Genomic DNA, 115,343 nt, shown 5'->3' with positions numbered 1-115,343 from the left:
AATGTTTGCTTCTCGGTTAGCCTATCTTGTAATAGTTCAATAGCTTGGTACCCTTGGGGAATATGATATAACTGAGTGAGTTTTTTTAATTGTTCAGACGAAATATTTTCAAACTCATAAGTAACAACATCAGAATTTTCACCTAACTGATTTAAAGCTTGCTCATCATCATAATTTGCATGAATAAACTGATGTGCGACATAACGACAAGGACAGTCTTCATTAGGATCTAGGACAATCACCTTATAACCCATTTTTTGTGCAGACTGAGCCATCATTTTTCCTAACTGCCCTCCGCCAATGATTCCTATTGTCGCGCCAAATTTAAGTTTACTGAAGTTCATTTTGCATTTCCTCCACTTTTGCGACTAAAGATTTTTCATAATTTTCCAAATTATTTTGAACTGATTCATTTGTTATTCCTAACATTCTTGCCGCTAATATCCCAGCATTTTTAGCACCTGATTTTCCAATTGCTGTGGTTGCAACTGGGATACCACCAGGCATTTGGACGATAGATAGTAATGAATCTAATCCTTTTAGACTTTTAGATTCAATTGGCACACCAATCACAGGTAATGTTGTCATGGAAGCTACCATTCCAGGTAAGTGTGCTGCTCCCCCTGCACCGGCAATGATAATATCAAAACCATTTTGGCGTGCTTGACTAGCGAAATTGAACATCATTTGAGGCGTACGATGAGCTGAAACGACTTTCTTTTCGTACGGTATTTCAAATTCTTCAAGCATCGAACAACTTTCTTTCATAATTTTCCAATCTGAGGAACTGCCCATAATGACTGCTACTTTCACTTTGTACACCCTTTCGAAACTTTTGGATTGTTATTAGGAATAGTTGTATATTACACATATAGCATAACAATCCATTTGGTATTTTTCAATCAAAAATCGAACTTTAACATCAATTTAAATATTAATTTACGTCTTTTGACTATCATTTGCTTTTTGATTAATGTTAAAGTTAAGATATTAATTAATAATTAGGAGTGGTTTAAGGTGGTTGCTAAAATTTTAGATGGTAAACAAATAGCAAAAGAATATAGACAAAGACTTAAAAATCAAGTCAATGACTTAAAAGAATATGGTTTTACTCCAAAATTATCAGTCATATTAGTTGGTAATGATGGTGCAAGCCAAAGTTATGTAAAATCAAAGAAAAAAGCAGCAGAAAAAATTGGAATGATATCAGAAATTATTCACTTAGACGAATCCACATCAGAAGAAGTAGTTTTAAGCGAACTTAATCGATTAAACAATGACGATACTGTTAGTGGTATTTTAGTTCAAGTACCATTACCTAAACAGGTAAGCGAACAAAAAGTACTTGAAGCTATCAATCCGGAAAAAGATGTAGATGGTTTCCATCCAATTAATATTGGAAAATTGTATATTGATGAGCAAACCTTTGTACCATGTACACCCCTGGGTATTATGGAAATTTTAAAACACGCAGATATTAATTTAGAAGGAAAAAATGCAGTTGTTATTGGTCGTAGTCATATTGTTGGCCAACCTGTTTCAAAGTTATTGTTGCAAGCTAACGCAACTGTTACGATTTTACATTCACGTACAAAAAATATGAATGCACACTTAAAACAAGCAGATGTGATTGTTAGCGCAGTAGGACAACCTGGTTTAGTTACTAAAGAAAATGTCAAAAAAGGCGCAGTAATTATAGATGTTGGTAATACACCTGATGAAAATGGAAAATTAAAAGGAGATGTAGCATATGATGAAGTAAAAGAAATAGCTAGTGCAATTACTCCAGTACCAGGTGGTGTTGGTCCTTTAACTATTACAATGGTACTTAATAATACACTTCTTGCAGAGAAATTAAGACGTGGCTTAACAAAATAATATCAGTGAAAAAGCCCGTGACATGAATATGTAGTCATGGACTTTTTCTGTCTTACTTTCAACACATGAATGAGTTGAACATAAGTTTATGAGTTGATTTTATTATATTTTTTTATTAATCATTTAAATATAACAACGAATTTTCGTCTAATTCACAATACTTATTAATTGAACACTTAACTTTGAATTCAGTTTCAGTAAATGTTTTCAAACAATTCACAATTTACATAATCTTTATCAAAGTTTCATAAAAAAGGATTTAATTTTTATGTTGATTGAGTTATATTAAGACCATAGTATGATGTCGACAAAATAAAAATAGGGTATATTAAACTTAAATTATAGATGATTCAATAGACGGAGGTTAAGTTATGAACAAATTACTACAGTCATTATCAGCACTTGGAGTTTCAGCTACATTAGTGACACCCAATTTAAATGCAGAAGCCACTACTAATACTGAACCTCAATTAAAAGGTGTTAACGATATCGTTATTGAAAAAGGACAAGAATATAATTTACTTAAAGGCATAAGTGCTTACGATAAAGAAGACGGCGATCTTACTCATAAAATCAAAATTGATGGTCAAGTTGATACATCCAAAGCAGGTAAGTATAAAGTAAAATATCAAGTTACCGATTCTGATGGTGCTGAAAAAACTTCTATAAGAAATATTGAAGTAAAATGAACCTCTCCTCTTAATCACACATAATCTTTGTTTAATTTCTACCTATTATATATTTTAATGAGCTATAAATTACGAGAACGCTTATACAAAAATTAATTGTATAAGCGTTTATTTTTTTGTGATTAAAAATTATTTTATATGACTATGCATCACTTAAAAGAACATTCAATCAATAAACTAAAACAATATATCCTACTATTAACCTACCTAAAATCAGACACATCTTATAGACATATTATTCAACTTAATTCTTTCTATATAAGATCATATTTTTCTATAAGTAATATTCTTTTTTTGTATCTAATTGATAAGATTTATCAATAATGTGTTGTATTACATGTAATTTTGCTAAATTTGTCTATTTTCACAAAATGTACACATAATTTTAACAAATCTTACAAACCCCGTCATATCTAGGACTAACAGACCTCAATTATATAAATAAGTAATTTTTTTTGAACATACTCTTGTAAATATTGTGTAATAAACTAAAATTATTGGTAAGCCCTACATTTGTAGTATTAGGAGGTCAAAAAAAGTGTCAAAATTTAAGTCTTTGCTTCTATTATTTGGCACACTAATTTTACTTAGTGGTTGTTCAAATATAGAAGTTTTTAATGCAAAAGGGCCAGTAGCAAGCAGTCAGAAGTTCTTGATTATCTATTCAATAATTTTCATGCTTGTTATTGTTGCTGTAGTGCTTTCCATGTTCGCTATTTTTATTTTTAAATATAGCTACAAAAAGAATAGCGAATCTGGTAAGATGCACCACAATTCTCTAATTGAAACAATTTGGTTTGTGGTACCTATTTTAATCGTAATTGCTTTAGCTATTCCTACAGTTAAAACTTTATACGATTATGAAAAACCACCAGAAAAAGACAAAGATCCACTTGTCGTTTACGCAGTAAGTGCTGGCTATAAATGGTTCTTTGCCTACCCTGATCAACATATTGAAACTGTTAACACATTAACAATTCCTAAAGATCGACCAGTTGTATTCAAGCTTCAATCTATGGATACAATGACAAGTTTCTGGATTCCACAATTAGGTGGTCAGAAATATGCCATGACTGGTATGACTATGAATTGGACTTTAACAGCTGATCAATTAGGTACTTTCAGAGGTCGTAACTCAAACTTCAATGGTGAGGGATTCTCTCGTCAAACATTTAAAGTTCACTCTGTAAGTCAAAATGATTTTGATAAGTGGGTAAAAGAGGCTAAAGGTAAGAAAACTTTAAGTCAAGATACTTTTGACAAGCAACTCTTACCAAGCACATCTAACAAAGAATTAACATTTAGTGGAACTCATATGGCGTTTGTTGACCCTGCGGCTGATCCAGAGTATATCTTCTACGCTTACAAACGTTACAACTTTGAACAAAAAGATCCTAACTTCACAGCTGAAGAGGATTTATACAAAGATGTAAAAGATAAACCAATCAAACCTGCTCGTAAGGTTCATATAACAAACCCTAACTATGAACGTCACGGTATGAAACCTATGATTCTCGGCAACAATGAAAAATACGATAATGAGTTCAAAAAAGAAGAGGATCATAACTCTAAAGAAATGGAAAAAATTTCTAAGGGAGCAAAAGACGAAAATGCGTCTAAACTTCACAAAAAAGAACACGATGATCATGGAGGTGGACATTAATGAATTTTCCATGGGATCAACTACTAGTTAAAGGAAATTGGATGATTATCTCAGCACAAATTGCTGCGCCATTCTTAGTCATCGGCCTTATAGCAGTTATATCTTATTTCAAATTATGGAAATATCTATATAAAGAATGGTTCACATCCGTAGACCATAAAAAAATCGGTATCATGTATTTAATTTCTGCCGTATTAATGTTCGTTCGTGGTGGTATCGATGCGTTAATGTTACGTACTCAATTAACAATTCCAGATAACAAATTCTTGGAAGCAAACCACTATAATGAAGTATTTACTACGCACGGCGTAATTATGATTATATTTATGGCTATGCCATTTATCTTTGGTTTATGGAATGTTGTTATTCCATTACAACTTGGTGCACGCGATGTTGCCTTCCCTGTAATGAATAACGTTAGTTTCTGGCTATTCTTCGCTGGTATGATTTTATTCAACCTATCATTTATTGTAGGTGGATCACCAGCTGCTGGTTGGACTAACTACGCACCACTTGCTGGTGAATTCAGTCCAGGTCCAGGTGTTAACTATTATTTAATTGCAATTCAAATATCTGGTATCGGATCGTTAATGACTGGTATCAACTTCTTTGTTACGATTCTAAGATGTAAAACTCCAACAATGAAGTTTATGCAAATGCCAATGTTCAGTGTAACAACATTCATTACAACATTAATCGTTATATTAGCATTCCCAGTGTTCACTGTAGCACTTGCTTTAATGACTGCTGATAGAATTTTTGGAACTCAGTTCTTCACTGTAGCAAATGGCGGTATGCCAATGCTTTGGGCAAACTTCTTCTGGGTATGGGGGCACCCTGAAGTTTATATCGTTATTTTGCCAGCATTCGGTATGTACTCAGAAATCATCCCTACTTTTGCCCGTAAACGTTTATTCGGTCATCAAAGTATGATTTGGGCAACTGCAGGTATCGCATTCTTAAGTTTCTTAGTTTGGGTTCACCATTTCTTCACTATGGGTAATGGTGCGTTAATTAACTCATTCTTCTCTATCTCAACAATGTTAATCGGTGTTCCAACCGGAGTTAAACTATTTAACTGGTTGCTCACATTATACAAAGGTAGAATTACATTTGAGTCACCTATGCTATTCTCATTAGCATTCATCCCTAACTTCTTATTAGGAGGGGTTACTGGTGTAATGCTTGCAATGGCATCAGCTGACTATCAATATCACAACACTTATTTCTTAGTAGCTCACTTCCACTATACATTGGTTACTGGTGTAGTATTTGCCTGCTTAGCTGGTTTAATCTTCTGGTATCCAAAAATGATGGGCTACAAGTTAAATGAAACATTAAACAAATGGTGCTTCTGGTTCTTCATGATCGGATTTAACGTTTGTTTCTTACCACAATTCATTCTAGGTTTAGATGGTATGCCACGTCGTCTATACACTTACATGCCTTCTGATGGTTGGTGGTTACTAAACTTCATCTCAACTATCGGTGCAGTATTGATGGCAATTGGATTCTTATTCCTAGTTGCAAGTATCGTTTATAGTCATATCAAAGCTCCACGTGAAGCTACTGGAGATAACTGGGATGGACTTGGTCGTACTTTAGAATGGTCTACAGCATCAGCTATTCCACCTAAATACAACTTTGCTATCACTCCTGATTGGAATGACTACGATACATTCGTTGATATGAAAGAACATGGTCGTCATTATTTAGACAACCATAACTACAAAGATATTCATATGCCAAACAATACTCCAGTAGGATTCTGGATGGGTATATTTATGACTATTGGTGGTTTCTTCTTAATCTTCGAATCTATTGTTCCAGCACTTATCTGTTTAGCAGGTATCTTCATTACTATGATTTGGAGAAGTTTCCAAATTGATCATGGTTACCACATCCCTGCTTCAGAAGTTGCAGTAACTGAAGCTCGTTTAAGAGAAGCTCGAATTAAAGAAAGGGAGGCTGTAAGTCATGAGTCATGATGCAAATACTATTGATTCTCGTACACACGAAGGCGAATTAAATAAACTTGGCTTTTGGATTTTCCTTACAGCTGAATTTGCGTTATTCGGTACCCTATTTGCAACGTTATTAACGTTACAACATGGTGGCGGATATGGCGGTAAATTAACTACCGACTTATTCGAATTACATTTGATTTTAATAATGACTTTTGCATTATTAATTAGTTCTTATACTTGTGGTATTGCAATTTATTACATGCGACAAGAAAAACAAAACTTAATGATGTTTTGGATGATTATCACAGTTATCCTAGGTCTTGTATTCGTAGGTTTCGAAATTTACGAATTCGCACACTATGCTTCTGAAGGTGTTAACCCAACTATTGGCTCCTTCTGGTCTAGTTTCTTTATACTACTAGGTACGCACGGTGCACACGTATCATTAGGTATTGTTTGGGTTATTTGTTTGTTAATTCAAATCGGCACTCGTGGTTTGGATTCATACAATGCTCCTAAATTATTTATAGTAAGTTTATACTGGCACTTCTTAGATGTTGTTTGGGTCTTCATCTTTACTGCCGTATATATGATAGGGATGGTGTATAGCGGATGAATACAATCGTAAAACATACAGTAGGTTTTATTGCTTCTATCGTACTAACGCTTTTAGCAGTTTTTGTAACTCTATACACTAATATGACATTCCATGCTAAGGTAACTATCATCTTTGGTTTTGCTTTCATTCAAGCTGCCCTTCAATTATTAATGTTCATGCATTTAACTGAAGGTAAAGATGGACGTTTACAATCGTTCAAAGTTATCTTTGCAATTATCATTACTTTAGTAACTGTTATCGGAACATACTGGGTAATGCAAGGTGGACACTCTTCTCACTTATAAAGATGAGTTTTCCAGGGTTGATTTCAATAAAGAATGAATTTGAATATATTTGTTCTTTATTGATTCATTTCCACCTTATATGTAAAGAGCCTGAGACTTAAAAGTCTCAGGCTCTTTTTATTTCGTTATCGTAACAATCCCATACCATGTTATGCTTTAATTATTATGAAATACGGAGATGATGATATGTCTATTCCCATTATAATTGATACTGATCCTGGTATAGATGATGCTACAGCAATTAGTATCGCACTTTCACACCCTCAATTTGACGTTAAAATGATATCAACTGTGAATGGTAATGTAGGTATTGAGAAAACGACAGCAAATGCATTAAAGCTAAAAAGGTTTTTTAATAGTTCTGTTCCTGTACATAGAGGGGCATCCCAACCATTGATTAATGACATCTTTGAAGCTACATCAATTCATGGTGAGTCTGGTATGGATGGTTACGAGTTTCCACAAATAAATCAAGATGATTTAACATCAATTCATGCAGTTGAAGCAATGAGAAATCTATTAGTAAATACTCAAGAACCTTTAACCTTGATTGCCATAGGTCCACTAACAAATATCGCTATTCTTTTAACTAGTTATCCCGAAGTTCAACCATTTATTAAGGAAATTGTTTTAATGGGTGGTAGTACCGGTAGAGGTAATGTAACGCCTTTAGCTGAATTTAATATATATTGTGATCCAGAAGCTGCTCAAATTGTATTTAACTCTGGATTACCTTTGACTATGATTGGTCTTGATTTGGCTCGTGAAGCATTGTTTACTCACCATTTTGTAAAAGACTTCAAAGATACAAATGCAACTTCAAACATGTTATATAATTTATTTCAGCACTATAAGAGTGAAGATTTTGAAATAGGATTTAAATTATACGATGTATTCACTATATTATATTTGTTGGATCCAGAAGCCTTTAATGTCAAGGAGGCGTATACTCAAATAGAATTAAATGGCAACTTTACAAGGGGAGCCACAGTGGTAGACTTTAATATGGAGCATCCCAATTGTACAGTTGTTTTAAGTCCTGTTGAAAGACAGTATGAGGATTTATTCTTAAACGCCCTTTCTTATTGTAAATAATTAAATTGCAATTTGAATGTTATTTTATTAATCATATAACAAATGCCCGGTTACACTTCAGATTGAAGTTCCGGGCATTCGTTATATATAATTTATTGAAGACTAACCTTGTAAATATGGAATAACGAGTCTAATCCATTATTAACAAAATTACAATTACTCAACTTTAACACCTGCTGTATTATAAGGCTTTTTCTGGTCAAGAATATTATAGAAAATGTGTCTCATTTTGTCTTCATTACTCACTAATCCAGGTGTATTACTTACATTCGTCCCTAAAATGACAATATACCGATCATTAAAGTAAACAGTAAAAATTTGACCAAAGAATACCCCGTTGACTCTATTTAAATACGGAGTTATGTAAAAACCATATCTATATTCTTCTGGATATTCTTGAGTTCCAAATTCATGTAAAATAGGTCGAGTTTGACGTGCATTAAAGATTTTATTTTGTTGTAACGTATAAATTAATTTGCCCATATCATGTGGCGTCATATATAAATTACCAGCTCCATAATATTGATCTAATATATTAGGTTTAAGGAATGAAAAAGTATTATTTTTAAACTTATAGCCTTTTGCCATCTCACTTTGAAGAGGTTTCTCGTCATAAAAAGCAGTATGTTTGAGATTATATTTATTACCTAATCGTTCATAATAATTTTTAACATATGGTTTTCCAGTAACATTTTCAATAACTTTAGCTAAAACTAAATAATTAGCATCATTATATTGATGCTTATGATAAACTGTATCATCAATACCTCGAGCTTGAATTGCTCTAACAGCCTGTTCTAAATTTTTGATATTAGTTGAAGCTTCATATTTATATAGTCCACTTTTATGTAACATTAAATCTTTAATTGTAATTTCTTTATTTGTTTTAAACCAAGGAATATATTTAGTGACTGAATCTTGCAAATTCACTTTATTTTCGACTTCAAGTTGCTTCAGCATTAAACCTGTTGTAAATTTTTGCGCTGATCCTATTAAATACATTGTATTTGCAGTGTTCTTTTTGCCTTTCTCTATATCTTGATAACCATATCCTTTATTCATTTTAACTTTTCCATTATCAAATACAGCTACAGTTCCATTAAATTGAGTTTTTTCTAAATATTTGTTTATCGATTTGGAAGTAGGATCTTTTTTATCATATTTAGTCTTTATTTTTTTAGGTTTCTCAACAGTCTTATCTCTCTTTTCTATATAATTCGTATTTCCACTTTCTTGACTTAACGTTTGTTTTTTTAATTCTAGGTGTCTTGTCCATTCAACACCTAATATACCTATTGACACGACTAAAGTTAATAATACGATAATAAAAAATACGATTTTAAATTTATTTAATTTCATCTTTATTGTTTGCCTCACACTTTAATGTCTTAAAATTTTGTTGACTATTCACATCATATATCAATATATTATATTATTCGTTATCATTTTTAAGAATTAATACCCACAATACTTGAATAAATAATTATCTGATGAGATATCTGAAATAAATGCTTATATATTTTCCTAGCTAAAATGATAATGACTTTTTTATTTAATCACACGACTACACTTAAACGATTAAAAGATTTTAAATACTTTAACTGTAATTTAATAATACTTTGGTTATCTGTGACACATCCAGTTACTTTTAAGAATTACAATGCAACTAATATTATGATATTCATAATGTCAACGAATACAAATACTTGTTCAAGAACGTTATAATATATCTAACTACTAAATTAATTAGTAAATACTTTTTTGATTATCAAATTTAAGATTCTTAATCAGAAATATTACTTACAGATATTATTTTTGAACAACTAATCCGTCTGCACCTTGTTATAACAATATTTGTAGCTATTAAGCTAAAGTTTATTATAACTTAAAGCTATAAAGAAATCACTTTAATTAGATAATACACTTATTTAAAAATAAATCTATAGTACTTTGGTACTATATGAAAATTAAGTTAAGCAATAAGTTGTTTAACTCAATGTTATAATCATTCATCAATAATATTTTGTAATAATAAAATGTTGATGAGAGTTGTAATTTGATTAATAAAGTAATACAATTTAAGGCTATAGTGTACTTAATAAATCATAACTTTTTATGTATCAATCATTTGTGAAATATTTAAAATTTAACTAGGAGTACTAACAATGAACAAATTTTTAAAATATTTTTTAATATTATTATCTTTTGGTCTCCTCGTTGTTCCAATTATTTTTGCTACTCAATTATATCAAAGTTCAGAATCTGCATTTGAGTCATCTCAAAACACTAAAGATTCTCAACGAAAGTCTACTTTAAGAGATACAAAAGTTGATCCTGAAAAACAACCTATATCAATTTTATTCTTAGGTATAGACGATAATGAAGGTAGAGAAAAAAACGGGCAAAGTGTAGAACATTCTAGGTCAGATGCTATGATATTATCTACTTTTAATCAGAAAAAGCATCAAATAAGAATGCTAAGCATACCTAGAGATACAATCAGTTATATACCTAAAGTTGGCTATTACGATAAAATAACACATGCGCATGCATATGGTGGACCTCTTGCTGCTATGGATTCAGTTGAAGCAACAATGAATGTACCGGTAGATTATTATGTGCGTATTAATATGAAAGCCTTTGTTGAAGCAGTTGATGAATTAGGTGGTATATATTATGACGTACCGTATAATCTAAATGAACCTAACAGTGATGATACTGGTAGAATTAAAATCAAAAAAGGATACCAAAAGCTAAACGGCGACCAAGCATTAGCTGTAGCTCGAACTCGACATCATGATTCAGACCTTAAACGTGGTCAAAGACAAATGGAACTTATTAAAATATTGTTCCAAAAAGCTCAAAATTTAAATTCTATAGATAAACTTGACAATGTTATTAGTATTGTAGGGAAAAATGCTAAACATAATTTAACTCAGAAAGAAATTAAGTCTCTAGCAAAAATGTATCTTGGTGGTAACACTGAAATTAAAACATCACAACTTAAAGGTAAGGATGACTACTTAAATGATATATACTATTACCACCCAAGCGTAAAAAGTATTATGGAATATTCAAATCTTTTACGTAATGATTTAGGTTTATCTAAAATAACAAACAAAAACGATTTCTTAGATCAAAGAGTCATTAAACGATATGGTTCACTCGTACCCCTAACAGAATTAGATGAAGACTTATTGCGTAAGAACCAAAAGGAATCGACTGATAGTCAGAAAGAGTCTTCTTCTTCATCACAAAATAATGATGAAGAAGATCAAACTAACGAACAAACAGACCAAAATACTTTAAACGGGAACGAGCAGTATCCAAATCAACAATACAACAATCAGGACAATGGTGAAAATGGTATGATAAATAATGACAATTATCCTTACGCACAATAAAAGCTATATAAACTTATGTGGTAAATATACTTAAAAGGAGCGCAAATATGAGTCGTAAAACATATGAAAAAATTGCTAGTATAAATGGTATGTTCAACGTACTTGAACAACAAATCATTCATAGTAAAGATATGGCATTATTCAGGAATGAATTTTTCTATGTAAACCATGAACACAGAGAAAATTATGAAGCGCTTTTGATCTACTACAAGGATAGTTTAGATAATCCCGTTGTAGATGGCGCATGCTACATTCTTGCTTTACCTGAAATATTTAATAAGGTTGATGTGTTTGAGTCTGATTTACCTTTTACCTGGGTTTATGATGAAAATGGGCTCACTGATACCATGAAGAGTATCAGTGTACCCCTTCAATATCTTATTGCAGCCGCTTTGGAAGTGACTGATGTAAATATATTTAAGCCTTCAGGTTTTACTATGGGCATGAACAATTGGAATATTGCCCAATTACGTATTTTTTGGCAATACTGCGCTATCGTTAGAAAAGAGGCTTTATAATACTATCAATTAGTAATAAACGTATCGTTTTTTAATTATTTGGTTTATAAATTATATATTTTTCTATTTATCAGAGTGAGGTTAGGACATAATTCCTAACAAAATAGCCAGTAAATGAGTTTTTTGTAAATTCATTTACTGGCTTCTTTATTTATAATACTTTTCGTATTGTTGGCTCTCTTTCTTAGGGGACAGCTTCAGTCTGTAGTCTTCAACTTGTCTTGTTCCCTCAAGAGTCTCGCCAAAATATTTTGCCTTTACCATGTAATTTAACATTGAAATACTTAAAAAATAAGGCCCTTTCGTATAATTTAATAAATACCATTAAACAAAATTAATAAGATACCTAATGTATAAAGACTATAATATGACTCAACTTAATTTACCAAGGAAACTTCAGTACTTATCCCCGCAAATGATATTTCACGATATGTACCGGACTCATTCTTTTTTTGGTGATGAACTAATTATGAATTTATAATGAACCTGCTTTATTTCATTTTCAATATGGTTAAAATAATTTTTAAAGGGAAAACCAGTGAAAATGGAGGTGATACTGTGTTTCAAATAGCAAAAAACAAAAGGATGCTAGAGGATTGCTTTGAAATAAGAAAGTGTGTTTTCGTCGAGGAACAAGGCGTACCACTCGAAAATGAATTTGATCAATATGAAGATTACTCATTCCATATAGTGGGATATATAAATGGAGTTCCTATGGCAACTGCTAGAATTAGATCTTTGAATACTCATGTTTGCAAAATTGAACGCGTAGCAATCATCAAGTGGTATCGCGGTCTTGGCTACGGTAAAAAATTAATACATGCTATTGAAACAATTGCAAAAAAACACCAATATAATAAACTCACTATGAATGCTCAATTACAAGCTCGAGACTTTTACTTAAAACTAGGTTACTCACCTTTTGGCAAAGTATTCTTAGAAGAAAATATAAAACATATTAGTATGAATAAGTTTTTATAAATCGATTTACATTCTATATACAAACTTAGCAATTTTAAAAATTGTAATAATCTTTATGTAGCTTACAAGCTTATAATAAACGTAAATAGTGATTTGGCAATGTTCACAGCATAAAAAACAATATTTCTGTTTGAGGCACAGGTTAAAATTACATTACAAATATGTTAAAAGCCATACAGTGTTAAGCCTTAAAGATTATAATTGAAACAAATCATATTAATGCGAGGAGTAAGAAATAAATGGCGAAGAAATTCAATTACAAATTACCGTCTATGGTTGCTTTAACGTTATTTGGCACAGCTTTTACTGCACATCAAGCAAATGCTGCTGAACAACCACAGGATCAGTCTAATCATAAAAATGTATTAGATGATCAAACTGCCCTAAAACAAGCAGAAAAAGCTAAAAGCGAAGTTACACAATCAACTACAAATGTATCTGGTACACAAACATATCAAGACCCTACCCAAGTTCAACCTGAACAAGATACACAAAGTACTACATATGATGCATCATTAGATGAAATGAGTACTTATAATGAAATTTCATCAAATCAAAATCAACAATCTTCATCAATAAATGATGCGAATCAAAATCAAACGAATTCTTCTACAAAAAATCAACAAGAAGAAACAAATGATTTGACACAAGAAGATAAAACATCCACTGATACGAATCAATTACAGGAGACACAATCTGTAGCAGATGAAAATGAGAAAGATTTAGAAGCTAACGCGGGTACTGAACAACAAGACAAGAAGATGACAGCAAGTCAACCTTCCGAAAATCAAGCAATTGAAACTCAAACTGCTTCTAATGATAATGAAAGCCAACAAAAAAGTCAGCAAGTAACTTCTGAACAAAATGAAACTGTTACACCTAAAGTATCAAATACAAACGCATCTGGTTATAATTTTGATTACGATGATGAAGACGATGATAGCTCAACAGACCATTTAGAGCCTGTATCATTAAACAATGTGAATGCTACATCTAAACAAACTACTTCATATAAATATAAAGAGCCAGCTCAACGTGTAACAACTAATACTGCAAAAAAAGAAACAGCATCTAATCAAGCGACTATAGATACAAAGCAATTTACCCCATTTAGTGCAACTGCTCAACCGAGAACAGTTTATTCTGTATCTAGTCAAAAAACATCATCATTACCGAAATACACACCAAAGGTTAATTCTTCAATAAATAACTATATTCGTAAAAAGAATATGAAAGCACCAAGAATTGAAGAAGATTATACGTCATATTTCCCTAAATATGGCTATAGAAACGGCGTAGGACGTCCTGAAGGTATCGTTGTTCATGATACTGCAAATGATAACTCAACAATCGATGGCGAGATTGCCTTCATGAAACGTAATTACAACAGTGCATTCGTACACGCATTTGTTGATGGCAATAGAATTATAGAAACAGCTCCGACAGACTATTTATCTTGGGGTGCAGGTCCTTACGGAAATCAACGTTTTATCAATGTTGAAATCGTCCATACACATGATTATGATTCATTTGCACGTTCAATGAACAACTACGCTGATTATGCTGCAACACAATTGCAATATTATAATTTAAAACCTGATAGCGCTGAAAACGATGGAAGAGGAACAGTTTGGACACATGCTGCTATCTCTAACTTCTTAGGAGGTACTGACCACGCTGACCCTCACCAATATTTAAGAAGCCACAATTATAGCTATGCAGAATTATATGACTTAATTTATGAAAAATATTTAATTAAAACGGGTCAAGTAGCACCTTGGGGCACAACATCTACAAAACCGTCACAACCTTCTAAACCATCAGGAGGAACTAATAATAAGTTAACTGTATCTGCTAATCGTGGTGTTGCTCAAATTAAACCAACAAATAATGGCTTATATACAACTGTTTATGACAGTAAAGGTCATAAGACTGATCAAGTACAAAAAACACTATCCGTTACTAAAACTGCAACATTAGGAAATAACAAATTCTATTTAGTTGAAGACTACAATAGCGGAAAAAAATACGGTTGGGTTAAACAAGGTGATGTTGTTTATAACACTGCTAAGGCACCAGTAAAAGTGAATCAAACATATAATGTTAAAGCAGGGTCAACACTTTACACAGTTCCTTGGGGTACACCAAAACAAGTTGCTAGCAAAGTATCTGGTACTGGAAATCAAACTTTTAAAGCAACTAAACTGCAACAAATTGATAAAGCGACGTATCTTTATGGTACAGTGAATGGTAAATCTGGTTGGATTAGTAAATACTACTTAACTTCAGCATCTAAACCTAGCAATCCAACTAAACCTTCAACAAATAACCAATTAACAGTGACTAACAATAATGGTGTTGCTCAAATCAATGCAAAAAATAGTGGCTTATACACTACAGTTTATGACACTAAAGGAAAGACAACAGATCAAATCCAACGTACATTGTCAGTAACAAAAGCTGCCACACTTGGTGATAAAAAATTCTATCTTGTTGGTGATTATAATACTGGTACAAATTATGGTTGGGTAAAACAAGATGAGGTCATTTACAATACAGCTAAATCACCTGTGAAAATCAATCAAACATACAACGTTAAACCTGGTGTTAAATTCCACACAGTACCTTGGGGCACATATAATCAAGTGGCTGGAACAGTTTCTGGTAAAGGCAATCAAACTTTTAAAGCAACTAAACAACAACAAATTGATAAAGCAACATATCTTTATGGTACAGTGAACGGTAAATCTGGTTGGATTAGTAAATACTATTTAACTACACCATCAAAAGTTCAAACTTTGTCTACTCAATCAACACCAGCACCTAAACAAGTACAATCATCTACACAAACTGTAAATCAAATTGCTCAAGTGAAAGCTAATAATTCTGGAATAAGAGCATCCGTATATGATAAAACAGCCAAAAGTGGTACGAAATACGCAAACCGTACATTCCTTATCAATAAACAACGTACTGAAGGTAATAACACGTATGTACTACTTCAAGATGGAACAAGTAATACGCCATTAGGATGGGTAAACATTAATGATGTGACAACTCAAAATATTGGAAAACAAACTCAGTCTATAGGTAAATATTCAGTAAAACCTACAAATAATGGTCTATATTCTATTGCTTGGGGTACTAAAAACCAACAATTACTAGCACCTAATACGCTAGCCAATCAAGCATTTAATGCTTCCAAAGCTGTTTACGTTGGCAAAGATTTATATCTTTACGGAACAGTCAATAACAGAACAGGATGGATTGCTGCTAAGGATTTAATCCAAAACAGTACTGACGCTCAGGCAACACCATATAACTATACTTTTGTTATCAATAATAGTAAAAGTTATTTCTATATGGATCCAACAAAAGCAAACCGATATTCTTTAAAACCATATTATGAACAAACTTTCACAGTCATTAAGCAAAAAAATATTAATGGCGTAAAATGGTACTATGGACAACTTTTAGACGGTAAATATGTTTGGATAAAATCAACTGACTTAGTTAAAGAAAAAATTAAATATGCATATACTGGAATGACTTTAAATAACGCGATAAATATCCAATCTCGTCTTAAATATAAACCACAAGTACAAAATGAGGCTTGGAAATGGTCAAATGCCAATTATAGTCAAATTAAAAATGCTATGGATACAAAGCGTTTAGCTAATGATTCATCCTTAAAATATCAATTCTTACGTTTAGATCAACCACAATACTTGTCAGCACAAGCTCTCAATAAATTATTAAAAGGCAAAGGTGTACTTGAAAACCAAGGTGCTGCATTTAGCCAAGCAGCACGTAAGTATGGTCTAAATGAAATTTATCTTATCTCACATGCTTTAGTAGAAACAGGTAATGGAACTTCACAACTTGCTAAAGGCGGAGATGTTTCAAAAGGTAAATTCACAACTAAAACAGGTCACAAATACCATAATGTCTTTGGAATTGGTGCATTCGACAATAATGCACTTGTAGATGGTATTAAATACGCTAAAAATGCTGGATGGACTTCTGTCTCTAAAGCAATCATTGGTGGCGCTAAATTCATTGGAAATTCATACGTGAAAGCAGGACAAAATACGCTATATAAAATGCGTTGGAATCCTGCAAACCCCGGTACGCATCAATATGCAACTGATATTAATTGGGCAAATGTCAACGCACAAGTATTAAAACAATTTTATGATAAAATTGGTGAAGTCGGTAAGTACTTCGAAATTCCAACATACAAATAAATATGAAGTAAGGCAGCTCTCATAGTTAATGAAAGTAGAGCTGCCTACTTTTTTGATGATTATTTATCATGTCACTGCTTCGAATATGACAGATGCTAAATATTAAACTTTTTCAAATAAAAAAAGCTAAGCACACTTATATGTAATTTAATATTACAATTCAGTTGCTTAGCTTTATATGTTTATATATAATTGAATGTATTTTACACTTAACATCATAATTAAAAACCGATATATATCAGATGAAAATGTGTCTACTATTAAGTTTGTTTAATAATTGATTTAAACTTGCAATTTCGTCTGAAGATAAACATTGACATCTCGCTTCAATTAACTCGCATCTCGCCGTGTTGATTTGCTGAATTAAAGCCCTTGCTTCTTCAGTTAATATCAGTTCTTTACATCGTAAATCTTCATGAGATTGTTGACTCATGATATAACCTTTTTGTACTAACTTTTTAATCCATCTTGATACAATTGATTGTTCCCTACTAATCTTCATAGTTAAATCGTATTGAGATAAACGATCATAATTATATAAAATACGTAGTAACTCTAATTGTTCAGAAGTAATGTCAGTTCGTTGACCAAAGCGTCTATTAACTAAATTCAAATCATTATTTGTTAGTGTGATAAGTTTTTCAAGTTGTTTATACATGTTGTTCTACTCCACTATATTAAGTTAATAATATTATATGCCTTATTTATAAATTATACAATACAAATATACACATTACACAAATTCGTTGCATCATTACCTATTTTTATACTACATTAGAGTATGTCTAAATTGTAAAAAAGGAGAGCGTTTATGACAGCCATCAAAGATAGGGATTATTTTTTCGATAATGCTCGAGCAATATTGATATTTCTAGTCGTATTAGGACATTTATTACAACCTTATACATCTGAAGATAAATTTTTACAAGCTTTATATTTATTAATATATAGCTTTCATATGCCTACCTTTCTATTTATCTCAGGCTACTTTGCTAAGAATTTAGATAAACCTAACTATTTAGAAAAAATTGCAAAAAAATTACTTCTTCCTTATGTAATATTTTTTGCGTTTTTCTCACTTTATTACTATTTCACTGGTAAAGAAGATGCAATTCAATTAGATCCATTTAATCCAGTTTTTGCATTATGGTTTTTACTCACCCTTTTTTTCTTTCACGTTGTTTTAGTTATAGTGAGAAGGTATAATCCGTATATTGTACTATTCATATCCATACTTGTTTCTGTTTTAGCTGGTTTCTCTGGCAATATCGACAGTTATATGAGTATATCAAGAACCATTGTGTTCTTCCCTATCTTCTTTATAGGACATTTGGTTACACAATCACATACCGAAAAACTTAGAAATAAAAAATGGATTCCCATTTCTATTATCATTTTGATTACCTTCTTTATAGGATATACAATCCATCCTATTAATGGAGATTGGTTATTAGGAAGTACACCTTATACTTCTTTAGAAAGTAACGGAGAGGATGTTTATAGTCCTCTTAAACGCTTATTACTCTATGTCATTATACTTTTAACTATGTGTGCATTTCTAAATCTAATGCCACAAACTAAGCGTATTTATACCTATATAGGACAGCGCACAATGTTTGTTTATTTATTACACGGTATCGTTATAGGAGTCATTCGCGGGTTCGGTCTATATCCATTTAAGGATCAGATTTCTATCTTTACCTATCTTTATTTATTTATCACTGCGAGTGTGATTGTATTAATATTATCTTCAAAATGGGTTTGTAAATGGACGAATCCGTTCATTAATTTAAAAAGATCTTCTCAATTTAAAAGTTAAAATTTCATAAAACAATTCAGTAAATAACCAAAATGTAGAGATTAAAAATATGTTATGATAGTAATAATTTGAAAGAATTATGAGACTATTTAAACAATTTAAATACTACATTTTGGTATTTTTATATAGAGAGGTTTTAGCAAATGAAATTATCATTAAATTCAAGTTCAAAATTTTTAAGAGCCCCTAGTATTCGTCAATTTTCTAATAGAATTAAAGCGATTGACGATTGTGTTAATTTAACAATTGGACAACCCGATTTTCCTATGCCAGATGTGGTCAAAAATGCTTATATCAAAGCAATCAAAAACGATAAAACAAGTTATTCTCATAACAAAGGTTTATTTGAAACACGACAAGCTATTAGCCAATATTTTAAACGAAAATATGATTTCTTTTATAGTGAGGAAGAAATCATCGTTACTAATGGTGCGAGTGAAGCATTAGATACATCGTTAAGAAGCATTATTGAACCTGGCGATGATATCCTTATTCCAGGACCGATATACGCTGGTTATATCCCATTAGTTGAAACTCTAGGTGGAAATCCAGTATATATAGATACTACACAATCAGATTTTAAAGTAACACCTGAACTGATTGAGTCGCATCTAACGCATAAAACTAAAGCGATACTTCTAAATTACCCTACCAACCCAACAGGCGTAATACTCGAACGCTCTGAGGTCAAAAATATAGTAGACACACTTGTAAACAAACAAATTTTTATAATCAGTGATGAGATTTATGCTGAAAATACGTTTAAAGGACAACATACATCTTTTGCTGAATTTCCAGAAATTCGTGATCAATTATTACTGATAGGTGGTTTGAGTAAGTCCCATTCTGCAACAGGTATTCGAATCGGCTTTTTACTTGGTCCTGAATATTTAATTGAAAAATTAACCTTTATGCACGCTTACAATTGTATTTGTGCAAATGTACCAGCTCAAATTGCTTGTACTACCGCTTTAAATGAAGGGATAAATGCCCCCCTATACATGAATCGTGATTATATCGAACGTCGTAATTACCTGAAAGAAAAATTAGAATCATTAGGCTTCGAATTAACTGCTCAACCTGAAGGTGCATTTTACATCTTCCCTAGCATTAAAAGATTCACGGAAAATGATTTTGAATTTTGTGTTGATGTGTTGGAGAAAGCACACTTAGCTATGGTTCCTGGTTCCTCCTTCACCGATATTGGCAAAGGGTATATTCGAATTTCATATGCTTATGATATGGAAACATTAAAAAAAGGAATGCATCGATTAGAAAATTATTTACGGCAACATTATCCAGATCAAATGACCACTCCAACTAAATAAATAGTCTGGAAAACGTTTATTTCTGAAGTGAAATTTATGAGTGTAACAAGCCCACATAACAATAGGTTTAAATGTGTCAAGTGTGTGCGCTAATCTGAGATTTACACTTGCAAATCGAGAGCATTCACTTTAAATAGTACATTTTCATTTTTAACATTGGTGATTACTTATATCTACCAATGTTGCTAACAGTTACTTATACTTATTAATTCCAATGAAATAATAAAATCGCCTAAGACACAATTCGTATCTTAGGCGATTTTAAATAATTGCTATTCATTAACTAGATTGGAATTGTAATTATAATATGCATTTTCAAAACCAGTCTATTATTCAACTATTGCTTATGGGAATTTAGGGAATTGGTCAAAATCAGGATTACGTTTTTCTTTAAACGCATCACGTCCTTCTTTCGCTTCATCAGTAGTATAGTAAAGTAAAGTCGCATCTCCAGCCATTTGTTGTAAACCAGCTAAACCATCAGTATCAGCATTCATTGCTGCTTTTAAGAAACGTAAAGCAGTTGGTGAATGTTGCATGATGTCTTTACACCATTTAACTGTTTCGTCTTCAACTTGTTCTAATGGAACTACAGTATTCACTAATCCCATATCCAAAGCTTCCTGTGCATTGTATTGACGGCATAAGTACCAGATTTCTCTTGCTTTTTTATGGCCAACTATACGAGCTAGGTAGCCAGAACCGTACCCAGCATCAAATGAGCCTACTTTTGGTCCAGTTTGCCCAAAAATAGCATTGTCTGCAGCGATTGTTAAATCACAAACAACATTAAGTACATTTCCTCCACCAATTGCATAGCCTCTAACCATTGCTATTACTGGTTTAGGAATCACACGAATTAAACGTTGTAAATCTAATACATTTAAACGAGGAATATCATCTTCACCTACGTAACCACCGTGTCCACGTTTTTTTTGATCTCCACCTGAACAAAATGCTTTGTCCCCTTCACCAGTTAATACAATTACTGATACATTTTGGTCATCACGCGCACGTGAAAATGCATCAATCATTTCAGCAACTGTTTTAGGAGTAAATGCATTTCTTACTTCTGGACGATTAATCGTTACTTTGGCAATCCCTTCGAAAAATTCATATTTAATTTCATCATATTCTCTAAGTGTTTCCCACTGTCTAGTCATTTTGCTCCTCCTTTAAAAAACCTAATATTATTGTATCAAATTCCGTGCTATCTTCCACATGAATTGTATGTCCGACATTAGAAATTTGAACTTTATGACTATCTTGTAAGTGATTCTCTAATTGTTGTCCTATCTGAACAAACTTTTTATCTTTTTCTCCTACTAAAATTAAAGTAGGAATGCGTATCGAAGATAGGTGTGGCCATAAATTAGGCATATGACCTGTACCATAATCACGAAGTGCTTTGGCCAATCTATGAGCATCTTGATTCATGCGATTATTGCGAATACTTTGACGTATCTCAGGAGCTAGATTATACTGCGAACGAAAAAGTGGCAACTTTTCCCAATCATTCACAAAAATATCTAAACCAGCAATTTCAAGTACTTTCGCACGTGCAGCATCCACTTGGGCACGTTCCACTTTATCCGTCTCATCTTGAATACCTGCTGAAGTACTCTCTAAGAGCAACCCTGATAGCGTTTCATTACCATGTATGGCATAATAAAGCGCTACACGGCCACCCATAGAGTAACCTAGAAGAAACACATCATATGTTTGATATTGTATTAAAACCTCATCAAGTTGACGTGTAATAAACGGGAAATCCCACACATCATCCATACTTGAGGTATCTAAGCCATGGCCAGGTAAGTCAATTGTTAGCACATTCATATGTTCTATAAGGCGTTCTAAATGTGAATGATAAGTAGTAGCATCACTTATGAAACCATGCAACATCACCAATAGTTGCTTACTTTGGTTCTTAGATTCATAAAAATTATAATGTAACATTAACAATCTCACTCAATTTCTGATATAAATATTGATGTTGATGCAAATTTTCGTCTCTATTGGTCATAACTTCATACATGTGAGAACCCATTTTGGATAATTCAGCATATTTAAAGTCAGTCAAATTATCAAAACGCTTAAATGTAAAATCATATAACAGTGCAGTATATTCAAAGTTTAAGCCTGTTGGTGTTCCAAATAATCGCTCAAAATATTTTGTAGCCGAACGTTTTTGAGGTAAATATGAAAAGATACCTCCCCCATCGTTGTTAACTAATACAATGTTAATATGAAGTTCATTTAATTTGGCCATTAATAAACCGTTCATGTCATGATAAAAAGATAAATCACCAATAAGCAAGGTCACATTCTTATGTGCCGCCATACCTAGCGCAGTTGAAACTACTCCGTCAATTCCATTGGCACCCCGATTAGCGTATACAGATGCCTCACTATCAAACAGTAAATTATCGACATCTCTAATTGGCATACTATTTCCGACAAATAATGTGTCTTCTTTTGTAAGTTTTTGAATTAAACTCCCCACATATGCCGCTTCATCTGTCGCATGCTTTAAGTAATCACTTATCTCAATGCGTGCTTGTTGTTCAAGTGATTGCCATTGTTGTAACCATTTTTTTCGTTCAACAAGCGGTTCTTCCATTAATGAACGGAAAAAATCATTTGCTGAAATCTCATAAGATATATGAGGAGGTGTTGGAAATACATCAATTTGATCATTATTCTGCACAATAATTTGATACGCATCGGTTTTCTTCAACCATTGATTTAATTTTTTAGAAATAACTGGCTTACCTACACGTATGACATAATCTACTTCTAAATTTAAACCAGCTCGATACAATAAATCATAAGTGGTTATAACATTAGGATGTTTCTCCTTACGAAGCTGACTAAGGGGATCTGCTAAGATTGGCAGATCATATATAGTTGAATACGTTAATATTTGATCAATGGCTTGGTGTTGCATATCTCCGACAATGATAAGACCATTTTTTTCTTGTAATATGTCTTTTATATCATCTACCGAAATCGATTTCTGATAATGAGGTAACGTTTTAGTTACAGATGTTAATAAATCGACACGATCTAAATCTGGTGTTAGTGGTTCTCTAAATGGTAAATTAAAATGAATCGGTCCTCGGTGTGGTCCATATAAATATTGACTTGCAATTTGCATTTGATAATTAATTGTATCAATTGTATGTTCACTTCCATCAGCAATCGGCAAATCAAATTGAAAGTTCACATAATTACTAAACATATTTACCTGATTAATTGCTTGAGGTGCACCCACACTGCGCAGTTCATGCGGTCTGTCGCTCGTTAAAACAACGAGTGGCAAACGACTAATTTGACTTTCAGCTATAGCGGGCGTGTAGTTCGCAGCAGCTGTTCCAGATGTACAAAGAATTGCTACAGGTTTTTCGCTACCTTTAATAAGACCTAAAGCAAAAAATGCAGCACTTCGCTCATCAGGGTGAATCCACGTTTTAATACTTGGATGTGCTTCGAAAGCAAGTGCTAATGGTGTTGAACGTGAACCTGGACTAATTACTACTTCTCTTACACCATAAGCATAAAGCTCTGAAGCAAATGAAAATACTTGTTCAGTTAAAGCTTCACTATGATTCATCATTATTATCTACTCCTAAGGCGTTCATCATTGGTGAGAATTTAACTGCAGTTTCAGCAACTTCACTATCAGGATTCGAATTTTTAACAATGCCACATCCAGCGTATAAAGTTGCTTGTTGCTCTTTAATTAGCATAGAACGTATAGCAACAATGAATTCACAATCATCATAAACATCAATATAGCCCACCGGTGCGCCATATAAACCTCGAGTACCAAACTCTTTATTCTCAATAAAATCAAGTGCTTCTTCTTTAGGATAGCCACCTAGCGCAGGTGTAGGATGTAAACGATCGATTAAACCAATGTATGATTCGTCATTTAAATTAGCTTTGATTTCCGTATATAAATGATACATATGATCATTTTTTAAAATATTAGGTGTTTCATTGTACTCTACATCCTGTACAAAAGGCTCAATATCATTTAAGATACTCTCTACAACAAAACGATGTTCTCCTAAATTTTTCTTATCTTTAAGAAATGCTTCTATATTCTTATTATCTATTTGCTCATTATGTGTACGTTTAATGGTACCTGCTACAGCTTTTGTAGATAAAACACCATCTTCAACTTTGATTAATTGCTCAGGCGTTTGAGAAAAGAATATTGACTGATTAGCTTCTAATAAAAATATATAACTATTTTTTTCATTTTCAAGAGCTCGGTTTAAAACATATGGAATATTGATTTTTTTATCAAATTTAACTAAACGACGACGCGCGAGAACGATTTTTTTATTGTCGTCAATCGTATCAATCGCTTCTTTCACAAGCTCACGCCAATCATCCTTATAAATATCTTCCATACGCGTCACATCTCCAAGTGTTTCCTCTGGATTATCCATGGTTGTTTGTTCAAAATGTGCCACTAAAGTTTTAAAAGCTTGTAAATCGAAATCTTGTCGCTCTGTTGTATAAGTTAGATAAGTACGCGTACCTTCATTAGAAATTAATACTTTAGGTAAAACAAAATGGTTTAAACCATATTCTCTCCATTCATCATCTGATTTGTGACTCGAAAATTGAAAACCGCCACACAATCTAAGATGATGATATCTATTATGTGGATGAATGAGTTCAATATTATTTTTTAATTTTTCCCAGTCCTTAAAAATGGATTGCTTATTCTCAAAGTCGTTTTTAAACCTATGAATAGCATGATATCCAAAATACGAAGAATAATTATCATTTAAGCGCATGTAAAAACGGTCCCCAGCATCTTTTTCAGTTAAATGAAACAACACACTAGGTTTCATAGTTTTATTTAATTCAACTTCAACTGAAACCCAATCTTTTGTACTTTCATATAACATATCGAGGATTGCCTGTTCGTCTATATTCACATCCATTTTTTTCACTTCTTTCTCCTCCGAATTTTACTCATTATTACATTGTATCATTTTTAATCTTTTATGTAGTTATTAATGCTTAAACAAAACATGCAATTTTTCACGTTGATTGACCTTTACTGGTGTTTCATTTAAAATGTTGATGATAAAACTATATAAATAAGAGGTTGTGCATATCATGTCAGATCAATATCAACAATATTCCACTGTTAAGAAGTACTGGCAATTGATGAGACCTCATACTTTAACAGCCGCTGTTGTCCCTGTACTCGTTGGTACTGCAGCAGCTAAAATATATTTACTCGGTAGCGAAGACCATCTAAAATTTAGTCTTTTCTTAGCTATGTTAGTTGCATGTTTGTTAATTCAAGCTGCAACAAACATGTTTAATGAATACTATGACTTTAAAAAAGGTCTTGATGATCATACCTCTGTGGGTATTGGTGGTGCTATTGTACGTAATGGTATGAGTCCAAAACAAGTAATGAATTTAGCAATTGCTTTTTACATCATTGCAGCACTTTTAGGTATCTTTTTAGCAATACAAAGCTCATTCTGGATTATTCCAGTAGGCATTGTTTGTATGGCAATTGGCTATCTATATACCGGTGGCCCTATTCCAATTTCATGGACACCTTTTGGTGAACTATTTTCAGGATTATTTATGGGTATGATTATCATACTACTTTCATTTTTCATACAAACCGGTAATGTTCAAGGATATGCCGTTTGGTTAAGTATTCCAATAGTCATCACAATTGGCTTAATCAATATGGGTAACAATATTCGTGACCGTATTAAAGACAAGGCTAGCGGTAGAAAAACTTTACCTATACTTTTAGGTAAACGTGCTTCAGTTATTTTTATGGCAATGATGTATGCCGTCGCATATATCATTGTCATCATTACAGCCTTTTTTAAACCTACGGGATCCTTATTTTACTTGTTAGTCTTATTATCATTCCCAATGCCTATTAAAGCGGTAAGACGTTTTAATAAAAATGATACGCCTGAAACAATGATGCCTGCGATGGCTGCGACAGGTAAAACGAATACATTCTTTGGTTTATTGTATGCATTAGGAATCTATATTAGTGCACTTTTAGGTGCAATCTAAACTTTCACACGAATGAGTCTGGGACATTAATCAATGCCCCAGGCTTTTTTATTGCAAACACAGACAACAATTTAATTTAAAAACCCGCTTAATATCGAGTTATTTCAACATTTGTCTAAACCCAGAATTTCAAACAGAAATTCTACAGACAAGGCAAGTTGGGGTTCGGGGCCCCAACATAGAGAATTTCAAACAGAAATTCTACAGACAAGGCAAGTTGGGGTTCGGAGTAGGTTTAGACAACGCGCTAATAACTTATAACCCACTGAAACCATTTATAAAAATTCAATCTGTAAACAAAATTGATGGGTACTCATTTATATACACCACACACCTTTCATTATGATGTGATGTTACTTATTATTCAATGTCATATGAAAATATTGATGGCCATATAAATGAATTGTCGCATCCTCTTTGAACCCTAATTTGTGATATAGATGGCGTGCTTTATTATTATCATAATCACAATTCAATCCCCATTTTTCATGTGCATGAGTGGAAATTACATACTTTAAAAGTTGTGTTGCAATACCTTGTCCTCGATATTTTGGAGACGTTACTACTGTTTCTATATATATTTCATCATCATATGATTCTTTTTCAGGTAATGGTGTACCTAACTGAATAATATCTTCTTCAAGTGGTAACTTAAGCCATTGTTGTTCATAATCCATTTCCTCTTTCCCAGGATATGCAATTACACATCCAGCAACAACCCCGTCTTTCTCATATACCCAAATATGCTCATAAAACGACCGATATCTTACATTCACAATACTTAATTCTATCGCTTCAATAATACGATCTTTAGTTATTTCCTTGGTAATATCTAATTCCATATCTCTCCAAATAAGATAACATAACTCTGCAATCTGTCGATTATCACTCGTTTTCGCTTTTCTAATCACTTTTGACTCCCCTTTTAGATATTGATAACTAAGTTTATACTCAATTTCTAAATAAAAAAATAAATACGACATGATGTTGACATCTTAAAATTAAACAATCACTATAAATTGAAACCTTCACTTTATATCATAACATCTTCTTTAATACTTTTACTTTGATAAACTAAATAATTATCTGTAAAAATAAAGATAAGACTAAAAACTAAATTAACCATACGGAGGCAGACATAATGAAAGTTAACAAAACAATTTATATTATAGTAGCATTGATTTTAGGTGGTCTGGGCGTGCATAAATTTTATGCCGACCAAGTTGGACAAGGTATTCTACATCTCGTCTTTTTCTGGACTGGCATTCCAAGTGTTGTCGCAATCATTCACGCTATCATTGTTATTTTTACTAAAAAAGCAGATGAATACGGCTACATAACTTTTGATAAAAAATAAGATCTAAAAATATTTCTTCATATTTTCCAAAAAACAAATTTTACTTTTAGCTCCTACAAAAACTGGGTATAAGATATCAAACAAAATATAAGGGGAGTTAACATGCAGAATATTGTTAAAAGAGTGATTAGAATTTTAGTTTCCGGTTATATTGTCAAAATGATACGAAACCTTATTTCCAAAAATTCTAACGATAGAAATAAAAACAGTCACAAATAGAAATATTAGAAACGGAATTGATTAGCAATTCCGTTTTTTTATATTGTCCGTTGCCAAAAATATTCTTTTTGTATTGTTATGCACATGCCAATTGCTCAACTTATCGAACTACATCTTTGGTACGTTTCTCTTATTTTCTTCATTCTTAATTTACTAAAATATTAAATATTGATTTAAACTTTTATTATTAACTTTAGTATTCAATATTAGTTTAGGATTATCAAAATTACTTTTTTGGGTCTAAACGACCGTCTATTTCCAAAAGAGATTTATAGTTATATAGTTTTGTGATTTTCTCAGTGTTTTCGACAGTACTAGATAGTTTTTAAAAAACTTACTCTCCCCATTTTTTCTAGTTTATTTATTAAAACAGATTTTCTTTTACTCATAATACTTTCATCAAGATTTAAATCTTGATGAAAATATTGCAGTGTGGAGAAACTTTCAGTATTATCGTTAATACTTTTACGTGGTGATGATAATAAACATAGACATTTGCTTGTAGAATTTGAGGAGTTCGACAGAGCAAATGAAGAAAAACACGCAAAAGTTGAATATCATAGTTTTAAAAATAAAACAGATACATTATAACACGTAAAGCACTGCCCTATTTTGAACAGTGCTTTACGTGTTATGTACATCCATCAGTTTGCCTTAGCTCTAACTTAAAATTCCAACAATATTTTTTAATATAATTAATCCTACAATAATAACAATAACGCTTGAAACTTTATTTAAAATAACGATATACTTACCACTTTTATCAATTTTTCCTGTAATTCTTCCTAAAATAGCTAAAAAGACAAACCAAATCCAAGATACAGAAATTGTAGCCAATGAAAAAACGACTTTGTCATAACCATCATAAACTGAAGCACTCGTTCCAATGACACCAACAGTATCCATTATTGCATGAGGATTTAATAAAGAAACAGATAAAGCAAATAAAATCTGCTTTTTAGCTGGCATAGGTTCTATTTCTTCGATATTTGAAGGCTTTTCTGTCCATAAAGACCATGCCATATACATCAAAAACAAAAACCCGATGATGTAAATAAAAAGTTGTAAAGTTGGCATAGATATAAGTATTAAAGATACTCCTAAAATAGCTATTACAATTAAAAAAGTATCACACAGTCCGGCTGTTATAATTACAGGTAATGCTTTACTAATTTTTTTTTGGTTAGCTCCTTGATTAAATACAAATACATTTTGAGCCCCTAAAGGTAAAATTAAACCTAAAGCTAATAATAGTCCATGTATCAAAGGTTGCAACATATTCTAACTCTCTTTCCTTTCATAGTTCGGTGTACAAATATCTTTAACTACACTATAAAAGCCAGGCAATGTAGTTTTAAAAAAGCCAGTACAATGATGAGCATTTCGATATGCTGTATCTTTCATCAAAATTTCATGTGCCTTTTTTAAATTATAGTGAGGTATAGCTGGGAATAAATGATGAACTAAATGATAATTATCATGATGTGGGTGAAAAATAAAAATAGTCCATGGCATACCAAAAGTATTCCTACTAGCAGTTAACTCACTTTTATTATTTAAACCTGAATGTTCTGCCATTTCTGCCCAATATCTTATAATCTGAAACGTTGTTAAAATTGGAATTAGCCAATACAATATAAGATACAGCCAAAAATTAAAAATAACTGATGAAGTAATAATAGCAATCCAGAAAATATTTTTAACCCAAATTTCAGATTTTGGAACCTCTTTAGTATATAGGTTAGCTGATACAGTACCGACTATGTATTTAGGTACATGAAATAACAAGAGAACTTTTACTATGTGATTCTTTACAAACATTTTTGTACTCTTCTGTGGCTTATCTAAACCAACCAATCTATATCTTTTAGTGTCAGGATCATTCTCTTCATCCCATAAATTTCTATGATGTTGAAAATGTGAATTACAATATGCTGTATAACTAGTAAATACTGAAAATGCAACGAATAAACAAGCTATCCATTTATTCCAAAACTTATTTGTAAATAAAGATCGATGACAAGCTTCATGCATTAAATTATCAAATGCTCTCATTCTACTACCAATTAATATAATAGCTACAAGATAGATCAAAATGTTATTAAAAGTTACAGAAATTAAAATACTACTAAAAATAACAAACCAATCAAATAATAACGCAATCACGTTATTATAATTGTTCTTTTTTATTAAAGGTTTTAACTCTTTCCTTATCTCTTTTGAAAACACTGCTTTTTATTTATCGTAATATTAACAAAATTCAGAATTTTAAACAACTATATGTGCATGTTATAAATGCATACCTCTATCCGTTTTTGATTCTTTTGTTCTTGTATTTGTTCTAGCTCTGAATAGAATTCTGGGTTCATTTGTTTATCTAAGTGTCCTGCTAACCCATTTAGTTTTGGTTCATCTTCTGTTAACTTATTAACTCTTTCCTCAAATGTGTTTCTTCATAAAACTCTTTCTAGCTCTTTTAGTAAGATTTTTAAAAGCTTTAACACTATTTCTACATTCTCTTTAAATGGCTTTGCCATTTCGTAAAGTCGGTTGAAATTATCGTCTATATTTTCAATACACTCAACTGCTTTATTTAATAAATCATCTTTCTCTCGTATTTCCTTCTCTTTATCTTCTAAGGCGCTTACAGATTTTATACATTCGTAATCTTCCATAATTCTTTGTGCTATTTTTATTACTCTTGAAACTGATTAAATTCATCTTTGTTTATAACAACATTCGCAGTCTCTTGTAATTCTTTATCAAACAAACCGCCTACTTTTTCTGTTTCAACCTCATATGGATCGTTCAAAGACTTTCTAAGCGTTTCTAGTGATTTTAAGTAGTCTTATTGTATCAATTCTTCGTTATTTTGTTTTATATGGGCTAAATTTTATCCCTCACGTTCATATTCTTTCTTATGATATTCTGTTTTTTGTTTATAACTATTAACTTGATTGTGTTGTCTATTTGTTAATTCTATTGAAGTTCCTCTTTCTAATTCATAACCACGTTCATTTACATACTCATTAAATTTATCTTGAAAGCTTGCTAATGCTTTTTTATTACCTACAACATCTTTAGCACTTAATCGTCCATCTTCTGTAATTGGTACAATTTCAAAGTGCACGTGAGGCGTTTGTCCATATGAAGCTTTGCGTATAACAAATTATCTTTCCCGTATTCTTGTTCTAAAAATTCTTTAGCCTGTTCAAAAAATTTTTTATTTGCTAGTGTCTGATTACTAAAAAATTTATTATCTGATGTAATCATACCGTCTATATGTTTTACTGCGTCTTTTCTAATTTTTCTTTTGCCTGTATAGTTCCGCTCAATTTTTTCATCAATCAAATCATTAAAATTTTGTTTTTAGTCATTTATCAAATCATAATTTAGATGTTTTTTTGAATGGTCTATATCTTCATTTTCATAATTAAATTTTTCTACTTTGATAATCGAATAAGACATATTAAAATCGCTCCTATACATAAAGGTTTTGCGTGTATTTTATAATTAAAAGTCTAACAGACAAGACTTATTTTCAATAAGTCATTAATACATGTGCTCTGCCGAGAGCAAAAAATATCGCTTATAATGGATTTAAACCATTATAAGCGTCATTACAGAAAAGACTAGGTCATGCAAATATTGAAATTACTTGGCGTGTTTATAGTCATTTATTAGAAGTATTAAAAGGTGAAGAAGTTGCAATGCCCGATAGTATAATATATTTTTAAGTGCTCAACGAACCAGACAACTTGTCTTTAATTTAATCAATATTGACTACGCATTAATCAAAATATTTAAAATAGACTTTTACAGATTTTCAACAAAATAAAAAAGAACGCTGATATATCAACGTTCTAGCGTAATTTAGTTAATCAGAATTAAACTGATTTTTATTAATGAACGGAAACGTAATTTAATATTGCGAGGGGCGTTTTTATCAATTTAACAATATAGAGGAACGTTTAGTTTAACTTACGAGGTTTAACGATAGATAACAAGATATAACAAAACCCCGTCAAATCAACGTTTTGTTTCACGAGATTTAACGAGGTATAAACAAATAACGGAAACGGAGGGATAAAAATAAATTTCTAAATAAAACTAAATAGCCATAAATACAGTGTTTTCAAAGATTTATTTTCTAAATAAAACTAAAAGAGTATAACTATTTTGACACGTATTTGACACGTGTACACAAAAAACCACGCCCATTAAGAACGTGGTAGAGAAAATTATAAAGAAGTAAAAAAGATTAAATTGTATGTAATTTAATTATAGCACAGACCGTGTAACCAATGTAGTGTTAAACTATGTTTTTTTAATATCAATCTAACATCTTCATATTATAGACATAATTAATTATATTTTATAAGAAGGGTAGCCATAGCGTCTACCCTTGTATAATGACGTGGTAATTGCATTATAACAGATTAATTGATTGTACCCCACAATTTTCCTAAACTATCATTTGTTTTATTCCATGTTCTCACAGCTAACCAAACGTCTTTACCATTATAAGCTGTGTAACTCACCCAAACGTGACCGTCTTGTTTACATACGGTATCGTATCTTACCGTTTGTCCAGGTTGTAATACGCCACTCACAGGGCAACTTCTAAACGGTCCAACATAATGAGTTTTAATAGGCGTGTTTGGCGTAAAGCGAGCTACTTCTGATTTGTAATAAGTTCCATACTTATTGATTTTCCAACCATTCATATCTCGTCTATTAGCAGGAGTAGAAGCACTACCAGGTTTATTTTTAACTGTAGTAACCTTAGGTGTATCGCCTTTCATATATGCCCTAATTTGTTTAATGAAGTAATCTTTTAACTTAAGTTGTGTTGCCTTAGTCCATGCTTGTTTTGTTGGATCAATACCAGTATGCAATTTAGCTGAACGATGAGGACAAGCTGTATAACTAAATTCATTGTGTAAACGAACAGTATTTCTGTTAGCTGGTAACCCCCACTTTTTAAGTTTATGCGCTGCGAATTTAAGAGCTGTTTGTTCATTTTTAAGAAAATCTTTATCGCTTACATACATTGATTGATTAACTTCAATTCCGTAGAATTCAAAATTACCTGAACCTGGTTGAACACCATCTGATACATGCCAAGCAATTCTATCTTCTGATATAGATTCCCAAATACCGTTTCTATCAGCGTATGCGTGAGCTATGCCTCTTGCTAATCTATTGTAATCAGCGTTGACTAGATTGTTGTAGTATTGTTTTGAATTCATTGTGCCGGCATCATTATGAATGACTACACCTTTAGGTTTACGACCTCTCTTAGTCATAGTCCAACCTTTTATATGATTAGTGTTGACTTTGATGCTACTATTTTCCTTAACTGACTGTTTAGGAGCTGATTTTGCATCTTTTTTAGGTGCTTCTACTTCTTTTGCTATTGGAGGGACTATAAAATGTGTTAAACCATAGTAGTTATCCCATCGCAAGCTAGGTTTTTTATTAGCCCAACCATTCCAATTTTGTTCTAAAATTTGGAAGCTATTCGTATTACCGCCATTATATACTATACCAATGTGCCCATAACGTGAATAGGTTCCAGCTGTATATACAGCTATCCAACCTTTTTTGGGTATCGTTGACGGTTTGTTTTCTACAATCTTCCACCCTTTAGGGAATTTGTTTTTTATAGAGCTTTTAGCATCGCCCCACATCTCTGTTTGATTATCAGTTAACCACATTACATAATCTATCGCCAAGTCCATACACTGTGCGTGATAAGCACGATCTTTATCAATGCATCCTGGTTCCATAGCACCAAAAGAAGCGTCATAACTCGTCCATACTTTCACTCGATACGGACTATCTACTACACCGTTTTTATAATCTCTTAAACGTTTATTGATTTGAGATTGTGTTTTCATCTGGAGCTCCTCCTCCATCATTATTAAATTCGAATTCTTCTTCATCAGAATCATCAGTAAACGGTTCATTAGTGTCGAAAACTTCAGGTTTCACTGCGCCTGACTCACTTTTAAACTGTACAGGGTGCGTTTTTTGATTACGCGGTTTATTTAGTTCTAGGTCAATACCAGCATCAGCAACACCTTTAGTGTTAGGGTTTGTAACAATACCTAAAGCTACAAGTATTGTAATAATACTTCCCAGAATACTACTGATTGTTTCAAGTTGACTAGATATATCTATACCAAATGCTTCGGTTACTTGTTTAGCAAATAATAATACTGCACCAACTAAAGCTGTTAATGTTGTTCCGTTTTTAAAACGATTAATCCAGTTAATTTTCAAAAAAACATCTCCTTTAGATAAATTAAAGAGCCGACATAAAACGTCGACTCTTAATAAATTCTACGCATGTGCTTTTTCGGGATCGTATTCAACACCAGTTAACTCTAAATATTCTTCAGGCGTTACAAATCCTCTTTTAACAAATAAAGCAAACTGTTCGTTTGTGTAATATCCCATTTTGTAGTATTTAACTCCGATATCATGCATCAGTAGTTCCTCCTAACAATTGTATAGTTAAACCAGATATATCTTTTCTTACATCGTTTAACTCTTCTTGTGTTTCTATTAATTGTAATGTTAAATCAGCTATTAAAGCATCTTTCTCGTCGGGTATTTCTTCAATTTCGACTTTAGGTTGTCTTTTTAGATATTCTTCTCTAGTAGCACCTTTCCATTTACCGTTTTCAAAATAAATAGGTTCGTATAAATTCGAAGGTGGTATTTCTGTTGTATATTCTGATTCGTTATAATCAAAGTATTCTTTTCCAGTTTCTTCGTCTTCTATTGATTTAATTAATTCAGGTTTACCATTCGTCTTTTTAAAAATTTGTTTGTACATTTTTTTCACTCCTATATTATCCATTCTCCTTGATAGTAAGTGTTAATAGAATCGGAGAAAGTATCAGATTGTAACATTATATCGCCCTCAACTATTGTTACTCTTACAGGATTCGCTTGATTAGTTGACACTCCATAACCAAAAACATCGTATGGGTTGAGTTCTTTAGGGATAGATGCAACAACGCTTTGTGTTGATGGCGAATTATCAATTACACCTAAGCGAACAGATACTTTTTTAAAATTACCATAATCAATCACACGATAAGACTGTTCATAATTTAGGTCAGTGATTATTTCATAGTCATTTTTAATTGCTAGTGGAATCCAACCAGTATCACTTTGTTGGATGCTACCTACAATTTGCCAACCACTCCATTCCGTATAATAACTATTAATGTAAATTGCGTTTGTTGTGTAAGGGAAGAAGAAAATTTGTTTCACTGAATTTTTATCTCTTTTTATTACTAATGCAGTACCTGCAACATTTTGATTAGATGGCAAACCAGGCGTGTTCGAAAAATAGTAAAACCCTGGTGTCAATTTATCTAAATTATTTGCATCATTATTTAAATCTACTGAAACACTTTCGCCGTTGTCCGAAGAAAACTTATATTTCTGCCAATTTGTAAAATCTGGTAAAGTTGGTGTTTTTCCCGGTGGACCTTGTTTGCCTTGCTCCCCTTTATCTCCGGTATCGCCTTTTGGACCCATTGGACCTACTGGACCCATTTCGCCATTTATTCCATCTGCTCCTTTATCACCTTTGTCACCTTTAGGACCTTGTATCCCAGTTTCTCCTTGAACGCCTTGAGGTCCTTGAATACCTTGCTCCCCTTTAAATGTATCTGAATTTTCTTTCACATATACCTTTAAATCATTTTCTAACTTATCTTTAAAATTATCATCTAATAATCCTATAGCATTCTCTTTCATAACATTTCTAACTAAATCTTGTAATGAATCTACATGTATTTCTTTGCCAATCGGTCCGGTCATTCCACTGTCTGTAATAGTGAAATAAAAGTTAGCTACGTGCACACTGTCTTTTTTATTAGCTAAGAATAATTTCGCGTCTACTTTCCCTGCATGTTTAATGACATTGTCAGAAACCTTATATTGTATAACGCCGTATTCAGGTAAGATAACCTCTAACGGTTCATTGGTGAATATAGAGCCATCTGAACTAAACAAATCTAAACGAGGAGTCATATCAGTTTTGTTAAAATCTAACACTTCGTTGTTATCTCTGATAGTGATTCTTATATAAGCTGATCCGTCATCTTCTGTATAAAAATTAGCGCCAATAAAACCGTTCTCAGCTGTACTAACATTTATATTAGTAGCAACATCTGTAAGTTTTTGTAACATATACACACCTCTTTCAATTATTAAAGGCTACTCACTGACAGTGGGTAGCCTTTTATCTATATTTATCGCGAATGTAGTACATACCTTTTAATCCTACTTTTTTGTATAAACTATTTATTGTTGTTGCTTGGAAATTACACCACTCAATAGCAGTAGCGTACTGCATATAGCCTGGATTTTTAGGATTCCAACGCATTCGGTATAGAGTGTTCTTTCCTTGATTAAAGAATTGCTTCCTAACGAACTTAGCACCACCTATAATACCGTTACGTGGACTCGTCCAACCTTGTCGTTTGGCGTATGCTATAGAAGCATTAGGGTTATTGTCATATGCTGCAATACCAAAGTAATTGTAAATACCATAACGTCCACTAGCATAGTTACTGCGACCATATCCACTTTCTAAGAAAGCGTGAGCAATTAAGTAAATTTCATTTACATTGTACTTCTTACAACCGTCTGCAAAAGCTTTACCTTGTCCAGATAATGTACCTTTATCTTTAAGTATCTTATTCAACTTACTTACTGGTATACCTTGATACTTACCTAAATCCAACATTTGATACCTTTGTACAGAACTATTCCATATAGTGTTAGGATTCATATACTTACTTGTTTGTGACCTAGAAGCATTACCCCAACCCCAACTATAAGATTTTTGAGGCTTGCCATGAGCCATTTGTGCATTAAGCGCTTGCTGGAAAGTATATTTACTTTTCTCTACAACTACACGAGGTTTATTTGAAGTTCTGTTTGTCGTTTTGCCTGTCGACTTATCGTTCTGTGAAGGATTGTCGACCGAAGTTTTAGGCTTAATCTTTATAGTTGTCTTTGTAGTTGTTGTAGTAATTGTTTCTGTAAGTAATTTATCTCTTTTCAAATATAAACCGATAATTTTCTTCTCGACTTCTTTATATTTACTTTCATCAGGAATACCATTTTTGATTAAGTCGTAATTGATTAAATCTTTCATAGAACGCCATATGTTAGGATCTGCTTTGATTGACGATTCAGAAAGTTTTACCTTACTCCAACTTAGCAACCAAACGCCGTAGATTAAAGCTCTGATTTGATTGAGCATGAATTGACGTTTACTCTCTGTTTGCCCTCCACAAACTTCCATAACAAGCCAACCTGGATGTTCAGGTGCTTCTTCAGAATCAGGTCGAGGCGTCCATACACGCTCACGGTCTATATATACATGAGGGTATTCATCTTCATTCACGTATTTATTACGTTGTAAATACAATTCTTCAACAGAACGCATATGTGTACTCTCTTTGATATATATACCTTTTACTTTCCCTATCAACTTTTGACCTTCAACCATATAATGATAAATATATTCCAAATCATCGTCTAAATCATATGCGAATGACGTATAGGAAACTCGAGTTATTTCTTTAAAATATGGTTTCTTAGCTTCGCCTGTAGTTGTTGTTGCAGTGCTAACCGTTGCTTTAGCATTAGGTTTAACATTACTAGGTACCTTAGGCTTTGTAGTTTCTTTTGAATATGGAGGTCTCACAAAGCCGGTTACACTTGTATAGCTATGTTTTACTAAAGCTCCAGGACTTCCCCAAGCATAGTTTGGCGGTCTCTCTGAGTGAACCCAGTTTTGGTCACAACTATAGAAATAATTCTTATTTGATGGTCCAACAACTATGGCTGTATGTCCTGCATATCCTATACCGTTTCCTGGATGCCACACAGCTATATCACCTGGAAGTGGAACGAAATTCTTGGTATTCCTGTAAAACTTAAACCCTTTAGGGTACTTATAATATGCCATGTGTACAGCATTGCCCCACGTTGTAAATCCCCAATATTTACGGAATATATAGTTAGGTAAATCCCAACATTGCGGGCCATTTGCTCGGTCGATGTCTATTCTATGACCTATCATTCTTTTTGCCCATGCTGCAACTTCCGAAGCAGTAGGTTTTCTTCTTTTAGGACTAGGTAATCCCATATATCCACCTCATTTCTGGGATAATAAAAAGCCGACTAAAAAGCCGGCTTTGTTTCTTAATTATTTACATTTACCAAACCAGAAACATTCCCAAAAACTTGCGCCTAAAAATAATCCGAACATGGTAACTCACCTCCTTTAAAGACCAAATATCATTTTGACAGTCGTTATGATTAAGGTTGAAATAATCGTACCGACAAGTCCTAAAACCCAGAATTTAATCTTTTTGATATCTTCTTTACTTTCTTTTTTGTTTTCTTTTTCTAACTCCCTTTCTCTATTTATCGAATCTAAAGTAAAATTCATTTTTTGATTAATCAAATTTTGACTGTGTTGTCCATCTTTAATCTTTTCCAAAGAGTCGAAGATTTTTTCGTCGTTATCTTCCAACCTTTTTATACGTCGTTCATAATCTCCTCTTTGGCTACTTTCTGTCATACAAACACCTACTTCACTTAAAATAAAAACCACAAGTTATTTAACTTGCGGTTCGTAATCTTTACCTGTAGTTTCTTTGAATTGCTCCGGAGTAATCCAACCAACTCTAACAAACTTTTTGAAAGTTTCGTCAGTGTATAATTTTTTCTTATATAAATCGATTACTACTTTATCCATATTATCCTTCCCCCAATTTTTGATTTGCTCGTTCTTCAGTTATTAGTGCGATGTTCTGCTTCAAACTCATAACCTCTTCTTGTAAATCGACAACTAAGCTCGTTAATTTAGCTATAGCAATATCTTTGTCATCAACAGGAATTTCTACTTCAGGCAACATCTTTTCTAGCTCATCTTGGGTTTGTCCAACCCATTGTTTACCGTCATAATAGCAAGGTAAGATAATACCTTGAGGAGGTTTGTTCTCAGTCCATTTTTCATCAGGATAAACATATTCATCTTCTTCGTTTTTGTGAACAATAATTGCTTGTCCATTTTTCCATAAATAAACTACTTTCATTTCATCACTCCGTCCATTCATATTGACCGTAAATATAATCTGTATCAGTCCACGCTGATGGATCTACAGTAGCGTCAAAATTCACTGTTCCTGATGTGTTCAACGAAATACGTCCACTATTTTTGTTTCTAGGTGCACTTATTGAGAAAAACATTAAGTTTTTGACGAATTCTTTAGGTAAAAGTGCAATGGTCTGTCCATGTTTAATCGTTGTAGCATTAATGCGTAACATTTTCTTAGTAACTCCATTTTGTGTAATTGTTCTGTACGCACTAGTGAAGCCACCCTTAGTAACTAAGTCGTTATGAGGTGATGCACTGTTCACTAGTTGTAAATCAATCCAACCAGTATCTACAACATCTGAACCGACACGTTCCCAACCACTCCAACTCTTATAAAATCTTTTTTGGTAGATTACAGTTGAATTGTAAGGTTGGTATTGTATTAGAACTGCATCTCCATTTCTTTTATACTTTGTTAACCACCCATTATTATTTGTTCCAGTTGGGTTGTTCAAAGTAAGAACAACATATCTAGTTCCTATCGGTAAAGACATTAATTGTTCGTTATTATCGAAATCTATTTGTAGGTTAGCATCATAAAAATTAGTACCATCATCATTTGTTAATTTAAATTTTTGCCAATCCTTTTCTGTAAACTTACTTTCTACATATTCAGGAGTAGTAAAGCCATCTCTTTCAAGGGTTTCATTAAATGTTTGTAGCTTTTCATCAATTGTTGTGTTAGCTTGATTAACATTTGAATTAAAAGCGTCCACATTGCTATCATAAATTTTTTGGAATGTATCTGAAGCTAAATCATAATCCGTCTTGATAGCGTCACGTTTAGCATCTATTTGTCTTAACGCTTCTTCTCTCTCTAAGTCAATGCTTTGGTTAGACGACAATAATGCGTCTGTAATTGAAACAATAGCGTCTGCTTGAGCCTTGTTTATTTTAATGAGGTATTCTTCAGCTGTTTGCTTAATAGATTCAATCAACGTTTGTGTATCGCCTATATCTTGCTTAAGTTGTTGCACTTTCTTTTCTAATTCCGAACGCAAATCATCAAACATGCGAATATAAGATACTTTAATGTCGCTTTCTATTTGATTGATAAGACTGTCGCGTACCGTGAATTTAAAAGTACCTAACACAACAGTGTCGTCTTTCCCTACGTTATTCACATCATTGAGTGATAAGTAAATTTCACCCAACACTTCAGAATCGACAACATTTTTCAGAAACCATTGAGGTACCGTAATGCCTATTAATCCTTTCATTGGATCAATGAACTCTACGTCTAATACACCCGATGTACTAGGTCGTTTTTCTTCTGTTCCGTTCGCAGCTTTAAAGAAAGCATAACCTTTAACGTTCTTATCGCTGATTAACAAAGGTTTGTTGTCTTTTTGTACTACAAATTGAAATTTAGCAGTATTTTTATCGAGATTATAAAAACCGATACCTCTATTAGATATCGGTTGTAAATATGGTTCTTCATTTAAATCAAGTTTACCTACTTTTTCTAATTCCATTATTTAGCACCCCACAATACTAATGCTATTGCACAGCCACGTTCTTCAGTGTATTCAGAAGTTATCTTCATGACTCTGCCTTTACCATTCACATTATCTTTATATCCTACACCTGCTCTACCGTTGATATAGTCGCCTGGTATAACGTCTTTCTCAATGTTTGTGTAGATTTGACCTAATAATCCGACTACATTCCATTCAGGTCTTTCTGAACGTGATTGATAATCGATTTTGTCGTTATATTCAGGGTTTTCTACTGGTATGTCACGCCATTCGAAAGAAACGTTGCCCTCATCATCTACAAATTCAACTTGTTTTCTATTCGTGATAGTCACACCATATTCGTTTTTAAGAAATCTATCTTTGTGGTGGAACGTTTTTTCGTTCGCTACCAACGCGGCAGTTCCAGATATAACGCCAATTGGTGTGTCATTAGGTTGCGCTTTTCTTATCTTATCGCCGTCTAATGTAACGATAGTTCCTAAATCGATTGCTAATCCATTTTGTGACTCAAATAACTCTGCGATATCGGCACTATCTTGTTTAAGTTGACCGGCTAAAGTTAAGTTTCCTGAATAAGTGCTTAAATCAAATTTAATGTTAGATGTAGAAGCATTACCACTAGAACCATATCCAGCGACAACATGATAGTTACCAGGTGACTTAACACGATTACTATTCATAATCAGTTGTGTATGGCCTTTTTTATCAGTTTCAGAATTAAGTGAATTGATAATACCGCTACGTGAACCATAAGATTTGGAGTTAGCACCAGAACCTAATACAAAGCTACGATTACTGTATGCTTTCGAACCACCTGTAGATGCAATAACTGCACTAGCGTTTGCTACACCAGCACTTCCTGTAGACGCTATACTAGCACCGCCTTTTCCTACTGTAGGTGGTGTGTCGTACTTTTCTCCTGCTATCCATGCAGAAGTTGAATAATTATCAGCTGTGACGCCGCTAATCATAGCGTGGTTATTTGTCAAACGTAATCCTATACCTGAACCATTGCCGTGTAAGTTACAATTAGTTATTTTAGTGTCGTATATTTTACTTCCAACACCGATACCGATATTGTTAGATGAATTCCAAATATTTATGTTATTTAGTGATACTCTAGACGGTCTATTATCTCCGCCAAATAATCTAATATCTACTTCTGCATTTTTAAAGTTACGCACATTAATATTATTAAGCGAGATGTTTTCGGACATGAATTGGATGGCTATTGCTGGTTGTTTTTTATCTAGTTTTCCACCTTCTAATTTTCCGAAATCACTATCACCTATAGCTGTAAAGTTATTTACAGAAACATTTCTATAAGCACTGATTAATAATGCTCTAGGTGTTGAGCCTGGATACACACCATTGTATTTAGGGTTTAAAGCTAAGCAATTATTTAGCACCACGTCATAAGCAGTCAAACTTTTATTGTCCGTTTTAGCTCTATGATGACCGATGTGTCGAATGTTGTAAGCTCTTGTATCTTCGATTGATACGTGACCGTTAACGAATACGCCACTTGCAGCACTTGTGTTACTGTGTGCTTTGATTTCTAAACCACCGAAGTTACCTTTGGTTCTGTTGTTTGATAAGAACACATATTGTGAGCCATCGTCAATTTCTATACCATTGTTATTACTTCCACCTGTTGGTGTATGTGCATAACAATTAGAAATTGTAATGTAACGAGAGTGATGGGTAGTGATACCATCATCTCCGCAACCATATGCCTCACAATTATCAATATGAATATGCTTACTTTCTAATGCGTAAGGCACTCTGTTTCCATCGCCTTCGTAGTAATAATTGTCATTTGCATATGTTACATCGATACAGTGTAGTAAAGCGTCATATGATTTAACGTTATAGATATATCCATTAGTTACACCCGCAAATCTAATGTTAGATGAACGAGAGCCACCGGTAGCTTTAAGTGTTTTATTTTGTCTAAACTTATTCCCATTGAACGAAAAACTTTCTAAAGAAATGTTTTCAGCTCCGCCACTCATTTTTAAGTTAGTGATACCTATGTTCTCTGCTGGTGTTTTATCCATTAGCTTAATAGTAGTAATGTCTTTACCTTGTCCTACCAAACGAGAGTTGTTAGGCATTTTAATACCTGTTGTAAGGTAAGTACCGCCACTCATAGTTACCTGTACATTGCCGTTACCTAATGCGTCTTGAAATGCCTTTGTACTGTCTTTTTGTCCTGTTGGATCTCCTCCGAAATCATCAACATTAACAATACGTTGTATTTTCTTGGTTAAGTCGGCTCTTAGTTCTTCTCTAGCGTTACTTTCTCTTAAAAAGTCGTGATATAGACGTTGGTGTAAAGAATCGAAACTTTGAGCGTCCATTGATGTGTGACTTGCTCTTAATTCTTGTATTCCATCTCCATTATGTCCTAACACAAGATGTTCAATAAGTTCATCTTGATAATTTTCATGATTAGATAATACAACATCTTTACCTTTTGTAGTTTTGTGTTTGATTTGATCAGTTGTATGCGCATTTTTTTGAGTGGTTAAATGCTCGTTAAAGCTATCATCACTTTTATTAGTCCAGTATTTTATTTGTTCGAAGTTATTCTCAAGTTGACTTACAAACTTTTGACTAAAGTACGAGTGAAGTTTCGTAATTAAGTTATCTAATTTCAATTTTTTTGACCTCCTTAGCCATAAAAACCATAAAAGTTTTTAATCAATTCATACATAATGACCTCGTGCCCTTTTTCATTAGGGTGTACCCCGTCAGGCATACTCGATTTTCTGTACGAAGGTATATTGGGTTTGAATTGTGTTGAATGATAAGCGTCATACACAGGTATATCCAGTTCGTTACAAGCGTCTATTTGAACATCTACATAATCAGCTAAAGTATGACCTAAATCGTTCTTAGTAGTGTCTTTTCTTACGGTTTTGCCGTCTTTTATATAACATTGTTTAGTAGGTGTCATAACAATTATTTTAGAGTTAGGGTTATTACTCTTGATTTTAGTGATAGCACTATAAAAGGCACCGTAAAACGTTTTAGTATCCGTTTTATCAGTGCCTATCTTAATATCGTTTGTCCAGTCGTCATCTGTACCTTGAACAATGATTAAATCACCTTTAATTTTAGTCGCTTGTTCATATATGCTATTATCTTTGCTTGTGCTCATTGTCGCACCACTAACAGCTAAGTTTGTTGATTTAGCCTTTATCTTCTTAGCTAACATTTGCGTAAAGTTAGTTTTAGCGCCAGTACCTTTAGCTACAGAATCTCCAATAGTACCTATTGTTTTAACTTTCCTAATCTTAGACTTAGGTGTAAAGTCGTGAACAATAGTACCGTTTGCAGTTGTAACACTCTTAGCATGCGCGCTTTCTAATCTTCTTTTTATTTCATCGGTTTTCTTCTGCAAATCTTGTGCAGTCTTAGTATTTGCGTTGTTTTGAGCTTGAATCATCCTTAGGTCTTTAGCTGGATCAGATTTGTTAGACTTAATAGCTTTAACATAATTTGCAGCAGTATTTACTGCTTTCATATATCTATCTTGTAATCTGAATTCCCCAAGTACTACATCTTGTTTTATAATCTTGTTGTTAATATCTCGTTGTGTAGTGATTTCGATAATTCTAACAAACTCATTTAAACCTATTAAATCATCAATTACATTCACAATATCCCCAACTCTAGGTACTGCTTCTTTAAAATGTTTTTGCAAAGAAATGAAATCTAGTGTTACAGATGTTTTTAAACTTTCTTGTATAACTAACTCCATAGCTTTTTTCAGTGTATCCCCTTTAGTTATGCGTCCATCTATAACAGGTGGTGCATGGCGTTTGCCTATTAAGTCAGCTAAGGGGTGTGTATACTCATATTGCAAGCTAGCTTCGTTGAAAGTTTGTTGCTCATCAAAGCCACCATACCCTCTAATGTATGTGTAACATTTAGAAGCATCTTCTTGAACTTTTACATTATTAGCATTGACACCTGCTTTAATGTAATAGTTAGCTTTTCTTTGAACAATATCATATAAATGAAACGTCTTTGTTTTGGCGTTATATTCATATTCTAAGTTATATCTTTCCAAACCTTTTTTGAATAATTCTAAATTAGTGTCGTGGTTACCTAGATTTTCAAACCTAGAAGATGAAACCTTAGCGTGTAATTCGTACTTATATCCAGTATCTTTAAAAACTAAATCAAAGTAGCTTTTTCCTGTAAAACTACCATTATATACTTCGTACACCCTTAAATTGTTTAGGTCATCTAATTCAACAGGACGCGCTTTGATTGTTAACTTTTCCTTTTGACCTACAGTTGTTTTGTCTAACATAACGATACGGTATTCATTAAGGTCATCTGCACCACCAACACCTGTAATCGTCCACATTTTAGTAATAGCCCCTATAGCGTCAAATGTAGCTTTGTTTTCTACCATTTCTATTTCTAAGGAGCCATCTTCATTTAATTTCTCGTTTAATTTTGTTTCTACAGGTAGGGATTGCCCAATGCCCTGTAACGTTTTTAATAATATTGGCAATTAAGCAACCTCCTTACAAGTAATATCTTTTGTGTTTAAACGTGATTTTTTGAAGTTTCTTAGTAGTATGGAAAGTGTTCCAACCAGGCGTTAATACAGGTTGTTGTTTTGTCTTGTTGTAATCATCAATACGTAAGTTATTACGATATACATGGATACCGTCAAATTTTATAACATCTCCTGCTTTCAACTCTAAACCACTTATTTTCATAATGTCGCTATGTGTCATGTAGAAGTTGAAACCGTCACTATCTTTTTTGCTAACGTTTTCTCCTAGAACCATTTCTACAACACTATCTTGGTTAAATTGATTTATTTCAGCTGTACCACCGTAATATACATCGCCCACTTTAGTATCATAGAATGTGTATCTACGTTCTTTATGAGATGTGTTGAACGGGTTTTTGTCTGGGATACCCCATTTATTCAAATTACCACTCTCTTTTTCTAAATCTGTACTATACCCAATACTCTCAAAGTATGGTAATTCAATCGTTTCGAAATCTAGTGTGAATTCACCTGACGTTTTAGTAGTATCGAATGACACTTCATTAACTAAGCCAACAAGTATCTGCCTACCGTCAACATATTCTAGTTCAAAAGATTGTTCCTTAGGTTCGAATATATTCTCGAATTTAATTTCACTTTCAGATGCTGCTAATTCTCTAAGATAAAAATGACCTCTTAGCATGGCTTGTATGTTCGCTTTTAAATGAGAAGCATAAGCTATCTTTTCTACATCGTACCTAACCGTCATAGATATACTTTTCTTTTCTTCTTTAGTAGCATTATGAAATCTACCGTTAACACGATCAATTTCATCAAACTTTCGGTCATAGCCTGCACCTTTAACATCGTAAGAAACAACTCTCAACGCAGTACCAGTAAAGCGATTGTTACTAATACGCAAACGTTCTTTATTTTTGTATACCTCAACATCATGTAATATCAATTAACAATCACTCCTTTAAAATAATCCGAAACTTGCGTCTTTTGAGTTGGAATCTTCAATGTATGATTTAATAGCTGGTATATCTGACTCATTGCGAACAGTCACGTTGACGATAGGTTTATTGTTCTCTTGCATGCTATGGCGTACGTCTTTACTCATATGTGCATCGAAAGAATTTCCTAAACCAGCCAATCCTTCTTCTAAAAAGTCCGGTTTTAAGTCTGCGTTGAAGGCATCCATAACTTTTAACGCCGCTAATTTACTTTCTCTTGCAGCTTTTCCTGCATATTCAGAGATACCCATACCTAATCCAGTCATACTATCATTACCTAGTTGTATGAATTTACGAGAAGGAGAATGACTATCCAAAGCACTTTTTGCAGCGTTCAATGCACCTTTTGCAGCGTTCCATGCAGCTGCTGCTAAATCTTTAGCTTTTTGAACGATACCTCTAATCATTCCAGCTATCATATCAACACCTGCTTGAAAGAAACCTCCAATAAAACTTCGAGCTCGATTTAATGCAGTTGTCATGCCATTTCCAACAGCGCCAACCACTCTGAAGAAACCACTAACTACTGCTTGTAAAAATCTACTCATTGCAGAAATGATACTTGAAACCCATTGTGCACCACCAGAAATGATACGACTGAGTGCTTGCATCATTTTTTGAGCAACGGTTGAAACTACACGTGAAAACCAACTTGACACCGTGTTCCAAATTCTAGTAACTGCGCCTGAAATCACAGACCAAATTTGATTCCAACTTGTGATATTAGTACCAAGTATTCTGTTCAAAACGTTGAATATGAAGTTAGAAATCTGGTTCCAAATTGATACTAAAGTATTCCAAATCGTAGTCATTACATTAGAAATCGTAGTTTGTAAAGTTAGCCAAGCGCCAGAAAAATCTCCGGTAAGGAGCTGTATTAATGCAGTAAACAAACCGAAAATCAATTGCGTAGCAGCTTGTAGTATTCCACCTATCGCAGTGAATACTACTGAAATCACAGTCCAAAGAGATTGGAAAGCAGTTACTAAACCATTGATAAGGCTGATGAATAAGAAGCCGAGAACTTGGTTTGCAACTTGTCCTAACATTTGTAAGATAGGCATAATTGGTTGTAGCGTTTGTTCGATAGACGCTCTGAACTGATTAAACCAGTTAATCACTGTTTTTACAGCGTTCATTATCGTATCTTTAATTGTGTTCCAAGCTTCAACACAAGTTTTTCTGAAATTCTCGTTTGTTTTCCATAACCAAACAATAATACCTATTAAAGCAACGATAACGCCTATGATAGCCAATACAGGCCATGAAATCGCACCTATAGCTACACCCAATGCTTGGAAAGCACCACTTAACATAGGTAAGATACGCATAATTGTACTAATAGGGCTCATAAGGAGCCTGAAAGCTATTTTTACTAAGTTTAATGCACTTCTAAGTATTTGAGTGTTTCTAGCAAAAGCTAACATTTTAGTCATAGCTTTGAATAGACTACTACTAAAGAATGTTTCTAATAATGTACCTACTGCGATGATTGGTGCTAGTAAAGCCCACAACATACCACCGAGTATCATACCTATACCAACCATTCGAGCTATAGCTGGGTGTGTTTCAAACAACTTAGCTATGAAACCAGCTAATGCTGTTACTACTTTTAATATCACACTTGCTATTGGTGCCATTGCAGTGCCAAATGCAACCAACACTCTTACGATATTACCGATTAGATCCATAATGACTGGACCATTCTCTTGTACATACTGAACAAACTTTTTAAACCCTTCAGATTTACCAACTTGTTCAGACCATTCTCTAAACTTAGCAGTCATTTTAACTAGCCAATCAAAGATATTAGAACTGTTTTGAGCGAACGCTTTCATCAAGTTACCAATACCCATGAATACATTGCCAAATATTTGACCTATTTTAGGTAAATTAGTTTTAGTGTATTCAATAAACGACTTAATAGCGTTCTGACCTGCTATGCTGTTAGCCCAGTTTTGGAACTTCTTACCTAAATTATCTAAACCTTTAGCAGTCCATAAGAATAGTGGACCTAATTGAGTGAATACATTAATAAGTCCGTCACCAAAACGTCCTGCAGCACTTAATAATGTGTTGAATGTCTTAACACCTGTTGTATTCATCATGTTAAAGAATTTGCTAGCAGTTTGACTGTTTTGAGCCCATTTTAAGACACTCTGTGACGCTTGTTCCATTCCTTTAGAGATACCTGCTAAGAATGGTTTCATACGCCCTAAAGCTACGTTAACAGTGTCTAAAGCGTTAGATAACGTATTGAAGATTTGTGCTTGGTTTTGTTTGATAATACTTTCCCATGTTGATTGAACTTCTTCTAAAGAAGCCTCATAACGTTTAGTTTGTGCTGTTGCTTCTAACGTTCCATCACTCAACATCTTAATTGCGCTTACTGCCATAGCACCAAATGCAAACGCACCACTTGCAGCAATACCAAATGCACCAGCTACACCTAATGCACCACCAGCAACTACGCCTAATGCGTTAGCTACTGCCATGATGGCGGGTACTAAACCAGCTATAATAGGAATAAGACCTTGAAAACTAGCGATTAGCACACCTTTGATTTGTTGTCCAAACACAGTACCAAATGTACGAATACGAGTAGCTAATCTATCCATTTTGTCGCCGTATTCATCTAAAGACTGACTTAAAGCTCTAGTTAATACTTGAGCTCTTGTCATTCCCCTTGTATCAAAGTTAACTTTTACCGTTTTATCATGTAAGGTTGCAAGCATAGCTTTAGCACCTAATACTGAACGTTTTAAGGGGTTGTTGTTACCTTTAATATCTACTTCTTTATCTCTTAATTGCTGTAATTTCTCTTTAACTACTGCAATTGCTCGTTTGATAGGGTTGTTGTTACCGTCTATATCAACGGTATGTTCTCGCCAACGTTGAGCCATTGCTTTTGCAGTGTTTAAGGCTCGTTTAAATTTACTTATGTTGGCATCGACTTGTGTTTCGATTTCATCGGGTATTTCAGTTTTTGCCATACGTTGAGCTTTTCTGATATTCCGTTGGAAATCTGTAATGATCGCCGATATACGAGCCATAAAGTTTTTGTTCATAGCTAACCTCCTCTTTGACTAGTATTACGTAATGAATTCATAAAGCGTCGTGTACCTTGTTTCTGAACATTTCTAATGCGTTTGTTATGTGCTAACTTACGTTCTTTCATACGTTCGTATTCTTCTGACTGTCCACGTACTTCGTATCTTGCACGCTCTAACTGCTTCTGTAATCGTTTAAGTGATTTACCAGCTTGTACAAGACCGTTAGCTTGAGCACCAAATAATAAAGTTTCTTGTTCATCAAGTAACGCCAATCTACGACCTACAACCCAGTCTTTCCATTCATTAGGCGTCAAACTCATTAATTCATCATAAGGGAGATAGCCTATGTATTGACTGGTTATCTGCCGTATTTCCGAATAATCTAGTAAGGTAGCTCGCCCATGATTTCTTTGTAATTGTTCTTCATGAACTCGATACCGTTCTTCGTAGACTCTTTCTCTTCTTCTTTCACCATAGATGGAGCCGAGTTCATTTGTGTCCAGAATAGACGTGATTTCTGCTTGAAAAAACCACTATGATTTAAAACTTGCAAAGCACCTTGTAATAATTCGATAGAGTCTTGTTTTTCTTCGATAACATCCATCAATGTTCTTTCGATATCTTCACGTTTAGGTGCATTCTTACCTAGATAAGCTGTTGCACATTCCCAGAAGTCTGCAATTGCGATTGGATCACGTTCTAAAATACCGTTATAGATAGCATTAAAACCAGACACTTTAGTTGTTTTACCATTTTCGTCTTGCTCGTCTTTAGCAAATTTCTTAGCCGCTTTATCGAATAAGAAAGTCGCTTTAGCTTCGACTTCTTCTCCATTAATTTCTAATTCAGTAATAGGATTGATTGTATTTTCAGTCATTCTTTAACCTCTTTCTGTTATTTTGTACAAAAAAATAGAGGGCTTAATGCCCTCGTAAAGCTTATGCACCAGCACTAGGTGTACGATCTTCGTATGAGCCGGAATATTCGCCCATACCTTCAAATTCAACTGTTGGAGCAGAAGCACTAGGGTTAAGCCATTCAGGAGGAAGTGAGTCAACAGAACCATCTGCACTGTTAAATTTAACTTTTGCAGTGATTTCGATTTTGTCATCTTCATCATCAAATGACCATTCGTGTTCTTCTACAATTACATAAGCGAAAGTACCATGATGTTTACCATCACGTTTTTTAACTTCCCAAATCCATAAACGTAACTGTTTGAAGTTTTTAACTGATTCTTTTAAAGCTTCTTGACCTTTGTCACCAGGTACACGGTCAATAGTTAACTTGATTTCTTCTTCTACAGAGTTACGGCTATAGTCTTTTTTGCCACCAGTAATCATTTCAGCTAAATCATTACTGATTGTGTGTCCACCTTCAGCTAAACTAGCTAACAGAATAGCATCTTCTTCTTTCAACTGACTCGCTAAATCTTTGTCAGCAATTTGTAGCGCTGCAATGTATTTATTCTGTGCCATTCGTTACACTCCTTTGTAAAGTATTGTGTCTGTATTTAAAAACAAGCCGAATGATACCGTGTTTCGTGTACTGATCAATATCAGTAATCACTTCTTGTGTATCAATCCGACTTTTAATAAATGAGTAATGTTCGATTTCAAATTCAGTGTTAAGCACATAGCCTAAAAACTGAACGATTTGTGCTGCTTCATCACGATTTCTCGCTTGACTATACACATGTAGGGTTACGCCTACATCTTCAAACATACTCGTTGTCGTTTCTTTATTAGTGACGTTTGTTTCACCCACAACGATATATGGGTAAACAGCGTCTTTTTGAACGCAATCAAAAACCCTACCGCCTAGTTGTTTACTGACGATAGGGTTGCTTTTTAATTTGTTATATATCTTGTTAAACAGATACCGTTCTACTGATACCCACATATCTTAACCACCTTATGAAAAATACTTATTGAAAAACGCTCTACCTTCATCAATTGCTGGTTCCCAAAAAGGTTGTGCATGTTGCCCTTTAGTTGTGTGCCAATGTCCGTCTGCGTCTTTGTAACGCCACGGGATATTCTTTGCACGACTACCACCCGGACCGACTGCGTATATCCCTGTACCGTAATTCACGTATCATCTTGTTATCGTAAAGGCTTTTTATCCTTTACTTCTTACAGTCGCCTGTAAGTTCGGCGTACATTTTCAACCAATAAAAAAGACAACCTTTATTGGTTGTCGAACACTCTTGCCAGTATTATATTTATTCAACTGGTACGCTCTACGGTGCTTAATAGCCTTCCGCAATCTATTAAGTTACCTCGGTGTTGTCTTTATATTCTCTAATCAAATCTACAAAATGTATATTGTTTTTCTTGTAGTTTGACACTTTGTGTAAAGGTATATTTAATTCATGAGCCCATTGCATTGTAGTTTTTGTAACTCCATTATACGTGTGATAAACAGAAGTGCGTTTATTATAATGTTGTTCTTCCATAGGTATCCATTTACAATTTTTCGGTTCATAGTTGCCATTAACATCTATTCTTTCTAAAGTTAATTTATCACTAAAACCATTTTCTTCGCTCCAACGAATAAATTCTTTCAGATTGTGCCATTCGTCGCATACTTTAATACCACGTTCGCCGTAATTTTTATAGGCTAATGTGTTAGGATTTTCACATCTATTTATCATAGCATTCCATCTTCCGTATACTGGATGCTTAGTTAAACCATGTAAATTAGTTTTTCCTAGATTAAGTGGAGCTTTCACTTTTTTTAAACAGCCACATGATTTAGTGGTACCTAAAGAATCACTTCTCACAGTTACTTTATTCCCACAGTCACACAGACAATTCCAATAGGTTTTTCTGCCAGATTTTTTATCCGACATTCCAATGACTGTTAATCTTCCGAACCTCTCGTTCGTTTTATCTTTGATGTTCATACCTTTTACAAATTGCCCTTTATCATTACGTTCCAAATATAACCACCTCATATACATTATACCTGTACCGTAATTAACATACAACTTTATATTTAAAGACTTCCACCGATTTTGCTCGATTTTTAAATTACTGTTACCAGTAATTGCGACATACGTTTTATCGCGTATTCACTACCAATATTAATAACGCCTGTTAATCCGTCCTTCTTAAAGTCCATAGAAACACTTTCTCTAAGATAACCGGTATCAACGGGCATGTTACTAACTATTGAATTGTGAATAATTGTTGTTGTCTTGGCTATACCTTTTTTAGCCCATCTAATCGTTTCTTTTTCAAACTCCTCAAGTTCCTTAACTAAATCCCAATTTCCGTATTTAACCTTAGCCAATAGGACATTCTCTCAATCTTGTTAAGTTGATTTCTTGTTGTCCGCCTTGGTCGACAGGTTCTCCTACTACTTCGTAAGTTTTACCGTTGTATTTAAATAAGTTTGTGTTAGTTATTGGCAGGCTGTACGGCGTATATAGGTTTCTGTCGTATGATTGGTTCATTTGATGAAACTTGAGTTGTTCAGATGAAGTAGGCGTATCCATAAATCCTTGTATTGTTTTTTCGCTCTTAAAGCGCTCTTGTTCACGTGGATACTCTCCTACAACCTCTCTTGAGCCTAATTCGATTGTATGAGGAAATTCTTCTAATGGATTAAGCATGATAACCAGTCCAACGTAAGCGTCTAAATGGTTTAAGGTAACCGTATGTTTCCTTAGGTAGGTCAGTAACGAATGTGTAGCTTACAGTTCCCATAGTACGCGAAGAAACATTGCTAGTCGTACCTTGTTTGATACAGTTAGCAATAAATTTCTCCACATTACTAGGTAACGAATGTCTATTGAATGTTTGATTACAATATTCTTCAGCTACATTCAGATACTTTTCAATAAGTAATTCGATTGTTTCGTCATTTGAAGTATCGTCGAGTGAGAGATTGTTTAATAATTTAACGTCTTGTGCGTTCATTACTCAACACTTCCTAATACTTCGATGAGTTCATCTTTTTTCATACTAGAAAAACCCTCTATTTCACGTTCTTTAGCGAGCTCTCTTAATTCTGATACTTTCATACCTTTTAAGTCTTTGTCGCTCTCTGCACGCTCAATAAGGGGCTTGTTTTGACGGTTCTCTTTTGTGGATAGTTCAGTTAATCGTTCATTACTTACATTTAAACCTTTACGAGGGAACGTATCTCCAACGTTATATTCGTAGTTGTTATCTTGTAAGTCTGTGAAGTATTCGATTACTTTATACATACGTCACTACCTCCTTTTATGCGCCTGAGTCTGTAGTTCCTGCGCCTTTAGTAACCTTAACTGCTTTAGATTCATCATATAAGTATGCTACATAATGTTTATCACTGTATAAAGCAGTTGTTTTAGTTGAAGGATCACGGTCAGTTTCTAAGAAGAAATCACGTTTAGTGATTAATTTAACTGCACCACGTTTAGCTAAAATAGCTTCGCCCTCATCTAATTTCTTAGAACGTACAATAACAGCTCCTAACGCTTCGCCAAATGCACCTTTAACGATAATGTTATCGCCTAATTCAGTTGCACGAGTGAAGTTTGAAGAAGCACTAGAACGTAACTTGCCAGCGTCTTTAGGGTTAATGAATAATACCATTGGTTCTAAATCTTCATCGTCAAATGTATCAATAGCAGCTTCTAAACCTGCTAATGTGCCGATATCTCCACTTACTGTTAATTTCGTACCTCGTAAAGCTTCTAATACGTCGTTGTCTACTTTATTAGCAATAGCCAAGCCATGTTGACGTACTGCTTCACCTTGTGGATCACCATAACCAGATAATAAAGCTTCATCAGTAATATCAGTACCTTTACCGATTTTATGAATTTTAGCTTCACGTCTGTTAGTTTCGATTTTATCTACAGGAATTTTTTGCCCTTCAGGTACTACTGTAGCGTCACCACTGTAAACAAATGCAGGGAAAGTTAAAGTGTCACCTGGTTGTCCTACTAATGTACTGTCGATATCTGCGAATTGTGCAAATCTCAACTTCTTATCTAATTCTGCTTGCATCATAGGTGCTAATACTTCTGGAACGATTTGTGTACTTAAAGTTGTTGTTCCTTGTGCCATATGTTATAACCTCTTTTCTAATTGTTTATTAGAGCGTCATAAGTCTTTCTATCATTAACAAATAGATTAGTTCTTTCTGCAACGCTCATGTTATTAAATTCTTCTTGTGTTAACCCACCATTTACGCTTTTACCGCCATCAGGTGTGCGTCCACTTGGTTTGCTTTCGACAAATAAATAAGGCTTAGACTCTTTAAGCGACTCAATCGCTTTATCTAACCCTTTTACATTGCCGTCATCTTGTAGTTCTAACTCATCTTTATTGATGAAAGCTAGAATGTCGTCAGCGTCGTTTGCGTCTTTCGCAACAGCTAACTTAACAGCGTTATTCAGTTGTGATTCTTGGTACTTAGTTTGCCACTCTGCGTTTTGGTTTTTTACTTCGTCGAGTTCTTTTTGTAACTCGCTATCATCTTTTACAGAGTCTTGTAATTTAGCAATTTGTTCGTCACGGTTAGTAATCTCTGCTTTTAATTCATCGATTTCAGCGTTCTTGTCGTTCAAACGAGAACGTGGTACCATACCTGATTTCGATTCATCAATAGCGTCAATTACTTTCTGTTTATCAATTTCACCGTCTTTAAATTGCCCTAATAATGCGTATAAGTCCATATTTGATTGCTCCTTTTACGTTTTTTACGTGTAACGACACGAAAGATTTGTATAAAAAAGAAGCCTTTTAACGACGGTGCTAAGGTCGAGTGATTACTGTTTACGTTTATTTCTCTCCCACTCTCTATAGTTAGTGAAAGGTATTACGCCATCTTCTTTAGTTCTCATTGTTGTAGGTAGTTCGTCTTTGTCTATGTAATAAAGTAGCTTACAACGACAGTTAATATTCTCTTTTGCACTAGCTACACCAACAAATAATTTAGGTGCAGGACCTACACAACCACTTGAGTGAAAGTTTTCGTCAATACCTACTGTTTGTCCGTCTAAGTGTCTGTGCGTGCCTCTTGTACGTGTATCTTTAGTAGCATACCAACGTTTCTTCATATCAAGTCCGTTATCTTTAGCTACCATTGCGCTATCTAATCCAGCTTGTGACAATGCACGACCTGTTTCTGTTCTAGCTACACGCACTGATTGAGCTTTTGACATACCTAAATCGTTTCTTAATGCTTTAGCTATCTTAGAATATCCCTCACCACTCATAATGCCTTGTGTTATGTGTATGCGAATACGTTTCAATGTATCATCGCGATGTTTCTGCAGTGTAGGGACTAGCTTAATAAACTCAATAGGTTGTTCAATTGCTGTCTGTATCGTCTGTGAAGTAGGTATATCAAAGTTCATAGACGTTTGACTTGCCACTTCATACAAAAATAGGCTCATCATGTACTTTTCCATATAGACGTTCTGTTGCGACTGTTTAATAGCTTTAGCAACTTCTCTGTAGTCTTGAGATAACATCTGTCCTATACGATTAAGTTCTTTGTTGAGCCTGTTGTATTTATTAAATTCAGTCCACGTTACTTGCGGTTCATCTCTATCGTACTTTTCGTACATATTCGCAATAATCTGTTTGATTTCTTTCAAACGTTTAGCAAATAGTATTTCGATTTCTTTCTCTGCTTGATTAACCAGTTTATCGATGTAGTTATCTATGTCATTCTGATTGGTTATTTTCGGATTGTCTTTGTTGTTCGCCATTCAATCCCTCCTCAATGTCAGGGAGTTGTTGATTGAGTTCTATGTTTTCTTGCTCTATTCTTTCCATTTCGGCCACAGGATCTTCAACCCAAGCATGGTTAGAAAGAATAGTTTCTTTAGATAATAGCCCTGTAGAATTCATAGCAATTTGAGAGTTTTCTAACTCATTTACCATTACATTGAAGTTGAACGTAATCTCGATGTCTTGCACTTTCACATCTAATCTGTAGAAGTCGATAATGTACTGCAACAACTCTTGTAATGCAGTAAGTGTTTTATTCTTCAATTTATTAGCTTTCAAGTCTAAGTTACTGTACATAAATTTGAGCGCTATACCACTAGGGCTATTACCAAACTTATCTTGTTGGAAGTCTACACCTTGACCAAACTCTATAATGTAATCACGTAACATCTTCGTGTATTCCTTAACAGAGTCGATAGGCACTTCTACTTTAATAGTATCTACACCGGAACCACTTTCCCCTGCAACACTAATTGCTTTGTAGTATTTTAAGTTATGCATGAAGTCTTTCATATCTTCACCTTCATAACCTTTTAAGATATAGATTAACTCTACTGATTCATCAAAAGTGTTTTGTGTGTCTGATAATCGCTTATCTAACGCGTCTATAATTGTTTTATACATGAATAAGTCAGATACTTCTTGTGGGTTGTTCTTGAACGGAATAAAAGGAACACGTCCCCAACTCATCAATTTATTACCTTGATAATAATGAGGTTGTATATGATCTTCACTACGATAGAAATCAGGGATAAGTTGTCCTTCTTTCAACTCATAGAATGTCACATCATCTTTAGTCCAATACTCAACGCGTTCTGCTCCGTCTAATTCATATACACGGATAAACGCTTGCAGTTCATCTCTTTCTTTATTAGTCCAAATAGGTACAGCTTGTTCTGCAGGTACACGAAACGTTTTAAATTCTCCCTCTTCATCTACATAAGGTTGAACCCATTCGATACCTTTATTACTTGCAGCAGTTAATATATCCACTAATTTGTCATCCCACTTGTGATTAAGTGTGTGTTGTATTTGTTTTAATGCTTTGTCATTATCTACACCAAATGTCACAGGATTAGCAACTGCATATGCTACTTTCTGGTCTACTAAGTTTTGATGGTAGTTAGTATACATGCGCCAGTCTGGTTTAGTTTCGTCGTAGTCGCCGTTCACATCTCTTTTGAAAGGAGCGTCTAATATATCTGGGTGATGATTATAATATCTTTCGCCCATTGTGATATTGTCTATATTCTCTTTATGCTCTCTAACTAAGCGCAATATCATTTCTTCTTGCGTTTCATACTTCGGTTTGATTTGTTCTACCACTTGTTCGTGATATGGTTTATCCCATGGCCAGTTAATGCTAATCACCTCGTTTACGTAAGTATGCTAAGTTTATTCTGCCTCATGTCACGCTCTAGGGCGTATCTAGTGGCGTCTATCGTATGGTTGTCTTTATCTTCTAATCTCGGTTTTACGTTGCCGTCTTTGTCAGTTTCGTAGTCGATATTCTCAAATTCTCTCGCTATATTAGGTGTTCTGTTAGGATCTATCACAATAGCAGTTAAATCATCAAGCCATTGTTCCCCGTGTTCTACGCTGTCAGGTCCTTTTTTCACACCTTTAATTCTCTTGATACCGTGTTCTTGTTTCAGCTCTGCAATCGACTTCGGTTCAGCGCTATCTGCGTATATCTCATCAGATTGATAACCTCTACGTTTTAACCAGTTAGCAAACTCTCTATTGCTTATTTGTACACCATAGTGTTCATCAACTGCATAGATAATACGTTTCTTCTTATCATAGTGCCAACGTACAAACGCTAGTGGATCAGTAGCGTATCCAAAGTCTACAGCATTGCGTATGTTGTCGAAGCTCTTATACAACTCATCAGGTATCTTCTCTATTTGCAAGTTGTTAAACGGTACAACACCACTACCAATAGCTTCACCCATATATTCCCAACGATAACGTTGTTCGTTACGTTCTTTCGCACTCTCTGCCTCTTGTATGAATTGTTTAGATATAAAAGGATTATCTAAGTACGTCGAATGGTGTACGAATGTATTGTCCGGTTGGAATGAGGTTTCGTATTTTTTATTCACCCACGATTGTTTTCTCTTAGGCGGGTTATAACTAAAGAAAAACTTGTAAAATAATCCGTCATCTAATTCACCACGTAACATAGAGTTAGTAATTGTTGTGACTTCATCTTCTGTCTTAAATTCTGCTAACTCCTCTATCCACATGACAGAAAAAGGGAATCGACTATCTTTTAACGACTTTAATCGTTCAGGATTCTGTGCCCCTCTAAAGATAATCCGATTCCCTCTAGGTACATACGTGATTTCCATTGGCGACACTTTAACTTTGAACAGGTGTGACACCTTTTGTTCTTCTATCGACCACTTAATTTGCTCAAATACTGATGTAGCTAATGTATTATCCGTCTTACGTACTACAACTGCATTCATAGGATAGCGCATGATTAACTGTGTAATAATGATAGATATATCAGAGGACTTACCACTACCACGTCCACCTTTAGCTACTATGTTAAGTTTTTCTTTGTCCTTAGTAGCTTTCCACAGTCCATGAAAGTGTTTAGGTAACAGTTCGGATAATTTAATTGATATCATCATCGAAATGCACCATCGCAGTCGTTTCGATTTGTTGTTTATCTGTCCACATCATATATCGCTTACCTAATAATTCTGCAGCTTTAGTTCTAGCGTTAGTATCTGACCTTTTTTCTAGTTCTTCTACTTCCATTTCGCCTCTGCCAACTTGAATAGGTATCAACTCTTGGTCTGTTACCTCCCCACGTAATACAGAGGTGAGATATTGAAGTATTTCATCTTGGTCTGCAATTGAATCTTTTTTCAGTTTTTCCATTCGTTTGTCTATTTCTGCTTTTATTCCCACATTTTCCAACAATTTATGACTACTTGATTTTGCGTATTTCTCACTATAACCAGCCCTAATTGCCGATTGATAAGCAGTACCTGTCTTAATGTACTCATCAACAAATGTTTGTTGTTTAAGGTTCAGTTTCGTCATCGTATATTACCACCTACTCTCACGGTTAAACACCTTTGTTTGACGTATAAAAAAGACACTGCGTAAACAGTGCCTAATGATTATGTTTTGTTATTTATTTGAGTTTATGTACTCATGTCACACCTCTATGTCACATCAATACATAAAAAAGTTACCCGTGTGTTCTCACGGATAACTAATTAAGGGAGGAGAAAAATTACATGTCAAGTATTCATATCATCGTATCGGAAGCCGTGTTGTAAGATTCAATTAAACTACCCGCCATTGTGACGGATAGTCAAGCAATCGGATGCGCAACGTCTATAAAGACGATAAGCACTTATCCAATCACTTTGAATTGAATACCCCACCATAGTGCGAAAGGATAAACACTATGTCTTGTGAGGTAATTCTTACAATATCATAATACATTGATTATAAACGGACTTACACACTTCAAAAGTCCACCCTACACATAGCCTATGAATTCTGCCAATCTATTTATCATTGCATCACGTCGTCTTAATATACTCGTCTTACTTGTGCCGAAGTAGTCAGCTATATCCTCCCACTCACTACAACCTATAGGACATTCCCAGTATCTCAAACGCATTAAGTCTTGTGTATCTTCGTCTGATTCATAAATGAGTTTATCTACACCCTTTACAATGTTACGTAAGTTGTTATAACGATTGTCACTTAACTTCTTAATTGATTCTCTCTCAATAGGATTACCTGGCATATTACTCTTACCTGCTCCTACATTCTCGGGTTCGTGGTTTTCTAGTAGTTCATACTCTCTCACTTTTAACTCTCGTCTATATCGCTCTATGTTCTTGATATAATCTTCTAATTTCTTTATATCGTGTCGTTCAATCGTTATCATACTTACCCTCCATTTTCCAACTTGTCTTTCAAGGTCTTAATCTCATAATCTTTCACTTCTAACTGGTGTTTTAGATCATTCTGTTCAAGTAATGAGCCAAACAGAAGCAACACCAATATAATGATTGCTATTACGCCCCACATATTAATAACCTCCGTATATGCCGTTCAAATGAGCGTGGTCGTTTTCGTCGAAGTCCTTAGGCACTTCCACCTCATCATTAGCAGTTAACTTATAATACAACTCTCTACCAATCCATTTACCTAACTCATACATAGCGATAGTAAACCAAATCTTTAATATTCGTTTAATCAACTTATTCACTCCTTGCCGAGTATTCTTTTAATCTCTGCTACTATGTCTTTCTTACACGTAACCTTTTCCTGCGTCTGCTGTTCCATCTTGTCTTGCATGATTTCGCTCCATTTTCTTTTTGTATGCGTCGATGAGTTGGTCTATAGAATAGTGCACTTTTCCGATAGCTAAAACTAAATGTAATGGTGTAATTATTTTCTTTTCATTCACTAAATTATTAATTTCAGTTAAAAACGTTTTAGTATAATCTTTATCATAAAAATCAAATGCGTTTTCGTATTTTAAGACATTAATCTTATCAACAACTTCATGAGTATGTTTTTCTTTAATGTTCCTTTGATTCGCAATACTTAATCCAAACGCTAACATGTCTGCCAATTCATCTAGTTGCACATCTAACGGTTTACCTGGTTTCTTCTTCCAATTCTTAAATGTTTCTAATGTATTAAACCATTCAAAGAATTCAACTACGTAAGCAATCTTACTATCCTGTAAATTAAGTGTTGGTATTCTACTGTCAAACTCCTTTTGTATTTGTAGTAACTCTTGTAATTGATCTACTGTTAATTGATTAGTCATTTATTGTTCCTCCTTGTAATTGATAAGTCTATATGTGTACTCTGCTCCGTAATCTTTCATAACATGCTCAGCAAGAATACTTACGTTAACCCTTAATTTAGCTTTCTCCTTACGTAACCTTACATAGTCTGCAATAAATGCACCAATTATAATTAGCACCAATACATGGAATGCCGTCATTTACTGTTCCTCCATTTTCTACTAAACTCTTTGAATTACTTTCCACTATCTTGTCGTACAACTCAGCTTTGCTATATACTTCGTTAAGCTCTTTGATTAGTAAACACCCGTCGTGTCCTGTAAAAGCTGTAGATGATACTATGCAGCGTTGGATAAACTCTCTATTGTCCATCACTACCACGCTCCAAATCACTTAATAAATTTTTAAACTCGTGCGTTCCGTCGAGTTCGTCCATACGCTGTAATTGTTCTTTTACAACTTTCTTGCCAACTAATATATTCGCTATTTCAACAGTTGGTAAATCGTTTGAAATTTTATTACTTTTGCCACGAAGTTCAATATACCTTTGCGTCAATTCGTCTTTTAGCGTTATCCACCTGTTATCCTTCATGGTCGACCTCCAAATCATCCAATATTTGCTCTAATAAGAATAAACATTGATTTAACTCTTTATTTTTTATAGCTTGTTCTATATAATCCATTATCGTTTCTTCATCTCCCTTACTGAACGTTTAGTTTGTTTTTTTAATAGTTTAGCTATATTAATACCAGCTTTAGTTAATTCTGGATTGTCGTAAATCAAATCGTTTTTATACATCATTTGAAATATTGAGTAAGGTACCATTTCTAAGTTTTCTATCCTTATATCTTTTTTGTCTCCATTTAAAAATATTACGGCATGTTGAGGTGGTATTTTTCCGTAATGTTTTTCCCAAATATAGTGATGATATAGTTGCCAATTCTTTTTTTGATTATTGGTTTTATCATCAACTTTTATAAGGATATATCCGTATTGGTCTATTTTTTTAGATCCGATAGGTTTGTGTAAGTGGCCATGTGATTTTCTAGTTCCGTGTGCTGGTATACCACTTTTTACACCTAAACGATTCATCTTAGCATTGATAGCATTACTACTAATATTCATTCCGAATTTGTCATTAAACATATCTCTTACTTCTCTCAAATACCGTCCTTTATAAATAGACTTCACATAATCAATATGTTTTTGTTCCCACTTAAAACCTCTCATTTTCTTTCTTCCAGTAATTCTGGCAAATGATTGTTAGCGTCCATGCGTTCATCTTTAAATTTGTGAGCTTGTAAAATCAGATTTCCATTACTCACAATATTTTTAGCTACATCAGAAACTGCTTTTGATCTACTCAATTCTTCTTGTAATTCTTCACCTTTTAAATCTTCATCGCTTAATCTTTCTAATTGCGCAAATAAGTGATTGTTTAAATCGTTCAATGTATTTTTAGTCATTTATATCCTCCTCGTATTTTTACGCATTTACCTTCTCGTATTCGTCGGCCCACATGTACATCAATCCGTCACTTACATGTTTACGGTTACACTTTCTAGCAATGTTGCGTCTGTCTATGAATAACAATTTTTGAGCTTCTACTGTACTTGCAAATTCCTCTACAATTTTGTTGTCGCTATCTACTAGATATACTGGTTTAGATATGCCTTTATTTCTGCGATACACTCTATATTTCTGTAATGTAGATTGGAATAAGTTATCTGCAATAAAATTGTTATATCTACTATCTTTCGGATATGCGTGCAATCCGTTTTTCAAGTTACCGATAAACGTTTCATATACAATATCTGCTGCACGATACTTCTTATTCTTATAAATAACTGTGGAAATACCGTTGCAACCATTCGCAAATTTATACTTACCATCAGGTCTTTTCATTCTGCCTAAGTTACTTACATATAAGTCGTACTTATCGCTGTACTTCCAAATTTCATCTTTTGCTACAACTCTGTCGTTAAACTCCTGTTTCTTATTCACTCTCGGCATTGTGTCGGTAAAGAAACACTTCAATTTATCGTTATATGTGCCACGTTCCTTTTGGTACCAAAGTGTGTTTAGTGGAATACCTGTAATGTTGTGTAAATGAGATAGGTCTGTCTTAGTCACTGTGTGGCTAAATGGTTCGTACATATACACCATAATTAGTCCTCCCACTTCTCAAATGCTCTGTTTAGATACCAACGCGCTTTGTCTAAATCTTCTTTTCCGTTCTTACGATTAGCTCGACTGATATACTTAATTGCATTACCAATCGCAAATGCTAACTCCGGTTTATAATCTTTAGTGACCTGTTCTATGAATTCAATTATTTCTATATCTCCATACGTGTAATGTGACGGGTGATCAACCTTGTCATCTAACGTCTTTTCAACTTCTTTACTAGTTGGTCTAGGCACACTGATAAAGTCATAGTTATCGTCTATTTCTATAGTGCCAACGCCATCAATCTCTACTATTGCAACGTATTTTAAATAAAATACATCTTGATACACGTTCAAAACTCTTCCGTACCTTTGCTTGTTGTTGCTATCAGATAATTTTATATATTCTCCTACAGTCAAATCTTTAATGCTCATGATCTAACCACCTTTCTAGGAAAGATGTCATTTTCCATAAGGTGCGTGCACCATTCACCACGAGAGTGTACTTGAGGCACTTCGAACAAGTGAGGTTTCTTGCGTCTTAGATTAAGTTCTTTTTGTCGTTCTAATCTAACTAACCTCATTCTGTCCTCATGTTCCAATTGAGATAGTTGTTTTCTCTCTTTCGCTTCTGTATCTTGCTCGTTGTACTCTTCAAATAAAGCTTCTTCAGGACTGTAACCAGAATACTTAATACGTCTTACAATGAGTTTCCAGGGTGTGCCTGTGTATTCAGCTTCGTGTACATCTTCAACTGGCAATAAGTGTTTCTGTTCTTCAGTTTTTACAACGTAATATAATCTATTATTTTTAAATTCAATCGTTCTATTCTTTGCTAATTCCATTTACTCCACCTCTATTAATTCAACTAGTTCAAAATCTTCGTTCATCAACTCTTTGTCAGGGTTGTTACTGATTAAATCTAAAATGCGCTCTTTTTCTTCTTCTTTCGTAATACGATTATTTATCCATACTGGATATTTACATCTCACTTTGAGTGTTGCTTCAACTTCAATTGTTTCTTCTCTATTAGCCATTCACTCCACTTCCTCTACATTCATGATTATTTTTGGTTCTTCTGCATATTGCTTAAAGCTTTCAATGTGTGCAATTTGGTTATCGTCTTTCCATAAGTGATCGTTAGCAGCGTCTAGCACTGTTTTGATTAAATTATCTATATCTGGTTTCGTACGTTTGTATTGGCCTATCGATATTAACTTTTGATTCTTAGTCCAACTTTTAGGTGGTGCAAAGTAAAAATATATTGATACTTTCAATCTACTGTTCAACATCTTTTTAGGTAATTGACTCTGTATATATGCTTTATGCTTTGTGTAAGACGTTGGCATGTATGTTTGGATAAACTTACCTGCATTCCTAAAACGTGGACGAGGAGAGCCGATAGGTTCCTTATACGTATCGTTAAAATTAATCTCTATTTCCATAACTCACCTCAAAATAATAATTCGTTAATTGTCATCTGTTGTTGCAGTTCTTCTTTTCTGAACAACTTGTGTTTGCGTTTTAGTTTTTCCAGCTCATCTTTCGTTACTGTTCCTGAAAATACGTTTCTAAAGTGCATGCCTGCATAGTTACCTAGTTTGAATGTATCTTCTCCTAACGGCGTCACACTGCACATCTTCCAACCGTCAATCTGATATAACGTGTATTGCTTTTTAAGTCCGTCGATAAGTCCCATCTGGTTGCCTCCACTTCGTTTCATTCATGATTAACTCTTTCACTTCTTCATAATCGTCAAAGGGTTTAATGGTTCCAGTATCAAGCAGCCTTTTAACTGCCCACCCAGACTCGATTAATATTTTGGCTATGATTGGATCTTCTTTATAATCCTCTCGATACATAAAACCTAAAAGTTGCTGATACTCATAAACTTTCATCCATAAAACCTCTGCGTTTTCTTGTAGAAATCAAGGTGTGCCACCCCTGTTTCTCCGTCTTTATTTTTAGAAATAATGAATTCAATTTCCGACTTGCCTGTAATGTTGTCTTGTTGGTCTTGGTCGTAATAATCGTCACGGTATAAGAAGAAAATCATATTCGCGTCTTGCTCAATTCCTCCTGCTTCTCTTAAATCAGACATCATCGGACGCTTATCACTACGACTTTCTACACCTCTACTTAATTGAGATAGTGCGATAATGATACAACCTGTTTCTTTAGCTATAATTTTTAAATCACGAGAAATCTTTTCAACTTCTAACCGTCTATCACGTTGAGGTACATCTGATTGCATGAGTGTAAGATAATCAATAAATATAACGTGAGGTTTATCTGTTTTTTGAGATGCGACTTCTCTAACGTCTTGTGGTGTCATTTGTGCTTGGTCCTCAATCTTTAAAGAATTACATTTTTTAATTTGATCTATAGCAGACATTACCGATGAAACTTCATCATCATTTAATCCGTTGCCTTGCTTAATTTTAGATAGTGGAATATTTGTTATTGTTGCAACTAATCTCTCAACGATATTGTTACCTCCAGTTTCTAAACTAAAGAACGTTGTAGGGTACCCACGCTGCGCGATATTCCACATCATCGTTAATGCAAGAGAAGTTTTACCTAACGAAGGTCTTGCACCCAATACATTCAACTGACCTGGTTCAAAACCAATGATTTTGTTATCTATAGAAGCAATACCAGTTTTAACAAATTGTTTTGGTTCATCAGATAAAATATTTTCTACAACTTCAGCTAGAAAACTATCAGTAGCGTCTGCTTTTTTTATTGTCATACCTTTTAATTTCTCTAATTCCTCTACCAGATAATTAAAATTTTCTTTACTCGGCATTGATTGATACTCTGTGAGCTTCTCACGAGCTTGTGACAAAACATATTCTTGTAATAGGTTCAATTGGTCGTCCATAAAAAACGCCTTGTCAGTGCCATCTGAGTTGTATAAACGACCTAATCGGTCAGTAGATATAAATTCATTATCATCACGACTTTTAAAGTAGATCTGGTTTACATCGACCTTCCCTTGCTCTAGTGCATACTCAATGAACACTCTTAATTTTTCATCAGTAAACATTTCAGGTTTCAATCTGAATTTACTTAGTAACTCTGGGTTACGCATGAGGTTAGATATTATAGATTCTTCAGTACTCAATACATCAATACTCATCATCTAACCCCCAATCTTCTTTCATCTTTTGCCATTGTTTTCTTAATTGTTTTCTTCTTTCTCTAAACTCTTTATCGTGCTGCATTCTGTATTTATCAGTCTGTTCTTCTGGTATCACTGCGCTTTCCATTTCGGGTGGTTTGCGATCAATAATTTGTGCAATCGTAGGTTTATAACGACTTTCTCTAACATATTTCTTTGTTTTGTGTAGTGTTCTGTCGAAATCCCCATATTGTGTGAGTTGTTCTACCCAAAGGTTGTACTTGATTTTATTGAATTTCATATCGTAGACATTATTTATTAACTCTAATATTTCAATTGCCTCTAGTTCAGTCATTGACATAATGTCTAACCTCCTAATAGTTCCTGTTTCTTCTTAGCTAGGTAATCATCTTCTTTATTGTTTCTAGGTTTAATTTTAGATATTGCTTTCTCTTTAGTATCGACACCGTCTTTACTCCAGTTTTCTAATACTTTGATAAGGTAGTTAACACCTTTGCTATTTTCTCTGCAGTAATCAGTAGCTACAGTAACGATCTCTAGTTTGTTATCTTTAAAATCCTTTATAGCTTCTTCTAGTTGTTGTGCTTTTAATGGACTTTGTATGATTTCTAAGTTATTACTAATATATTTAAATACATGTGATACGTCGTCTCTGTCTCTCTCTGAATAAGTCTCTGTGTAGTCTCTGGTATTGGTCGTATCATTCTGATACACTCCATCGTTTCTTTTTGATACGCTCGTCGTATCATTTTGATACGATGGTCGTTTCATACCTTCTAACTTTTCATAATTGATGCTGTACCACTTCGTTTTATCGAATTTAGCTTTGTTATAGTTGCCTACATACAATAGGTTTTGTTTTTCTAAACTATATACAGCACGCTTGATTGTCATTACAGACCAAAAAGGAAAGTGTTTTTGCCATTCAGGGAATGAATTGTATATCCAGTGTCTACCATCGTAGTTATGATTACTTTTCTTCAACCAGTAGTGCATTTGCTGTAATACAATTGATTCGTTAAGTCCTATCTCAGTTGCTAACGTAGGAAGTACAAGTATTGGATAATCGTCAATTAGTAGATTGCTCACGTTTTACCACTTCCATTCAGTAACTCTGTTACAGTAATATTCATGTCATCAGCGATTAATTTGAGTCTTTTATTGTTAGGTTTTGAAATGTCTTTTTCCCACTTAGAAACTATTGATTTATGTGCTGGAGGTTCGAAATGTTTTCCGTATTCTTCCATTGTTTCTCCCAAGTTAACCCGATGGTCTTTTATTTTTTGTCCTAAAGTCATTTCTATCACTCCCCGTACAATAGCCATTCAGGTGTTGTTTTGAATATGAATGCTATCAATTTTATTTTTTTAAGATTAGGAATTCTTTTGCCTTCTTCCCATTGTTTTATACAGAAAGGAGAAACATATAAGATTGAAGCGAATTCGTTTATATCAAAATTTCTTTGTAGTCTTATTTGCTTTATTCTATGAGCTATTTCTTTCTTGTTTTCTTTAGTTATTACTCTCGAATTCATTTTTAACTCCTTTCAACATTTTGTTTAAGCGCTCATCTACTGAAAGCCACGAATTTTCAAGGTGATGTAATTTATCAAAGGTTTCTACACCCATATCATGCTGCGATTGATGATGTTCTCTACATAGACACAGCACTTCAAAACCGTAATGATCCATTTTCTTACGATTAGCACCTCTGCCAATCGCTTTATGATGTGCCAGTTCTCCATGTTTACCGCATATTACACAGTTACGATTGACTGTCGACCAGTAAAGAAACGCTTTATCATTTTTAAGTAAGTCACTTGTTTTATAGTTGAGTGGTATATCGTTGTGAAACACCCAGTCGAGAATAACTTCTATAACTTGTTTAGCTTGTTCTCTTGTGCAATCACTCAATGAGAGACGTTTTTCATAGCCATAGAGAACTTCTACGTAATCCATGAACAAATACCTCATATAGTCGCGTGGTTGTCCTGTGTAAGCTTCTATGTCGTTACAGAGAGCAAATACTTTTCTACGCTGCTTATCTGTAATCTTGAATGGATCTACAACTCTTACATCTGCTTCTACTTCGTAACCGTTGTCTAAAAGCAATGATGTTTTGTTATCTAGTTCTACTCCTTTGATGACTACAGTCGTTGTACCGTCATCTTCAGTGATGTAATTTTTAATAATTGGCACTCAATCACCTACCAAACAATATCTGTATGCGATTGCAATTCATCAATAATATTTTCTGCCTCAGGTTTTATTAAATTAATATAGTTACTTATTTCTCTCTTATTCATTTTTGATAAGTCGTCATCTATTCTTAAAAATGATTGCAAGTATTCGGCGTACTCAATTTGTCTTATTGTAGGCTTATCAAAAGGGTAAATCGTCATCTTCTATATTCGAATTGTTGTTATTTGCAAACGGGTTATTGCCTGCTGGTGCTTGTCCTCTTTGTTGTTGAGATTGACTATTTTGTTGATTACTACCTTTGCTATCTAAAAATTCAATTCTGTTAGCAATTACTCGTACTACTGAACGATTGTGTCCTTCTTTATCTTGGAAACGGTCTTGCTTCAAGTTGCCTTCGATTAAAACTTTGCTTCCCTTACCGCAATAGTCGTTTAATAGTTGTGCAGTTTTGCCAAACGCTACGATGTCAAAGAATGATGTGTCATCTTTTTTGAATGGATTGTCCACTGCCATAGAGAAGTTAGTTACTTGTGTTTGTCCTGCTTGTTTAAGTTCTAAATCTTTAGTGATACGTCCTGTCAAAATTGTTAAGTTAGTCATTATTTCGCCTCCGTATATTTTTTAGCCATTGTTTGAATTTTGTTGATTGTATTGATTGCTTGTTGTTCTGACATTGACGAATAGTTTTGTATGCCAAAAGTTTGTTCTGCTTGTTGTTGAGATACTTCTTTTCCTAACGATTTCATCAAGTCGACAAATTTAAGTATTTCTTCTTTTAGAACGCCGACTGTTTGACTACTTACTTTGTTGTACTTTTCTTGCTTTTGTTTTGCGTCTGCGTCATCTTCGTCAGTCGGAATATTGAAGAATTTCATTAAGAAATAACGCTCTGCGTATGTGAGTGCTGTTCCGTGCGCTTTAGATACGTCGTCTTGTTGTCCTACTGCAAAGAAAGGAACCTCCAACACTTCTTGAGGGTTATCTGCGTTAATCCATTTATATGTGAGTTTTAATTTAACGATGTGTTCCGGCTTACCTTTTGCATTTTTAGTTTCAGTGACTTCTTCATGCTCTGTGTAAGGCACCAATAACAAGTTGTGTTCAATCATTTTGTTTCTGATTCTGTGAAGTACTTGCGATCCGCTCACATATGAATAGTTGTAACCTTTAGTGTCTTTGGTAAAGCCATCAATATTTGCCTTAACATCTGCTATTTTTTGATATAAATTAAGTTGTTCAGTCATACTCAACCTCCTCATATTCAGTTGTTTCAGTTACTTTCTTTTTAATTGCTATGTGCTTTGTCATGTCGATACTCACATCTTCTAGTCCTGCAAATTCTCTTGCTCTCCGTCTATCTCTTGAATAAGAAGTATCTTCTTCGTTGTTAGGTTTATTAGTGATATACAGGTCGAAAGGAGCGTCTTTCAGTTTAATTAGATATGTCACTGTTTCTTTCAATCCCAATCACTCCTTTGTGCAGCATGTCGATTGTTCTATCCATGACTTTAATTGTTTCACTTTGTGTTTCGCATGATTCTATAGCTTTTCTGAAATCTTTTCTAAGTTCAAAATATCTATCGCACATATCTTCGTAACGTTTGTTTAAATAATCGTAATCGCTTTGCAAGAAATCTAAATCTGTTTGGCTCTTGATTAGTTGAGAGTATTCTTCTCTAGTCATCTTGACTGTGATTAACTCTTGCATTTTCTCTCCTCCACTTGTATATTTAAGTTGTATATTTTAGTTAGTGTTTGACTGTTACTTGTTGGCGCAAGTTTCAGTCTTTTTTGTTATCTCAAGCCACTTTTCCCAGAAGAATGTGCTAAAGATAAGGGTTAACATCGCAATTCCTAATACTGTTGTGAAACCGCCTCCTAAAAGTAATGTGATGATCATTGCGATAAACATCGTCATGTAACTTAGTAAGTACTTCATTTATCATCCTCTCCTTTCATTTCTAACTCTTCTTTCATTTCTAAAAGTTTTTCGATATATCCTCTTTCTAATGCAAAATCAAATAGCATTTGTTGAATGTGTGGTGGCATAAAAACCATTCCTTTCGTGTATAATGTAGTTATCGCTACTGCGACGAAAGGGGGGTGTAGTAATAATGGATCCTATAATTGGTAAAGGTTTAGACAAAATTATTGAAGGTGCTGCTGATGGCCCTATTAAAACCTTAAATACTACATGGGATTTAATATTTGGTGGCTATCATAATTGGGCTGCTAAAAAACAATATAAGCGTCAACAAGATTTAGAAAACTTTAAAGCTAATATTGAAGCCAAAGTAAAAAATATACCTAGAGATAACTTAAAAGAACCTGAACTTTCAATAATTGGTCCAGCAATAGAGAGTTCAAAATTCTACATTAGTGAAGAAAATATTAGAGAACTTTTTTCTAATTTAATTGCTGCTGCTATGGATGATAGTAAAACAAATGAAATACATCATTCATTCGTTGAATTAATAAAACAAATGTCTCCTAAAGATGCTGTTTTATTCAAATCCCTTTGTAATCGAGATGCAATTCCTGCTGTTAGATATAAAGCAGTAAAAGGTAATAATTTAGGTATGAACTTTTTATCAGATGTTGTAATAAATAATTCTCCATTAACTATTGCTGATACAGAGATTGCATTGAATAACCTTGAACGAATTGGTTTGTTAAAAATTGACATTGGTAATAACTATTACACTGACGAAAGGCATTATAATGTTTTTTCAAGTTATAAATTTATCGATAAATTTAGGAAGAAATATGAAAAAAATGAATATAATGATTATAGTCATACCTTTTATTTAATTAATCTTTTTGGTGTCGATGAATTAGCTAGCCATAACAATGTATCTACTGAAACAATTTATAACTTAGTAAAACCAGCTTGTATTGAATTCGATAAAGGAATGATAGAAATAACTGCTTTTGGCAAAGCATTTACCCACTGCTGTTTCTAGTGTATTGAAAAAGGTTTTCCTATAGCTTTTTTATAATTTCTAGCACTTCTAATCTCCTCCGCCAAGATGACGATTAGGAGTGCTATTTTAATGAGTTGTAGTTTGTTCATCGGTAAACCTCCTCTAAAGTGCCGTTTCTGGCACCATTAAATTTTGTTCTATAAAGTCAATTGCCGGTCTAATCTTGATGTAGCGTTTATGATTCTTGCCAAATCTGTACATACATTTCTCTTGGAACTCTTTATTGCTATAAACGTGCTTTTCTAAATCGTTTTTAGAAATTCCACTTATTTTCACAAACTCGATAGCGTCCGCAAATCCAATGTATTCCATTGCTATCACTCCTTATACTTCGTTTTCAAAGTCCATTTCTAATTGTTTGATGACATACATTGTTGATTGAGATGGAAACCAATTTGTGATCATATTCATTACGTCATCGAAATGTTTTTGTTTTAACTGTGTTCTTGTTTTAATACCAGCCATCGTATTTACGTTACTGTTAATGTCTCTATATAAAGGTTTGTTAACTTCTTTATTATTAGGTAGTCCGTGAATTTGTCTGATATAAGCAACGCGTTGATGAACTGTTTTTGTTATCAATCCGTATTCTCCTGCATCTAGCTTTTGATTTTCTTTGATATCAATAACATCTGCTTTCACTGTTGCAATTTCTTCTTTAGTTTGTTCCGTTGCTTCAAACATCAGTTTTAATGCTTGCATTGGATCATTAGGTATTTGATAAGTTCCAGTTTTTCTTAATGTAGGTAAAACTTCTGATGTTACCCAGCGTTTGAAACGTTTAGCTGATTCTAATTTTGATGAGAATATTAAGCTGTATAATCCTGATTCGTTGATAATAGTTTGACTTTGTTTACCACCAAGGGTGTCGAGTTTCACGACGTCCTTATCTTCACCGTCAACGTGTCTATATAATGCGTCTCTCGTGTTTGAGTAGCCCAAGATTTCCGCTACATCTTTACCGACGAAAAATGGTTCCTCATTTACTGTTAACGTCCTTACTGGTAATTCTTCAAAATTGAAAATTTGTAAATCTTGCATTTGAATTCCTCCTTTAATTTGTTTGTCGTTCTTTTTCTTTTTCAAAAAGATATTCAATGTCATACTCTGGAAAATATTCATTTTTAATAAGTAATGCCTCTCCAAATTTAAAATCAGAAACACCATTTATCTTATCTGCTACCGTTTGGTATCTGACTTCTAATAAGTCTGCTAAATCAACCAGAGATACTTTTTTCTCTTTTCTAATATCGTTGAAATTCTTCAACATAGTACCCCTCCTAATACGAATTTTCGTATTCCAAATTATAATTTTTAGCAACCTTTCCGATTGCTTAACTAAAGTGTATACGAATTTTCGTACTGAGTCAACACTAAAATTCGCATTTTTTATTTTTATTTTTACTTGATATACGATTTTTCGCATGGTATTATATAGGTACAAATTAGAAATGAGGTAAACGAAAATGACTAAAGAAAAAGATTTAAAACGACTTATGGAATTGAAATCTGGGAGTATAAAAGCTTTTTCAAAAGAAATTGGTTTAGCTTATACAACTGTTAGATCTATTTTAGAAAGAGGAGTATTTAATGCTAAGGTAGAAAATGTCATCAAAATTTGTAAAGGGTTAAATATTAAACCAGAGGAAATTATGGATATCGAGCAACCTCAACTAGAAACCCTACCAGTCAAAAAGATTCCAGTTGTTTCAAAAATATCTGCAGGCTTACCTATCTATAGTGAAGAAAATTTAGTTGATTACATATACTTCGCTACTAAAAATCTTAATTCTGACAAAGAAGAATTTGGTTTGAGAGTGTCTGGCGATAGCATGGATAAAATTTTCCAAGAAAACGATGTAGTTGTAGTCGAAAAAGATTCTATAGTAGAAAATGGTCAGTTGGGCGTCGTTATGGTTAATGGTTATAACGCTACTGTTAAACGAGTTAGATATAACAAGAATCAAATTATCTTAATTCCAGAATCAAACAACCCAGAACATTTACCTCAAGTTTACGGAGAAGATGACGAAGTTAAAATAATTGGTAGAGTTGTAGCAAGTCAAAAACTGTTTTAATAAGCGTCCTTTGTGGCGCTTTAATATAAATATTTATTCAGAGGAGAAATGTAAAATGAAAAAAGTCTTATTTATTTTATTATCTTGTTTCTTAGTTTTAGCGGCATGTAGCAACAACAATAACGATTCAAAAAAGTCGACGTCCGTTGATGAAAACAAAGTACAATTCACTAATGATACTTTAGTCCTTGATCAAGCTGTTTTAAAAATAAAAGATACATTTTTAGTTAATGATAAGGATTCGGATAATGGCAAGAAACTATTAGCTTTTAAATACGAAGTTAAAAGTAAAGACGGGGACGAACAAATCACACCAATGAATGTTTGGATAGCGTCGATGGAGACTACACAAGATAGTGAAAATACTGAAAGTAAACTTGAAGTTGGTCCAACGCCTAATACTGGTAAATTCGAAGAATGGGACAAACACAACAATGATGTAATTAAGAAAGGTAAAACTGCTAAAGGTATTATTACTTATGAATTAGAAAATGATAAGCAAGTGACACTTAAAGCTACTAAAGGCACAGAGGGTAAAAAACTGGGTACCAAGAAAATAAATATTAGTAAACTAAAGACCGTAGATTATTCTGCAGCAGATGATATTACAAACGATTCTGCTAGTAGTTCAAAAGAAGGCAATAAAGATGTTGCGAATAACGAATCAGAAAGCACATCTAAAAATGATAATGGCAAATCACAAGACAATAATGGTAATAATGAACGTATACAAGGTAAACAAACTCAAGCAACACAACAAAACAACAATCAGCAACAAGCTAATAACAACCAACAAACACAAAATAATAATGGTTACATGACCCAATCAGAAATTGACGAATGGAATAGAACGAAAACAACTACTCACAATGAGTCACAAATGGAGGAAGTACCGCAAAATAATCAAAATCAACGTGTAGATCGTAGAAGTTTTAACGAACCATTGCCACGTTCAACTACAAATGGAGTGGCAAATGAGGCGTGGGACGGAAAAATATAATATTTCATGGGTAGCTCGCCTACCCTTATTATTTTTTACTTTTTTTAAGGAGGAACACGGAAAATGGCAACATTTACAGTAACAAAACGCAAAAATAAGACAAGCTCATCATGGCAATACGATGTTAAACACCCTAGTTTGAAATCTGGCAAAAAACGTAAATCTGGATTTAAAACAAAAGCTGAGGCTACAAACGCAGCACAACAATTAATTAGAGATTTAGAAGATGGCAACAACATTGAAGATAATAAAAAGTTCGTTGACTACTACGATGACTGGATAAAAATTAAGAACAAGAAACAGTTGTCTAGCAAACAATTCTACTGGTATGAAAGATCGATTAAATTATTCAGTGAGTATTTCGGAGAAAATATGTTAGTTAAAAATATCACACGTAGTGAGTATCAAAAGTTTTTAAATCAATACGCACAAGGTCATACTGATGAAACAGTAAGAAAAGTTCACGGTTGTCTTGCTAGATGTATTAAAGACGCGTTATACGATGGCTATTTGAAGAAAGACCCTACTTATAATGTAAATATCAAAGGGACTGAAAAAGCTAAAGATGAGAAATTTAAGTTTATTACAATAAAAGACTATTTAAACTTGCTAGATTATTTCAAGAAAAGAGATGAAGAAAGTTATGTTTTGCTATATCTATTAGGCATTACTGGCGCAAGATATAGCGATGTCATCAATATGACTTACAAAGATCTAAACAAAGCGAATGGCATAATTCATTTGCCTGGAACGAAAACAAAGAATTCAAAACGTGATGTAGAAGTTAATTCAAAAGATATCATGCACATAAATTCAAAATTAGCTAAAATGCCGCGTAGAATTGATGGCAAGCTATTCTCGGTTAGTCATACATCAGTAAGTAAAGCATTTAGAAAAGCAAAAGAAGTGATAGGATTAAACGATAATAATATAACTCCCTATTCACTCAGACATACGCACACATCTTACTTACTATCTAAAGGCATACCAATCGAGTATATAAGTAAACGTTTAGGTCACGCTACTATATCACAAACGCTAGACACGTATTCACATTTATTAGAAGAACATAAAAAAGAGCAAGGTCAACGTGTCAGAGAAATATTCTCTTGACACTTATTTGACACTTACTCTCTCGAAATCCCGTCATATCAACGGTATAGTACGGAAACGGAGGGATTCGAACCCTCGCGCCGCTCTCGCGACCTACACCCTTAGCAGGGGCGCCTCTTCAGCCAACTTGAGTACGTTTCCATATGGCTCCGCAGGTAGGATTCGAACCTACGACCGATCGGTTAACAGCCGATAGCTCTACCACTGAGCTACTGCGGATAAATAATAAGTAAACTATCTCTATCAAGCACAAGTATTATTATATCAATCTTGTTGAATTTTTCAAGAGTTATATTAAAAAAATATACGGAACATTTACACTTATTTAATATTAACGTCCCGCATATTTTAAATTGAAACACTGTCATCAATTTTTTAAAATAAATAGTTTGGGAAAAAAGCTAATTTTCTTCAAAAAGAGAGTAGCGTGAAAGCGCCTCGAAAATATTTAAAGAGGACTGATTATAGTCAATGGGTTGTTCAGGGTTGTTAGATTTCATTCGTGATTGCTTATCTACCATGTAATAATAGATGATTGCATTGGTGTATTGATGCCACAAACTATGAAATGATACATTGAGTGTTAAAGAATCACCATTCGCAAAAATTATTTTACTCTTACGATTTTTAAGTTCTTTAACATTTTCAATATAATGCATATTAATCCATATATTTTCTTCTTGACGGTCCGAGTGAGTTGGAAAAAAGTAAGTAGGAAAAAGAGGTGTAAGTAAAATAGGTGGTTTACTAGAAATTCCAGTAATACGATTCGTTTCTGCTTTTTTACTAATATAATTATTGCCATAAAACTTACATGATCTTTCGATAATTCTCTGTACTTTAAATGGACTTTCTTTGCGGGTTTGATCAAATCTGATAATCTCAGTACCATTTGTCTGCTGATATTCATCATATTTAGGTCGTATTACCATATCACCTTTTCGTATAACATAAATCGTTTCGGGTAAATGTGTCATTAAAAAACCTCACTTTATTCAATTACTTAGATGATTATTAAAAATAAAAAATAATAACCTAATAATATTTTATCCAAGCTCAAAATAAAGTCAAGTTCTACTTTTGTTTTCTTTTTACACATATTTCTTTTAAAATGTCAGAATATTCATTGATTTCAAAATTTAAAATCAGTATAATACTTATATATTAAATAATTGAAAGGTCGTGGTCTTTATGAATCACAATACTGAGGTCAAGTACACTACATTAGAAGATTTTGTAATGACAGTGAACGATTTAGGCGTTGAACTCGTCATTGAAGAAGCACTCAGAAATGCAAGAAAAGCTAAACTTAAACTGTTAATTGATGAAGCGCTCATCAATAAAAACGAGAACGATTTTATTCAATATACTAACGAATTTAAACAATTGGAGGCATTTTTAAGTGAATAAATTAGACTCGAGTCACTCATCATAAAAGGTCTATTCCCTACTTTAAAACAAGTTGAGAATAGACCTTTTTATCATACTTAGGACATCAATCTTATAATTTCATACTTATCTATATCCCCAAAGTAGTGATAGAAATCATAATTTTGAAGTGCCTCTTCTATATGTTCAAAATCATGTAAGCAACCTACTAACGCATGTTCAAGTTCGGTTACATCACCTTCGCCGAAGAAATCTCCAAATAGTTTTGCCCGTTCAATTCTTCCTTTTTTTACATCTAATTTTATTTGAATAAAACCTTTCTCAAATTTCTCTTCACGCTCAATATTATATTTTGGGTTGCTGCCATAATTCCATTCCCACGTACGATACTTTTCATTACTTAATTGCTTAATATTCTTCCAATCTTCTTCTGTTAGTACATATTCTTCAACTTCATTTTCACCAAAAATAGTTTTAAGAATAATTTGTTTGAATTCTTCTATATCTATTGGCTGTTCTAGAAATTCTTCAATATTGGCAACTCTTTTTCTAACAGATTTAACGCCTTTAGATTTAATTTTAGCTGGATTCACTTTTAATGCATTTTGAACTTCATTTAAATCACAATTTAGCATTAATGTACCGTGACTAAACATTCTATTTTTTACTTTAACCATAGCATTTCCAGATATTTTAGCTTGCCCTACTTGTATATCATTCCGTCCAGTCATTTCAGCATTAACTCCCATTGATTGTAAGGCCTGTACAATGGGCATCGTAAACTTTTTAAAATTATGAAAGCTATGACCATCATCATCTGTGATAAAGCTAAAATTTAAATTTCCAGTATCATGATAGACAGCCCCACCTCCAGAAATACGTCTTACTACATCAATTTGATGTTTATCAATATACGATTGGTTAACTTCTTCAATTGTATTCTGATTCTTTCCAACAATAATTGAAGGTCTGTTAATATAAAATAAAAAATAACTTTCTTCAGAAGGTAAATTTTTAAGAACATACTCTTCCATTGCTAAATTGATGGAAGGATCATTAATATTATTGTTGCTAATAAATTTCATAACATTCTCTCCTTAAATAAGTCTCTCTATATGCCCTTACCCTAGTTATGAATGATTTATAAGAAAAATTCCACTCTTTTACTCATTTATGAATGATATTTTATAATTTTCTTTTAGTTCACTTCTTTTTCATAGAAATTAGTTTATTTGTCAAGTAAATTTTAGTACAATATAATCTAGCTATGATTTAAGGGAGGACTCGTAATGACTGTTGCAGAAGTAGGTAATATAGTAGAATTTTATGACGGTTTAAGAGGCCGTGTCGAGAAGATTAATGATAACTCTGTTATTGTAGATTTAACTATTATGGATAATTTTAATGAATTAGATTTACCGGAAAAGACAGTTATCAATCATAAGCGATACAAAATCGTTGATCAAGAAGGTTAATTAAAATGAAAAATGTTTCTAAAGCTTTGATTTGGTTTGTTATAAGCTTCATCATCTTTCACGCCATATTATTTGTGATGTGGGGAGAACATCAGGAATACTGGTATTTATATACTGGCATTATGTTAATAGCTGGAATAAGTTATGTTTTTTACCAAAGAGACATTGCATCTAAACGATTATTAACTTCCATAGGCATGGGTATAATAACGAGTGTCGCACTCATTATTATACAATTGATTTTTTCACTTATTTCATCAGAATTATCATACGCATCTTTAATCAAAGAATTATCACGAACGGGTGTCTACTTTAAATGGCAAATGCTCGTTACTTTATTATTTGTGATACCTTGTCATGAACTATATATGAGAACTGTTTTACAAAAGGAATTAATAAAATATAACTTACCGAAATGGGCTAGCATTTTAATTGTTGCAATATGTTCAAGTTCATTATTTATATACTTAGATAATTGGTGGATTGTATTCTTTATTTTTGTAGCTCAGTTCATTCTATCTCTTAGCTATGAATATACGAGACGTATTGCTACGACTACAATTGGTCAAATTGTGGCTATCATTTTATTATTGATATTCCACGGATAAAAAAAGCATTTCTTAGACTCATGAATTTGAGCTAAGAAATGCTTTTTTAAATTAATTAAAGAAAAAGTGACACATACACCGTTATAAATAGTACGAGGAAGATTAATAAACTTTAAAATTATGATTTAATTTCACAGAATACGTGTCACATTTTAAATTTTTTCTAATCAATCCACCCATCGTTTCCGAATATGTGTCTTGAACGATAGCTTCTTGTAAATACATTTTGTAGTTTCTATAACAATAATCAGTCATTGTTATTCTATACGAATCTTCTTCATTTAGACCATTTAATTTCACTCTATTAAACGGTGATTGTGACATGTCTATACAATAATCAAACCCTTGCCAAACTGTAAATAACGTTTCATCTATCATTGTCATACTTAATTGTCGCTTATTAAAATCAATATGCGCATAACTGTATTCAAGTATATCTTTGATATTTTTACCTTTGACAGTGATATCTATAGGTTTATCTGGATGAGGATATGCATCGTATATATCTCTATTTCTTATAGTTCCTTTTAACCCTTCTTCACCATTCTTAGGTATATGCACACAAGAAATATCGTAATTATAGGCTAATCGAATTGCATCATGTAATAACTGAGTAAAAGGATGAGGCTTACAAATAATATCTTCAATACATTGAACTGTTAAGCCATTGTTTTTGTTTGAAACAACTGAATTTGCCCAGTGTTTAACTGCCTTACGGTCATAATATGTTTCTTTCAATAATTGTTCATCTTCATGGTAATCATTTAAGTCTATAACTTTTGAATCGATGTGCTCAATTTCATAAGAAGTTGTCCGTTTCTTAAATTTAATTGAAAGATGTACTAATTCCTCAGCATTTTGACCTGCTTGAACATATATAGTTTCATGATCTTTTCCAACAACTGTTTGATGTTGATGAGCGGTAATAATTACATCAATAACACCAAGTTCTTCCATAATTTTTTCAGCTTCATTTGCATTTTTTTCATTTCTTTTATTGGTACTACTTATTTTATTTAACCCACCATGATAAATAACAATAAGGAAGTCTGGCTCTTCAACTTCATGTATGTATCTAATCCAACGTTTAGCTGAAACCAAAGTCTTCTCAATACAGACATCTTCTTCCATTTCTGCGTACTCGTTCTTCATTAATCCATCTGAGGTTAAACCTACGATAGCAATTTTCAAATCTGAATACATTTTGATTGTATAAGGCGTAGAAAAATATGGCTCTCTAGTAACAGTATACTCTATATTTGCTGATAGCCAGGGAAACCTTGAGAGTGCAACTGAACGTGTCAAAAAAGATAATCCAAATTTAAATTCATTAGGGCTAATTCCACTAGCATCATACTGCATTGCATTCATCAACTTAATCATAGGATGACGTTTATATGGTGCTACAACGGCGTAATAGAATGCTGCAAGTGATCCCGCCAAACTTCCCCCACTATCTAGTAATATGACATTTTCATTATTTTTTCGAGCTTCATTAACATAAGTACCAGCTCGATAAATATTTGAGCCATAATCACCATTTAAGAAGTGACTATGCATATCAGAAGTTGCAATCACATCAACTATTTTATTTTCATTTTTTTCCATAGAGCCACTCCTCTCCTTAAATTTAGTGTAACATGTACCATTCATTAAATGTTATAAAACTATTATCGCATTGATATCATTCCAAATAAAAAAACTATTAGCAAAGGTGTATGTATGCCTTTGCTAATAGTGTAATGATTATCCAATTTGTATACGTTCTTTAGGATAGCTATATTTTTCGGGTTCTTTACGTCCAGCTAACATAATGATGAATGAAATGAGGCCTACACGACCTATAAACATTAATATCATTAATACAACCTTGGTAATATCGTTGATATCGCTTGTCACACCTAAGCTTAAACCACATGTACCAAACGCAGACATTACTTCAAAGAAAATTTGTAGAAAGGACAACTTGCCTTGTTCAGTGGCAGATATAATAATCATGCTAATAAATGTAATCAATGACGCCATAGTAAATACGGCAAATGATCTTTGTACATCCATAATATGTACTTCTCTGTTGAAAATTTTAATACCTGTTTTGTCACCAGTATTATTAAAGTTAATAACAAACAAAATTAAAATAGCAAATGTTGTTGTTCTAATTCCGCCTCCTACAGAACTAGGAGATGACCCTATAAACATCAATAATCCCATTACAATATTTGTTGCGTCGCTAAAATGTGACACATCTATCGTTTGCAAACCTGCACTTCTGGTCGTTGATGATTGGAACAATGCATAAAATAATGATTGATGCCAACTCAATCCTTTAAATGCATTGCTATGTTCTAATATTAATACAACAATAACGCCGAATAAAAATAAGAATAAATACGTTGTTGTCGTTATTTTTGTGAATAATGAGAACCTAAAATTAGTTACTCGATTCTTTATATATGCTTTTAACTCCAACAAAACTGGAAAGCCTATAGATCCTAACACAATTAAGAACATTACTATTGTTTGTACAAAATAGTCTTTTGCATAGGGAACTAAAGATTCACCAGTAATATCAAGACCACCGTTAGTCGTAGCAGATACTGACACAAAAATGCCTTGCATTAATGCGTTTTTTAAATCAGGATTATCCCGATAAAAATAGAACGCGAGTAAGAGTGCACCTATAAACTCAATAATAAAAATTGTTCTTACAATTTCTAAAATCAGTTTAACCGTTCCACTCATAGTATCTCTATTATTATCTAACATAATGAGTTGTCGTTCTCTAATTCCAATATGTTTGCCTAAAACAACCCAAAGCATGGTTCCAATAGCCATAACACCTATACCACCGATGTTCAAAATAATAAGTATGATAATTTGACCAAAGGTTGAGTATGTGTCGACTATAGTAATTGGTGATAATCCTGTAACACTAATACCTGATACAGCTACAAAAAGTGTATCAATTGGATTAACCTCAACCCCTTGTTTATGAACATATGGCAAATTTAATAATAAAAATGCAACGACGATGGCAAATAGATAATAGAGTATAATCCCTTGTTGAGGGCTAGATTTTTTAAGCAGCTGACTTAAAACTGACATGATTTTCACCTCAACATTTATTTCAATTTGATTTTAATATTTTTCTCCGCACCATTTCGATAAATTTTAGCAGTAATTGTTTTTTGATCATCATAATGACTATATATGACTTGTCTATATCGTAAGTTATCTTCAATCTTCTTACCATCTAATTCTACTATTACATCACCTTTTTTTAAACCTGCTTTGTCTCCTAAACCATTTTCTTTCACTTCACCGATTAATACACCATGATTCACTTTAGCTGGTAAGTTGATTGCATTACGTTCAGAATCGTCAAGGTCACCAACATTTTTGATTTTGATTTCAGTATTGGGGTAGTTCACTTTACCTTTATGCTCTAATTCTTTCGCAATCTTACGTACATCATTAATAGGTATCGCAAAAGCCATTCCTTCTACATTATGCATATCAATTTTTAAAGAAACTATACCTATGAGTCTACCGTCTCTATCGACCACAGCACCACCTGAATTTCCTGGGTTCACAGGCGCATCAATTTGAAAAGCTTTCATCAAAGCATCATAATTATCATTTTTATCAATGTCCACAGGTACATGACGATTGAGTCCAGACACAATACCTTGAGAAACACTTCCTTTAAAGTCTGTGCCTAGAGGATTGCCTATAACTAAAATAGGTTCAGCCAATTTAATATTATTAGAATCCCCCATAGTCATTGGTTTAATATTTTCGTCAGCAACTTTAGCTTTTACAACTGCTAAATCAGACCATTTATCTTTACCAATTACCTTACCTGTCACAGATTTATCATTACCATATGTTACTTTTTGTTTTTCTTGATCACCGACAACGTGTGCATTAGTAAAAATATAAATAGAGTCGCCCACTTTTTTGTAGACGACACCTGATCCTATCTCATTATCAGATTCATTTTTGTTATCAGACACAGTCGTGTCATTAGACAAATCATTCTCGACAGTTACAACTGACTTAACAGAGTTTTCAGCAATTTTCATCGCTGTTGTTTCATCTTTAGCTGTACCGTTAAATGCACTATCATTTGTATGATCATTTTTATTAACTGTAGTGAATATGGCATTTAATATTAAAAGTAATACTATAATACCGATAATAATTAACATTTTAGGCCAGTGTTCTTTAAAGAAAGCTACCACCAATTGTTTAAATTCATTAACTTTTTTTATATTTTCGGCTCTGTTACGTTGTTTGTCTTCTTTTTTAAGAAATTGCGCTTGTTGAGTATTATCGTTGTCTTTATCTTTTGGTTGTGAATAGCTATGTTTTGAAGAATATGGTTGTGTACTTCTTGAATCTTGCTCAGTATGATTAGAATTTACGCCTAGCATAGATTCCTTTGAAGTCAATTTAGTATGTTGTTTACTTTCGTTTCCAGAATCATCATAGTCTTTTATTGACTTATTTTGATGCGGTAAAGTGGAGGTATCACTTGAAACTCGCACATCATGTAGACTTTCTTCTCCAATTTTATTATCGTCGTCTTTAGATTTATTCATTTGATTATTTTGATTTAAAGTTTTTTGTTTATAACTTTTATCATCACGTTGTTGATGTATTTCTTCTTGTGTCAGCTTCTCTATTCTTGCTTTTCTCAAATTATCTTTAACACGTTCCTCATTGACTTTAGTTTGATGTTGTTCTCTTTTAGCTTGATTTTCCTTCTCTATTTTCTCACGTCTTATGCGCTCTTCTCGCTCTACGTTATGAAAGTATTCACGTCTTTTACGTCGATATTGACTGCGTGGTATGACTTGTTTTTTATTGTTATCCACTAGAAGACCACTCCTATAGTTTCTTTAACTCATTCTTTATCTGTAAAATTCAAGTTATTTTAATACTATATATCATCATCATTTTAAATTCGTTTATAATCTAAAGTTTAATATTTTAACTATAAAACTGCAATGTTCTAATAAAAATTAAAATAAAAAGAACCTCCACTTAAATTATTATTAAGCAAAGGTTCTAGCATATCAATCAAATTATTTTTGATTACCTTTTTTCTTGTTGCCAATTGCTGAAGTTAACCATCCTATTAAAACTAAGCCAACTAATACTACCCAGAAGATTGTTTGCCATAAAGCACTATGTGGAAATGCTTCTGGTAAAACGCCAATATCAGGATGTGCAAGTACCATTATAACAAGTTTAATACCTACCCAACCTACAATTGCAAACGCAGCACCTTCAAGTCCTGGATATTTATTCAACAATTCTACAAACCAAGTTGCTGCAAATCTCATCAAGATGACACCTATCATTCCACCAAGGAACATAACAATAAATTGGCCTAAGTCCATACCACCAAAATGTATGCCAACTTTTGGTAATGTAACGGCTATGGCTAATGCGGCAAGCATCGAATCAATTGCAAACGCGATATCAGCGAATTCAACTTTAAATACTGTTCCCCAAAAAGATTTAGGGCCTACTTCTTTTTCGTTGCCTGTTTCATCGAAATGATGTTCGTCTCCTGTTTCTTTATGGTGTTTTTCATTTGACTGATGGAAAAATTGCCATAAATTTTTAATAGACATATAGATTAAGTAAACAGCACCTGCTGCTTGAATCCACCAGAAGTTTGCAATAATACTTATTAAAAATAAAGCAATAAATCTAAAAATGAATGCACCTAATAGGCCATAAAAAAGTGCTTTTTTACGTTGTTTAGGTGGTAGATGTTTAACCATTACCGCCATTACAATTGCATTATCAGCTGCTAATAATCCTTCTAAAAATACAAGTACTAAAAGTACCCATAAATAAGGTAAAATCAAACTCGGATCCATTGTGGACAACTCCTTTTAGTTTAAATACAAATAAAGAGACCTATGCTAATTTAATAGCAAAGGTCTCACTTAGCAATAGTTTTGCCCACTTTACCGGAAGACTTATCTTCGTAATGACGACAAAGTGTTGAATAGTTATTATCGGTTTAAATGCATTCAATAACTATTCTCAAGTTACTCCCCTCTGACAGTTTTGTCATAGGTATTTATTTGTTATTTTCAGTATACATACTATGACACTGCATAGCAATATAAACATTTTTCATATACTATGGTGTGCCCGAATAGTGATATGTTTAAACATTCAATTATAATAAACTATACAGTTTAATATCAGAGAATTTTTCTTCAAACCAACGCGTTGCAAATTCATTTTCAAATAGGAATACATAATTGTCGTATCTATCTTTTACTAAAATTGATCTAGAAGTATTCATATTATCTTTAATATCTTCTTCATTTTCAATCCAACGCGCAATTTTACGTCCAACTGGTTCCATAACCACATCTACATTATATTCATTATTCATGCGGTGTTCAAACACCTCAAATTGTAATTGACCCACAGCACCTAAGATAATTTGATTTGTGTGCAACGTTTTATAATATTGAATTGCACCTTCTTGAACAAGCTGTTCAATCCCTTTATGAAAATGCTTTTGTTTCATTACATTTTTGGCAGAAACCTTCATAAATATTTCTGGAGTAAATTGTGGTAACTCTTGGAAACTATATTTCTGCTTACCACCAACTAAAGTATCGCCTATTTGATAGTTACCTGTATCATACAAACCAATAATATCGCCTGCTACAGCATGATTAACAGTTTCTTTATCATCGGCCATAAATGATGTGGAACGAGTTATTTTTTGTTTTTTATTAGTTCTTTGTAAGGTTACATCCATTCCTCTTTCAAACGCACCACTTACCACGCGCATAAATGCAATTCTGTCACGATGCTTTGGATCCATATTGGCTTGAATTTTAAAGATAAACCCAGAAAAATCTGTGTCGAATGGACTAACATCAACCTCTTCTTTAGTTTGTCTCGCATTAGGCATTGGCGCATGATCAACGTATGCATTTAAGAAATTTTGTACGCCGAAGTTTGCTAATGCCGATCCAAAGAAAACAGGTGTTAATTCACCGTTCAGTAACGCTTCATTATCAAATGCTTCACCCGCTTCATCGACAAGCATCATTTCTTCAATTGCTTGTTCAAATGCACTATCATTTTTTATCGCGTGTTCTTCTTTAAGTTCGTAATCTTCGTTTAAATGTAATAAATTTTCTTCATCTCTAAATGGTTCAATCGTTTTAGAGTGTCTATCAATAATACCAAAGAAATTTTGTCCCATACCAACAGGCCAATTCATTGGATAAGTGTCAATATTAAGTGTTTCTTCTATTTCATCAAGTAATTCAAATGGCTCTTTACCTACTCTATCCAATTTATTGATGAATGTAAAAATAGGGATACCTCGCATTTTACAAACTTTAAATAATTTTAATGTTTGTGGTTCTATACCTTTTGCACAGTCAATAACCATAACTGCACTATCTACTGCCATTAATGTACGATACGTATCCTCTGAAAAATCTTCATGCCCGGGCGTATCTAAAATATTTATCTTATAATCATCATAATCAAATTGCATTACAGAGCTTGTAACTGAGATACCACGTTCTTGTTCTACCTTCATCCAATCACTTGTTGCAAATTTACCCGTCTTTTTCCCTTTAACTGTCCCAGCTTCACGAATCGCTCCACTGAAATACAACAATTTTTCAGTTAAAGTTGTTTTACCAGCATCAGGGTGTGAAATGATGGCAAATGTCTTTCTTGACTCTATTTCTTCTTTTAAATTCATTTATCATTCTCCTTTGGATTCATTTCTAATCAAATCAGTTATATTACGTGCCAATGCATCTGCTTCAACTTCAGTCAACAAATTGAATAATTGCATCACTAATTCCTCATATAGCTGATTTGCATCTAACTCTTTGGATAACTCAATGGACCAAAAAAGTTCTGGAATAGCTAACATGATTAAATCATTAGAATGATAATGATATACGTTCATCATCATTCCATGAAACTGAAGTGATTTAATCCTCAAGAGGTCCACCACCAAATTTTTGATATGCTGCTTTTAAGCCAATTAAGTCATCGCGATGTGGGACTTTAACATGACCAGGCATAATTTGATAAGGCTCTCGACCTTTTGAGGCCAAAACAACTGTATCACCTGGTTCAGCAATATCAATCGCGTGTCTAATACCTTCTGCACGGTCATCAAACTCTATATAATTGTTATGCGTTGCACCTTTAGCTAATTCAGCTGTCAACATTTTAGGATCATCGTTAGCAGGATTATCTGGAGTAAAAATAACATAATCTGCTCGACATGCTACTCTCCCCATCTCAGGTGTTTTCGTTAAATCTCTTTCCCCAGCCATACCTACTAAAAAGATTAGCTTTTGTTTAACAAATGGTTGTACAGCATCAATCAGTTTATTCATACCATCAGCTGTATGTGCATAATCTATAATCAAATCTATAGGAAGTGATGGATCAAGTACTTCTAAGCGCCCCTCTACAGGTTCAAGCTCAGTAACAGCATTAATAATTTCATTTAAATTTGTTCCCTTACTCCAAACCGCAATCATAGCAGCCATAATATTTGAAATGTTAAACCTACCTACATAAGGAGATTTAACTGGAAAACTTCCAAATGGAGTACAAAATTCAAATTCTACACCTTGCAATGATTCTTTAATGTTTTTAGCCATAAATTGTGCTTCGTGAGTAATACCATATGTAAATACTTCATAGGGTGTCACACTTGCTAAATAATCGGAGAAGTCATCATCATTATTTAATACAACATATTTTTCTTTAGACAAATCTTCACCTAACTGGCTAAATAATAACGATTTAGCATGTCCATATGCTTCCATAGTTCCATGAAAGTCTAAATGATCTTGAGTCAAGTTTGAAAAGATAGCAACGTCAAACTCTACGCCTCTAAGTCGACCTAAGGCTAATCCATGACTAGAAACTTCCATCGTCATTGCTTCTGCATTGGCATCAACTGCTTCTTTGATCTTTTTTGTTAATGCTACTGTTTCTGGTGTTGTATTCGCACCTTTTGTTTTTGTTTCATTAACTTGAAATCCATTCGTACCTAGATATGCACTATTTTTATTCAATTTTCTATAAATTAAATGAATCATAGTTGCAATCGATGTCTTACCGTTCGTCCCCGTAACACCATATGTCGTCAGTTGATGACTAGGAAACTCGTATAATTCATGTGCCAATAGACTTGCAACACGTAAAGTATCGGGAACAACGACTTGCGTCACATTACCTTTAAGTTCGAGTTCTCTATTGACAACAACAATACCACAACCTTGATCTACTACATTTTGACAAAACTTATGACTATCTACCGTATATCCTTTAGATGCTACAAATAGACTTCCCTCTTTAGCTGTACGTGAGTCAGTGGTAATATCGTCCACCTGTATATCTAATGTACCAATTACATTTTTTACTCTAATTTTTTTGAACAACGCACTTGCATTCAAAATGTATCGCTCCTTTTTTTACAATAAGTCTATTATACACGTTTTATTATCGTTGATAAATTTATAATTATAAGTCTTATTAATTTATTTTTAATCATAATTGACGTAATATATCCGAATCACGTTCTATTAGATAGTGATAAAATCATTCATTAAAGACTGTTAAGGTAGTGTTAAAATATACTTAAAATTTTGTTGCGCTCACCTTTAAATAATTCATTCCTTATTTAAATAATGCTAAGATATACATGTATTAACATAATATATAGCAAATACTAAGATTTTTTGAAGACAATACTAAAATCGTGCAGAATGTGTTCAAATTTAGTTTCGTTACCTTGCAACCATACTTAATAAATAATGAACACTTTATAAAGCAAATTTACGACAAAGCATGGTATTGTACGCCTTATTTATAGTATTTAAATACAATAAATGGTACACTTCTTTTCCTTTTACAATGCATGAAAATACGTTACAATTATTATAAATTTTAAAAATTAACGGAGGGTGGCTATAAATGGTTACTCAAAATAAAAAGATATTGATTATTACTGGATCATTTGGTAACGGTCATATGCAAGTCACGCAAAGTATTGTCAACCAATTGAATGAGATGAATCTCAATCATTTATCAGTCATTCAACATGATTTGTTTATGGAAGCTCATCCAATTATGACTTCTATATGTAAGAAATGGTATATCAATAGCTTTAAATATTTTAGAAATACATATAAACGATTTTATTATAGTCGCCCTAATGAGCTCGATAAATGTTTTTATAAATATTATGGATTAAATAAACTCATCAACTTACTTATTAAAGAAAAGCCTGATCTCATATTATTAACATTTCCAACACCTGTGATGTCAGTGTTGACCGAACAATTTAATATAAATATCCCTATTGCGACAGTTATGACAGATTATCGCATGCATAAAAATTGGATTACACCATATTCACAAAGATATTATGTAGCAACAAAAGATACTAAAGATGATTTCATTGAAGCTGGTGTTCCTGCTTCATATATTAAAGTGACGGGCATTCCTATTGCTGATAAATTTGAAGAATCTATTGATAAAGAAGAATGGTTATCGCAACAACATTTAGACCCTTCAAAACCTACTATATTAATGTCAGCAGGTGCATTTGGTGTTTCAAAAGGCTTTGACTATATGATTAATAATATTTTAGAAAAAAGTCCAAATTCGCAAGTGGTCATGATTTGTGGACGTAGTAAGGAACTTAAACGTTCATTAAAAGCTAAGTTCAAAGATAATCCAAGTGTAATAATATTAGGATATACAAATCACATGAATGAGTGGATGGCATCAAGCCAACTAATGATTACAAAACCTGGTGGTATCACAATTTCCGAAGGACTTAGTCGTTGTATTCCTATGATTTTTTTAAACCCTGCACCCGGTCAAGAACTTGAAAATGCATATTACTTTGAAAGTAAAGGATTTGGAAAAATAGCAGATACTCCAAATGAGGCAATTGATATTGTTTCTGACTTAACAAATAACGAAGAGACTTTAAAGGTTATGTCATCTAAAATGCTAGAATCAAAGGTAGGATATTCTACTAGAAAGATTTGTAAAGATTTATTAGATTTAATAGGTCACTCATCTCAACCGGATGAAATCTATGGAAAGGTTCCTTTGTATGCAAGATTCTTCGTCAAGTAATTACTCAAGTAACAGAAACTTTGTTATGATGTTGGTAATTCTGTTTCTGATGGAATTTGCAAGAGGTATGTACATACTAAGTTATATAAACTTTTTACCTACAGTGACCTCTATCGCAATAGCAATCACATCATTTGCTTTTTCCATTCACTTTATCGCAGATGCTGCAACAAATTTTGTCATCGGCTTTTTACTTAAAAAATTTGGTTCAAAATTAGTACTTACATCTGGATTCTTACTTGCTTTTATAAGCTTGTTTTTAGTGATATGGTTCCCGGCATCACCATTCATAATTATTTTCAGTGCTATTATGTTAGGAATTGCTGTGAGTCCGATTTGGGTTATCATGTTATCTAGTGTAGATGAAAGAAATCGCGGCAAACAAATGGGTTATGTCTACTTTTCATGGTTGCTAGGTTTATTGGTGGGTATGGTTATCATGAACTTGCTTATTAAATTCCATCCTACTCGTTTTGCATTTTTAATGGCCTTGGTTGTGCTTATTGCCTGGGTACTATACTATTTTGTTAATATCAACTTAACAAATTACAATACTAAACCTGTGAAAGCACAATTAAAGCAAATTGTAGATGTTACACAACGTCATCTTATTCTATTTCCGGGTATCTTGTTACAAGGAGCAGCTATAGCAGCACTTGTACCTATTCTTCCAAAATATGCAACGCAAGTTGTGAAAGTATCAACCGTTGAATATACAGTAGCAATCATTATTGGTGGCATAGGCTGTGCTTTCTCTATGTTATTTTTATCAAAAATCATCGACAATAATAGCAAAGGGTTTATGTATGGAGTTATTTTTAGTGGCTTTATACTATATACAATTCTTATATTCGGGCTATCTACAATTACAAATATATATATAGTTTGGGCCATAGGACTTTTTATTGGGCTAATGTACGGTATCCTCTTACCGGCTTGGAATACCTTTATGGCTGGGCATATTAATCCTAACGAACAGGAAGAAACATGGGGCGTGTTCAACAGTGTTCAAGGCTTCGGTTCAATGATAGGCCCACTAGTCGGAGGTCTAATTACTCAATTTACTAATAATTTAAATAATACCTTTTACTTTTCAGCGATGATTTTTCTTGCACTTGCAGTATTTTACGGATATTACTTTATTAAAACAAACAGAAGGGTTAAACCTTAAAATCTATAAATCGTTTATATAAAGATTAGTTGTATATATTAATGAAACGTCATTCATATGCATTTGAAATATGAATATTCAATATAAAACGTACATTAATCTTTTTGAATGATTAACTATACAATATAATTATGTTTCATATAAAAACGCCAAATCCCACTGAAACACAATAGGATTTGGCGTTTTTAGTTGATTAAGCGCTCTTCACGTATTTAACAATAATGATTCTGTAAATTCAATTTCACTTTACAATTTTGAACTTTTTATCCTAATGTAAAAGTTTCAATAATAGTCCATTTGTCCTCTTCTTCACTATATTGAAGTAACGATAGTTCTTCAATTATTTCTCTATGGTCTACCCCTGCTAATTTTACTTGACCATATATATCTTCAAATTCTTGACTTGTTAGACCTTGGGCAATTGTAAAATGTGGTACAAAAGGATGTTCAGCTGTACCGTAAAAATCTTCTGTATTAAATTGATTAAATAATTGATCTAATGACTCTGTTTTAGCAACTTTGAAGTATATAACATTACTGATTGGAGCGAAATTAGATGCCTTTGTAGCATGTACTTCTACTGGTTTAATACTAGAAATTCGATTTTTCACTTCATTTTTAATTAAATTAAAATCATGATCATCGATTTCAAATTGAGGTTTAATCGTGATATGAGGCATTATTTGAGCATAATGATTGTCATATCGCTTGCGATAAGCATTCACCTCATCTTGAAATGACTTTGACGGAACCAATGCTAATCCTAAAATCATTTAAATTCCTCCTTTGTTTAACTTATTCCTATTATATCAAAACTTTTTGAAAACCGTTACTTTTATCATGAAAACAATTACATTTCTGAAATTAATAGTGTTTCGCATTCAACAACCATTCGCTAACATACTATTTTATTTATCTTACTTTATTAAACATATTTTCCATTTATTGGATCACCTAAAAATTGTAAGAGAATATCTCCTAGCAATGGTTTCCATGATTTCCAATGATGTCCACCGTTAAATTCTTTATAGAAATATTCAATATTATCTTCTTTAATCAGTTGATTTAATTCACGGTTAGGTGTTAAAAAGTTAGCTCTTTTACCATTAGTTGGTAAAATAAAATCTGCTTCTTCTAAACCAATGGCATGCCATATCGTCAATTGACCTTTATTCATACATGTATCAATTTTTTTCTTAATATTTTCATTATACATTGGGCTCAATAACGCAACTCGACTAAAAATAGTTGGGTAAGTCATTGCAGTCATTAAAGCGATACTTCCTGCTAAACTATCTCCAATAAGTAACCTTGTATTACCTACTTTATAAGTTGGAAATGTCGCATCGATATAAGGAAGAATTTCTTTTCCCATTGCTTTAATGGTTAAATTAGAACGACTTCCTGAAGGATGAAATTCTTCCCTACGTTTTTCAACATCTTCGTAATGGAATCCTACTATAATTGCACGTTGTATTGATTGTTCTTCACGTAACTGTTCATATATGCGTTGTATTCTACCAAATCTAAAAAAATCTAAACCATCAAAGCAAAAAATCAACTGATATTTAAATAAGTTTGTATAATCCTCAGGTAAATAAACCGATAATGTTACATCTCTATTTAAAATATCACTATGTATTATTTTTTTATTAATCTTACCTACTTTAAACTCCGACATAAACCGATGCTCCCTTGTAATGTTAATACTATTGTATCAATACTTATAATACTTTTAAATTTATAGCAAGCTCGTATACAAATTAATTTCATACTAGTTTTTTCATTTTATTAAAAATAAAGTGCATGCAGTTATATTGTAAAAGTATTTACTCTTTTTAATGACTGAGTTTTGATATATACTTATTGAGTATGAAAAAGAATAAAATAGGAGGATCACAATCTATGTTCAATAAGGTTTGGTTTAGAACAGGAATATTTTTTATTATGCTGTTCATACTCATCAAACTATTTATGGAAGTGCATGAAGTATTTGCTCCAATAGCTACTATCATTGGTTCAGTCTTCCTTCCATTTTTAATTAGTGGATTTCTCTTTTACATATGTTTACCTTTTCAAAACATATTAGAAAAGTGGGGCTTTCCACGTTGGGCTAGTATAACAACAATATTCATAGGATTAATAGCTATCATCGCTATTGTGGTATCATTTATAGCACCTATCATTATTTCCAATATTAATAACTTAATTAAACAAACACCATCATTACAAAAAGAAGCCGAACAATTAATTAATTTCTCGTTAAGACAAATGGATAAATTACCAGATGATGTCACACATCGTATTAATAAAGCGGTTAAATCCATGGGAGATGGCGCAACGTCTATTTTATCTAATTCAGTGTCATATATTACGTCTTTCATCTCAACTGTATTTTTATTAATAATGGTGCCTTTCTTCCTGATATATATGCTAAAAGATCATGAAAAATTTATCCCAGCAATCGGTAAATTTTTCAAAGGAGAACGTAAAGTTTTTGTTGTAGATTTATTAAAAGACTTAAACTTCACTTTAAAATCATATATTCAAGGTCAAGTGACAGTTAGTATCATCTTAGGTATTATTTTATATATAGGTTATACGATTATAGGATTACCATATACACCTTTATTAGTATTATTCGCCGGCGTAGCTAACTTAATACCATTTTTAGGTCCATGGTTATCTTTTGCACCGGCAGCGATACTAGGTATTATTGATGGCCCTTCAACTTTTATTTGGGTATGTGTCGTAACATTAATCGCACAACAACTTGAAGGTAACGTGATAACTCCTAACGTAATGGGTAAATCATTAAGCATTCATCCATTAACTATTATTGTTGTCATACTTGCAGCTGGAGATTTGGGTGGTTTCACACTCATTCTTGTTGCAGTTCCATTATACGCTGTAATCAAAACATTAGTGAGCAACATTTTTAAATATCGTCAACGTATTGTCGATAAAGCAAATAGTAATGTTAAAGATTAATAATAGTTATAATCATAAGATTGAAAATTATACCACCAATTCAAGCCAAGGACATAATTAGATGTCCTTGGCTTTTTTATACACGTAAGCAATGAAACATGTCCTCTTATTAAACTCCGTCATTTCTACTGTTTATATGGAATGATGCATTTAATAAAATTTATAACCTCCGATACATTTCTAACAACAAAATAAATAGTGTCATCTAAAATTGATATTTATACCTTAAATATATTATAAATATCAAAGCAACATTGTCGATTGTCAATTTATTTCTTGAATAATTAAATGTCAAAACGCATTCTTATACACAAAAACAGGGATGATTTTAATTTCAAATCATCCCTGTACACCTATTGTGAGATTATACTATCTGATTTTTTAATTTATCAATAATTATTTAATTGCGTGGAATCCACCGTCAACGTGGATGTTCTCTCCAGTTACACCACTTGAAAGATCACTTAATAAATACGCAGCCGTCTTACCTACTTCTTCTTGATCAACGTTGCGTTTTAACGGCGCTCTCGCTTCAATTTCTTTAAGAATTGTATTAAATCCACCTACACCTTTAGCACTTAAAGTACGAATTGGCCCTGCAGAAATAGCATTGACACGAATATTATCTTCACCTAAGTCTAAAGCTAAATATTTAACATTCGCCTCTAAACTTGCTTTAGCTACACCCATAACATTATAGTTTTGAACTGCTGCCTCACCACCAATATAAGTCGTCGCAACAATACTTCCACCTTCAGGCATAAGTTTTTTGGCTTCATGAGCTACGAGAGTAAGTGAATATGAACTAATTTCTTGTGCAAGTAAGAAACCTTCGCGAGATGTTTCTGAAAATCGACCTCGTAAATCTTCCATATTGGCAAATGCGATTGAGTGATAAACACCATCAATCTGGCCTACATCTTTTCCGATTTGAGAAAAACCATTAATGATATCCTCATCATTCTGCACATCAATTTCATAGAGATGATGTTCAGATTGATTTAATTGTTCTAATAATTTCTCTAATTCTTTACGACTGCGTTCTTTACGATATGTAAATACCAGTTTAGCACCTAATCGATCTAATACTTTAGCGACGCCAAATGCGATACTACGTTTATTCGCAATACCCATAATGACGTAGGTTTTATTTTCTAGATTTAACATGATAGTGACTCCTTAATTTAAATTGATTATTACTACAGGCTGGCTAACTCTATGTTTACTAACCCTTTATACCCTTAATAGTTTAACATTTTTAGTACCTGATAATAAAGCAAAATAAAATGACCACAATAATCATATTCACTGTATATTTTTAACGGTTTACGAACAAAATTTACCAAACTTATTTTATTATAGGTAACCTCTGATAATTATGACTTATGTTAAATCAATCCGTAACTATCTTTTTGTTGAACAGTCCCACGTTTAATATCTTCATCCAAATTACCCATCATCTCTTTAAATAATTCTTGAAATCTTGTTTCATCTTGATCAGAATAGCCCTCAAATATAACGTTATCAATATTATCTTCATTGAAATAGTATATTTGATCTTCAACAACACCAACTGGGTATTTACATGCTTCTGCTTCTATTATTTCTACGCCTTTTCTTTCACATAGTTGACGTAAAATCACTCCAATATCTCTTTTGATTTTTCCATATATCACTTGTCTTCTATATTTTGGTGCAAAGACTATGTGATACTTACAATTCCATTTTGTATGTGCTAAACTGTTTGTGTCAGATGACATTAAAAAGCATCTCCTCGTGTTGAATATTTTGGTTGGCTGGCCAATATATATTCTAGCATGATGAGATGTTTTTTTAGATAACGGTAAAACCTTTTCTGAACCATACACATAACGCATGGCTTTCTATATACAGTAATGGCTTACCAATGACTTCATCCATCCTAGGCAAGCTGGTAATCATCAATTGAACCTCTTTGTCTTTTAAATAATTAACGGTATGAATCACTTCATCATAATTCCGTCCCAAACGGTCAATAGACTCTACAACAAATCTATCTCCCTTTCTCACAAAATTAAGTGCTTATAGAAATATAGGTCTGTTTTCTACTGACTTTCCCGATCTTTTTCTGTAAATATTTTTTCTAAGCCAAATGTTTACAAATTAGCTAGCTGTCTTTCTAAATTTTGTTTTATAGATGATACTCTCGCATAACCAACAATCATTAAATTTTACTTTTCTAATTTTATATATATAATGCAAAAAATCTATACAATAGGATGTAGTTTGGTATTTTTATTTCTTCGTTTAGTTATAGATATTTGAGCAGTTTAAATTACTAAAAAGCACAAAGGTTTGCAAAATTAAAAAGTGCCAGACGTGTCATTGCCATTGATCATGTTGAGCATAGATTAGCTCATACCGAGAAATATAACGGTGCTGAGGTTTATAATTTTTTAAAAGAAGATGACGTAGGAAAACTATTACATGAAACAACACGCGGTGGTGCAGATGTTGTTATAGATTGTGTCGGAATAGATGAACAAGTAGTTCAAGATGACTTAGAAGTTAGCTCAAATTCAATACAGAGAGGAAATATCAGCCCAATTGTTACGGCAACAGAATCAGTGAGAAAATATGGAACAATCCAATTGATAGGTGTCTATGGAACTGCAGCTGATAACTCCCAATTAGACTTAATATTTAATAGAAATGTTCAAGTGAAAAGTGGACAAGCGCCAGTTATTCATATGATGCCAAAACTTTATGACATGATTAAAATAAAGTCTTTGATCCAACAGAAATTATCACTCATACTATGCCTTTAAAAGATGTAAAAGAAGTTATGATATCTTTGATCAGAAAAAAGATAATAATGTTAAAGTCATTTTAAAACCACAATAACATATAGATAAAGACGCCTTACTTTGAATAACTCATTCAAAGTTGAGGCGTCTTTTACATATATATTTAAATTTTAACATTTTTATATTTAGAAATTTTTTCCAGAAATTCATCCCCCCAATCACAAATTGCATAAACTACTTTATCTAGTGTTTTCCTATGTTCGTTTACTTATACTCAACTTTTGTGGAACTACTGAATTGACAATTCTTTCAATAATTTCATCATGCTCTAATTCTCTAAGCTGTCTAATAAGCATTCTTTAATTAATCTCAGGCAACAATTTTTCAAAAACACTAAGTCGTAAAACTTCTGTTTGTAATAACTGATATATGATAGGTGTTTTCCATTTTCCTCAAATAACAGATAAAGCTAAATCTTTAGATGTATAAAATTTCTTGTTATGATGTTCAACATTTTTATATTGAAAGAACCTAGGATGAGAAAAGAGTTGATTGAATATAATAAATATAAACTCATCCAACTCTTCTATTTTTACTGTTTGATATAGCGTTTCAAGTGTTTAGATGTCAATGTTTCTGAACTATCAATGAAGTTTTTAGGTGTTCCACTAAATTGGACCTTTCCGCCATCCAACCCTGGGCCTGGGCCGACATCGATGATCCAATCTGCTTCACACATAATCGATAAATTATGTTCAATCAAAATAACAGTATTGTTTTGATCAATTAAATCATCAAAACACTCCATCAATATAGGGATATCCGATTCATGTAGGCCTGTAGTTGGTTCGTCAAAAATAAAAATACTATTCTTTATCTCTTCATCTAAATGTTGTCCTAGTTTCACGCGTTGAATCTCTCCACCAGACAAAGTGGACAAAGGTTGTCCTAGTGACATATAATTCAAACCTGTCTTACTTACAGATTGTAATTTTGACTTAATATCATTCTTTTTATCAAAGAAAATGATACCTTCGTCAACCGTCAAATTGAGAACATCGGCAATTGAATACCCGTCTATGGTAGCATCTAATACTTCTTGTTTATAACGTTTGCCATGACAAACTTCACATGTCTGTGAAAAATCACCCATAAAAGCAAGTTCCGTTTTAATATAGCCCTTTCCACCACAATTTGGACAGGCACCTTTTGAATTATAACTAAACATAGCTTTATTTAAGCCTGTTTCTTTACTGAAATAGCTTCTTACACTATCAAAAACACCTAAATACGTTAATAGATTAGATCTATTAGATCCTTGAACTGCTTTTTGATCAATAAAGATGGTATGGTCATTATTTTCAAAACCTGCTTTAACAAGGGTACTCTTACCTGAACCAGCAACACCTGTTAAGACTGTTAATACGTGTTTAGGTATAGACGTTTTTACGTTATTTAAATTGTTTTGTGTCACAGGACCGATATTATAAAAGTGGTTAGCTTCACGAATATTCTCTTTTAAATTATGTTTGTTACGTAATGCGTTACCTGTAGAAGTATTTGAAGATAGTAATTCATTATATGTTCCTTCAAATGTGATTTCACCACCGTTTTTTCCTGAACCTGGTCCCATATCTATGATATAGTCTCCTTCTTTAATAACATCGGGATCATGTTCAACAATTAACACAGTATTGCCTTTGTCTTTTAAAGATTTTAAAATTTCATTAATCTTAGCTATATCTTCCGGATGCAAACCAACACTTGGTTCATCTATAATGTAAACTAAATCCGATAAAGAACTATTTAAATGACGTATTAATTTAAGACGTTGCGCTTCACCGCCTGATAATGTCGTTGTGACACGGTTAAGCGTTAAATAACTTAATCCAATATATTCTAGTGCTTCTAACTGCTTTTTGAGAGGATCAATAATATATTTAGCTGTTGGATCCTCTAATTTATTAAGAAACTCTAAATTTTCCTTAATTGTCATTTGTGTGAAATCAGAAATATTTTTACTCATAATTTTAGAACTTAATATTTTCGAGTTTAAACGTTGACCTTTACATGTAGGACATATTTTATTATTTACTACATTTTTAAGATGTTTGGCGTAGCGTTTCTTATTAAATTCTTTATCGCCTAAAAATATTCTACTGAATCTAGGTATTAGACCTACATATTTAGCTGACTTTCTCCATTCTTTAGGAGGATTTTTTAACGTCATTGGCTCTTGATATAAAAATAATTCTAATTCATCTTTTGTATAGTCTTTTAATTTTTTATTATTATCAAATAAACCACTATCTCGATAGGCTTTACCACGCTCTTTGTCTGGTCCAAAAGAAGGAAAGTCTATTGCACCTTCATTTAAAGACTTATCCCAATCTAGCAATTCATCTAAGTTAATGTCTTCAATATATCCTAATCCCTCACAAGTTTTACACATGCCCTTAGGACTATTGAAGGAATATGCATCTGAATAACCAACAAACGGTTCGCCTATTCTAGACCACAGTAATCTAACAGAAGCATATATATCTGAAACTGTTCCTACCGTGGAGCGAGAATTCCCATTGAATCTTTTCTGATTAATCGTCATTGCTACAGGAAGATTTTTAATTTTTTTTACTTTCGGTCTGGGTTGTTGATTTAAATGAAATTGGATATAACTGGAGTAACTTTCATTTAGTAGCTGTTCAGATTCCGCAGCAACAGTATTAAACACTAAAGATGATTTCCCTGAACCAGAACGTCCTGTAAATACAGTTACTAAGTGTTTTGGGATATTTACATCTATGTTTTTCAAGTTATTTTGTGAAGCACCTGTAATATTAATAAAATCCATTAAGTGCCCTCCTTTTATAATCTTTACAACATTGATTATTGCATATTAATCAATGATTAACTACTCATTCAAAAGACGACAACTTTCAGTCTTTTATATTACAAATTATTCCACCAATTCAATCCGTCTTCACTAAGTAATTTTTCACTTTCTTTAGGTCCATAGCTTCCAGAGGCATAATTAGGAAACTGTGGCTGTTCTTGTTTCCATACATTTTCAATATCATCAATAAATTTCCAAGAATGTTTTAATTCTTCCCAATGCGTAAAGTTTGTTTGTTCTCCAATTAATGCATCGTAAATAAGATTTTCATATGCATCAACTGTATTCATTTTATCTTTAATCGGCATAGTATAAGGAAGCTTCACTTTTTGCATTTCATTATTTTGATTACTTTTCTTACCATTCACACATAAAGAAAATCCTTCATTAGGTTGTACGTTGAGGACTAATAAGTTTGGTGCATTCTGTTCACAATTACTATAATATAAATGCATAGGATTTTTTTAAACTCTATAACGATTTGGATAGATTTTTTCTTCATTCTTTTTCCTGTACGAATATAAAATGGAACACCAGCCCATTTAGAGTTTTCAATTTCTATTTTACCTGCTACAAAAGTTTCAGTATTAGATTGTGAATTTACATTAGGTTCATTTCTATATGCAGGAACGAACTCATTATTGATCATTCCCCCATCATATTGACCACGTACGAAACTTTCTTTAATTTCATTTGGATTAAAACATTTCAAGGATTTTAAGACTTGAACTTTTTCTTTTCTTATATCACTACTTTTTCTACTAATTGGAGGTTCTATTGCAAGTAATTAAACCATTTGTAATAAATGATTTTGAACCATGAATTTTAGGGCGCCGCTTGATTCGTAGTAACCACCACGATATTCTATACTAATCGTTTCTGAAGAAGTTGCTTGTATATTGGAAATATACTTATTATTCCAAAGTGGTTCAAATATAGTGTTTCAAAATCGTAGACGTTCAATATTTTGAATCATTTCTTTACTTAAATAGTGACCAATTCCAAATATTTCTTCTTTAAAAGACTTACTTATTTGATTATTTAATTTTTTTGCAGATTTTAAATCATCACCAAATGGTTTTTCTATAATTATTCGCATTAACCCTTTTACGTTCGTTAATCCAGACTCTTTCAAGTGGTTTGTTGCAACTCCAAAAAATTTAGGGGACATTGCAAGATAGAACAATCGATTTTCTTTTAGGTCAAACTTATCATCTAGTTCTAAACTCATTTCCAAAAATTTTTGGTAGCTATCTTTACTATTAGCGTCCTGTTGTTTATAAAATAAACGTTTTAAAAACGCACCAATTTCCTTTGAGTTTTCAATATTATTTTGAATAGCATTTTTGACTTTTTCTCTAAATTCATCAGTAGTTAACTCATTTAAACCACTGCCAATAATTGTTAGTGAATTTTCAAAGTATCCTTTTTGAAACAAATTATAAATAGATGGGAAAAATTTTCGATAGCTTAAATCACCTGTTGCTCCAAAATAAAAAGCTTCTTATTCAGTAGAAACAAAGTATAAAGCCGTTGAAATGAAAGCAGCAGGATTTTCAACAAAAGAAATTTTGAAAGTATTAAATGTTAGAAATAGAACACAAGTAAAAACTTGGTGGCTATGGTATCAAAATGAGGAAAGTATGTTTGTTTCATATCTTTATCCTCAGTCATTAATTATTTGTCTATCTTTGCATTTCTCTACTAACCAGTGTTATAATCTAGATAATGAAAATGATTAGCAATTAATGCACCAATCCCCACACTACTGCAATAGTGTGGGGATTTTTATGTGTGTCTATGGTTGCCTATTTATTATTGCAATTACATATCCAATGAGTAAATAATGCAATAATACAACAACTGAGGACTGTGGTCGTGATGTGAACGAAAATGATTAGCAATTAATGCACCTCCTCTCTTCGTCAATTGACGCCTGAGAGATAGGCGACTCATATATTATATCATCTCTGAATATTCGATAATAGATAACTTCAGATAATCATGACTTATGTTAAATTAAACCTAAATTATCTTGCTTTTGAACAATACCTTGTTGAATATCATCATCTAAATTATTTTTCATTTCTTTAAATAATTCTTGAAATCTCATCTCATCTTGATCAGAATAACCTTCAAAAACGACTTTATCGATATTGTCTTCGTTAAAATAGTATATTTGATCTTCTACGACACCGACAGGATAATTACATGCTGAATAATCAAATATATATTTTTGATTATCTATATCTACAATAGGTCCTCGATTGATAATCATTAACTTTTGGGAACCTTCTTTTAAATATATGATACTCCTATTGTTTCCACTTTATCTCACCTATCTTCTTATATTTTTAATTTTGGCATGTACTTTTCTATCAGAAATTGAAGCCATATTCAAAGTAGTAAATATAAATAATACACCTACCCAAAGTATATATCCTAAGATGTTTTTCTTTTCCTCAAAAATCATTTGAAAAGGTGCAATTGAGAAAAACAGCATCATAAAATAGCAAAACACCACCAATATCATATTTTTAAATGATGGTATCAATATTACTTTTTGTTTACTCTTTTTATTAAATGCTGGATGATTTAACTTCTTTCTTATAGATAAACGAAGTGTGATCACAGCAACAAATCCAATTAAAAACATAAAAACTATCCAAATTCGACTAATATTAATATCTATATAACCCACAAGACTTCTTAATAGCACACTGATAGTGACGCCAACGCCAGCAGCCATCATACCATGACTCTTTTGTCCTCCATTATGAAATATGTTTATATTATTGAATTCTTGATAAGTTAATTCTGTGAATTTAATAGGTATAAACCAATTCAGCATTGGACATAAATATGAATACCAATTTTGTTCTAAATCGACCATTAAATAGCGATTATCTTTTTGAATGATGTTATATCTAGGATTTTTATAAATTGTGTATACATAATCCATCTTGTTTCACCAACTCCATTTCATTGGATTTGCTACTTTTTTGATATTATTGACAGCTTCTCCAACATTTTTCGACTTTTTTGCTTTATTACTAAAATAGTTGGCATCATTTTCAACGCTTTCTACAACCTCCTGAGAACTATCCTATAATTTATTTTTCATATGTAATGCACCTTTCACTTCTAAGGTAATTTCCTTAGTTTTAAAATCAATGTATTTATCAATTCCTTTGTCAATTTGATGACCAACCCAGTCAATTTTTTAACTCGTACCTAATCCTTTAGTTGAATTTACTATGTCAACGCCAACGAATTTTCGCATATTAAATCTAATTTGTTCTCCACTAGCTACAATAACGGCTGAAAAGAATTATATCCGAGAATCATAAGCAAGTCCTTGTGACCCACCCGCTCCACAATTACATGATACTTTTTTGGAAACAATCATATCTACTTAAAATACTTTTCACTATAATTTCAACATTAGAAGAGTAGCCTTTTGATGTTAAAAAAAAGTATTAAGCAACTGACTAAAAGTGCTTAATACTTTTTGTTATCAGAAAAGCGACGTCAACATAGAAACAAAACTTTTAAACAATTTATTCTAAGTTATGAAGCTTATTAAAATACATTTAACTTTTTATCTTAGATAAATACTAACAATAACGTACATAATCGAAACCTGATAGTATATAAACAATGCCGTGTTTAATAATAAAATTCCAATTCTTGCTTTAATTCATCTACATATTCTTTAGTTCCCGTCACAATCAAACGATCTTTATATCGTAACTGTGTATCACCATGAGGTACGATTGAATCGTTATCTCTTATAATACGAACAAAAATAATATCGCCACCAAATGGGAAATTACGTAATTGAATATTTTCATACTGATAATTTAACATTTGAATTTCATATAGAGATGTTTCTACATTACTTAATAAATTCAGCATATTAGGTGTTTCTATTAAACTTTTTAGTAAGATTTTATTACTTAAATAATTACTAAACACCTCTATACCTTGATGTTTCAATGTCGGATCTTCGTTTGTGCTTTCGAGTCGACATATAACACGTTTAACACCATGTTTTTTAGCCATTAACGCAACGCTTTTATTTATATGGTCATCATTTGTAGAACATACAACAATATCTCGCTCGAAAAGTCCCAAGCGTTCTAATAAATCTTCTTCGTAATCTGCTATTTCTATCATAGTAATATCGTCAGAGAGCTTTCTACTATCACTCAAATCTTTTCGATAGTATAAAGAAATATCATATAATTGAGAAGTTAAATTTTGTGCTATTGGAATAGTTAATTGATTCTTTCCAATCATACTTACTTCTATGCGGCGTCCCACTTCATTAGGAATTGGGAACATCTTCTTGAATATCACGGGTACGAAGACACATGTAATCACAGCACTAAGAATTAAAATGCCTGAAGTTTCCGGAGAAATCGCTTTTAATTTTTCAGCAATTTTAGCCGCAGCTATAACAAGTGATAAAGTTGATGTAAGTAAGAAAGCAGATGCAATGGTAGTTTTAGTGTCAAACCAGCGTCTAATGTAAAATACTGGTATCAATTTTGAAATAATAAATGAAAAAATGAGTACAGGTATAATAAGTAACAACGATGGTTCTTTAATTAAACTTGGGATATCTAAATCGACACCTACCATGATAAAGAAAATTGGAATAAAGAAACCATAACCAAAGGAATCTAATTTTTCGACCATCTCTTCATTAGGTTTAAGTAAAGAAACAACGACACCGGCAAGAAATGCACCTAATATGTATTCAGCACCAACACCTTCAGCAAGTGCTACTAATAAAATAATAAGTGCAAATACTGCTCTTATACCTATTTGCGTTGTACCATCCATTAACTTTTGTAAGAAGGACATACGTTTAAATAACACACCGATTACATAAAAGACAACTGTAAATACGACTAAAATACCTGTAAGCCATATTGTACTACCACCTTCACCATAAATAGCACCATAAACAGTTAGTAAAATCATGGTAAATAAATCTGCTAATACAGCTACTAGTAAAATAAATTGTCCTATCGTTGTACGCATAATGTTCATTTCTTTAAGGGTTGGTACTACAACTCCTAAAGAAATTGTTGAAATGATGATCACCATTAAAAGGACATCATTAACTAATCCTAACCATTTAAATGCAAAAGCTAAAACAACCGAAATCATCATAATAAATGCAAATACTGTCAGTGCCAGTTTAAGATGCCCAGGTACATCCTTTTCATGTTTATCTTCTCCTTGTCTTGGACGTGAATCCTTTTTAAATGCATTAAAGTCAATTTCTAGACCACTTAAAAACATTAAAAAGATAAACCCAAGCGTAGATAAAATATTAAGGAATGCATCTCTTTCCACTAAATTGAGAAAAGAGTGACCTATCACTATCCCCATCAATATTTCAGCTACAACAACAGGAAGAAAGTTTATATTAAAACGATGCACAATGATCGGAGTCATAAATGCAGCTACGACGACTATAACTAAAGATAAGAATTCCATATGACCTCCTTATGTTAGGTATGACATGAATGATGTAGCTAATCCAAAATAAATAAGCATACTCACAATGTCATTAATTGTTGTAATAAAAGGACCACTTGCAACAGCAGGATCAATTTTACATTTGTTCATTACTAAAGGAATCATTGAACCAACCAATGTACCTACTGTCATTGCGCATGTCAAACTTCCACCTACTATTAAAGCTAATAACGGTTGTCTGAATATGACGACAATAATTAAGAAAAGGATAACTGCACATACAATACCAGATAATAAACCACTTCCCGCTTCTCGCAATGCAATCTTAAATTTACTCTGTTCATTTATTTCCCCAGTAGATATATTACGGACAGAAACGGCTAATGATTGTGTGCCAGAATTTCCTGACATACCACTTATAATTGGAATAAATGCTGCAAGTAATGCCACTTGAGATAAAGTATCTTCAAAACTACCTAATATTGTAGCAGTAATCATACCCAAAAATGTTAACACAATGAGCCATGGTAACCTTTTACTCGCCGTCTTAAACACTGAGTCACTTGTAGAATCTATGTCAGATACCCCAGCTAATCGTGAGTAGTCTTCACTTGCTTCTTCATCCATAACATCCAGGATATCATCAATAGTAATAATACCTAGTAAATGATTTTGATAATCTACAACTGGAACAGCTATAAAATCATAGTCTCTCATTAATTGAGCAATATCTTCTTGGTCATCACCGACATTAGCACTGATGACACGTTCACTCATAACATCTTCAATGTATGCATCATTCTCAGCTACAATAAGATCTCTAAGTGATAGAACACCAACAAGTTGTTCATCTTCATTTACTGCGAATATGACATATATTGTTTCAGCATCAGGCGCTTGTTCTTTTACGTGAATTAACGCTTCTTTAACAGGTGTAGTTGATTTTAAAGAGATAAACTCCGTAGTCATTATACCGCCGGCAGTATCTTCTTCATAATGTAATAAAGCTTTGATTTCATTAGCTTTATCTTTGTTCATTAATGTTAGCAAACTCGCCACTTTAGGTTTAGATAACTCATTTAAAATATCTACTGCATTATCGTAAGACATTTCCTCTAAGACATGACTAGCATAGGTAGCGTCCATATTATCAAAAAGACTCTCATAATCATCGTCATCAAAGTCTAATTGATCAAAGAAATTTGCTACTTCTTTGGGTGATAAAAACTCAAATATTTTTTGTCTATTTCCATCATCCGTATCTTCAAAGTATTCACTTTGTTCATAGTTATGTAATTCTAAAAATTCTTTTCTGAATTCATCTATATCATTTTGATCTAATAATCGATCAAATAATTCTTTATCATATACGTCTTCACGAACGTTGTCTTTCATTTCAGTTTCGTTAGACATGTTAACACCTCCAAAACATATTTATTATACCATGTTGAATAATTTAATTAATTGTTTGTAGTCAACATTTATTAGGTAATGAGATCTATATATGGGGTGGATAAATTCAACTGAACAGCAATGTAACGCTTGTACATGAACGCAAGGATGATTTCCACCGTACAAATCATCACCAATTAATGGATGTCCAATATACTCAAAGTGAACTCGAATTTGATGCGTTCTTCCAGTAAGCAATTTAACCTTACATAAACTAGCAGTCTCATTTTGCATAAGCCTTTGATAGACTGTTTTTGCATACTTCCCCTTATCATTAACTTCTCGTTTAATGATACTATCACTATGCCTTGCAATAGGCGCTTCAATAACACCTGAAGATTGTGTATGGCCATAGGCTAAGGCGACATATTCTTTTTTAAATTTCACCTTTGAAAACAAATGATGTACATGCCCAAATTTAGCAAATACAACTAAACCTGAAGTATTTCGATCAAGTCGAGTCACAATATGAGGATTTATTTTTTCGCCTTTTTTTGTATAATAAGCAAGCACTTGTTCTACTAAACTGCCATGGGGATGTTCTCTAGAAGGTGCACAATTTTGCATTTGTGGCTTGTTTACAATTATCAAATACGCATCCTCATAAATGATTTCTAATTCCTTATCGTATGGAATCAAATTCTCACTTGGTGTTTCACATGGAAAATGAACTTCTAATCTATCACCTTTGTTCATAACATGTCTGACAGTTACAGGTGAACCGTTTAATAGTAAAGCGCCATTTAATTTAATGGCGCTCAACGTGCGTTTAGAATAATCTTGATTTTTCAAAAAAGTTTTCACTGGTTCTGACTGTACAATTTGATATGTTAAAATCATCGTTCATCATCACTAGAAATAAATGAGTCATGTACCCTTTTCCAAAACGGAAATGGACGGAATCTGGCAAAACGCACTTTCTCATTAGCAACTCTATACTGTATTGCATTGACGTTTTTGTGCTTAATGCTAACATGATCGATTGTGGTTCTAATCGTATCGTGATTTACCGGCGTAATTAAACACGTATGATGTTTAGGAAGTACTAATGGCGAGCCTACTGTTCTAAACACTCTATTATTAATAGATGCAATTTCAGCAATTTGCATCGCTTCAAGTGATGGATGTATGAGCGCACCACCTAAAGCTTTATTATAAGCTGTCGAACCCGAAGGTGTAGATATACACAACCCATCTCCTCTAAATCGTTCGAAATGTTTACCTCTTATATTGACGTCTACAACCAATGTTGAGCCATTTTCAGTTTTCATTGTTGCTTCATTTAAAGCAAGGTATCTCGTTTCATAACCATTATCGTTATACCTGACTATTAATTCTAAAAGTGGATATTCAATAACTTGAAACTCCGAATTATTAATTTCAATAATAAGCTTTTCAACTTCATGAGGTAACCAATCTGCATAAAATCCTAAATGACCGGTGTGTATCCCGACAAAAGCAACTTTGGATAACATATGACTATATTGATGGAAAGCTTGTAGTAACGTTCCATCTCCCCCAACTGAAATGACAATTTCAGGATTTTCGCTATCTTCTACCATTTGAAAATCTTTCATATGATTGATCATTTTATGCTTTAATGCATTCGATTTTGAATCACCTTTAGTAAGGATTGTATAACGCATGATTTACACCTCATTAATCATTTTCATGTTTCTTAGCACGTTTTTGCGTGTAATACTTTTGAGCTTCTTGAATTTCATCTTTAATTTCGGACATTTCTTCATCTAATAAATATGCCGCTTCTGCTGCTCTTTCTAAACGATGTTGAATCTCATCTGGGTATGCCCCATCATATTTATACCTTAATGTATGTTCGATTGTAGCCCAGAAGTTCATTGCTAAGGTTCTGATTTGAATTTCAGCCAAGATGTGCTTTTGTCCACTTAGTGTTTCAATAGGATATTTAATAATCACGTGATAAGAACGATAGCCACTTGCTTTTGTATTTCGAATGTAATCTCTTTCTTCTATAACCTTGAAATCTTGACGTTGTCTTAATATATCAACAACTATGTCAATATCATCCACGAATTGACACATAATTCTAAGACCAGCTATATCGTACATTTCTTCATGTAAACAATCAAAAGGGATACCCCTTTTGTTCGCTTTGTCTATAACGCTTGAAATAGGTTTTACCCTTCCAGTCACAAATTCAATTGGTGAATTATGTTCTCCCACTTCATATTGTTTTCTTAATCCTTTAAGTTTTACTTTTAACTCATCAACAGCTTGCTTATATGGCGTTAAAAATTGATCCCACTGGTTCATTTTGTTTCACTCCGCTTCACTCTAGTTCGAAAGTTTTTTCAACAGCTGAAACAAACTCCTTACCATAGTTATTGTTTCCTTCTATGTTATTCAAAACATAATCTAATTCTTCTTGGAAATGCTTTAGTTCTAAATGATTATTAATAATGATTCGTTTATCTCTATTCTCATGCAACATCGACCATGTTTCCTGAACAAAAATCAAATAAGAATATGATTGTCCATCATCTAAAAGATAAGCAAAACCATAATTATCACTATCAACAAGCATTTGACCTACCTCTTCTAGTCCCTCTGTAGATTCTTCTGAGAAGCAATAAACGCCATCATCTTTTAATTTAATTTCATTTATGTAAATACGCATGCTTGTTTCCTCCTTATTCCATACTAGTTTAACATATTACAACCTATCAAAACACGCTACAACTCACAGAAAAATCTTCTAGTCTCTCATGTTTTTACTGTTATCATTACTCATACTTTTATGATGATTTAGTGATCACCACAATCCTTTTATCATGTAACTAACCTAGTAAATTTAAGTTTCAACTTTTACTTATAGTGTTTGACTTTAATTATAAATCAAAATTCGTCATAATAAGACGTGTTAAATTTACAATAGCTAAAACATGATAGAGGTGACTTTTATGTCTACGAATAATGAGATTGAATTTAAACAAATACTAGATCAAGATACTTACTCAAAAATCTATGAACACTATTTCAAAAATCAATCACCTTTTAAGCAAACTAATTTCTATATCGACACAGAGAATTTTAAATTAAAACAGCATCATGCTGCTTTGCGTATAAGGGTAAAAGATTATATGTTTGAAATGACTTTAAAAGTCCCTGCTGAAGTTGGATTGACAGAATATAATCACTCAGTAAATATAGAACCTGAACTTGATATGTCACTTCAACTTTCTCAATTACCCAACGATATTAGAAATATTTTAGAACAGGACTTTAATATTTTAGAAAATGAGCTTAAAGTACTAGGAAACTTAACTACCTATCGTTTAGAAACCGATTATCAAAATGAATTACTAGTATTAGATAAGAGTGAATATCTCGGCAAAACTGATTATGAATTAGAGTTTGAAGTTCATTCTTATGATGAAGGATATTCAAAATTTAAAACTTTACTTCAACATTTTAATCTTCAACATCAAAAACCCTTGAATAAAGTGCAACGTTTTTTTCAAGAAAAACAAAATGCAAGTGATAAAGAGTAACAGTTGTCGATAAGGCAAATTACTTTTAAATGTAAAAATTCATGTTATATTAGATATATATTAATGGAACACGGTGATATTATGTCTAAAACACCATATGAGTTGATTGGTCAAAAAGCCTTGTATCAAATGATTGATCATTTCTATCAACTTGTCGAGAAAGATTCTCGTATCAATCATTTATTCCCAGGCGATTTCAAGGAAACCAGTCGAAAGCAGAAGCAATTTTTGACACAGTTTCTTGGAGGTCCTGACTTATATACCCAAGAACATGGTCATCCCATGTTAAAACGAAGACATATGGAATTTACAATTAGCGAGTATGAACGTGATGCATGGCTTGAGAATATGCATACTGCTATTCAACACGCCAAACTTCCTGCGGGTGTAGGCGATTACTTGTTTGAGCGATTAAGACTTACTGCAAATCACATGGTAAATTCCTAAATTTAATTGTAGGTGAAAATACATGGCTGAAGAATTAAGAATCATGGAGAATAAGAGTCGTGAAGATACTAATCTATCACCTGTTAGCAAAATAGAAATCTATTCTTTTTTTGATCCTTTTAGCAAAGATTGTTTTAAATTATCTGCAATCTTATCAAAATTAAGAATTGAATATAATAAATATATAAAGGTAAGACATATTTTAAACCCTTCTTTAAAGGTATTAACTAAGTGTCAAGCTCAAAGTACTTCAGATTTTGACAATATTGCACTTGCCTATAAAGCCGCTGAACTTCAAGGTCGTATCAGAGCAGAAAGATTTATACATTTAATGCAAAATGAAATCATTCCAAAACGTGATATTATTACCGAAGATATGATTTCTGATTGTATTAATAATGCCGGCATTGACTATCAAGTTTTTAAAGAAGACTTGCAAAAGGACAAGTTGACTGACAGCTTGAAAGTTGATCTTCACATTGCAAGAGAAATGGAAATAGAACAAGCTCCCTCACTTGTTTTTTTCAGCGAAAATGTTCATGAAGAAGGTTTAAAAGTCGAAGGATTATATCCTTATCATATTTATACTTACATTATTAATGAGTTAATGGGACAACCTATAGAGAAAAATCTTCCTCCAAAATTAGAATACTACATTCAAAAGAAACAACTAGTAACAATGGAAGAACTTTTAACGATCTATGAATGGCCTGAAAAATTGCTAAATAAAGAATTAAAGAAACTCACACTTCAACAAAAAGTTGAAAAGTTGCAATATCCAGAGGGAGAATTTTGGAAATCTAAAATGCCTCAGTGTTAATGATAGATATGATGAGAGCTATACAAATTTCATTTTGAAAATTATATCTTAATTACGATAGCGTGGACTCTCGAGTATAAAAAGAAGAATTCACATTTATGTTTAACTCAGTTATCTATAATTTAAAAAAATCGCCTATGACGTGAATAGTTGTCATAGGCGATTTTTAATATTTACTGATTTATTTTTTATTAAAAATATACACAATAATGTATATATCATGTATAGCAATAATTTTTAAATTCACTTTAAAAATTTGCAAATAAAAAAACGCCGTGTCTGATTACACGACGCTAAACAAAGGGGATGGGAGAAATTTTTCACTTCAAACAAAGGGGTATGTTTGTTATGTGATTAATTTCATGTTCATAATATAACACGGTAAAATATCCTTTTCAACCCTTGTTTATTCATAAAATTAAATTGTCACAATCTGTTCATATTGTAAGCGAATTCAATTCTACTAAGCTTTCATTAACTTTTCAAAAGCATCTAATTTTTGTTCGAATACTTCACAAGCTTCCTCTATTGGTTGAGGTGTTGTCATGTCAACACCTGCATTTTTTAAAATTTCAATCGGATAGTTTGAGCTACCCTTTTTTAAGAATTCATTGATATATCGTTCAACAGCAGGTTGACCCTCAGTTAAAATTTGATGACTTAAACTTTGAGCTGCACTATAACCAGTTGCGTATTGATATACATAATAATTCATATAGAAATGAGGAATACGTGACCATTCTTTACTAATATCATCGTCAGTTTCTACTGCTTCACCAAAATATAGTTTGTTCAGTTTAGCATATTCTTCATTCATACGATTTGGCGTTAACGGTTCCCCAGCTTCTTCTATTTGATGTATTTTATGTTCAAATTCAGCAAACATTGTTTGACGGAATAGTGTTGCTCTAAATCGTTCTAATTCTTGGTTAAGTAACAATAGACGTCGTTCATCATCTAAATGTTTGTCCATGTAGTCACTAAGTAAAGCCTCATTACAAGTTGATGCTACCTCAGCGACAAAGATTGTATAATCGCTTAAATTTGATGGTTGATTCTGTCTACTAAAGTAACTATGTGCAGAGTGACCAAATTCATGTACTAAAGTATATAAATCAGAAACAGTGTCTGACCAGTTAAGTAAAATGAAAGGATTAGTTAAATGTCCACCGGATGAATATCCGCCTGAACGTTTACCTTTATTTTCATATACATCGACCCAACGGTTATCTAGACCTTCCTTAACCACGTTTAAGTATTCTTCTCCCATTGGCTCAAGTGCTTTTAACATCCAGGATTTTGCCTCTTCATATGGCATTTCAAATTTGACATCTTTAACAAGAGGTGTATAAAGATCATACATTTTTAAATCGTCTAAACCTAGTAACTCTTGTCTAAGCTTCGTGTATCTGTGTAATAAAGGTAAGTATTTATGGACCGTTTTGATTAAGTTATCGTAAACAGCTTCTGGAATATGATTATTACTTAAAGCTCTTTCACGTGCTGAACGATAATGATGAGTTCTAGCATTAAATACATTTTTCTTAACCTCACCAGCTAAAGTAGCACCTAGCGTGTTATTATGCGCACCGTATGCTTTATAAACATTTCTAAAAGCAGAAGCTCTTAACTCACGATCATCAGACTCTAAATACTTGATAAATGTACCTTGTGTTAAAGGATAAGCTTGACCATCTTTATCTATAGCATCTTCAAATTCTAAATCTGCATTGCTGAACATTCCATATACATTAGAAGGCGTTGAAAGTGCGTCTTGTGCTTCTGTTAATAACTTTTCTGTATTCGCATCTAATATATGTGGACGTTTCTCATTAATCAATTTCAAATCGAATTCATATCGTTTTAAATCATCATTAGAATCGATAAAAGATTGAATAGTAGCTTCATCTAGTTGTAAAATTTCAGGTACTAAAAAACTCCATGCAGAGCTATATTTAATAACAAGTTGATGTGCACGCGCTTCTAAACCGGTATATTTATCATTTGCAGTATCTTGATCTTGTTTTAAATGTGCGTATACATATACCTTTTCTAATTTTGTACCTAACTCGTCTTCAAGACTTAGCGCTTCATATAATGTTTCAGCACTTTCACCAAGATGACCTTTAAATTTTTCTTCTTCACCTATTTTAGCTTCAATACTTTTAAAAGCTTCTTCAAATGCTTCATCACTTTTAAAAATAGTTGTTAAATCCCATGTATATTCAGGATATTTACGTTCCTGTTCTTCTCTTGTTAATTGTTGACTCATAATGTAAACCTCCTTAATAATCTGAATAGCTTAATTTTCTCATTTTAGCACTACTTTTGCACGTTTAAGCTTTCGTGTTCATATAAATAATCAAATTCACGTAAAATAGTGCTTAATATTTGACGTTTGTCGTATTGAAACGTTGCAAACACCCTAAACTTCACTTGACTAAGAAGTTGTTTACATAATTCGTTGTCATTTAATGTTCTTCTTAGCAACAAATATTTTAATTGCCATTCTATTGGATGCGTTATTAAATATATTTGATGTGGTACAACATATCCTAATTTAGAAATTACATCAGAATCATACATATTTAATTGATACATGGCACTGAGTGTAGGTTCTAAAACACTGTGACGCTTTCTACAATAGTTTATATAACGTTGTATATTAGAAGCAGATAACCTAAAATTGGGAACATTATTTGATTGAAAAGTCATATTTATTATATCTTCAAATTTTAAAACTTTTCTTTGAGCAACAAAATTTTTACCGCCTACATGTTGAAGTTGACTATATAATATTAATACAAACTTTTTGGAATCCCATGTTACTAATGTTCTATTAATTGGATGAATAAAAGCACTTTGAAATGGTGATAATTTAACGTATTTATATTTCAAAGGAACATCTTTAATAATCCAAATCACATTCAAACCTATTCGCTTTAAACCAGTTGTTCGGCGAATAATTTTACTGATACTTATTTTAGAAAATTGAACTTCAATTGCATTTTCTTGATTGATCACAATATCTGGATATTGCAAAACTTCTTTGTAATAAGGTTCAATTTCCACGTTAAAATTCAATGCTTTATAAATTCTTGCTAAATATAACTTTGCTTCATAATGTTCAACTGATTCTGACTTTGAACAGTGGTGATTAAAACGTGTTTTATGCGCAAAGTGAGCTATTAAAGTCATCCCTTGTTTGAGTATCACCTCAGACTTACAGTGAGGACATTGATATTTATCAAATTTGTTTGCATGTTGCGCTAAAATTTTCTGACCTTGCTGATTGATTGCCATTAACATCTCCTCACCCCATTATTAATAACGGAGTACAGCATAGTTTTACTTTTTAAAATAAAAAACATACTAAGATTAGCTATGAAGAAATCTATGACGATAGATTTTTTCATAGCTATTTTTTATAGTTATAGAGAGA

At 32.9% G+C, this 115,343-nt stretch carries 125 protein-coding genes, 2 tRNA genes, 7 pseudogenes and 1 riboswitch (1 of these 135 running past the window's edge); of the genes and pseudogenes, 31 read left to right on the top strand and 103 right to left on the bottom strand.

Annotation, left to right across the window (positions count from 1 at the left end):
• A protein-coding gene (gene purK, locus AC1Q7N_RS05080) for a 5-(carboxyamino)imidazole ribonucleotide synthase (protein WP_001831674.1) crosses the window boundary here: on the bottom strand, positions 1-344 show its 5' portion. The gene continues 784 nt to the left of window position 1, outside the view; only the first 344 of its 1,128 coding nucleotides appear in the window; it begins with the start codon at positions 342-344; its stop codon lies off the left edge, out of view.
• Entirely contained in the window at positions 331-813 is a 483-nt protein-coding gene (gene purE / locus AC1Q7N_RS05075) for a 5-(carboxyamino)imidazole ribonucleotide mutase (RefSeq protein ID WP_001831735.1), read from the bottom strand. The genes purK and purE overlap by 14 nt, the downstream gene beginning before the upstream one ends.
• A 204-nt stretch (positions 814-1,017) precedes the next feature.
• Between purE and folD the strand changes: the two genes are divergently transcribed.
• From folD to rihC, 7 genes are all read left to right on the top strand, one after another.
• Positions 1,018-1,878, top strand: a complete 861-nt coding sequence (gene folD, locus AC1Q7N_RS05070; protein ID WP_001831669.1) for a bifunctional methylenetetrahydrofolate dehydrogenase/methenyltetrahydrofolate cyclohydrolase FolD — start codon at positions 1,018-1,020, stop codon at positions 1,876-1,878.
• Positions 1,879-2,249: 371 nt separating this feature from the next.
• Positions 2,250-2,567, top strand: a complete 318-nt coding sequence (locus tag AC1Q7N_RS05065) for a DUF5011 domain-containing protein (protein ID WP_001831741.1) — start codon at positions 2,250-2,252, stop codon at positions 2,565-2,567.
• Positions 2,568-3,105: 538 nt separating this feature from the next.
• Complete coding sequence (gene qoxA, locus AC1Q7N_RS05060) at positions 3,106-4,230, top strand: cytochrome aa3 quinol oxidase subunit II (RefSeq protein WP_001831736.1); 1,125 nt, start codon at positions 3,106-3,108, stop codon at positions 4,228-4,230.
• Complete coding sequence (gene qoxB / locus AC1Q7N_RS05055) at positions 4,230-6,218, top strand: cytochrome aa3 quinol oxidase subunit I (protein ID WP_145376324.1); 1,989 nt, start codon at positions 4,230-4,232, stop codon at positions 6,216-6,218. The genes qoxA and qoxB overlap by 1 nt, the downstream gene beginning before the upstream one ends.
• Complete coding sequence (gene qoxC / locus AC1Q7N_RS05050; protein ID WP_001831738.1) at positions 6,208-6,813, top strand: cytochrome aa3 quinol oxidase subunit III; 606 nt, start codon at positions 6,208-6,210, stop codon at positions 6,811-6,813. Before qoxB ends, qoxC begins: the two co-directional genes overlap by 11 nt.
• Positions 6,810-7,100 (top strand): cytochrome aa3 quinol oxidase subunit IV, encoded by a 291-nt coding sequence (gene qoxD, locus AC1Q7N_RS05045; RefSeq protein WP_001831700.1) that lies wholly within the window; start codon positions 6,810-6,812, stop codon positions 7,098-7,100. Before qoxC ends, qoxD begins: the two co-directional genes overlap by 4 nt.
• A gap of 186 nt (positions 7,101-7,286) precedes the next feature.
• On the top strand, positions 7,287-8,195 hold the full coding sequence (gene rihC, locus AC1Q7N_RS05040) for a ribonucleoside hydrolase RihC (RefSeq protein ID WP_001831704.1): 909 nt from the start codon (positions 7,287-7,289) through the stop codon (positions 8,193-8,195).
• A gap of 156 nt (positions 8,196-8,351) precedes the next feature.
• Here the strand turns inward: rihC and AC1Q7N_RS05035 are convergent, their stop codons facing one another.
• Complete coding sequence (locus AC1Q7N_RS05035) at positions 8,352-9,554, bottom strand: serine hydrolase domain-containing protein (protein ID WP_001833073.1); 1,203 nt, start codon at positions 9,552-9,554, stop codon at positions 8,352-8,354.
• A gap of 806 nt (positions 9,555-10,360) precedes the next feature.
• On the opposite strand from AC1Q7N_RS05035, the gene AC1Q7N_RS05030 reads away from it, so the two are divergent.
• From AC1Q7N_RS05030 to AC1Q7N_RS05015, 4 genes are all read left to right on the top strand, one after another.
• Positions 10,361-11,599, top strand: coding sequence for an LCP family protein (locus AC1Q7N_RS05030; protein ID WP_002446140.1), 1,239 nt, complete (start codon positions 10,361-10,363; stop codon positions 11,597-11,599).
• Positions 11,600-11,646: 47 nt separating this feature from the next.
• A complete protein-coding gene (locus AC1Q7N_RS05025) occupies positions 11,647-12,117 on the top strand; it encodes a DUF2538 family protein (RefSeq protein WP_002458054.1) in 471 nt (156 codons plus the stop codon).
• A 558-nt stretch (positions 12,118-12,675) separates the two neighbouring features.
• Entirely contained in the window at positions 12,676-13,098 is a 423-nt protein-coding gene (locus AC1Q7N_RS05020) for a GNAT family N-acetyltransferase (RefSeq protein ID WP_032605991.1), read from the top strand.
• Positions 13,099-13,337: 239 nt separating this feature from the next.
• Positions 13,338-17,345, top strand: a complete 4,008-nt coding sequence (locus tag AC1Q7N_RS05015; protein ID WP_162194835.1) for an N-acetylmuramoyl-L-alanine amidase — start codon at positions 13,338-13,340, stop codon at positions 17,343-17,345.
• Positions 17,346-17,583: 238 nt separating this feature from the next.
• Here the strand turns inward: AC1Q7N_RS05015 and AC1Q7N_RS05010 are convergent, their stop codons facing one another.
• The gene (locus tag AC1Q7N_RS05010) at positions 17,584-18,003 is read right to left on the bottom strand and encodes a MarR family transcriptional regulator (RefSeq protein WP_001831691.1); all 420 of its coding nucleotides are present in this window, start codon (positions 18,001-18,003) and stop codon (positions 17,584-17,586) included.
• A 153-nt stretch (positions 18,004-18,156) separates the two neighbouring features.
• Between AC1Q7N_RS05010 and AC1Q7N_RS05005 the strand changes: the two genes are divergently transcribed.
• Positions 18,157-19,164 carry an acyltransferase family protein gene (locus AC1Q7N_RS05005; protein WP_145376326.1) on the top strand — a complete coding sequence of 336 codons (1,008 nt, stop codon included), beginning with the start codon at positions 18,157-18,159 and terminating at the stop codon, positions 19,162-19,164.
• 143 nt (positions 19,165-19,307) lie between these two features.
• A complete protein-coding gene (locus AC1Q7N_RS05000) occupies positions 19,308-20,492 on the top strand; it encodes an aminotransferase class I/II-fold pyridoxal phosphate-dependent enzyme (protein WP_002458051.1) in 1,185 nt (394 codons plus the stop codon).
• A 344-nt stretch (positions 20,493-20,836) separates the two neighbouring features.
• Here AC1Q7N_RS05000 and menB read toward each other — a convergent pair whose 3' ends face one another.
• The 4 genes from menB to AC1Q7N_RS04980 are packed head-to-tail and all read right to left on the bottom strand — an operon-like array spanning position 20,837 to position 25,459.
• Positions 20,837-21,655 (bottom strand): 1,4-dihydroxy-2-naphthoyl-CoA synthase, encoded by an 819-nt coding sequence (gene menB / locus AC1Q7N_RS04995; RefSeq protein ID WP_001831706.1) that lies wholly within the window; start codon positions 21,653-21,655, stop codon positions 20,837-20,839.
• Positions 21,648-22,451, bottom strand: coding sequence for a 2-succinyl-6-hydroxy-2,4-cyclohexadiene-1-carboxylate synthase (gene menH / locus AC1Q7N_RS04990; protein WP_002495593.1), 804 nt, complete (start codon positions 22,449-22,451; stop codon positions 21,648-21,650). Before menH ends, menB begins: the two co-directional genes overlap by 8 nt.
• Entirely contained in the window at positions 22,438-24,111 is a 1,674-nt protein-coding gene (menD, locus tag AC1Q7N_RS04985; protein WP_002458047.1) for a 2-succinyl-5-enolpyruvyl-6-hydroxy-3-cyclohexene-1-carboxylic-acid synthase, read from the bottom strand. Before menD ends, menH begins: the two co-directional genes overlap by 14 nt.
• Entirely contained in the window at positions 24,098-25,459 is a 1,362-nt protein-coding gene (locus AC1Q7N_RS04980) for an isochorismate synthase (protein ID WP_002495594.1), read from the bottom strand. The genes menD and AC1Q7N_RS04980 overlap by 14 nt, the downstream gene beginning before the upstream one ends.
• Positions 25,460-25,637: 178 nt before the next feature.
• Here AC1Q7N_RS04980 and AC1Q7N_RS04975 point away from each other — a divergent pair, with 178 nt between their 5' ends.
• Positions 25,638-26,576 carry a 1,4-dihydroxy-2-naphthoate polyprenyltransferase gene (locus AC1Q7N_RS04975; protein ID WP_002495595.1) on the top strand — a complete coding sequence of 313 codons (939 nt, stop codon included), beginning with the start codon at positions 25,638-25,640 and terminating at the stop codon, positions 26,574-26,576.
• Between the two features lie 353 nt (positions 26,577-26,929).
• On the opposite strand, the gene AC1Q7N_RS04970 is transcribed toward AC1Q7N_RS04975, so the two are convergent.
• Entirely contained in the window at positions 26,930-27,487 is a 558-nt protein-coding gene (locus AC1Q7N_RS04970; RefSeq protein WP_032602651.1) for a GNAT family N-acetyltransferase, read from the bottom strand.
• A 230-nt stretch (positions 27,488-27,717) separates the two neighbouring features.
• On the opposite strand from AC1Q7N_RS04970, the gene AC1Q7N_RS04965 reads away from it, so the two are divergent.
• The 3 genes from AC1Q7N_RS04965 to AC1Q7N_RS04955 all read left to right on the top strand — a co-directional run bounded on the left by AC1Q7N_RS04965 (position 27,718) and on the right by AC1Q7N_RS04955 (position 28,743).
• Complete coding sequence (locus AC1Q7N_RS04965) at positions 27,718-27,933, top strand: TM2 domain-containing protein (RefSeq protein ID WP_001831694.1); 216 nt, start codon at positions 27,718-27,720, stop codon at positions 27,931-27,933.
• Between the two features lie 102 nt (positions 27,934-28,035).
• Complete coding sequence (locus AC1Q7N_RS04960) at positions 28,036-28,152, top strand: SAR1012 family small protein (RefSeq protein WP_350481929.1); 117 nt, start codon at positions 28,036-28,038, stop codon at positions 28,150-28,152.
• Between the two features lie 432 nt (positions 28,153-28,584).
• Positions 28,585-28,743 carry a replication/maintenance protein RepL gene (locus AC1Q7N_RS04955; RefSeq protein WP_002446129.1) on the top strand — a complete coding sequence of 53 codons (159 nt, stop codon included), beginning with the start codon at positions 28,585-28,587 and terminating at the stop codon, positions 28,741-28,743.
• A gap of 69 nt (positions 28,744-28,812) precedes the next feature.
• Here the strand turns inward: AC1Q7N_RS04955 and AC1Q7N_RS04950 are convergent, their stop codons facing one another.
• From AC1Q7N_RS04950 to AC1Q7N_RS04650, 61 genes and pseudogenes are all read right to left on the bottom strand, one after another.
• Positions 28,813-29,430 carry a LysE/ArgO family amino acid transporter gene (locus tag AC1Q7N_RS04950; protein WP_002458044.1) on the bottom strand — a complete coding sequence of 206 codons (618 nt, stop codon included), beginning with the start codon at positions 29,428-29,430 and terminating at the stop codon, positions 28,813-28,815.
• Positions 29,431-29,433: 3 nt separating this feature from the next.
• On the bottom strand, positions 29,434-30,381 hold the full coding sequence (locus AC1Q7N_RS04945; RefSeq protein ID WP_002458043.1) for a fatty acid desaturase family protein: 948 nt from the start codon (positions 30,379-30,381) through the stop codon (positions 29,434-29,436).
• 224 nt (positions 30,382-30,605) lie between these two features.
• Positions 30,606-30,827, bottom strand: a complete 222-nt coding sequence (locus AC1Q7N_RS04940; protein ID WP_002446125.1) for a hypothetical protein — start codon at positions 30,825-30,827, stop codon at positions 30,606-30,608.
• A gap of 218 nt (positions 30,828-31,045) precedes the next feature.
• A pseudogene (gene mobV / locus AC1Q7N_RS04935) lies at positions 31,046-31,503 on the bottom strand (MobV family relaxase).
• A gap of 1,088 nt (positions 31,504-32,591) precedes the next feature.
• A complete protein-coding gene (locus AC1Q7N_RS04930; RefSeq protein ID WP_492712882.1) occupies positions 32,592-34,055 on the bottom strand; it encodes an SH3 domain-containing protein in 1,464 nt (487 codons plus the stop codon).
• Entirely contained in the window at positions 34,030-34,440 is a 411-nt protein-coding gene (locus AC1Q7N_RS04925; protein WP_145376330.1) for a phage holin, read from the bottom strand. Before AC1Q7N_RS04925 ends, AC1Q7N_RS04930 begins: the two co-directional genes overlap by 26 nt.
• A gap of 60 nt (positions 34,441-34,500) precedes the next feature.
• On the bottom strand, positions 34,501-34,647 hold the full coding sequence (locus AC1Q7N_RS04920) for an XkdX family protein (RefSeq protein ID WP_002456419.1): 147 nt from the start codon (positions 34,645-34,647) through the stop codon (positions 34,501-34,503).
• Positions 34,640-34,999, bottom strand: coding sequence for a hypothetical protein (locus tag AC1Q7N_RS04915; RefSeq protein ID WP_145376332.1), 360 nt, complete (start codon positions 34,997-34,999; stop codon positions 34,640-34,642). The genes AC1Q7N_RS04920 and AC1Q7N_RS04915 overlap by 8 nt, the downstream gene beginning before the upstream one ends.
• A gap of 11 nt (positions 35,000-35,010) precedes the next feature.
• Entirely contained in the window at positions 35,011-36,369 is a 1,359-nt protein-coding gene (locus AC1Q7N_RS04910; protein WP_492712880.1) for a BppU family phage baseplate upper protein, read from the bottom strand.
• A gap of 52 nt (positions 36,370-36,421) precedes the next feature.
• Positions 36,422-38,341 (bottom strand): glucosaminidase domain-containing protein, encoded by a 1,920-nt coding sequence (locus AC1Q7N_RS04905; RefSeq protein WP_492712879.1) that lies wholly within the window; start codon positions 38,339-38,341, stop codon positions 36,422-36,424.
• Positions 38,342-38,479: 138 nt separating this feature from the next.
• Positions 38,480-38,779 (bottom strand): DUF2951 family protein, encoded by a 300-nt coding sequence (locus AC1Q7N_RS04900; RefSeq protein ID WP_002504955.1) that lies wholly within the window; start codon positions 38,777-38,779, stop codon positions 38,480-38,482.
• A 36-nt stretch (positions 38,780-38,815) separates the two neighbouring features.
• Positions 38,816-38,956, bottom strand: coding sequence for an XkdX family protein (locus AC1Q7N_RS04895; protein ID WP_001830255.1), 141 nt, complete (start codon positions 38,954-38,956; stop codon positions 38,816-38,818).
• A gap of 1 nt (position 38,957) precedes the next feature.
• Positions 38,958-39,296, bottom strand: a complete 339-nt coding sequence (locus tag AC1Q7N_RS04890) for a hypothetical protein (RefSeq protein ID WP_492712876.1) — start codon at positions 39,294-39,296, stop codon at positions 38,958-38,960.
• Between the two features lie 4 nt (positions 39,297-39,300).
• The gene (locus AC1Q7N_RS04885) at positions 39,301-40,833 is read right to left on the bottom strand and encodes a BppU family phage baseplate upper protein (RefSeq protein ID WP_016050384.1); all 1,533 of its coding nucleotides are present in this window, start codon (positions 40,831-40,833) and stop codon (positions 39,301-39,303) included.
• Positions 40,833-43,499 carry a peptidase G2 autoproteolytic cleavage domain-containing protein gene (locus AC1Q7N_RS04880; protein ID WP_002505166.1) on the bottom strand — a complete coding sequence of 889 codons (2,667 nt, stop codon included), beginning with the start codon at positions 43,497-43,499 and terminating at the stop codon, positions 40,833-40,835. The genes AC1Q7N_RS04885 and AC1Q7N_RS04880 overlap by 1 nt, the downstream gene beginning before the upstream one ends.
• Before the next feature lie 14 nt (positions 43,500-43,513).
• Positions 43,514-45,370: an SGNH/GDSL hydrolase family protein gene (locus tag AC1Q7N_RS04875; protein WP_064635294.1), complete on the bottom strand. Its 1,857-nt coding sequence runs from the start codon at positions 45,368-45,370 to the stop codon at positions 43,514-43,516.
• A 13-nt stretch (positions 45,371-45,383) separates the two neighbouring features.
• The gene (locus AC1Q7N_RS04870; protein WP_492712874.1) at positions 45,384-46,322 is read right to left on the bottom strand and encodes a phage tail family protein; all 939 of its coding nucleotides are present in this window, start codon (positions 46,320-46,322) and stop codon (positions 45,384-45,386) included.
• A gap of 15 nt (positions 46,323-46,337) precedes the next feature.
• Positions 46,338-49,442: a terminase gene (locus AC1Q7N_RS04865; RefSeq protein WP_162158656.1), complete on the bottom strand. Its 3,105-nt coding sequence runs from the start codon at positions 49,440-49,442 to the stop codon at positions 46,338-46,340.
• Positions 49,443-49,444: 2 nt separating this feature from the next.
• Positions 49,445-49,747 (bottom strand): hypothetical protein, encoded by a 303-nt coding sequence (locus tag AC1Q7N_RS04860; RefSeq protein ID WP_145376344.1) that lies wholly within the window; start codon positions 49,745-49,747, stop codon positions 49,445-49,447.
• A gap of 62 nt (positions 49,748-49,809) precedes the next feature.
• The gene (locus tag AC1Q7N_RS04855) at positions 49,810-50,304 is read right to left on the bottom strand and encodes a tail assembly chaperone (RefSeq protein ID WP_145376346.1); all 495 of its coding nucleotides are present in this window, start codon (positions 50,302-50,304) and stop codon (positions 49,810-49,812) included.
• A gap of 61 nt (positions 50,305-50,365) precedes the next feature.
• Positions 50,366-50,905, bottom strand: a complete 540-nt coding sequence (locus AC1Q7N_RS04850) for a phage tail protein (protein ID WP_145376348.1) — start codon at positions 50,903-50,905, stop codon at positions 50,366-50,368.
• Positions 50,892-51,329: a DUF3168 domain-containing protein gene (locus tag AC1Q7N_RS04845; protein WP_145376350.1), complete on the bottom strand. Its 438-nt coding sequence runs from the start codon at positions 51,327-51,329 to the stop codon at positions 50,892-50,894. The genes AC1Q7N_RS04850 and AC1Q7N_RS04845 overlap by 14 nt, the downstream gene beginning before the upstream one ends.
• Before the next feature lie 12 nt (positions 51,330-51,341).
• Positions 51,342-51,524 (bottom strand): annotated as a pseudogene (locus tag AC1Q7N_RS04840) (HK97 gp10 family phage protein); the annotation flags it as partial.
• Positions 51,525-51,699: 175 nt separating this feature from the next.
• Positions 51,700-52,371 carry a hypothetical protein gene (locus AC1Q7N_RS04835; protein WP_032604354.1) on the bottom strand — a complete coding sequence of 224 codons (672 nt, stop codon included), beginning with the start codon at positions 52,369-52,371 and terminating at the stop codon, positions 51,700-51,702.
• A 122-nt stretch (positions 52,372-52,493) separates the two neighbouring features.
• Positions 52,494-52,724, bottom strand: a pseudogene (locus AC1Q7N_RS04830) (HK97 gp10 family phage protein); the annotation flags it as partial.
• Positions 52,717-53,046 carry a phage head closure protein gene (locus AC1Q7N_RS04825; RefSeq protein WP_145376354.1) on the bottom strand — a complete coding sequence of 110 codons (330 nt, stop codon included), beginning with the start codon at positions 53,044-53,046 and terminating at the stop codon, positions 52,717-52,719. The gene AC1Q7N_RS04825 and the pseudogene AC1Q7N_RS04830, both read right to left, overlap by 8 nt.
• Positions 53,039-53,353, bottom strand: coding sequence for a phage head-tail connector protein (locus AC1Q7N_RS04820; protein ID WP_145376356.1), 315 nt, complete (start codon positions 53,351-53,353; stop codon positions 53,039-53,041). The genes AC1Q7N_RS04825 and AC1Q7N_RS04820 overlap by 8 nt, the downstream gene beginning before the upstream one ends.
• Positions 53,353-53,643: a Rho termination factor N-terminal domain-containing protein gene (locus AC1Q7N_RS04815; RefSeq protein ID WP_492712871.1), complete on the bottom strand. Its 291-nt coding sequence runs from the start codon at positions 53,641-53,643 to the stop codon at positions 53,353-53,355. The genes AC1Q7N_RS04820 and AC1Q7N_RS04815 overlap by 1 nt, the downstream gene beginning before the upstream one ends.
• A gap of 16 nt (positions 53,644-53,659) precedes the next feature.
• Entirely contained in the window at positions 53,660-54,490 is an 831-nt protein-coding gene (locus AC1Q7N_RS04810) for a N4-gp56 family major capsid protein (RefSeq protein WP_145376360.1), read from the bottom strand.
• A gap of 17 nt (positions 54,491-54,507) precedes the next feature.
• On the bottom strand, positions 54,508-55,101 hold the full coding sequence (locus tag AC1Q7N_RS04805) for a phage scaffolding protein (protein ID WP_145376362.1): 594 nt from the start codon (positions 55,099-55,101) through the stop codon (positions 54,508-54,510).
• 93 nt (positions 55,102-55,194) lie between these two features.
• Positions 55,195-56,142, bottom strand: a complete 948-nt coding sequence (locus tag AC1Q7N_RS04800; RefSeq protein ID WP_492712870.1) for a phage head morphogenesis protein — start codon at positions 56,140-56,142, stop codon at positions 55,195-55,197.
• Positions 56,099-57,535: a phage portal protein gene (locus AC1Q7N_RS04795; protein WP_107511400.1), complete on the bottom strand. Its 1,437-nt coding sequence runs from the start codon at positions 57,533-57,535 to the stop codon at positions 56,099-56,101. The genes AC1Q7N_RS04800 and AC1Q7N_RS04795 overlap by 44 nt, the downstream gene beginning before the upstream one ends.
• 5 nt (positions 57,536-57,540) lie before the next feature.
• On the bottom strand, positions 57,541-58,806 hold the full coding sequence (locus tag AC1Q7N_RS04790; RefSeq protein WP_492712868.1) for a PBSX family phage terminase large subunit: 1,266 nt from the start codon (positions 58,804-58,806) through the stop codon (positions 57,541-57,543).
• Entirely contained in the window at positions 58,790-59,224 is a 435-nt protein-coding gene (locus tag AC1Q7N_RS04785; protein WP_162158642.1) for a terminase small subunit, read from the bottom strand. Before AC1Q7N_RS04785 ends, AC1Q7N_RS04790 begins: the two co-directional genes overlap by 17 nt.
• Positions 59,225-59,672: 448 nt before the next feature.
• Positions 59,673-60,089 (bottom strand): DUF722 domain-containing protein, encoded by a 417-nt coding sequence (locus tag AC1Q7N_RS04780; RefSeq protein ID WP_162158640.1) that lies wholly within the window; start codon positions 60,087-60,089, stop codon positions 59,673-59,675.
• Between the two features lie 144 nt (positions 60,090-60,233).
• Positions 60,234-60,404, bottom strand: a complete 171-nt coding sequence (rinB, locus tag AC1Q7N_RS04775) for a transcriptional activator RinB (protein ID WP_002468977.1) — start codon at positions 60,402-60,404, stop codon at positions 60,234-60,236.
• A gap of 51 nt (positions 60,405-60,455) precedes the next feature.
• Entirely contained in the window at positions 60,456-60,983 is a 528-nt protein-coding gene (locus AC1Q7N_RS04770) for a dUTP diphosphatase (protein WP_162158638.1), read from the bottom strand.
• Complete coding sequence (locus tag AC1Q7N_RS04765; RefSeq protein ID WP_162158636.1) at positions 60,984-61,163, bottom strand: hypothetical protein; 180 nt, start codon at positions 61,161-61,163, stop codon at positions 60,984-60,986.
• Positions 61,159-61,335: pseudogene (locus AC1Q7N_RS04760) on the bottom strand (DUF1024 family protein); the annotation flags it as partial. The gene AC1Q7N_RS04765 and the pseudogene AC1Q7N_RS04760, both read right to left, overlap by 5 nt.
• A complete protein-coding gene (locus tag AC1Q7N_RS04755) occupies positions 61,325-61,555 on the bottom strand; it encodes a hypothetical protein (protein WP_162158635.1) in 231 nt (76 codons plus the stop codon). The gene AC1Q7N_RS04755 and the pseudogene AC1Q7N_RS04760, both read right to left, overlap by 11 nt.
• Positions 61,556-61,645: 90 nt before the next feature.
• On the bottom strand, positions 61,646-62,194 hold the full coding sequence (locus tag AC1Q7N_RS04750; RefSeq protein ID WP_492712867.1) for an HNH endonuclease signature motif containing protein: 549 nt from the start codon (positions 62,192-62,194) through the stop codon (positions 61,646-61,648).
• Positions 62,191-62,430: a hypothetical protein gene (locus tag AC1Q7N_RS04745; protein ID WP_145376377.1), complete on the bottom strand. Its 240-nt coding sequence runs from the start codon at positions 62,428-62,430 to the stop codon at positions 62,191-62,193. Before AC1Q7N_RS04745 ends, AC1Q7N_RS04750 begins: the two co-directional genes overlap by 4 nt.
• Positions 62,431-62,449: 19 nt before the next feature.
• Positions 62,450-63,130: a hypothetical protein gene (locus AC1Q7N_RS04740; protein WP_145376379.1), complete on the bottom strand. Its 681-nt coding sequence runs from the start codon at positions 63,128-63,130 to the stop codon at positions 62,450-62,452.
• Positions 63,131-63,132: 2 nt separating this feature from the next.
• Complete coding sequence (locus AC1Q7N_RS04735; protein WP_145376381.1) at positions 63,133-63,567, bottom strand: DUF3310 domain-containing protein; 435 nt, start codon at positions 63,565-63,567, stop codon at positions 63,133-63,135.
• Positions 63,564-63,977, bottom strand: a complete 414-nt coding sequence (locus AC1Q7N_RS04730; protein ID WP_145376383.1) for an SA1788 family PVL leukocidin-associated protein — start codon at positions 63,975-63,977, stop codon at positions 63,564-63,566. Before AC1Q7N_RS04730 ends, AC1Q7N_RS04735 begins: the two co-directional genes overlap by 4 nt.
• Positions 63,978-64,169 carry a hypothetical protein gene (locus AC1Q7N_RS04725; protein WP_049391225.1) on the bottom strand — a complete coding sequence of 64 codons (192 nt, stop codon included), beginning with the start codon at positions 64,167-64,169 and terminating at the stop codon, positions 63,978-63,980.
• Positions 64,170-64,577, bottom strand: coding sequence for a RusA family crossover junction endodeoxyribonuclease (locus AC1Q7N_RS04720; RefSeq protein ID WP_002468165.1), 408 nt, complete (start codon positions 64,575-64,577; stop codon positions 64,170-64,172).
• 8 nt (positions 64,578-64,585) lie between these two features.
• Positions 64,586-64,831 (bottom strand): DUF3269 family protein, encoded by a 246-nt coding sequence (locus AC1Q7N_RS04715; protein WP_070653564.1) that lies wholly within the window; start codon positions 64,829-64,831, stop codon positions 64,586-64,588.
• On the bottom strand, positions 64,809-65,030 hold the full coding sequence (locus tag AC1Q7N_RS04710) for a hypothetical protein (RefSeq protein WP_070858718.1): 222 nt from the start codon (positions 65,028-65,030) through the stop codon (positions 64,809-64,811). Before AC1Q7N_RS04710 ends, AC1Q7N_RS04715 begins: the two co-directional genes overlap by 23 nt.
• A complete protein-coding gene (locus AC1Q7N_RS04705; RefSeq protein WP_002504983.1) occupies positions 65,027-66,274 on the bottom strand; it encodes a DnaB-like helicase C-terminal domain-containing protein in 1,248 nt (415 codons plus the stop codon). The genes AC1Q7N_RS04710 and AC1Q7N_RS04705 overlap by 4 nt, the downstream gene beginning before the upstream one ends.
• Positions 66,264-66,617: a replicative helicase loader/inhibitor gene (locus AC1Q7N_RS04700; RefSeq protein ID WP_162152964.1), complete on the bottom strand. Its 354-nt coding sequence runs from the start codon at positions 66,615-66,617 to the stop codon at positions 66,264-66,266. Before AC1Q7N_RS04700 ends, AC1Q7N_RS04705 begins: the two co-directional genes overlap by 11 nt.
• Positions 66,618-66,622: 5 nt before the next feature.
• A complete protein-coding gene (locus AC1Q7N_RS04695; protein WP_492712864.1) occupies positions 66,623-67,366 on the bottom strand; it encodes a DnaD domain protein in 744 nt (247 codons plus the stop codon).
• A complete protein-coding gene (locus AC1Q7N_RS04690) occupies positions 67,363-67,575 on the bottom strand; it encodes a helix-turn-helix domain-containing protein (RefSeq protein WP_032606243.1) in 213 nt (70 codons plus the stop codon). The genes AC1Q7N_RS04695 and AC1Q7N_RS04690 overlap by 4 nt, the downstream gene beginning before the upstream one ends.
• Positions 67,576-67,580: 5 nt before the next feature.
• The gene (locus AC1Q7N_RS04685) at positions 67,581-67,811 is read right to left on the bottom strand and encodes a helix-turn-helix domain-containing protein (RefSeq protein WP_254104630.1); all 231 of its coding nucleotides are present in this window, start codon (positions 67,809-67,811) and stop codon (positions 67,581-67,583) included.
• On the bottom strand, positions 67,789-68,475 hold the full coding sequence (locus AC1Q7N_RS04680) for a putative HNHc nuclease (protein ID WP_492712863.1): 687 nt from the start codon (positions 68,473-68,475) through the stop codon (positions 67,789-67,791). The genes AC1Q7N_RS04685 and AC1Q7N_RS04680 overlap by 23 nt, the downstream gene beginning before the upstream one ends.
• Before the next feature lie 8 nt (positions 68,476-68,483).
• Positions 68,484-68,678 carry a hypothetical protein gene (locus AC1Q7N_RS04675; protein WP_080356197.1) on the bottom strand — a complete coding sequence of 65 codons (195 nt, stop codon included), beginning with the start codon at positions 68,676-68,678 and terminating at the stop codon, positions 68,484-68,486.
• Complete coding sequence (locus tag AC1Q7N_RS04670; RefSeq protein ID WP_103433362.1) at positions 68,659-69,078, bottom strand: single-stranded DNA-binding protein; 420 nt, start codon at positions 69,076-69,078, stop codon at positions 68,659-68,661. The genes AC1Q7N_RS04675 and AC1Q7N_RS04670 overlap by 20 nt, the downstream gene beginning before the upstream one ends.
• On the bottom strand, positions 69,078-69,722 hold the full coding sequence (locus tag AC1Q7N_RS04665; RefSeq protein ID WP_002439164.1) for an ERF family protein: 645 nt from the start codon (positions 69,720-69,722) through the stop codon (positions 69,078-69,080). The genes AC1Q7N_RS04670 and AC1Q7N_RS04665 overlap by 1 nt, the downstream gene beginning before the upstream one ends.
• Positions 69,715-69,939: a DUF2483 family protein gene (locus tag AC1Q7N_RS04660; protein WP_134293128.1), complete on the bottom strand. Its 225-nt coding sequence runs from the start codon at positions 69,937-69,939 to the stop codon at positions 69,715-69,717. The genes AC1Q7N_RS04665 and AC1Q7N_RS04660 overlap by 8 nt, the downstream gene beginning before the upstream one ends.
• The gene (locus AC1Q7N_RS04655; protein ID WP_049391368.1) at positions 69,911-70,186 is read right to left on the bottom strand and encodes a hypothetical protein; all 276 of its coding nucleotides are present in this window, start codon (positions 70,184-70,186) and stop codon (positions 69,911-69,913) included. Before AC1Q7N_RS04655 ends, AC1Q7N_RS04660 begins: the two co-directional genes overlap by 29 nt.
• Before the next feature lie 54 nt (positions 70,187-70,240).
• Positions 70,241-70,417 carry a hypothetical protein gene (locus AC1Q7N_RS04650; protein ID WP_002456867.1) on the bottom strand — a complete coding sequence of 59 codons (177 nt, stop codon included), beginning with the start codon at positions 70,415-70,417 and terminating at the stop codon, positions 70,241-70,243.
• Positions 70,418-70,592: 175 nt separating this feature from the next.
• Between AC1Q7N_RS04650 and AC1Q7N_RS04645 the strand changes: the two genes are divergently transcribed.
• Positions 70,593-71,441, top strand: coding sequence for a DUF4393 domain-containing protein (locus tag AC1Q7N_RS04645; protein ID WP_162158633.1), 849 nt, complete (start codon positions 70,593-70,595; stop codon positions 71,439-71,441).
• Between the two features lie 123 nt (positions 71,442-71,564).
• On the opposite strand, the gene AC1Q7N_RS04640 is transcribed toward AC1Q7N_RS04645, so the two are convergent.
• Genes AC1Q7N_RS04640 through AC1Q7N_RS04630 form a run of 3 tightly spaced genes read right to left on the bottom strand, consistent with a single transcriptional unit; the run spans position 71,565 to position 72,732 of the window.
• On the bottom strand, positions 71,565-71,774 hold the full coding sequence (locus AC1Q7N_RS04640; RefSeq protein ID WP_002468742.1) for a hypothetical protein: 210 nt from the start codon (positions 71,772-71,774) through the stop codon (positions 71,565-71,567).
• Positions 71,775-71,786: 12 nt separating this feature from the next.
• Entirely contained in the window at positions 71,787-72,503 is a 717-nt protein-coding gene (locus AC1Q7N_RS04635) for a phage repressor protein (RefSeq protein WP_002468739.1), read from the bottom strand.
• A gap of 13 nt (positions 72,504-72,516) precedes the next feature.
• The gene (locus tag AC1Q7N_RS04630) at positions 72,517-72,732 is read right to left on the bottom strand and encodes a transcriptional regulator (protein ID WP_001830251.1); all 216 of its coding nucleotides are present in this window, start codon (positions 72,730-72,732) and stop codon (positions 72,517-72,519) included.
• 196 nt (positions 72,733-72,928) lie between these two features.
• Here AC1Q7N_RS04630 and AC1Q7N_RS04625 point away from each other — a divergent pair, with 196 nt between their 5' ends.
• The 3 genes from AC1Q7N_RS04625 (at position 72,929) to AC1Q7N_RS04615 (ending at position 75,653) form a co-directional block, all read left to right on the top strand.
• Entirely contained in the window at positions 72,929-73,540 is a 612-nt protein-coding gene (locus AC1Q7N_RS04625) for a S24 family peptidase (protein WP_002468741.1), read from the top strand.
• A gap of 55 nt (positions 73,541-73,595) precedes the next feature.
• Complete coding sequence (locus AC1Q7N_RS04620; RefSeq protein ID WP_002468744.1) at positions 73,596-74,540, top strand: DUF5067 domain-containing protein; 945 nt, start codon at positions 73,596-73,598, stop codon at positions 74,538-74,540.
• Between the two features lie 63 nt (positions 74,541-74,603).
• Positions 74,604-75,653 carry a tyrosine-type recombinase/integrase gene (locus AC1Q7N_RS04615; protein WP_001830299.1) on the top strand — a complete coding sequence of 350 codons (1,050 nt, stop codon included), beginning with the start codon at positions 74,604-74,606 and terminating at the stop codon, positions 75,651-75,653.
• 52 nt (positions 75,654-75,705) lie between these two features.
• On the opposite strand, the gene AC1Q7N_RS04610 is transcribed toward AC1Q7N_RS04615, so the two are convergent.
• The 3 genes from AC1Q7N_RS04610 to AC1Q7N_RS04600 form a co-directional block, all read right to left on the bottom strand.
• Positions 75,706-75,794: transfer RNA gene (locus AC1Q7N_RS04610), tRNA-Ser, on the bottom strand.
• Positions 75,795-75,797: 3 nt separating this feature from the next.
• Positions 75,798-75,872: transfer RNA gene (locus AC1Q7N_RS04605), tRNA-Asn, on the bottom strand.
• 182 nt (positions 75,873-76,054) lie between these two features.
• A complete protein-coding gene (locus tag AC1Q7N_RS04600; RefSeq protein WP_001829272.1) occupies positions 76,055-76,630 on the bottom strand; it encodes a competence protein ComK in 576 nt (191 codons plus the stop codon).
• A 214-nt stretch (positions 76,631-76,844) separates the two neighbouring features.
• Between AC1Q7N_RS04600 and AC1Q7N_RS04595 the strand changes: the two genes are divergently transcribed.
• A complete protein-coding gene (locus AC1Q7N_RS04595) occupies positions 76,845-77,063 on the top strand; it encodes an IDEAL domain-containing protein (protein WP_001829292.1) in 219 nt (72 codons plus the stop codon).
• Between the two features lie 77 nt (positions 77,064-77,140).
• Here AC1Q7N_RS04595 and lplA read toward each other — a convergent pair whose 3' ends face one another.
• Positions 77,141-78,127 carry a lipoate--protein ligase gene (lplA, locus tag AC1Q7N_RS04590; RefSeq protein ID WP_002446122.1) on the bottom strand — a complete coding sequence of 329 codons (987 nt, stop codon included), beginning with the start codon at positions 78,125-78,127 and terminating at the stop codon, positions 77,141-77,143.
• 204 nt (positions 78,128-78,331) lie between these two features.
• Between lplA and AC1Q7N_RS04585 the strand changes: the two genes are divergently transcribed.
• Both AC1Q7N_RS04585 and AC1Q7N_RS04580 read left to right on the top strand, forming a co-directional pair.
• On the top strand, positions 78,332-78,517 hold the full coding sequence (locus AC1Q7N_RS04585; RefSeq protein WP_001829339.1) for a YkvS family protein: 186 nt from the start codon (positions 78,332-78,334) through the stop codon (positions 78,515-78,517).
• 5 nt (positions 78,518-78,522) lie between these two features.
• Complete coding sequence (locus tag AC1Q7N_RS04580; RefSeq protein ID WP_001829312.1) at positions 78,523-79,125, top strand: CPBP family glutamic-type intramembrane protease; 603 nt, start codon at positions 78,523-78,525, stop codon at positions 79,123-79,125.
• 102 nt (positions 79,126-79,227) lie between these two features.
• Here AC1Q7N_RS04580 and AC1Q7N_RS04575 read toward each other — a convergent pair whose 3' ends face one another.
• From AC1Q7N_RS04575 to AC1Q7N_RS04545, 7 genes are all read right to left on the bottom strand, one after another.
• Complete coding sequence (locus AC1Q7N_RS04575; RefSeq protein ID WP_162158385.1) at positions 79,228-80,733, bottom strand: bifunctional metallophosphatase/5'-nucleotidase; 1,506 nt, start codon at positions 80,731-80,733, stop codon at positions 79,228-79,230.
• Between the two features lie 138 nt (positions 80,734-80,871).
• Complete coding sequence (locus AC1Q7N_RS04570; protein WP_107511460.1) at positions 80,872-82,230, bottom strand: TrkH family potassium uptake protein; 1,359 nt, start codon at positions 82,228-82,230, stop codon at positions 80,872-80,874.
• Between the two features lie 17 nt (positions 82,231-82,247).
• The gene (locus AC1Q7N_RS04565; protein WP_001829335.1) at positions 82,248-84,005 is read right to left on the bottom strand and encodes a S1C family serine protease; all 1,758 of its coding nucleotides are present in this window, start codon (positions 84,003-84,005) and stop codon (positions 82,248-82,250) included.
• Between the two features lie 210 nt (positions 84,006-84,215).
• On the bottom strand, positions 84,216-85,022 hold the full coding sequence (locus tag AC1Q7N_RS04560) for a TerC family protein (protein ID WP_002439148.1): 807 nt from the start codon (positions 85,020-85,022) through the stop codon (positions 84,216-84,218).
• Between the two features lie 71 nt (positions 85,023-85,093).
• Positions 85,094-85,217: riboswitch (yybP-ykoY riboswitch) on the bottom strand.
• Positions 85,218-85,330: 113 nt separating this feature from the next.
• Entirely contained in the window at positions 85,331-86,893 is a 1,563-nt protein-coding gene (locus tag AC1Q7N_RS04555) for a peptide chain release factor 3 (RefSeq protein WP_002446117.1), read from the bottom strand.
• Positions 86,894-86,896: 3 nt separating this feature from the next.
• Entirely contained in the window at positions 86,897-87,142 is a 246-nt protein-coding gene (locus AC1Q7N_RS04550; RefSeq protein WP_002456622.1) for a YueH family protein, read from the bottom strand.
• Positions 87,132-88,616 carry a UDP-N-acetylmuramoyl-L-alanyl-D-glutamate--L-lysine ligase gene (locus AC1Q7N_RS04545; protein WP_001829323.1) on the bottom strand — a complete coding sequence of 495 codons (1,485 nt, stop codon included), beginning with the start codon at positions 88,614-88,616 and terminating at the stop codon, positions 87,132-87,134. Before AC1Q7N_RS04545 ends, AC1Q7N_RS04550 begins: the two co-directional genes overlap by 11 nt.
• 520 nt (positions 88,617-89,136) lie before the next feature.
• Here AC1Q7N_RS04545 and AC1Q7N_RS04540 point away from each other — a divergent pair.
• Complete coding sequence (locus AC1Q7N_RS04540; protein ID WP_001829298.1) at positions 89,137-90,312, top strand: diglucosyl diacylglycerol synthase; 1,176 nt, start codon at positions 89,137-89,139, stop codon at positions 90,310-90,312.
• On the top strand, positions 90,290-91,483 hold the full coding sequence (gene ltaA / locus AC1Q7N_RS04535) for a lipoteichoic acid biosynthesis MFS flippase LtaA (protein ID WP_002494345.1): 1,194 nt from the start codon (positions 90,290-90,292) through the stop codon (positions 91,481-91,483). Before AC1Q7N_RS04540 ends, ltaA begins: the two co-directional genes overlap by 23 nt.
• A 263-nt stretch (positions 91,484-91,746) precedes the next feature.
• On the opposite strand, the gene AC1Q7N_RS04530 is transcribed toward ltaA, so the two are convergent.
• Entirely contained in the window at positions 91,747-92,256 is a 510-nt protein-coding gene (locus AC1Q7N_RS04530; protein ID WP_001829296.1) for a YjcG family protein, read from the bottom strand.
• Between the two features lie 152 nt (positions 92,257-92,408).
• Complete coding sequence (locus AC1Q7N_RS04525; protein ID WP_001832657.1) at positions 92,409-93,164, bottom strand: esterase family protein; 756 nt, start codon at positions 93,162-93,164, stop codon at positions 92,409-92,411.
• A 224-nt stretch (positions 93,165-93,388) separates the two neighbouring features.
• Between AC1Q7N_RS04525 and cozEa the strand changes: the two genes are divergently transcribed.
• The gene (gene cozEa / locus AC1Q7N_RS04520; protein ID WP_001829303.1) at positions 93,389-94,474 is read left to right on the top strand and encodes a lipoteichoic acid biosynthesis protein CozEa; all 1,086 of its coding nucleotides are present in this window, start codon (positions 93,389-93,391) and stop codon (positions 94,472-94,474) included.
• 396 nt (positions 94,475-94,870) lie between these two features.
• On the opposite strand, the gene fabI is transcribed toward cozEa, so the two are convergent.
• From fabI to AC1Q7N_RS04505, 3 genes and pseudogenes are all read right to left on the bottom strand, one after another.
• Positions 94,871-95,641, bottom strand: coding sequence for an enoyl-ACP reductase FabI (gene fabI / locus AC1Q7N_RS04515; RefSeq protein WP_001829254.1), 771 nt, complete (start codon positions 95,639-95,641; stop codon positions 94,871-94,873).
• Positions 95,642-95,862: 221 nt separating this feature from the next.
• Positions 95,863-96,234, bottom strand: a complete 372-nt coding sequence (gene tnpA, locus AC1Q7N_RS04510; protein WP_001829249.1) for an IS200/IS605 family transposase — start codon at positions 96,232-96,234, stop codon at positions 95,863-95,865.
• Positions 96,235-96,364: 130 nt separating this feature from the next.
• Positions 96,365-96,678 (bottom strand): annotated as a pseudogene (locus tag AC1Q7N_RS04505) (recombinase family protein); the annotation flags it as partial.
• Positions 96,679-96,798: 120 nt separating this feature from the next.
• Here AC1Q7N_RS04505 and AC1Q7N_RS04500 point away from each other — a divergent pair.
• Positions 96,799-97,357, top strand: a pseudogene (locus AC1Q7N_RS04500) (zinc-binding dehydrogenase); the annotation flags it as partial.
• Positions 97,358-97,514: 157 nt separating this feature from the next.
• Here AC1Q7N_RS04500 and AC1Q7N_RS04495 read toward each other — a convergent pair.
• The 12 genes and pseudogenes from AC1Q7N_RS04495 to AC1Q7N_RS04440 all read right to left on the bottom strand — a co-directional run bounded on the left by AC1Q7N_RS04495 (position 97,515) and on the right by AC1Q7N_RS04440 (position 109,760).
• Positions 97,515-97,616, bottom strand: a complete 102-nt coding sequence (locus AC1Q7N_RS04495) for a winged helix-turn-helix transcriptional regulator (protein ID WP_002494359.1) — start codon at positions 97,614-97,616, stop codon at positions 97,515-97,517.
• Positions 97,617-97,852: 236 nt separating this feature from the next.
• A complete protein-coding gene (locus AC1Q7N_RS04490; protein ID WP_002467881.1) occupies positions 97,853-100,111 on the bottom strand; it encodes an ATP-binding cassette domain-containing protein in 2,259 nt (752 codons plus the stop codon).
• 98 nt (positions 100,112-100,209) lie between these two features.
• Positions 100,210-101,645, bottom strand: a pseudogene (gene zwf / locus AC1Q7N_RS04485) (glucose-6-phosphate dehydrogenase); the annotation flags it as partial.
• A gap of 316 nt (positions 101,646-101,961) precedes the next feature.
• Positions 101,962-102,057 (bottom strand): type I toxin-antitoxin system Fst family toxin, encoded by a 96-nt coding sequence (locus AC1Q7N_RS04480; protein ID WP_107362610.1) that lies wholly within the window; start codon positions 102,055-102,057, stop codon positions 101,962-101,964.
• 110 nt (positions 102,058-102,167) lie between these two features.
• Positions 102,168-102,464 (bottom strand): DUF4176 domain-containing protein, encoded by a 297-nt coding sequence (locus AC1Q7N_RS04475; RefSeq protein ID WP_025987217.1) that lies wholly within the window; start codon positions 102,462-102,464, stop codon positions 102,168-102,170.
• A 27-nt stretch (positions 102,465-102,491) separates the two neighbouring features.
• A complete protein-coding gene (locus tag AC1Q7N_RS04470) occupies positions 102,492-103,115 on the bottom strand; it encodes a DUF443 domain-containing protein (protein WP_001829337.1) in 624 nt (207 codons plus the stop codon).
• 707 nt (positions 103,116-103,822) lie between these two features.
• Positions 103,823-105,667 carry a monovalent cation:proton antiporter family protein gene (locus AC1Q7N_RS04465; protein ID WP_001832661.1) on the bottom strand — a complete coding sequence of 615 codons (1,845 nt, stop codon included), beginning with the start codon at positions 105,665-105,667 and terminating at the stop codon, positions 103,823-103,825.
• A 9-nt stretch (positions 105,668-105,676) separates the two neighbouring features.
• Positions 105,677-107,062, bottom strand: coding sequence for a magnesium transporter (gene mgtE / locus AC1Q7N_RS04460; protein WP_002484738.1), 1,386 nt, complete (start codon positions 107,060-107,062; stop codon positions 105,677-105,679).
• Positions 107,063-107,086: 24 nt separating this feature from the next.
• Entirely contained in the window at positions 107,087-107,941 is an 855-nt protein-coding gene (locus tag AC1Q7N_RS04455) for an RluA family pseudouridine synthase (protein ID WP_002501697.1), read from the bottom strand.
• Complete coding sequence (locus tag AC1Q7N_RS04450; protein ID WP_001829306.1) at positions 107,938-108,747, bottom strand: NAD kinase; 810 nt, start codon at positions 108,745-108,747, stop codon at positions 107,938-107,940. Before AC1Q7N_RS04450 ends, AC1Q7N_RS04455 begins: the two co-directional genes overlap by 4 nt.
• Positions 108,748-108,760: 13 nt before the next feature.
• The gene (gene yjbM, locus AC1Q7N_RS04445) at positions 108,761-109,396 is read right to left on the bottom strand and encodes a GTP diphosphokinase (protein ID WP_001829266.1); all 636 of its coding nucleotides are present in this window, start codon (positions 109,394-109,396) and stop codon (positions 108,761-108,763) included.
• A 16-nt stretch (positions 109,397-109,412) separates the two neighbouring features.
• On the bottom strand, positions 109,413-109,760 hold the full coding sequence (locus AC1Q7N_RS04440; protein ID WP_001829330.1) for a UPF0738 family protein: 348 nt from the start codon (positions 109,758-109,760) through the stop codon (positions 109,413-109,415).
• A gap of 283 nt (positions 109,761-110,043) precedes the next feature.
• On the opposite strand from AC1Q7N_RS04440, the gene AC1Q7N_RS04435 reads away from it, so the two are divergent.
• From AC1Q7N_RS04435 to yjbH, 3 genes are all read left to right on the top strand, one after another.
• Positions 110,044-110,634, top strand: coding sequence for a CYTH domain-containing protein (locus tag AC1Q7N_RS04435; RefSeq protein WP_002456102.1), 591 nt, complete (start codon positions 110,044-110,046; stop codon positions 110,632-110,634).
• An 81-nt stretch (positions 110,635-110,715) separates the two neighbouring features.
• Positions 110,716-111,081, top strand: a complete 366-nt coding sequence (locus AC1Q7N_RS04430) for a truncated hemoglobin YjbI (protein ID WP_002456103.1) — start codon at positions 110,716-110,718, stop codon at positions 111,079-111,081.
• Between the two features lie 22 nt (positions 111,082-111,103).
• Positions 111,104-111,901 (top strand): protease adaptor protein YjbH, encoded by a 798-nt coding sequence (gene yjbH, locus AC1Q7N_RS04425; protein ID WP_001829256.1) that lies wholly within the window; start codon positions 111,104-111,106, stop codon positions 111,899-111,901.
• 463 nt (positions 111,902-112,364) lie between these two features.
• Here yjbH and pepF read toward each other — a convergent pair whose 3' ends face one another.
• A complete protein-coding gene (pepF, locus tag AC1Q7N_RS04420; protein ID WP_001829279.1) occupies positions 112,365-114,173 on the bottom strand; it encodes an oligoendopeptidase F in 1,809 nt (602 codons plus the stop codon).
• Between the two features lie 50 nt (positions 114,174-114,223).
• Complete coding sequence (locus tag AC1Q7N_RS04415; RefSeq protein WP_001829282.1) at positions 114,224-115,204, bottom strand: competence protein CoiA; 981 nt, start codon at positions 115,202-115,204, stop codon at positions 114,224-114,226.
• Positions 115,205-115,343 lie beyond the last annotated feature (139 nt).

The sequence above is a fragment of the Staphylococcus sp. GW823-FHT05F06 genome (assembly GCF_058795495.1).
This window is presented reverse-complemented; position numbering and strand designations above follow the sequence as displayed.

What these genes read in the sequence shown, in the direction of transcription:
- AC1Q7N_RS04750 (WP_492712867.1), bottom strand. Translation starts at nt 62,194, where the DNA reads ATGAGAGGTTTTAAGTGGGAACAAAAACATATTGATTATGTGAAGTCT.
- AC1Q7N_RS04850 (WP_145376348.1), bottom strand. Translation starts at nt 50,905, where the DNA reads ATGGCACAGAATAAATACATTGCAGCGCTACAAATTGCTGACAAAGAT.
- AC1Q7N_RS04635 (WP_002468739.1), bottom strand. Translation starts at nt 72,503, where the DNA reads ATGCAAGATTTACAAATTTTCAATTTTGAAGAATTACCAGTAAGGACG.
- AC1Q7N_RS04600 (WP_001829272.1), bottom strand. Translation starts at nt 76,630, where the DNA reads ATGACACATTTACCCGAAACGATTTATGTTATACGAAAAGGTGATATG.
- AC1Q7N_RS04455 (WP_002501697.1), bottom strand. Translation starts at nt 107,941, where the DNA reads ATGATTTTAACATATCAAATTGTACAGTCAGAACCAGTGAAAACTTTT.
- AC1Q7N_RS04910 (WP_492712880.1), bottom strand. Translation starts at nt 36,369, where the DNA reads ATGTTACAAAAACTTACAGATGTTGCTACTAATATAAATGTTAGTACA.
- AC1Q7N_RS04450 (WP_001829306.1), bottom strand. Translation starts at nt 108,747, where the DNA reads ATGCGTTATACAATCCTTACTAAAGGTGATTCAAAATCGAATGCATTA.
- AC1Q7N_RS04855 (WP_145376346.1), bottom strand. Translation starts at nt 50,304, where the DNA reads ATGACTGAAAATACAATCAATCCTATTACTGAATTAGAAATTAATGGA.
- AC1Q7N_RS04595 (WP_001829292.1), top strand. Translation starts at nt 76,845, where the DNA reads ATGAATCACAATACTGAGGTCAAGTACACTACATTAGAAGATTTTGTA.
- AC1Q7N_RS04575 (WP_162158385.1), bottom strand. Translation starts at nt 80,733, where the DNA reads ATGGAAAAAAATGAAAATAAAATAGTTGATGTGATTGCAACTTCTGAT.
- AC1Q7N_RS04975 (WP_002495595.1), top strand. Translation starts at nt 25,638, where the DNA reads ATGTCAGATCAATATCAACAATATTCCACTGTTAAGAAGTACTGGCAA.
- menB (WP_001831706.1), bottom strand. Translation starts at nt 21,655, where the DNA reads ATGACTAGACAGTGGGAAACACTTAGAGAATATGATGAAATTAAATAT.
- AC1Q7N_RS04615 (WP_001830299.1), top strand. Translation starts at nt 74,604, where the DNA reads ATGGCAACATTTACAGTAACAAAACGCAAAAATAAGACAAGCTCATCA.
- AC1Q7N_RS04735 (WP_145376381.1), bottom strand. Translation starts at nt 63,567, where the DNA reads ATGAGCATTAAAGATTTGACTGTAGGAGAATATATAAAATTATCTGAT.
- AC1Q7N_RS04915 (WP_145376332.1), bottom strand. Translation starts at nt 34,999, where the DNA reads ATGTACAAACAAATTTTTAAAAAGACGAATGGTAAACCTGAATTAATT.
- qoxD (WP_001831700.1), top strand. Translation starts at nt 6,810, where the DNA reads ATGAATACAATCGTAAAACATACAGTAGGTTTTATTGCTTCTATCGTA.
- AC1Q7N_RS04920 (WP_002456419.1), bottom strand. Translation starts at nt 34,647, where the DNA reads ATGCATGATATCGGAGTTAAATACTACAAAATGGGATATTACACAAAC.
- AC1Q7N_RS04430 (WP_002456103.1), top strand. Translation starts at nt 110,716, where the DNA reads ATGTCTAAAACACCATATGAGTTGATTGGTCAAAAAGCCTTGTATCAA.
- AC1Q7N_RS04730 (WP_145376383.1), bottom strand. Translation starts at nt 63,977, where the DNA reads ATGGAATTAGCAAAGAATAGAACGATTGAATTTAAAAATAATAGATTA.
- AC1Q7N_RS04630 (WP_001830251.1), bottom strand. Translation starts at nt 72,732, where the DNA reads ATGTTGAAGAATTTCAACGATATTAGAAAAGAGAAAAAAGTATCTCTG.
- menH (WP_002495593.1), bottom strand. Translation starts at nt 22,451, where the DNA reads ATGTTACATTATAATTTTTATGAATCTAAGAACCAAAGTAAGCAACTA.
- AC1Q7N_RS04570 (WP_107511460.1), bottom strand. Translation starts at nt 82,230, where the DNA reads ATGTCAGTTTTAAGTCAGCTGCTTAAAAAATCTAGCCCTCAACAAGGG.
- pepF (WP_001829279.1), bottom strand. Translation starts at nt 114,173, where the DNA reads ATGAGTCAACAATTAACAAGAGAAGAACAGGAACGTAAATATCCTGAA.
- AC1Q7N_RS04530 (WP_001829296.1), bottom strand. Translation starts at nt 92,256, where the DNA reads ATGATTTTAGGATTAGCATTGGTTCCGTCAAAGTCATTTCAAGATGAG.
- tnpA (WP_001829249.1), bottom strand. Translation starts at nt 96,234, where the DNA reads ATGTCATCTGACACAAACAGTTTAGCACATACAAAATGGAATTGTAAG.
- AC1Q7N_RS05005 (WP_145376326.1), top strand. Translation starts at nt 18,157, where the DNA reads ATGACAGCCATCAAAGATAGGGATTATTTTTTCGATAATGCTCGAGCA.
- AC1Q7N_RS05015 (WP_162194835.1), top strand. Translation starts at nt 13,338, where the DNA reads ATGGCGAAGAAATTCAATTACAAATTACCGTCTATGGTTGCTTTAACG.
- AC1Q7N_RS04805 (WP_145376362.1), bottom strand. Translation starts at nt 55,101, where the DNA reads ATGGACTTATACGCATTATTAGGGCAATTTAAAGACGGTGAAATTGAT.
- AC1Q7N_RS04555 (WP_002446117.1), bottom strand. Translation starts at nt 86,893, where the DNA reads ATGAATTTAAAAGAAGAAATAGAGTCAAGAAAGACATTTGCCATCATT.
- AC1Q7N_RS05030 (WP_002446140.1), top strand. Translation starts at nt 10,361, where the DNA reads ATGAACAAATTTTTAAAATATTTTTTAATATTATTATCTTTTGGTCTC.
- AC1Q7N_RS04860 (WP_145376344.1), bottom strand. Translation starts at nt 49,747, where the DNA reads ATGAGTTTGACGCCTAATGAATGGAAAGACTGGGTTGTAGGTCGTAGA.
- AC1Q7N_RS04845 (WP_145376350.1), bottom strand. Translation starts at nt 51,329, where the DNA reads ATGTGGGTATCAGTAGAACGGTATCTGTTTAACAAGATATATAACAAA.
- AC1Q7N_RS04895 (WP_001830255.1), bottom strand. Translation starts at nt 38,956, where the DNA reads ATGGATAAAGTAGTAATCGATTTATATAAGAAAAAATTATACACTGAC.
- AC1Q7N_RS04525 (WP_001832657.1), bottom strand. Translation starts at nt 93,164, where the DNA reads ATGTCGGAGTTTAAAGTAGGTAAGATTAATAAAAAAATAATACATAGT.
- AC1Q7N_RS04580 (WP_001829312.1), top strand. Translation starts at nt 78,523, where the DNA reads ATGAAAAATGTTTCTAAAGCTTTGATTTGGTTTGTTATAAGCTTCATC.
- AC1Q7N_RS04690 (WP_032606243.1), bottom strand. Translation starts at nt 67,575, where the DNA reads ATGACTTTAGGACAAAAAATAAAAGACCATCGGGTTAACTTGGGAGAA.
- AC1Q7N_RS04435 (WP_002456102.1), top strand. Translation starts at nt 110,044, where the DNA reads ATGTCTACGAATAATGAGATTGAATTTAAACAAATACTAGATCAAGAT.
- AC1Q7N_RS04470 (WP_001829337.1), bottom strand. Translation starts at nt 103,115, where the DNA reads ATGGATTATGTATACACAATTTATAAAAATCCTAGATATAACATCATT.
- AC1Q7N_RS04440 (WP_001829330.1), bottom strand. Translation starts at nt 109,760, where the DNA reads ATGCGTATTTACATAAATGAAATTAAATTAAAAGATGATGGCGTTTAT.
- AC1Q7N_RS04675 (WP_080356197.1), bottom strand. Translation starts at nt 68,678, where the DNA reads ATGACGATTTACCCTTTTGATAAGCCTACAATAAGACAAATTGAGTAC.
- AC1Q7N_RS04650 (WP_002456867.1), bottom strand. Translation starts at nt 70,417, where the DNA reads ATGAAGTACTTACTAAGTTACATGACGATGTTTATCGCAATGATCATC.
- cozEa (WP_001829303.1), top strand. Translation starts at nt 93,389, where the DNA reads ATGTTCAATAAGGTTTGGTTTAGAACAGGAATATTTTTTATTATGCTG.
- AC1Q7N_RS04725 (WP_049391225.1), bottom strand. Translation starts at nt 64,169, where the DNA reads ATGGCTAATAGAGAAGAAACAATTGAAGTTGAAGCAACACTCAAAGTG.
- qoxC (WP_001831738.1), top strand. Translation starts at nt 6,208, where the DNA reads ATGAGTCATGATGCAAATACTATTGATTCTCGTACACACGAAGGCGAA.
- AC1Q7N_RS04800 (WP_492712870.1), bottom strand. Translation starts at nt 56,142, where the DNA reads ATGGCGAACAACAAAGACAATCCGAAAATAACCAATCAGAATGACATA.
- AC1Q7N_RS05035 (WP_001833073.1), bottom strand. Translation starts at nt 9,554, where the DNA reads ATGAAATTAAATAAATTTAAAATCGTATTTTTTATTATCGTATTATTA.
- AC1Q7N_RS04790 (WP_492712868.1), bottom strand. Translation starts at nt 58,806, where the DNA reads ATGATGATATCAATTAAATTATCCGAACTGTTACCTAAACACTTTCAT.
- menD (WP_002458047.1), bottom strand. Translation starts at nt 24,111, where the DNA reads ATGATGAATCATAGTGAAGCTTTAACTGAACAAGTATTTTCATTTGCT.
- AC1Q7N_RS04770 (WP_162158638.1), bottom strand. Translation starts at nt 60,983, where the DNA reads ATGACTAATCAATTAACAGTAGATCAATTACAAGAGTTACTACAAATA.
- rihC (WP_001831704.1), top strand. Translation starts at nt 7,287, where the DNA reads ATGTCTATTCCCATTATAATTGATACTGATCCTGGTATAGATGATGCT.
- AC1Q7N_RS04700 (WP_162152964.1), bottom strand. Translation starts at nt 66,617, where the DNA reads ATGTCAATGACTGAACTAGAGGCAATTGAAATATTAGAGTTAATAAAT.
- AC1Q7N_RS05025 (WP_002458054.1), top strand. Translation starts at nt 11,647, where the DNA reads ATGAGTCGTAAAACATATGAAAAAATTGCTAGTATAAATGGTATGTTC.
- AC1Q7N_RS05010 (WP_001831691.1), bottom strand. Translation starts at nt 18,003, where the DNA reads ATGTATAAACAACTTGAAAAACTTATCACACTAACAAATAATGATTTG.
- lplA (WP_002446122.1), bottom strand. Translation starts at nt 78,127, where the DNA reads ATGAAATTTATTAGCAACAATAATATTAATGATCCTTCCATCAATTTA.
- AC1Q7N_RS04705 (WP_002504983.1), bottom strand. Translation starts at nt 66,274, where the DNA reads ATGAGTATTGATGTATTGAGTACTGAAGAATCTATAATATCTAACCTC.
- AC1Q7N_RS04625 (WP_002468741.1), top strand. Translation starts at nt 72,929, where the DNA reads ATGACTAAAGAAAAAGATTTAAAACGACTTATGGAATTGAAATCTGGG.
- AC1Q7N_RS04715 (WP_070653564.1), bottom strand. Translation starts at nt 64,831, where the DNA reads ATGGGACTTATCGACGGACTTAAAAAGCAATACACGTTATATCAGATT.
- AC1Q7N_RS04465 (WP_001832661.1), bottom strand. Translation starts at nt 105,667, where the DNA reads ATGGAATTCTTATCTTTAGTTATAGTCGTCGTAGCTGCATTTATGACT.
- qoxB (WP_145376324.1), top strand. Translation starts at nt 4,230, where the DNA reads ATGAATTTTCCATGGGATCAACTACTAGTTAAAGGAAATTGGATGATT.
- AC1Q7N_RS04645 (WP_162158633.1), top strand. Translation starts at nt 70,593, where the DNA reads ATGGATCCTATAATTGGTAAAGGTTTAGACAAAATTATTGAAGGTGCT.
- AC1Q7N_RS04665 (WP_002439164.1), bottom strand. Translation starts at nt 69,722, where the DNA reads ATGACTGAACAACTTAATTTATATCAAAAAATAGCAGATGTTAAGGCA.
- AC1Q7N_RS04670 (WP_103433362.1), bottom strand. Translation starts at nt 69,078, where the DNA reads ATGACTAACTTAACAATTTTGACAGGACGTATCACTAAAGATTTAGAA.
- AC1Q7N_RS04825 (WP_145376354.1), bottom strand. Translation starts at nt 53,046, where the DNA reads ATGCTTAATCCATTAGAAGAATTTCCTCATACAATCGAATTAGGCTCA.
- AC1Q7N_RS04780 (WP_162158640.1), bottom strand. Translation starts at nt 60,089, where the DNA reads ATGATAACGATTGAACGACACGATATAAAGAAATTAGAAGATTATATC.
- AC1Q7N_RS04905 (WP_492712879.1), bottom strand. Translation starts at nt 38,341, where the DNA reads ATGGGATTACCTAGTCCTAAAAGAAGAAAACCTACTGCTTCGGAAGTT.
- AC1Q7N_RS04885 (WP_016050384.1), bottom strand. Translation starts at nt 40,833, where the DNA reads ATGGAATTAGAAAAAGTAGGTAAACTTGATTTAAATGAAGAACCATAT.
- AC1Q7N_RS04980 (WP_002495594.1), bottom strand. Translation starts at nt 25,459, where the DNA reads ATGGATGTGAATATAGACGAACAGGCAATCCTCGATATGTTATATGAA.
- fabI (WP_001829254.1), bottom strand. Translation starts at nt 95,641, where the DNA reads ATGTTAAATCTAGAAAATAAAACCTACGTCATTATGGGTATTGCGAAT.
- AC1Q7N_RS04940 (WP_002446125.1), bottom strand. Translation starts at nt 30,827, where the DNA reads ATGGAAGATTACGAATGTATAAAATCTGTAAGCGCCTTAGAAGATAAA.
- AC1Q7N_RS04745 (WP_145376377.1), bottom strand. Translation starts at nt 62,430, where the DNA reads ATGACTAAAAATACATTGAACGATTTAAACAATCACTTATTTGCGCAA.
- AC1Q7N_RS04820 (WP_145376356.1), bottom strand. Translation starts at nt 53,353, where the DNA reads ATGAACGCACAAGACGTTAAATTATTAAACAATCTCTCACTCGACGAT.
- AC1Q7N_RS04765 (WP_162158636.1), bottom strand. Translation starts at nt 61,163, where the DNA reads ATGACGGCATTCCATGTATTGGTGCTAATTATAATTGGTGCATTTATT.
- AC1Q7N_RS04900 (WP_002504955.1), bottom strand. Translation starts at nt 38,779, where the DNA reads ATGACAGAAAGTAGCCAAAGAGGAGATTATGAACGACGTATAAAAAGG.
- AC1Q7N_RS04815 (WP_492712871.1), bottom strand. Translation starts at nt 53,643, where the DNA reads ATGTATAAAGTAATCGAATACTTCACAGACTTACAAGATAACAACTAC.
- ltaA (WP_002494345.1), top strand. Translation starts at nt 90,290, where the DNA reads ATGCAAGATTCTTCGTCAAGTAATTACTCAAGTAACAGAAACTTTGTT.
- AC1Q7N_RS04620 (WP_002468744.1), top strand. Translation starts at nt 73,596, where the DNA reads ATGAAAAAAGTCTTATTTATTTTATTATCTTGTTTCTTAGTTTTAGCG.
- AC1Q7N_RS04495 (WP_002494359.1), bottom strand. Translation starts at nt 97,616, where the DNA reads ATGCTTATTAGACAGCTTAGAGAATTAGAGCATGATGAAATTATTGAA.
- mgtE (WP_002484738.1), bottom strand. Translation starts at nt 107,062, where the DNA reads ATGTCTAACGAAACTGAAATGAAAGACAACGTTCGTGAAGACGTATAT.
- AC1Q7N_RS04950 (WP_002458044.1), bottom strand. Translation starts at nt 29,430, where the DNA reads ATGTTGCAACCTTTGATACATGGACTATTATTAGCTTTAGGTTTAATT.
- AC1Q7N_RS04585 (WP_001829339.1), top strand. Translation starts at nt 78,332, where the DNA reads ATGACTGTTGCAGAAGTAGGTAATATAGTAGAATTTTATGACGGTTTA.
- yjbH (WP_001829256.1), top strand. Translation starts at nt 111,104, where the DNA reads ATGGCTGAAGAATTAAGAATCATGGAGAATAAGAGTCGTGAAGATACT.
- AC1Q7N_RS04960 (WP_350481929.1), top strand. Translation starts at nt 28,036, where the DNA reads ATGCAGAATATTGTTAAAAGAGTGATTAGAATTTTAGTTTCCGGTTAT.
- AC1Q7N_RS04540 (WP_001829298.1), top strand. Translation starts at nt 89,137, where the DNA reads ATGGTTACTCAAAATAAAAAGATATTGATTATTACTGGATCATTTGGT.
- AC1Q7N_RS04560 (WP_002439148.1), bottom strand. Translation starts at nt 85,022, where the DNA reads ATGGATCCGAGTTTGATTTTACCTTATTTATGGGTACTTTTAGTACTT.
- AC1Q7N_RS04710 (WP_070858718.1), bottom strand. Translation starts at nt 65,030, where the DNA reads ATGAAAGTTTATGAGTATCAGCAACTTTTAGGTTTTATGTATCGAGAG.
- AC1Q7N_RS05000 (WP_002458051.1), top strand. Translation starts at nt 19,308, where the DNA reads ATGAAATTATCATTAAATTCAAGTTCAAAATTTTTAAGAGCCCCTAGT.
- AC1Q7N_RS04490 (WP_002467881.1), bottom strand. Translation starts at nt 100,111, where the DNA reads ATGGATTTTATTAATATTACAGGTGCTTCACAAAATAACTTGAAAAAC.
- AC1Q7N_RS04655 (WP_049391368.1), bottom strand. Translation starts at nt 70,186, where the DNA reads ATGCAAGAGTTAATCACAGTCAAGATGACTAGAGAAGAATACTCTCAA.
- AC1Q7N_RS04890 (WP_492712876.1), bottom strand. Translation starts at nt 39,296, where the DNA reads ATGAAAGTAGTTTATTTATGGAAAAATGGACAAGCAATTATTGTTCAC.
- AC1Q7N_RS04865 (WP_162158656.1), bottom strand. Translation starts at nt 49,442, where the DNA reads ATGAACAAAAACTTTATGGCTCGTATATCGGCGATCATTACAGATTTC.
- AC1Q7N_RS04720 (WP_002468165.1), bottom strand. Translation starts at nt 64,577, where the DNA reads ATGGAAATAGAGATTAATTTTAACGATACGTATAAGGAACCTATCGGC.
- AC1Q7N_RS04740 (WP_145376379.1), bottom strand. Translation starts at nt 63,130, where the DNA reads ATGGTGTATATGTACGAACCATTTAGCCACACAGTGACTAAGACAGAC.
- yjbM (WP_001829266.1), bottom strand. Translation starts at nt 109,396, where the DNA reads ATGAACCAGTGGGATCAATTTTTAACGCCATATAAGCAAGCTGTTGAT.
- AC1Q7N_RS04930 (WP_492712882.1), bottom strand. Translation starts at nt 34,055, where the DNA reads ATGAAAACACAATCTCAAATCAATAAACGTTTAAGAGATTATAAAAAC.
- AC1Q7N_RS04415 (WP_001829282.1), bottom strand. Translation starts at nt 115,204, where the DNA reads ATGGCAATCAATCAGCAAGGTCAGAAAATTTTAGCGCAACATGCAAAC.
- AC1Q7N_RS05065 (WP_001831741.1), top strand. Translation starts at nt 2,250, where the DNA reads ATGAACAAATTACTACAGTCATTATCAGCACTTGGAGTTTCAGCTACA.
- AC1Q7N_RS04685 (WP_254104630.1), bottom strand. Translation starts at nt 67,811, where the DNA reads ATGAATTCGAGAGTAATAACTAAAGAAAACAAGAAAGAAATAGCTCAT.
- AC1Q7N_RS04755 (WP_162158635.1), bottom strand. Translation starts at nt 61,555, where the DNA reads ATGAAGGATAACAGGTGGATAACGCTAAAAGACGAATTGACGCAAAGG.
- AC1Q7N_RS04640 (WP_002468742.1), bottom strand. Translation starts at nt 71,774, where the DNA reads ATGGAATACATTGGATTTGCGGACGCTATCGAGTTTGTGAAAATAAGT.
- AC1Q7N_RS04785 (WP_162158642.1), bottom strand. Translation starts at nt 59,224, where the DNA reads ATGACGAAACTGAACCTTAAACAACAAACATTTGTTGATGAGTACATT.
- AC1Q7N_RS04965 (WP_001831694.1), top strand. Translation starts at nt 27,718, where the DNA reads ATGAAAGTTAACAAAACAATTTATATTATAGTAGCATTGATTTTAGGT.
- AC1Q7N_RS04810 (WP_145376360.1), bottom strand. Translation starts at nt 54,490, where the DNA reads ATGGCACAAGGAACAACAACTTTAAGTACACAAATCGTTCCAGAAGTA.